We start from the raw sequence: 115,343 nt of genomic DNA on the forward strand, positions 1-115,343 counted from the left end.
TACACCCTCACGGCTGGTACGGCGTATGTGCCGCCGATCCCCCTCGACGTCACGCTCTGGACCGACGTCAAGGACTCTGCCTCGAACACACAGCCGATGCTGCCGGGCAATCGGAGCAGCCACACAGATCTTGCGATGCTGCTTGGATGGCCACTCGGTCTGCTTGGCTTCGCAGGGCTCGCTGCCTCACGCCGCAAGCTGCGTAAGAACGCGTTCCTCGCAGCGATTCCGCTGGCCATGCTCCTCCTAGGAGGCTCCATGCTCGCGGGAGGTTGCGCAGGCCCGGGGAACTACACGCCGAACCTGACGCCAGCGGGACAGTACCCGGTCACCATCACGATCACCGGTCCCAATGGTCTAACCGCTACGACGCAGGTCTACTTTGTCGTTACCAGCCCCGGCATTACCGGAGCCCAGTAAGTTAACGTAACTCAGAACCGAACGAAGAAGGCCGCCCACACGGGCGGCCTTCTTCGTTCTCTACGCTCTAGGATCTGACCTTACTCCCTGTCTTACTCAAAGCTGCGGTTCCAGCGCAGCAGAACGTGCGTCTCACGCTCAAAGCCCAGCGCACTGACGCTACCGGTGCTTAGCGCAAAGAGCCGGCCATTACCAGCAGGAAGCTTCAGCCAGCGCGCCGTCAGAATTCGCAGCACATGCGCATGGGCAAACAATGCCACCTTGCCGTCCGGGCCAGCCGCTTCCAGCGCACGGGCAATCACCTTATCGCAACGCTCGCCAACGGCATCAACGCTCTCGCCGCCGATGACGCCATCGTCCCAGACGTTCCAGTCAGGCTTGCCGAGCTCTTCGCGAATCTGCTTCGTCGACTTCCCTTCCGCCTCGCCGTAGTTCCACTCCATCAGGTGCGCGTCCACCTGCATCACGTCGCCGAATCCGGCGATCCTGCACGTTTCCTGCGCACGCTTCATGGGGGACACGATCACAGCGGAAAACTTCGTATCTTTCAGGAACGCACCCAACTCTTCGGCGCGAACACGCCCGTGCTCGGTCAGGTCAATATTCGTAGTGGACGTGTGGCGTCCGTCCAGCGACCACTCCGTCTCTCCGTGCCGTACCAGCCAAAGTTCTGCCTTACCTGCCATCATCAGCCCTGCCTTTCTTCTCAAGCACTAGGTTACCGCGCGTAGAGTTTCATCATCGCCGCCGCTGCGCCTTCGATAACAGAGTTTCGGTAAGCGTCGTCCATCGGAACCTGAATCCCGATCACACGCGGCCACACCAGTGGCTCTGTGACCAGACCGAAGAACTGCCACATCGCCAACTCTGCGTTCGGGACCCGTAAGATCTCCTTGCGGTCGAGCAGGCGAAGCCACTCCATCAGCTGCTCCATCAGCGGCAAGCGACCCGAGTTGTCCCCTGGGTGCTGCATCAACCCCGGAAACCGCGTGGACTCCGCAATGGCCAGCCGAACGTACGGAACCATCTCCTCTGCTGCCCAAAAGCTCGCAATCGCCATGGCGACCTCGCGGAGCGAGCCTTCCGGGTCGGCCACCGCATCCTCACTCCAGGTCACCTGCGGAAAGCCCTGCCAGAACAACTCAATCGCCGCACGAAAGACCGCTTCCTTGCCCTCAGGAAACTGGTTGTACAGCGTTCGCCGAGCCACCCCAGCGGCCTCGGCCATCCGGTCCATGCTCACGGAGTCGTAACCATCCTCCAGAAAAACGCGCATGGCCCCACGCAGAATCTTCTCGCGCGCGCCGCCAGATCTAACCGGCTCATTCACCTGAACTTCGCTCATCGTTATCCCCGCGTTCTGCAACATGAAGACCGCGCATCAAGACGCGCTGCACTCATCAGTCTACTTATTCACTGAAATCCTGCATCCTTTCCCTTGGGTAAGGCGTCAATAGAGTATATGCACTGCATAGTGCAGTGCATGTTTCGGAGAGCATTATGACAGACACACTCGATACACCCCACGAAGAACACACCGATATCTTTCGCCGTCACACGACCGCCATCTTCCTTGGCTTTATGTACACGACGCTGCTGATCACCGGCATTTATATGCTGATTCTGGGAGCAATCTGGTACATCGCGCGCTAAATCGGGTGCGATCCATCTTCGCCTTCTTTACGCCATTCCTTCTAAGTTCTACACTCTGGACATGGATTTCGAGCTCCAGACCGAATACTCTCCCCAGGGCGATCAGCCGCAGGCCATCCGTGAACTCGTCGCAGGCATCACCGCTGGCGAGAAAGACCAGGTTCTCCTCGGAGTCACCGGCTCCGGCAAGACCTTCACCATGGCGAAGGTTATCCAGGAGCTGAACCGCCCCGCGCTCATCCTCGCGCACAACAAGACCCTCGCCGCGCAGCTTTACCACGAGTTCAAGCAGTTCTTCCCCAACAACGCCGTCGAATACTTCGTCTCCTACTACGACTACTACCAGCCCGAGGCCTACATCCCCTCCGGCGACCTGTACATCGAGAAGGAATCGACCATCAACGACGAGCTCGACAAGCTGCGCCTCTCCGCCACGCGCTCCCTCTTCGAGCGCCGTGACTGCATCATCGTCTCTTCCGTCTCCTGCATCTACGGCCTCGGCTCGCCCGAAGCCTACTACGGCATGTTGATGCTCCTCGAGAAGGGCCAGAAGATCAAGCGCGAAGACATCACCCGCCGCCTCGTCGAAATCCTCTACGAGCGCAACGACGTCGACTTCCGCCGCGGCACCTTCCGCGTCCGCGGCGACATCATCGAGGTCTACCCCACCTACGACGAGAACGCCTTCCGCATCGAGCTCTTCGGCGACGAGATCGACGCCCTCTCGCAAATCGACCCGCTCTTCGGCACCGTCAAGCAGAAGTACTCCCGCCTGCCCATCTACCCGAAGTCCCACTACGTCGTGCAGCCCGAGCGCAAGACCTCTGCCATCAACTCCATCGTCTCCGAGCTCACCGAGTGGGAGGCACAGCTTGAAAAAGAAGGTCGCCTCGTCGAAGCCCAGCGCATCCACCAGCGCACCCGCTACGACCTCGAAATGATCAAGTCCGTCGGCTACTGCCACGGCATCGAGAACTACTCACGCCACTTCAGCGGTCGCCTTCCTGGCGAGCCGCCACCCACCCTCCTCGACTACTTCCCCAACGACTTCCTGCTCTTCATCGACGAATCGCACGTCACCGTCCCGCAGCTCCACGGCATGTGGCACGGCGACCGCTCACGCAAGCAGAACCTCGTCGACTACGGCTTCCGCCTCCCCTCCGCGATGGACAACCGCCCCCTCCGCTTCGAGGAGTTCGAAACCCGCACCGGCCAGATCATGTACGTCTCCGCCACGCCCGGCCCCTACGAGCTCACCAAGTCCGCCGGCGTCGTCGTCGAACAGATCATCCGCCCCACCGGCCTCGTCGACCCACCCGTCGAAATCCGCCCTGTCAAAGGCCAGATCGACGACCTCCTCGCCGAGATCCGCCTCCGCGCCGAGCGCAATCAGCGCGTCCTCGTCACCACCCTCACCAAGCGCATGGCCGAGGACCTCGCCAACTACTACACCGAAGTCGGCGTAAAGTGCCGCTACATGCACTCCGAGATCGACACCCTCGAGCGCATCCGCCTCCTCCGCGACCTCCGCAAAGGCGAGTACGACGTCCTCATCGGCATCAATCTCCTCCGCGAAGGCCTCGACCTTCCCGAAGTCTCCCTCGTCGCCATCCTCGACGCCGACAAAGAAGGCTTCCTACGCTCGCAGGGTTCGCTGATCCAAACCATCGGCCGCGCCGCCCGCAACGTCGAAGGCATCGCCATCCTCTACGCCGACAAAATGACGGACTCGATGCGCCGTGCGCTGGACGAAACCAGCCGCCGCCGCGAAAAGCAGCAAGCCTACAACACCGAACACGGCATCGAACCCCGCTCCGTCATCCGCTCGATCGACGACAGCCTGGCGACAATCCTGAAGGCCGACTACCAGGACCTTGCCGAAGAATCCGAAGACCCAGCGACGTTAAACTTCGCCAACCAACAAGAACTAGACGCCCACATCGTGAAGCTAGAAACCGAAATGCGCGAATCCGCCAAAAAATTCGAATTCGAACGCGCCGCCAAACTCCGCGACCAAGTCAAAGAACTCCGCACCAAGGAATTTCTATTTACGTAAACATCGAAAGACAGGGCGGGTAAAGCGAACAGAGGCCGACTGGCCTCTGTTCTTGTCCACTACCTCATGCAGAGGGTTTCAATCCACGCTCCTCGTGCGAGGAGCGACTTTTTGCAGTTCAACGATGCTTCGCCGCAAAGGTGATACAGATCACGATTTTACTTGACGTTAGAGGCTATTGCCTTTCTACTGCTCATCAGGTGACGCTATCCTCCATCTACTTCATGTAGAGGGAAGATATCTGGTACCGCCTGAGTGGTAGGACACTCAGGAACTCTCATTACCAGTTGCTCAGAAAGGACCTGCAATGGCAAAGACAACAGTCACTGTAAACCGTAGCGCAGTCACAGGAAAGTTCGTTACCCCAACATACGCGAAATCCCATCCACGTACTACTGAAACGGAGCACTACAGGAAGCCCAAGGGCAAGTGAAGGTTGGGTACCCCGTTCATGACGGTCTCATCGTCATGAGCTGGGGGGCTCTCACCCCACCCACTCCACGAACAAACCCGACACCCGAAACATCCCACCCGCTCATGGACAAACAACGTCCATGAACGGGGCACCCAATCCGGTTCTTTCCTATCCCCAACCAAATCACTCGGGTGCCCCATCCGTACACGGTCTCATCGTGGACGGGTGGGCAAGCACTCCCCTCAACCAGCCTCCACCTAAAAATCTCACCCGACCGAAACCCTCACCACACCAAACATCCACCCACCCGTCCGCATAAAACCGCGTACGGATGGGGCACCCAACTATCACTCGTCTAAAACGACTCCACCCGATACACTCCCTCCATGCCCACCGGTCTGAGACGCAGCCAACTCACAGGCAGCAACCACTTCCTCACCTTCAGTTGTTACAAGCGTCTCCCCTACCTCAACACCGATCACGCGCGCACGACCTTCCTCGAACAACTGGAAAAGCTCCGCCAACGCCACCAGTTCCGCGTCTTCGCCTACGTCCTCATGCCCGAGCACGTCCACCTACTCGTCTCCGAGCCAAAGAAATACATCCTCGCCACCACGCTCAACGTCCTGAAGCACGAAACCTCCCAACGCCTCAAGACCACACAAAAGCACTTCTGGCTAACCCGCTACCACGATTTCAACGTAGAAACCCACGACAAGTTCTTAGAGAAACTCCGCTACATCCACCGCAATCCAGTAGTCCGCGAGTTAGTAACTAGCCCCGAACAATATCCATGGAGCAGTCACAACCACTGGGCCACCGGCCAGCAAGAAATCGTAGAAATAGAATCCAGTTGGACATGGAACAAGCGCGAGCGCGAAGGCATCCCTCACTCCACGGTCTGGTAAGCATCACCACACCCCACCCGTTCGCATAAGATCGCGCACGGATGGGGCACCCAACACCCTCTCCCCTAAAAACCACCTCCCCAAACCCCCGGAACCCAAACTCCCGGGTGCCCCATCCGTACACGGTCTCATCGTGGACGGGTGGGCAGGCACTCCCCTCAACCGGCCTCCCCCAAGAATCCCACCTGACGACCCCACCAAGGGTCTAAGGCCCACCCATACCAGCGAGGGCAACGCCTATTGCCACTCTCCCACTACACTGCTTAGCAGAGGACGTTATGTACAAAAGAGCCGACGCAGGCATTGGCTGGGACAACACCGAACGCGAACATGCGATCAAAGTCATCTACAGTCAGAACACCCTTCACAGAGCAGTAATTTTTCTGCGAGACGACGGCCTGTTCGGTCTCCGCGAAGACAAATTCTTTGCCTCTAAGACCATCCCTGAATACGACGCAGACATTCGCGGTCATTGGACTGTGATCAATACCTTCAGCAGCATTTACGCCACTCCAGAAATCGCCGAAACAGAAGCACATGCCACCCTCAACTGGCTTGAAGCAACCGAGCCCTAAACAAAATAAGCGCGCTACCATCCGCAGACAAGCAGCGCGCCTTCCACCAATCCCTTACTTCTGCTTAGCAATCACCATTCCCGCAACCTTGTCATAAGTCGCCTTGGGCAGCACATTCTTGCTCAGCAACTGCGTCTTGTTCGCCAGCGCCTCGCTCATTCACGCAACCGCACAAGGGCCAAAGGCCCCTATACCAGCGAGGGGCAACGCCCCTCGAACCACCCCGCGCGCAAGCGCCTCCTCGCTGCCACAGGCCGTCGTGCAGCGCAGCGAAACGACCGGAATCGCCTTCCTTTCTCAGCCAATACACCTGCTAGAATCCCCTCAACTCATGAAACCCACCTACGGCCTTGCCCTAATCCTCATGGCATCCCTGCACACCTACGCGCAGCAGCCCTCCACGCCCGGCATGGCCACGTTTCATAACCCCGAGTTACGCCTCGACTACACCTACCCGTGGGCATACTCCGACGAGCACAACGAACAAGAGCGCAAACGCCGCGGTGAACCAGCCGAAGAACCCTCCAACAACCCATGCCTCCAGTACCCCATCGCTGGCATGGACATGGACATAGACTTCCGCATCCTCGCACTCAAAATCATCCACCCCGAGTGCATCCACCGCACGCTGAAACCCGCCGACCTCCGCAACCCGGCCACCAACACCCTCGTCGACGCACTCTCCTCCCTCGGAAAACCTGTCATAGGAGAAACCCTCGAATACACCATGAGTGGGGCGCCAGCGTTCGCTATCCAGGGTCAGGTCAGCATCAAGAACGCAAAACCCAAGAACCATCCCATCTACGTCATCGCAACCTGTGCCATCATTACCGAGCATCTCGCCTGCTGGACCTTCGAAGCCGACAGCAAAACCGCCCTGACCACCATGACGAGCTACCCCATCATCCTCGGGGACCACACCCCCGAAGCCGTCGTCCCCTCCAGCTTCATCAAGCCCGATGCAGCGGCAAAGTTGTAGCCTGTAAGGAATCATGTAGCGAGGCGAGAGCAATCATCTTTTCGGTTAGGGCTTCAAAAGAGCAACCCCACATAAAAGAACAACCCACATTCTGCATAACAGAATGTGGGTTGTTCTTTTGAGATCTTTAGTTAGCGTGCGATCGGCTGGAGCTTGATCACCGTTGGCTTTGGGTCCATGAGGCCCATGACGCGGTTGATCGAGTCCTCGGTGCGCGTGCCGGTGATGTGCGTGGCGCGCATGCCCTTTGCGATCATGTTGCACATTTCAAAACGGCTGTTTCCGCACGACAATGCTTGATGGAACTTCTTTGAGCGCATAGATATCTCCAGACAGACAAGGGTAAGTGGAGCGTGTGTTTCGGCACTCATTAGTTGGATAACGTGAGGAATGAGAGGGCGGAGAAGTTCTCCTTCTAGGTTACTCCTCATTCGCGGCCGGCGCGCAGGAAGTTAGCAGCGTTGCTCACAAAGAGGATCGCGCTGCGATGCTCTGGAAGGAGCACCGGGCCCGAAACTCCGAACCACCATAACCGAAGACAAGCAAAGGCCCCGGCATGGATGCCGGGGCCTTGGATGATATGCCTGGTAGAGCTAACTCCGCCCTTGCGGGCTTTCTCTACATCTTCTTCGCAATGATCATGCCGGACACTTTGTCGTAGGTGGCCTTGGGCAGAATGCCCTTGCTCAGAAGCTGCGACTTGTTCGAGTACGGGCGCCCTTTGATGATCTTGTCCGAGTACGCGTCGCCGATTCCCGGAATCGCCTTGAGCTGATCTTTCGTGGCGGTGTTGATGTCAACCAGCGCTGGCATGGGGGCTGCCGCGAACGGAGCCGAGGGCTGCGCCGCCACGAGCGGATGCGAGGCCATCAGCGTGCAGGACAAGGCGGCAAGGGACAGAAGAGTGCGAAGAGTTTTCACAAAGGGCTCCCAAACGTAGAAGTTGACTACGCCACGTAGCATACACAGGAAAAGTCGACCGGTCAGCTTGTCTGTCGGTTAAATCGCGCGTGGATTCCAGCCGCAGCCAGCAGGCAGATCGCTCCAAGGGGCAGCATCAGCAGCTTGGAGGCGGTAAACGCGATGTCCCAGGTATCCGGAACCCGCACCATGGCCAACACGGGCAGTATGGCCGCACTCAGCAAAATTACTCCCACCACAAGAAGAAACATCCGTAAGCACCGATAGCACATCACAGCACCCCTTCCCTTCGTTCTCGACTGGCTTACACCAACACGCCAGCGAAATGACGGCTGCCAAGATATGCCCATCACGCTATTTCTTGCAAGTGCTTTGTGACACTTTTTTCCTATACCCAGCGAAAGATATGTCTGCAGAAAAACTCGTACCTCGGGAGTAGCAGAATCGGGGCAAAAATCGAGAGCGGAAAGCTCTACAATCGCTCTATGAGCACTCCTCCCGTACGTAAAACCGGCCTAAGCCCGAAAGAGCAGAAACTTCAGGCTCTCCGCGCAAAACTCGACCAGACCAGCACCGGCGCCAAGCCCCTTACCGGCCTGACCGCGAGCAAGGTTCAGGCACGCAGCTCCTTCACCGGGAAGAAGACAGCCTTCCAGCGCAAGGCCACCTAGTCCGGGGTACAACCCATCCTGTATGATTCCCATGCTGTTTAATCACTTCTAACACCTGTCTTACAGGAGAGCTTGTGCCCTGGTTCCAAGTTGAAGCCCCCCACGTTACCGATGAGCAAATTGCTGAAGCCTGCTCGCGCCTGCTTGCCGAGGCGCGCAAGCGTATCTCGGCCGATCCCAAGCGCGTTCTGCTGCTGCCTCCCGATCTGACCCGCGCGCACTCCGGCGCTGGCAAGATTACCGAACTGCTCTATAAGGAGCTGGACGCTGCTGGCGCGCACGTTGAGGTCATCCCGACGCTCGGCCAGCATGTTCCGCACACTCCCGAAGAGAACAAGTGGATGTTCGGCTCGATTCCCGAGGAGCGCATCTTCGCGCACGACTGGCGCAACGGCGTGACGCATGTTGCCACCATTCCGGCGAAGCTCGTTACCGAGACGACCGGTGGCGTTGCTGACTGGGAGATTCCGGTTGATCTGAACTCGAAGCTCGTCGACGAGCAGTGGGACCTGATCATCAACATCGGCCACGTTGTGCCGCACGAAGTGCTTGGCTTCGCCAACCACAACAAGAACTACTACATCGGTCTTGGCGGCAAGGACACGATCTGCGCGTCGCACATCGCGGCTGCCGTCTACGGCATCGAGAACAATCTCGGCTGCCTGGTGACGCCGCTTCGCGCCTGCTACAACTGGAGCGAGAACGAGCACCTGTCAAAGTTCCCCGACTGCTACATCCAGATCGTGATGCGTCGCGACGAGGACAACAAGCTTGTGACGAGCGGACTGTATGTTGGCGATGATCTTGACACGTACCTGAACGCAGCCAAGGCTAGCCGCGCACAGAACATCACGCTCTTCGACAAGCCAATCAAGAAGATCGTTGCCGTCATGCAACCGGATGAGTTCCGCGCAACGTGGGTTGCCAATAAGGCTGTCTACCGCACGCGTATGGCGATCGCCGACGGCGGCGAACTGCTCATCATCGCTCCTGGTGTTGAGCGTTTCGGCGAGCAGCCCGAAGTGGATGCCCTCATCCGCAAGTATGGCTACAAGGGCACGCCGCGTACGCTGGCTCTCTACAAGACTGAAGCTGACATGCAGGCGATCCCGCACGGCGTGGCGCACCTCATTCACGGCTCCAGCGAAGGCCGCTTCACGATCACCTATGCTCCGGGACCGAAGATCTCGAAGGAAGAGATCGAGCAGATTGGCTATAACTACGCCAGCCTCGATGAAGTAGAGAAGCGCTACGATCCAGCCATCATGAAGGAAGGCTGGAACACCATGCCGGATGGTGAGGAAGTGTTCTACATCTCCACTCCGTCTGCAGGTCTGTGGGCTACCGAAGAGAAGCTGAACTCGCCATCGCGTCGCGACCTGAGCGAAGTCACCCTGAAGGCATAACGTTGAACGAGACTCTCCAATCAGCACAGCAGGCGCTCGACCGTGAACTTCTACGGTACGAGCGCCTCGCTGTGGCTTACTCCGGTGGAGTAGATTCTGCGTTTCTGGCGTGGGCAGCGTATCGGGTGCTCGGCGATCGCATGATCGCGGTGATCGCGGACTCTCCCAGCCTGTCCCGTGCGGACTTTGCAGAGGCCAAGGCCTTTGCAGAAGCACACAACATTCCTCTGCGCGTCGTTCGTACCGACGAGATGAGCCGGCCGGAGTACGTTCGCAACGATGGTCAGCGCTGCTTCCACTGCAAGGATGAACTCTTCCGCGTGATGGAAAGCCTGATGCGCGAACTCCCCGGCGATACCACGCTGGCGTATGGCCGCAACCTGGACGACTCGGGCGACTTTCGTCCCGGCCAACAGGCGGCAGCGATCCACGCAGTGGCAGCGCCACTCGTCGATGCTGGCTTGACCAAAGTTCTGATCCGCGCGCTTTCACGGGAAGCTGGACTCTCCGTTGCAGACAAGCCTGCCGCCGCTTGCCTTTCCTCGCGCCTGGAGTATGGCCGCCCGGTCACGGTAGAAGCTTTGCAGCAGGTAGAAGCCGCCGAAGCCGCGCTGAAGGCCCTTGGCTTCCGTCAACTTCGAGTGCGTCACCATGGCGTGATTGCCCGCATTGAAATCGCCCGCGAAGAACTGGCTGCTACGTCCTTAGATTTAGCGACACTGGACCGCATTAGCGCGGCGGTGAAGGATGCTGCGGGCTTTGAGTTCGTGACGTTGGACACTTCTGGCTATCGCACAGGTTCGCTCAATGCGCTGCTCCCGGCAGCGTCGATTCGCCCTTTAGCTCATGCATCCTGATTCCCTTCTCAAGCTACTCAAGCAGGTAGAAACCGGTGAGGTTTCTGCACAACAGGCCCAGGAACGGCTCTCGACGCTGCCGTTCGAGGACCTCGGCTTTGCGCGTATCGACCACCACCGCAGCCTCCGTACCGGAATGCCAGAGGTAGTTTTTGCCGCAGGCAAGACGCCAGAGCAGACGGCGATGATCCTGGAACGCATCGCTGCCAGCGGCGTTCCTGCGCTGGCAACGCGAGCAACTCCCGCACACTTCGCCGCAGCCGTAGAAATGCTTCCTGGCGCGCGATACCACGCCGCAGCGCGTTGCATCGTTGTTGGCGAGGCTCCATTGGAATGCAAAGGCAAGGTAGCCGTCCTGTGCGCTGGCACCAGCGATCTGCCTGTTGCCGAAGAGGCTGCGATTACTGCAGAGACCTTCGGTGCTGAAGTGGATCGGATTACCGACGTAGGCGTCGCGGGGCTACACCGCCTGCTTGCCGCAGTCCCGCGCATCAGGACTGCGGACGTTCTTGTGGTCTGTGCAGGCATGGAAGGCGCGCTGACCTCCGTAGTAGCCGGGTTAGTGGATGTGCCCGTGATCGCCGTCCCCACAAGCGTTGGCTATGGGACAAACTTTGGCGGGCTTACAGCGCTGCTCGGGATGCTGAATAGCTGTAGCCCAACGGTGACCGTCGTGAACATCGACAACGGCTTCGGCGGTGGCTTCAATGCTGCTCGTATCGCACGTCTTGCCGCTGCCAAACAGGAATAGCTGCCGTGCACGCAAGAAGGGCCACCTGAGTCAGGTGGCCCTTCTTGCGTACAGCCTGCATTAAGCCGCGGGTCTGGCGGTTTGCTGCTGCGCGAGGTACTGGTGAACGAACGCGATCGCCATGCTGCCCTCACCAACACCGCTCGAGACGCGCTTGATCGAATCGTGGCGAACATCGCCTGCGCAGAAGATGCCGGGGAGGTTTGTCTCAAGCAGGTACGGAACGCGCTCGCCCTTCCAGTCAGGAAGATCCGAGACGTCGCGGCCGGTGCAGATATAGCCGCGTTCGTCACACTGCAGGTTCTTCGGCAGCCACGAGGTGCTGGCATCCGCACCGATCATGACGAAGAGCGCATCTGCGTCGTACTCCACCGGAGCTTGTCCAGCGGAGGCGATCCATACCTTTTCGAGATGGCTCTCTCCGTCCACCTTCGTTATCGAGGAGTAGTTCATCACATGGATGTTCTCGCGATGATTGATCTGCTCGATGAGGTACTGCGACATCGAGAGATGCAGGCCGTCGCCACGAACCACAACCTTCACAGACTTTGCGTAGTTCGAGAAGAACATCGCCGCCTGTCCAGCGGAGTTACCGCCGCCAACGATCACAACATCTCGGCCGACAACCGTCGGAGATTCGGTGCGCGAAGCACCATAGAGAACGCCACGGCCGATGAGGCGATCAATGCCTTCCGCTTCAAGACGACGCCAATCAACACCCGTCGCCAGTATGACCGTGCGCGTACTCACACGCTGACCACCGTCGAGCTCGATGCAGTAGCGGCGATCGCTCAGAGGCTCCACGTTCACCACTTCGCGCGTGAGAACAATCTCAGCACCGAAGTGCTCGGCCTGCTTGATTGCTCGGTCGCTCAACTCCTCCCCGCTAATGCCGCTAGGGAAGCCCAGATAATTCTCAATGCGCGATGAAGTTCCTGCTTGGCCACCGGCAGAAGCGCGCTCGACCAGCAACACACAGAGGCCTTCGCTGGCACCATAAACGGCAGCAGCAAGTCCTGCCGGCCCGCCGCCAACGATGACAACGTCGTAGTCTTCCTTCGCTGGTTCGACACGGAAGCCAAGCTCGCGAGCGACGGTACGCACAGTCGGCGCTTCGCCGAGGCAGTGGTTCTGGTCGATCACAACCGCCGGGCCGTTCATGTTCTTCGGCATGCACGAAGGAACGCGGTCGGGATCACGCTCACGGTCGATCCACTCATAAGAAACGCGGTTCATCGTAAGGAACGTGCGAATGTCGCGACAGTCCGTGTCATACTGCGAGCCAACCACCAGCACGCGAGAGATGGGAAGCTGCAGCACGCGCTCCTGCACGGAAGACAGGCGGTTGTTGAGCGTCTGCATGATGATGGCGCTACAAGGCGCACTCTCGCGGATCATCTCATGGAAATCCTGGCGATCGAAACGTGCCAGGCGGGCCGAACTCTTTGCCTGGATGCTGGCAAAAACAGAGGTTCCGAGAAGCAGCGGGACTTCGCCAAAGAACACACCGCGCTTGTCATAAAAGAACTCCTGCCGACGGCCGAGAACTTCTTTGCTCAATTGCAGATCGCCATCTAGAAGAACATAGAAGTAGGCCTGCTCTCCCTCACGGACGATGAACTCGCCGTTTTGGACGCGGATATCTGCGGCGCGCTCAGCGTAGCGCTTACGCTGAGCCTCGTCGAGGCAGTCGAAGATGTTGATACCTTCCAGGTCGGCGGGAACGATCATTCTTCTATTGTCCCACTATGTGTCAACCCCTGCAGGGTCAGACCTGTGCACGGAACTTGCGCGCAAGTTCAAGAAACGAACGATGAACGCCGCCGGCGCGCTGCGAAGGCCATGCCATCACAATTTCCATAAAAGCGGCAGCTCCTTGTAGCGGGACGAAAACGACTTCACTCGAACCAAAAAGCCTTGCGCCTTCTGCGACAACAGCGACCCCCTCGCCTGCTTCCACTAGTGCAATCACGCCACTGGACACGGTCGCCGTCGCCTGAATTTTCGGTGAAAATCCAGCTTCAGAACACATCGTCAGGATGCGATCGAAGAACATGGGAGAGGTACCCCGATCAGCCATAACAAACGACTCGTCATGAAGCTCCGCGATCGAAAGATCACGACGCTTGGACAAAGGGTTGTCCTTGGAGAGAGCTACGTACATACGTTCGGTAAGGAAGCGCTCCGTCTTGACACCTTCCGAGTTGGAGCCTGAACCCGAACGCGTGAAACCGATATCCAACGTTCCGCTGGCGATGGCGGTCCACTGCTGAGCCGGCGTCATTTCGATAAGCGAAACCTTTACGCGCGGATACTGCTTACGAAAGGCACGAATGAGACGTGGAAAGTATCGGCCATGCCCTCCAACGAAGAAACCGATGGTAAGGTTACCTTCTTCTCCACGCTTGGCACGTTGAACTGTTTGGACAGCTTGCTCCGCCGTGGCAAGGGTCTTGCGAGCACCCTCAAGAAAGAGTTCACCCTCGACAGTCAATCGAATTTGCCGTTGACTGCGGTCGATGAGATCAACGCCGATTTCATGCTCCAGATCGCGGACTTGCTCGCTTATAGCGGATTGCGACACATGTAAAGCGCGCGCAGCGCGGCCAAAACCACCGGTGGTGGCGACGGTCACGAAGTACTGCAGATGCCTTAGCTCCATAAGTAAAAATGGTACTCCTATAAATCATCTGTTTCACCGATTATTTTCCCCGGAAAGAACCTTGGTCGAAACCCAGTAGAGAAGTGTCTAATTGGGTAAGCGGATTTACCGATTGGTTTTTCTGGAACTCGGTGGAGTCTGCGCAGGAGTATGCCCGCTCTATGTGGATCGTCAAAGTCGCCCTAAACCGTCCATACACGTTCATCATTCTCGCGCTGTTGATTCTTCTTCTTGCGCCGGTGATGATCATGCGTACGCCCACGGACATCTTTCCAAACATCAACATCCCCGTGGTCGCGGTGGCCTGGCAGTACACCGGCCTAAACCCTGAGGAAGTCGAAGGACGCCTGACAACGCCGTATGAGAAGGCGTTGACGACTCTCGTCGACAATATTCAGCACACTGAGTCGACAAGCTATAACGGCGTGTCGGTGGTGAAGCTTTACCTGCAGCCCGGGGCCAGCCTCGATACGGCCAACGCGCAGGTGACGGCGGCGTCGCAGTACCTTCTGCGTCAGTTGCCTCCCGGCATTTTGCCTCCTGAAATCATCAACTTCTCAGCATCCAGCGTACCCATTCTTCAGATCGGCGTCTCCGGCAAGGGGCTCGACGAGCAGAAGCTGAATGACATTGCGACGAACATGGTTCGTCCGCAGCTGGTGACGGTACCTGGCGCTGTTCTTCCGAACCCTTACGGCGGCAAGCAGCCTCAGATCACGATCAATATGGACCAGGCGAAGATGCAGGCCAAGGGTGTCTCCCCTGGTGACCTGCTGGCGGCCATGACGGCCCAGAACGTCGTAACTCCGTCGGGCACGGCAAAGATCGGCGGCACCGAGTACGACGTACGAACGAATGCGGCTCCTCATACGACCGAAGAACTGTCGGAGATGCCCATCAAGCAGGTCAACGGCTCGATGGTGTATGTACGGGACGTCGCTACTGTCTCCAACGGCGCTGCCTTCCAAACGAACGTAGTGCGTAAGGATGGACGCCGCGGTGTACTCATCAGCGTTCTGAAGTCCGGTACGGCGTCAACGATCGACGTGGTCCAGGGCATTCGCAAGAGTCTGACGCGCGCCTACCAGGTTTCACCTCAGGGCCTTGTTCTTACCCCCATCGGCGATCAGAGCGTCTTTGTACGTGAAGCCATCAAGGGCGTTATTCGGGAAGCCATTATTGCGGCCGTCCTGACCGGCCTGATGATCCTGCTGTTCCTCGGATCCTGGCGATCGACGCTGATTATCGCGGTCTCCATTCCACTTTCGATCCTTGCCTCGGTGATCATCCTCGGATTGATCGGCGAGACGATCAACACCATGACGCTTGGCGGTCTTGCTCTTGCCGTCGGTATCCTGGTGGACGATGCGACGGTTACGCTGGAAAACATTGAGCGCTTTCTCGAAGAGGGGTACCCGCTCTACGACGCCATTCTGGATGGTGCCGCGCAGATCTCAGTCCCTGCGCTGGTATCGACACTCTGCATCTGCATTGTGTTCATGCCGATGTTCTTCCTGACCGGCGTCGCACGTTTCCTCTTCGTCCCTCTGGCTGAAGCGGTCGTCTTCGCCATGCTCGCCTCCTATGTGCTTTCCCGCACACTGGTTCCGACGCTGGCTCTTTACCTGCTGAAGCATAAGAACACGGCGCCGTCGCGGAACCCGCTGGTCAACTTCCAGCGCGGTTTCGAGCGCCTCTTTGAAAACCTGCGTAGCAAGTATCAGTTGCTGCTCACGCGACTGGTGTTCCGTCGTGGTCTCTTTGTCCCCGCCTTCCTGCTTTTGTGTATCTGCTCTGCGGTGCTCATTCCATACCTCGGTCAGGACTTCTTCCCTGCGACAGACTCGGGCGAATTCATTCTTCACTTCCGCATGCCAACCGGGACACGTATTGAAGAGTCGGCCCGTACGGCTGATCTGGTAGAGCACCGGATTCGCAGCATTGTTCCGGCGAAAGAGCTGAATAACATCCTCGACAATATCGGCCTGCCTTACTCGCCGATGAATACGATGCACATGACCAATGGCACGATCGGTGCCGGTGATGGCGACATTATGGTGGAGTTGAATGAAGGCCATCGCCCAACAGCTGACTATCTGCGTGAGCTGCGCAAAGAGTTGCCGAAGAGCTTCCCGGGCGTAACGTTCTACTTCCTGCCCGCAGATATCACGACGCAGATCCTGAACTTCGGCCTGCCAGCTCCGATCGACGTGCAGATTCAGGCGGATGACATGACGGCGAGTTCGAAGATCGCAGCCGACATGCTCACGAAACTACGCCAGGTGCCGGGCTTGACCGATCTGCGAATTCAACAGCCGCAAGATTACCCAACACTCGATATCAACGTGGATCGCACCAAGGCAGAGCAAGGCGGCTACACGACGCGAGATGTTGCGCAAAGCATGCTGAACTCGCTCTCGGGGTCTTTCCAGATCACACCCATGTTCTTCCTGAACTGGAGGAACCATGTGAACTACAACATGGTGGCGCAGAACCCGCAGTATCGGATGAACTCTATCCAGGACCTGCAGAACATCCCGATCAACTCGGCTTCATCCACACCTCGGACCACGCCTGAAGTCCTGAACAATCTTGCGACGGTAGAACGCGGTCATGAGATGGCGACGATCAACCACTACAACATCCGTCGCGTAATGGATATCTACGGTAACGTACAGGATCGCGATCTTGGAGCAGTAGCCGCACAGGTTACCAAGATCGTTGATAACGAACGCGCACAGGCACCTCGCGGCATGTTCCTTTCGGTTCGCGGCCAGGCATTAACGATGCGCTCGTCCTACATCGCGCTGCTCGGTGGCCTGCTCTTCGCTATCGTCCTGGTCTACGCGCTCATCGTGGTGAACTTCCAAAGCTGGCTTGATCCGTTCATTATCATCACGGCTCTGCCTGCAGCTCTTGGCGGCATCATCCTTTTCCTCTTCCTGACGCATACGTCCCTATCAGTACCCGCGCTGATGGGAGCCATCATGTGTATGGGCGTCGCAACGGCAAACTCCATCCTGGTAGTTTCGTTCGCGAAGCTCAGATATGCAGAGCATAAGGATGCAATTCTGGCAGCCATTGAAGCCGGTTCAACGCGCTTCCGTCCCGTACTGATGACCGCCCTGGCGATGATCATCGGCATGGTGCCGATGGCGCTTGGCCTTGGTGATGGTGGCGAGCAGAATGCGCCACTCGGTCGCGCTGTCATCGGTGGCCTGATGTGCGCAACCGTCGCCACGCTTATCTTCGTCCCCTCGGTGTTTGCCTTGCTGCACAGCAGCCGCAAGAAAGAAGCACCCGCTGATTCCCTGTCACATTCGGAGCCTACTCATGCCTAACGAGAACCTTCACACTCACGGTCAGCCTGCGGAACCGACGACACTGCAGCAAGAGGGCCTGGCTGACACCAGCCCATCGTCTCCCGCTTCAGATCACGTGACAAACCCGCATAACGAGGTAATGACTGTGGACACGACGTCACGTCTTGGCAATGGACCGCGTCTCGCTGTCGCTGTTGTAGCAATTCTTCTTGTTGTTGCAATTGTGGCCGGCATCATGAGCCGATCGCACTCAGAAGAGAAGCTGGAGCAAGCCACGCAGGAATCGGCGACTCTCTCCGTCTTCGTGACAACTCCTTCCAACGGAGCCAAGTCGCAGGAGCTTCGACTGCCCGCGAACACTGAGGCTTATGTTGACACGCCGATCTTCTCGCGAACCAACGGCTATCTGCAGAAGTGGTTTGCCGACATCGGAACGCACGTCAGCAAGGGCCAGCTCCTCGCGATCGTAGAGACGCCGGAAGTCGACCAGCAGGTGCAGCAGGCAGAAGCTGAAGTCAATACAGCCAAAGCCAACGCTCAGCTCGCAGAGATTACCAGCAACCGCTGGAAGGCACTGCTGGCAAAGAACGCGGTCTCTCATCAGGAAGCGGATCAGGCTTCAAGCGATTTGACCGCACGCCAGGCGGCGTTGAACTCCTCGCAGGCAAACCTTCGCCGTCTGCAGCAGATGCAGGGCTTCGAGCGCATCTACGCTCCGTTCGCTGGTGTCATCACGGCTCGTAACGTCGATATCGGCTCGCTGATTCAGGCTGGCGACTCGAGCAACGTACACTCCGAGCTGTTCCATATCTCTTCGATCGACAAGCTCCGTCTCTTCGTTCCGGTTCCTGAAGTGAACGTCAGCGCAGTCCACGTTGGCGAGCAGGTTCCCGTGACCTCCGATGCCTTCCCCGGCGAGAAGTTCTCCGGCACCATCGTTCGCGACTCCACCTCCATCGATACGGCGACTCGTACGCTGAACATGGAAGTGGATATGGACAATCCGGACCACAAGATGTTGCCGGGACAGTATGCGTTTGTTCATCTGCCGCTGGCCGCTGGCGCACACTCTCTGACGCTGCCCTCGAACACGATCCTCTTCCGCGCAGAAGGTCTGCGTGTAGGCGTCGTGCGCGATGGCAAGATACATCTGCAGCCAATCCAGATCGGTCATGACTATGGAGCGACGGTTGAAGTCATCCAGGGCCTGACCGAACAGGATGAAGTTGTGCTGAACCCGTCCGACTCTCTCGCCGAAGGTCAGCCCGTACGGGTTGAAGGGGGTAAGCAGTAATGCAGAACGCTAAAGCTATACGGCAAGCTCCAGCCGTCGCATTAGCGTTTGCGGCGCTGATGACACTGGCAGGTTGCAAGGTGGGCCCGAACTACAAAAGGCCCGCTGCGATCATGCCTCCGACGAACACGTACAAGGAAGCTCCTCCCTCGACATACGGCGAGAGCTGGGCCCAGGCCACACCAGCAGATGCTGCCCTCAAAGGCGACTGGTGGACTCTGTTCAGCGATCCCAAGCTGAACGAGTTGGAGCCGCAGGTCGACACAGCCAACCAGACCCTGAAACAGGCCGAAGCAAACTTCCGCGCGGCACGTTCCGCAATCGGCTATGCTCGCAGCTTCGAAGCGCCGACCATCGGTGTCTCGCCACTATTTGGGGCGACACGCACGTCAGCCAATCAGCCCTACTTCACGAAGACCAGTGCCAATGATGGAGACGGAAACTTTTCGCTTCCAGTGGATCTTTCGTGGGAGTTGGACGTCTGGGGACGTGTTCGCCGCGGCGTAACGCAGGCACGAGAGAACGCACAGGCGTCCTTTGCCGACCTCGAGAACGCTCGCCTCTCTCTACACGCGGAACTGGCGATGGACTACTTCCGTCTGCGCTCTGACGACGCGCAACTGCGACTCTACACGGACACAATTCAGGCTTACGAGCGCGCATTGGATTTGACTCAGGCTCGCTTTGAAGGTGGCGTGTCACCGCAGTCCGATGTCACGCAGGCGAAGACGCAGTTGGAAACAGCTCGTGTGCAGCGTACGGACCTCTTGCAGGACCGTGCAAACGCAGAGCACGCCATCGCTGTACTGATGGGCAAAGCGCCGTCCTCCGTGAGCATCGCGGCCCAGGTGATCACTCCGCCGATTCAAAACGTCGTTATGACCGACAACGGAACGTCGCAGACGCCAGGCACTCATGTGCCCAGCCCTACGTCGAACAATCCGGCCGCGGCAATTGGGCCGGTGCTTCCTGCAATTCCCGGTGTGATGCCAACGGTGCTGCTTGAGCGCCGCCCAGACATCGCAGCCAGCGAACGCCGGATGGCCGCAGCCAATGAAGCCATTGGCATTGCCCAGGCTGCGTACTACCCTCAGTTCTCGATCTCCGCTATGGGTGGTTTTACCGGAACGTCGATGTTGAACTGGTTTACGTGGCCTAGCCGCATGTTTGCTGTTGGCCCAACGTTCAGCCAGACGATCTTCGACTTCGGGCGTCGTCGCTCGAACAAGGAGATGACGGAAGCACAGTATGACGCTGCCACGGCAAACTATCGCCAGACAGCTCTGACTGCGTTCCAGCAGGTCGAAGACAACCTGGCCGCTCTGCACACGCTGGAGACCGAAGCAGCTCAACAGCGTGAAGCTACGGCTGCGGCGGAGCGTTCGCTGCAGCTCTTCAATGATCGCTATGAAGGCGGCGTGGACACCTATCTGCAGGTGATCACCTGGCAGACATCGGCGCTGATGAACGAGCGCAACGACCTGATCATTCAACAGCGCAGGCTGGAAGCCTCCGTGCTGCTGATCAAGGCACTCGGCGGTGGATGGAATGCCAGCACGATTCCGCACCTCTAAGAACGTGTGTCTTCCTGTAGCCTAGAAGGGAGACACACGTTGATGCACTCTTCCCCGCACTATCCGCTTTGGTTTCGAGATTGGCTTTGCATTGCAGGCGTTGCCGCGCTGGCGATTGCTGGCGAATGCCTTATTGCTGCAGCCATGCGAACGTTGGGTGACCTTGACGACATCCGGGCAGTAAGTGGGCTGCCGGGTGCCATCAAGGCAGTACTCTCCAGCCCTTTGTTCGTCATCGGCGCTCTCTGCATGGCGCTGAACTTCTTCGCGCTGCTCTTCACGCTTTCGATTGTGAACCTGTCGCTGGCTGCGCCTGCAACCGCCTCGCTGACCTATATCGGTAATGCGATTGCCGCAAAGCTCTTCCTTGGCGAAAACGTCGACAGACGGCGCTGGCTTGCGACAATGTTTGTAGCTATGGGCGTCGCGCTGATCTCGCGCTAACGAGCGAAGAGGCGGGCAAGTCCATCCGGCTTCAACTCAGGTGCGAGCGTAGAGCGTCCGAGAATGCTCGTTGCGGCAAGGCGACCGCTGCGAATGCCGCCTTCCATCGTGCTTGGCCAACCACTGGCGGTCCAGTCACCAGCGAGATAAAGATCGTCGCCTGCAACATTGCTTGCAGGACGAATAACGTCTAGCCCCGGAGTCACGGAGAAGGTAGCCCGGGCCTCTTTCAGGATGCCGGACTTGAGAACCTTCGCTTCCCGCACTCGTGGGAAGAAGAGTTCAAGCTCGCGCAGAGCCGAACCAAGAATCACCTCGCGCCCCATCTTCAACTCTGCGTGCGAAGCCGAGATCACAAGCTCAAGGTACTGCCCTGCCTCACCCGTCTTGCGGATACGGGTCTTGTTGAAGAGCCACTGAATACGCGTATCCAGTAGCGCAGCATGATCCAGATCGCAAACATCGCGGTCAAACCAGAGATGGATCGTCGTGATCGGCGCGTGAACGAAATTTTCAACGTTGGGTACAGAGATCAGGCGCGCCGTTTGTTCAAACGGCAACGCGAGAACAAGGTACTTTGCCTTTGCGATTAAACCCTCAGCGCCGTGAAGATGCCACACACCAGCAAGATGCTCAATGCGCTCCACGCTCGTACGAAGACGAAGCTCCGTCCCCTGCTGCTCCGCCAGCTCCGCGATGTGTGAGTAGAACGTGCTCAACGGTTGCGTAGGAATACCCATGCGGCCGCCTTCTGCAGACTTCACGAACGCTTCGTGGAAGACCTGACCGGCATAGCGCATGGAGCAACGCTCGAAGCTGTCGTTCAACGTGGCAACAACGATCGGCTCCCAGAAGTGCCGGATGGCACGCTCGGGCTGCCCGGTACGCTTCAGCCACTGGGCAAAGCTCTCGCTATCGCTCTGCGGATAGCCGCGGAAGAACTGCATGAGCCCGCGTCCGATGGCAGCCTTCTCCACCAGCGAAAGCATCGGTGCGCGGAGGAAGTCAAAGGAGCCGCGCACCGATGTTCCGGCGCGAAGAACGCTCTTGCGTCCCCCCGGCTCGAGGAATGGAATCTCGCTGTACCAGCGAATGTGCTGATCGGCCCCACTGCGACGGCAGAGATCAACAAGGTTCACGCAGCAGCCGAGCATGACATGCTGCGAGTCAATCGTTTCCTGCAGCGCGGGATGCTCATACGAGTACGCGCGACCACCCACGTAAGGCTTGCGCTCCAACAGAAGCGGGCGAAGCCCTGCCGAGCTGAGGTCTACGGCTGCGGCAAGGCCAGCAACGCCTGCGCCGATAATGGCTACGTCCTGCACTGCGCTCATCCGAAGACGCGTGCCCCGTACGCCTGCGCCATGCCAAGCCCTAGCACCCGAAGCTTGCGTGCGCTGGACACGCTGACCCGCGTATGGAAGACAGCCGCGGGATCATCGGCTATAAGGTCGAGCAGCAAGCGGTAGATCTTGATAAGCACACGCATCGCCGCGCGCGAATCCTTATCCAGCAACGGGATCAGTTGTTCGGAGCGGCGGTAGAGTTTTTGCGCCGTCCCCTGAATGCCCATGATGAGCTCAAGCTCATTGCGGGCAGGCGTTGAGCCGTTGCAAAGAGCAAAAAGACGCTCGACAGAAACCTTGTACTCCGAGAGCTTATCTTCCGGCAGATACACCCGGCCACGCTCTGCATCTTCCTTCACATCGCGCAGGATGTTGGTGAGCTGGAAGGCGATACCTGTATCGACAGCAAGCTGCTCGGCTTTGCGGTCCGAGTAGCCAAAGATACGAATGCAGACCAACCCAACCACCGATGCTACGAGGTAGCAGTAACGCTCCAGCGCAGGCAATGTCTGGTAGACCTGAACGGTCTTGCCGTCGATCGTAAGCAAATCCGTACCTTCAGGCTGCGGATTCAGATCGAGCGTCGTTCCTGCGATGAGCTGGTCGAGCAAGTCGTCCGGGATATTGAAGCGGCGCTGCGTATCCATGAGCGCCACGAAGAGCGGATCGTTGCTTTCACCGCTTTTGCTCGCGGCCTTCCACTGCGCGGTCCACTCAGCCATCGCCGTACGGCGTGCATCGAGCGAAAGAGATTCGTCGTCGGAGAGATCGTCTGCCTTGCGCATGAACGCGTAGACCGCGCACATCGCGTCCGACTTATGCTGCGGCAGCACACGGAAGGCGTAGTAGAAGTTCTTCGCTTCAACACGCGCGACGTTGCGGCAGTACTCGTAGGCTTCCACTAGTTTGAGTTGCCCAACTTCGTTCATCGTGCTCCCCCGCGCTTCGGAAGAATGATCGCCTGCAACTTGCCGCCGACCGCTCCAAAGAGAAGACGCAGCTTCATGCCTTTTGTCACTACCGGGCGCGACTTCAGCGTGTTGTAGCTCTGCCCTGCGATCGCATCCAGGATGGCATGGCCGCCCTTCGCAAAGAGAGTGAGGGTGGACGCAAGATCACGATCCACAAGCTTCGTAATCTGCTGCCCATGCGTAAGCCGTGCCCGAGCGTCTTCTACGAGGAAACGCATCATCGCTTCATAGTTGGAATCGAAGTGGCGATTAGCGATCTGCTCATCCGTTACGCCAAAGCGGGCCATCACATCAGCCGGAAGATACCGACGGCCACGCCCCCAGTCCTGCACCACGTCCTGGTAAAAGTTCGCGAGCTGAAGACCGGTGCAGATCTCATCCGAGAGCTGCATCAGGCGCTCATCCTTGTAACCGCAAACGAGCAGCACGAGCCGACCAACAGGATTCGCCGAGTAACGCGAGTACTTCTCCAGCGTGGCGAGCGATTCGTGATGTGTATAGGTCTGGTCCTGCTCAAACGCCGAGATCAGGTCGTCAAACGGCTGCTGCGGCAGTTGGCACTCCGCAATCGTCGGCTCAAGGGCCACGAAAACGGGATGCCGCGAGGCCTGCGGATTCTGAAAGCACTCCTGCAACATGCCGCGCCAGGCAGCAAGCAGCTTTGTCGCTACAGCCGTGTCGCCGACTTCGTCTCCAAGATCGTCCGAAGTGCGGCAGAAGCCGTAGACCGAGAAGAAGTGCTTGCGCAGTGGCTTCGGCAGAAAGACTGTGGCGACATGAAAGTTCTCGTAGTGCGTCGTGGCCAGGTGCTCACACCACTCTTCGGCGTCGGCCAGCGAAGGACGCAGCACAGGTGTGCGATAGAAGGCAGGTGCCTCCTGCAGGCGATCGTCAATGGCGTCTACATCGCGTGCGGTAATCATGCCACGGCCTTTTCGGACTCAGGAAACGCGCGTTCGACGGCGGTTTGCGGATAAATCACGGTCTTGATCTCGGGTGCGGTGCCTTCTGCGGGACGTGTGAGCATCGCCTGAAATACAGACGGCACAGCTTCCAGTTCAGCTTCACCGGTAATGAATTTTTCGCAGTCAAACTTGCCAGAGCAAAGCAGCTCAAACGCCGCACGCGTAGTCGCAGGCGTGTGGTGGAAGCTTGCCTTGATATTGATGTCCGAATAATGGATAAGGTTCGTATCAAAGCTGGCCGAGGTGCCAGCAGGCGGACCGCCGAAGAGGTTCACCAGGCCGCCCTTGCGGGCCATCTGCACCGCCCACTGCCAGGCTTCGGGCGTGGCAACCGCTTCGAAGACGATATCCGCACCACGACCGTCAGGGGTCAAGGCACGCGCCGCAACGATCGGGTCCTCCACATCGGCGATGCGTACCACGTTCTCTGCGCCAAACTCTTTCGCCGTCGCAACCTGATCGATACGTTTTACAACTGCGATCACATGCAGCCCGAGGATCGCGGCAGCATGAATAAACAGCAGCCCGATGGGCCCCGCACCAAGCACAATCACCGTCTGGCCGGCCTTTGCATCGCACTGCTCCAGACCACGCATCACGCAGGCCAGCGGCTCCGTGAGCGCAGCGTGCTCAAGCGGCATCCCGTCAGGAACATGCAGCATATTTTTCTGCACGATACGTGCGGGAATGCGAATGTACTCGGCGTAAGCGCCGTTATTAAAGAGAAGATCGTCGCAAAGGTTCTGCTGTCCCGCTTTGCAGTAAAAGCATTCGTCGCAGGGCGCGGAATTCTGCGGCACCACGCGGTCCCCGATCGCAAAGCCTGCCACGCCTTCGCCCATCTCCACGATGACGCCTGCGGCTTCATGACCGAAGATTCGATCCAGCGTGAGCATTTTGGCGTGGTAGCCGCGACGGTACACCTTGAGGTCTGTGCCGCAGGTAAGGGCCGCTTCTACGCGGAGAACGACCTCACCGGGACCGGCAACAGGCCGCGCAACATCATGAACGCGAAGGTCTTCGCGTCCATGCAGGACGGCTGCGCGCATAGTCGGTGAAGGGTTGAGCGACATCCCCTTTATTCTCGCATCCCCTGCAAGTGTTTTCATATCCGCTGAGGAAGTTACGCGTCGCTGCACCCCAAATCGGCATCTGATACCCTGAGCCAATAGCGCGCATGAACCTTGTTTCGCCAGGAGCCGTCGTGAAGAACATCGTGTCGTCGGTGCAGGAGTACTCCCTGCTTTCATGGCGTGCGATTCGCAACGTCGCGTCCAAGCCACGATATATCGCCGACACGTTCACCCAGATGGACTCCATCGGCTTCGGCTCCCTGCCGATCGTGCTGCTGACGGGCTTCTTTACGGGATGCGTTCTCGCGCTCCAATCAGCTACCTCTTTGAAGCAGTTTGGCGCAGTGGAGATGACCGGACGCCTGGTCACGCTCTCCATGGTGAAAGAACTTGGCCCCGTGCTGACCGGTTTGATGGTCTCCGGGCGCAACGCTTCGGGCATGGCCTCCGAGCTTGGCTCGATGAAGGTTTCCGAGCAGATCGATGCCATGCGCGCGCTGGGTACAGACCCGATCCGCAAGCTGGTCACCCCACGTCTGGTCTCCTGCGTGGTCATGCTCTTTTTCCTGACGATCATTGCGGACGCGTGCGGCATCGCTGGCGGCTCCGTGGTTTCGGTCCTGCTGCTCAAGCTGAATGGATCAGCCTTCTTCCACACCGGCTACATGTCGCTGCAGTACGGCGACGTCGTCGAAGGCCTGGTCAAGCCCCTGTTCTCGGGCTTCATCATTGCCACGGTAGGCTGCTTCTATGGGCTTCGGACAACAGGCGGAACGCGTGGTGTCGGCAAGTCGACAACGCAAGCCGTCGTGTCGTCCTCCGTGCTCATCATCCTTTGCGACTTCCTGGTCACGCAACTCATGATCGACATCTTCGGGAGGTAAGCATGGCTGATTCTGCAGCTTCCCTGGAGCCAGTCGTCGAGTTTCGCGGGGTCTCGATCGCCTTCGAAGAGAACAAGGTGCTGCGTAACGTCAGCTTCCGCGTCATGCCGGGCGAGACCCGGATGATTCTCGGGCCCGCAGGTGGCGGCAAGTCTGTGCTGATGAAGCTGGCAAACGGCCTGATGATGCCCGACTCCGGCGAGGTGCTGGTCTTCGGACAAATCCTGAGCGACCTGAGCGAGCAACAGCTCTACGAGATGCGCGCACGCGTCGGCATGGTCTTTCAGGAGTCTGCCCTCTTCGACTCGCTCGATGTAGAGGACAACGTCGCCTATCGGCTGGAAGAAGAGCATGTGCCTGAGCCCGAGATCGAAGAGCGCGTGCGCGAGGCTCTCCGCTTCGTCGAACTGGAGCAGGCCATCCACAAGTTCCCTGCCGAGCTCTCCGGCGGTATGCGTCGCCGTGTTTCCATCGCCCGCGCAATCATTTCCAGGCCGGATCTGATTCTCTACGACTCGCCCACAGCGGGGCTCGACCCCATCACCTCCACCACGATCGTCGATCTCGTGGTGAAGCAGCGCGACGTCTCGAATACGACTTCGCTGGTCATCACGCACCGGCTGCAAGACGCCTTCACCATGGCGACCCACCGCTACGACGAGGCCTCAGGCCACATGCAGCCGCTGCCCAAAGGCGAGCTTGACTCAAGCGTGCGCTTTCTCGTGCTGAACGAAGGGTCCGTCGTGTTCGATGGCACGACACGCGAGCTCACCAACAGTACGGACCCCTGGTTACAGGCTTATCTGGCGTAGGTCTTAGCCAACGGTAAGCGTGCGATGGAAGAGATCGAGCGCCAGACCGAAGAGCGAGCGAGCGAGCTCAGGGTCATAGCGCACACCTTCGTCACGAAGGAAGGCATGGGCTCCGTTCACCTCATGCCAGTTGAGCTTGGTCCCCACCTCGTTGAGCCGATTCAGCAGCAGCATACGGCCTTCAGTAGGGATATGCGGGTCCTGCCGTCCCCAGGCCATCAGCAACTCGCCCTGGATCTCGCCCGCGCGATCGAGCGAATCATCGTTCATCCCTTCCCCCAGACCGCGCTTGTGGATATCGGTTGCATAGAAGCAGACCGCTCCAAGGACTTCCGGGTTCATCGCTGCGCGGAACGCCAGATGGCCTCCGATGCAGATGCCCATCACGCCGACCTTGCCGGTGGAGTCTTCGCGTGCAGCAAGATGCGCCAGCACTGCTCGCGCATCACTGTCGTACGCGGCAAGGGGCTTGGCAGTCTTCAGCGCATTGCCACGGTCAGAGCCGGGCTGGTCGTAGGCCAACACCGTCCCGGCGGGTTCGTACTCGTGATAAATCTCCGGCGCGGCCACGATGTAGCCAAAACCAGCCAGCTGCAACGCCAGCCGGCGCACAGGTGCGGTGATCTGAAAGATTTCCGAGTAAATCAGAATGCCCGGGAAGCGGCCTTCGCGTGCTGGGCGAAAGATGTGCGTCCGCATGGGGCCAGTCGGCGTCTGGAGATCGACAAACTCTTCGGTAAGAACCATGCGTCCAGTGTATCCAACCACTGTTGCAGCAAGCCTAAAGACTTACTCCGGGCCACATCAGCTTGCCATGATGCAACTCTGCATTCGCGTCGAGCATACGAACCACGAGGCAGGTAATGTTGTCCGTTCCACCATCGTCCTTGGCCTGTTCGATGAGCAGGCGACAGCTTTCTACCGCAGACTGATTCTCTCGGCCAAGAATCTCTCCGATAGCAGGATCGGTCACGTGGCGCGTAAGCCCATCGGAGGCAAGCAGCAGCGTATCTCCCAGCAGCAATGGCTCTTCGTAAAGATCAGGCTCCACGTCGTCCTCTGCGCCAATCGCTCGCGTGATGACCGACTGCATCGCCGAACGCTGTGCCTGCTCCACGGTCATCAACCCACGCCGAACGCTTTCAGCGACGTAACTGTGGTCCATCGTCAGTTGATGCGCCTGCGCATCGCGAACAAGATAGGCGCGACTATCCCCAACGTTGATGAGCGTAAGCAGGTCATTCTCGATGTGTGCAGCCACCAGCGTCGTTCCCATACCGCGATAGCGCGCATCGTACGCGGCTCGCATACGAACCGTTCGATTCGCCGCGAGGGCCCCACGCCACAGCGCATTGCGAGCACGCTCCGGGCCAGCCGAAATGGCCTGCAGCTCCTGCCGTGCGGTCTGCAGAAACGTTTGTCCTGCAAGCGAGCTGGCGATCTCTCCGCCGACATTACCGCCCATGCCGTCACAGACGACATACAGGCCCGAATCTTCAGCCAGGCCAAAGCTGTCCTGATTGCTTCTTCGTACCAGACCGATGTCGGTTTTTGCCGCGCTCTTCGCCTTCAGCAACATCCCGGAAACCTCTTCAAACAGCCACAATCTTCGCGGTTCTGCGCCGCTTCATAAGGCGTCCAGTATAGCGAGGCAGGCGTTGTGGGAAGGCTATCAACTTTCACACACGCAGAAGACGTACCCATCGCGGTACGCCATGAGGCAACCCGGCGGGCAAGTATCAAAACATATACCTTGCTTGAAAATACGAACAAAAGACCTAAGCCGTCGGCCATCCTGTTACTGGGGGAACTCCCCAGGAGGCCATTTTTTTGGCAAAACATATACGTAACGCAACAGCCATCGCAGCCCTTGTGTCCTGCGTTGTGCCGGTGTGTGCGCAAACGGCAAATCATAAAAAAAAGACCGTCAGGCCACATAGACCGACCGTGCAGGAACAGATCTCTCATCTGGAATCTGAACTCCACACCCAACACGAAGAGATGCAGGCCCAGATTGACACGCTGAAAGCAATGCTTTCGGCCAAACAGGCGCAGGTGGACGTAGCAACGACCTCCGCCGCAAAAGCTCAGGAGCAGGCAGCGACCGCGACGGCTACCGCCGAAACATCGCAGCAACAGACAGCAGCAGCGGTCTCGTCTCTGCAACAGACGGTGGCAACCACCGACGCCAGGGTAGAGACAGTCGTCACGCAGCAAGTGGCGCTGAAGAAAGCCGTCGAATCCCCAACGACGATCCATTACAAGGGCATCACCCTGACGCCGAGCGGCTTTATCGCCGGTGAAAGCGTCTGGCGCCAGCGTGCGATGCACGCCGACATCTATACCGACTACAACCTGACCCCGTACCCGGGCTCCGGCGATGCTCATGTTTCAGAGTGGGTTCCTTCAGCCCGCCAGTCGCGCTTCGGCCTCATGGCCGAGGGCAAGGCCGGCAACTGGGACCTCAAGGGCCTGGTGGAAGTCGACTTCCTCTCCGCAGGAACAACCTCCAATCAGTTGCAGACCAACAGCTATACCCTGCGAGTGCGACAGGCATGGGCACAGGCCAGTAAAGGCCGCCTGACGCTGAACGCCGGACAGATGTGGACGTTGGCAACCGAAAACAAGAAGGGTGCACTGGCCGGGCAGGAAGCTCTGCCGATGACCATCGACAACAACTTCAACGTCGGTACAACATGGCTACGGCAGATGGGTTATCGTGCGCAGTACCGCGTCACCGACAAGATTACGCTGGCCGCAGCGCTCGAAAACTCGCAGTACCAATACTCTGCGACCAACGCTCCGAATAACTTCTTCTTCGGGGGCACCGGTGCCTTCCAGGGCCTTAACAACTCAACCTTCAACTACACAAGTCAGGTGGCTCCCGACATCATCGTCAAAGCCGCCTTCGATCCGGGCTGGGGACACTATGAGTTGATCGGTATCGGCCGTTTCTTCCGCGACCGCTACTATCCCGCGACCAGTTCCGCCGTGGACGCCCAGAACGACACCAAGTTCGGTGGCGGCTTTGTGGCCAACGCGCACATGCCACTCACCTCGAAGCTCGATCTTGGCCTGCATCTCACGGCTGGTGACGGTACAGGACGCTACGGCGCTTCCCTGCTGCCGGACATCACAGTGCATCCCGATGGAACGCTCGAACCACTGCGCAACGCACAGGGTCTTGCTTCCATCGAACTGCATCCGACCAAGAAGTTCGATATCTACGGCTATGGCGGCACGGAGTATGTGCAGCGTACGTACTATCGCAACTCCATTGGAACGCTCGTAGGGTATGGCGTGCCTACAGCCGATAACTCCGGCTGCAGAACAGAGGTCGGTCCAACCACCGGCGGCACCTCTGGCTATAACCCCGGCACAGGGACATGCTCTGGAAATACGCGCGTCCTCATCGAAGGACAGGGCGGCTTCTGGTATCGCCCCTACAGCGGACCGGCTGGCAAGCTGCAGCTTGGTGCGGCCTACGGCTATCTCACGCGTACCGGCTGGACCGGCGTTGGCGGTGCACCCAAGACCGTCAACAACCTGGTCTTTACCAGCGTGCGTTACATTCTGCCGTAGAAACAACAAAGCCAAAGGCCCGGACTGCGTATGCGGTCCGGGCCTTTGTTATTGCTTGCAACGTTGGAGCTAGGCTGTCTTTGCAGCGCCGAAGTGATCAAGGTTCATCACCTTCGTCCAGACACCCACGAAGTCTTCTACGAACTTCGCGTGCGCGTCGGAGCTGGCATAAACCTCGGCCAGAGCACGAAGCTGCGCGTTCGAACCGAAGACAAGGTCAGCACGAGTCGCTGTCCACTTCACGGCGCCGGTCTTGCGATCGCGGCCTTCGAAGATGTCCTTCGCCTCTGTCGTCGCCTTCCACACCGTCCCCATATCCAGCAGGTTGATGAAGAAATCGTTCGTCAGAGCTCCGGGCTTCGCCGTAAAGACGCCGTAGGCCGTGCCGTTGTAGTTCGTGCCCAACACGCGCATGCCCGCCAGCAGAACCGTCATCTCTGGAGCCGTCAGCTTGAGCAACTGGGCCTTGTCCAGCAACTCCACCTCGGCCGTACCGCTGGCCTTGCCCGTGAAGTAGGAACGGAAGCCATCGGCAGCCGGTTCCAACACCGAGAACGACTCAACATCCGTCTGCTCCTGCGAAGCGTCCATGCGGCCCGGAGTGAACGGAACCGTAACGTTGACGCCTGCGCTGCTTGCGGCCTGCTCCAGAGCTGCGTTGCCCGCAAGAACGATCAGATCAGCCAGTGAGACCTTCTTGCCACCGGTCTGCGACGCATTGAACTCAGCCTGAATCGCTTCAAGCTTCGCCAGCACCTTCGCAAGCTGCTCCGGCTGGTTCACCGCCCAATCCTTCTGCGGAGCAAGGCGGATACGCGCACCGTTCACGCCACCGCGCTTGTCCGATCCGCGGAACGAAGCAGCCGAAGCCCACGCCGTGGAGGTCAACTCCGACGTGTTCAGCCCGGAAGCAAGCACCTTCTGCTTCAACAACGCGACATCCTGATCGTCGACCACAACGTGATCAAGCGCAGGGATCGGGTCCTGCCAGACGAGCTCTTCCGCCGGAACTTCCGGTCCGAGGTACAGAGCGCGAGGCCCCATATCGCGGTGCGTCAGCTTGAACCAGGCACGCGCAAACGCATCGGCGAAGGCCGCAGGGTCCTCGTAGAAGTGGCGCGAGATCTTCTCGTACGCAGGGTCAAAACGCAGCGAGAGATCGGTGGTCAGCATCGCCGGAGTTCCACGCTTGGAAGAGTTATGCGCATCCGGCACGGTGCCTTCCCCGGCATTCCCCTTGGGCTTCCACTGGTGCGCACCTGCGGGGCTCTTCGTCAGCTCCCACTCGTACTTGAAGAGATGCTCGAAGAACTCGTTCGTCCACTGCGTCGGCTTCGTCGTCCAGGTCACTTCGAGGCCGCTGGTAATCGCATCGCCGGCAATGCCGGTGTTGTACGCGTTCGACCAGCCAAGTCCCTGGTGCTCGATGTCGGAACCTTCCGGCTCCTTGCCCACATGATGCGTTTCGCCAGCGCCGTGCGTCTTGCCGAAGGTGTGTCCACCCGCGATAAGCGCCACGGTCTCTTCATCATTCATCGCCATGCGGCCAAACGTCTCGCGGATGTCGCGAGCTGCGGCGACAGGATCGGGCACGCCTTCCGGGCCTTCAGGATTGACGTAGATCAGCCCCATCGTCGTGGCGCCAAGCGGCTTGGCAAGTTCACGATCGCCCGAGTAACGCTTGTCCGTTCCCATCCAGGTCGTTTCGTGGCCCCAGTTCACATCGAGGTCCGGCTCCCACACATCGGCACGTCCGCCAGCGAAGCCGAACGTCTTGAAGCCCATCGACTCAAGGGCAACGTTGCCAGTAAGAATCAGCAAATCGGCCCAGGAGATCTTCTTGCCGTACTTCTGCTTGATCGGCCAAAGCAGACGACGGGCCTTATCCAGGCTGACGTTGTCCGGCCAGCTATTGAGCGGAGCAAAACGCTGCTGCCCACGACCGCCGCCACCGCGGCCGTCAAAGGTGCGGTACGTACCGGCACTGTGCCACGCCATGCGGATAAAAAGCGGGCCGTAATGACCAAAGTCAGCGGGCCACCAATCCTGCGAGTCGGTCATGAGCGCCGTCAGGTCCTTCTTCAGGGCGTCGTAGTCGAGAGTCTTGAACTCTTCGGCGTAGTCAAAGCCGCCACCCATGGGATCGGACAGCGACGAGTGCTGGTGCAGGAGGTTCAGGTTCAGATGGTTCGGCCACCACTCACGGTTGGTTGTGACCGGGGTGCTGCCATGATTGAACGGGCACTTCGCTTCGGTTGACATACGTTCTCTCCTCACTTCGCGGCTTGAATCCAACGACCGCTCCAGTGAAAACCGCGGGCATCGAGCTGACAAGGTAAATGCTTTTGATTGGCGTCGGATGAATACTTCCGATGCAGGCCTGCACAGGTTGCAGACGATCTGCTGCGCCGTTGAAAGCACCATCGATCGACCATTTCCTTGAAGCACAACAGACGACGAAGTTGTCCGCGTTGCCTCAGCAGAGACGACTGTAGCACTACGGCGTCCCATAGCTCAAATACATAAAGACCATGCAGAGTATAGTCATAGGCTATGGAATTCAATCAGCTCCGATATGTCTGTGCCATCGCAGATACAGGCAGCTTCAGCCGCGCCGCAGAACGTTGCCAGATCACCCAACCCTCTCTTTCCCAGCAGATTCTGAAGCTGGAAGAAGACCTGGGCGTGAAGCTTTTTGACCGCCTGAGTCGCAGCGTACAACTGACCGAAGCAGGCAAATCGTTCCTTCCACACGCCCGCTCCATCCTGAGCCAGATGGAAGAAGCGCGGACCTCCGTTGCGGACAGCACCGCCGACCTTCGCGGCAGTGTGGCGGTGGGGGTAATTCCGACCGTCGCGCCATACTTTATTCCGGCGTATACGGCGTCGTTTGCGAAGAAGTATCCTGAGGCCCGATTGCGGATTGTGGAGGAAACTACGCCGGTTTTGGTAGATTTCTTGCGGAATTTGTCGATTGATCTTGCGGTTCTTGCGCTTCCGCTGCGGCATAAGGACCTGGAGGTCTTTCCGCTGAGGAGTGAGCCGCTCTTTGCGGTTCTGCCACAGGACCACCCCAAGGCTGGAGCGAAGTCTTTATCAATCAATGAGTTGCGAGGGGAGTCTTTTGTGATGTTGCGGGATGGACACTGCTTTCGCGAGAGCAGTCTGGCGGCTTGCAGCCGCGCGAGAATCACTCCGCGGATCGCTTTTGAAAGCGATCAATTCAGTAGCGTACTGGGTATGGTTTCGGCTGGAGTGGGGGTTTCGCTCATTCCGGAAATGGCGTTGGCAACCGACGCAAAGTGTTCTTATGTAAGGCTTAGTGATGCGCGAGCCACCCGCACCATCGTCGCTGCGGTGCTGCGCGGAAGAAGCCTGAATCGCATCCAAAAAGCGTTTTTGAAACGATTGCAGACACAAAAGGTTACGGCCGAAATTTAGGCTCCGACACCGGTTGGTGTCGGAGCTTTGCCTGGTCGTTCGACCTCATGCTCTGAGACGTGGGTTCAGAGGACGGGTGCTTCTTCCGGCGACAGAAGGCGGCGGACGTGGCGAGCGATCTGCAACTCCTCCTCCGTTTTCAAGGCGAGCACGTTGCTCGCCGGGTCTGTCTCCCCTTTCAGTCCGAGGAAGGTTAGACCGTCGCAAACTTTGTGGCGGATGGCTTCACTGTGAAGGCCAATGCCGCCCGTAAAGACGAGCAGGTCGATGCCTCCCATGAGGGCGGCGTAGGCCCCGACGGTTTTCCTGATCGTAGTGCAGAAGGCGTTCACCGCGAGGCTTGCGGTGGAGTCACCGGCTGCGTCCCGCTCGAGGAGCGCCTGCATATCGCTTTCGCCATCGCAAAGCCCGGCGAGGCCGCAGTTGTGGTTGATGAACTCTTCGAGTTGATCGGGGTTTTTCTTCTCCGTGCGAGCCAGATAGATCATCAGGCCGGGATCAAGGTCGCCGCTACGGCTTCCCATCAAAACACCGCCAGCAGGAGTCAGCCCCATCGTGGTGTCGATCGAGCAACCGCTGTGAACCGCAGCGAGACTGGAGCCGTTGCCGAGATGAGCGAAGACAGCGCGGGCAGGCAGCTTGCTTCCAAGCCGATGGACCAGTGACTCGTAGGACAAACCATGAAAGCCGTAGCGGCGAACGCCTTGCTCGAAGTACTGATTGGGCAACGGGAAGCGTGCGGAGAGCTCCGGCAAGGTGCGGTGGAAGGCGGTGTCAAAGCAGGCGAAGTGCGGGACAGAGGAGAAGATCTTCTGCGCCTGCTTCAACAGCTTGAGCGACTGCGGGATATGCAGAGGAGCAAAGTGAACGGATTGCTCCAGGGTTTCGATGACGGAGGACGTGATGCGCTGATGCTCGACGAGATGAGGGCCGCCATGGACGACTCGATGCCCGACGGCGCAGATCTCCGAGCCATGATCTTTGAGGACAGAGGAGACCGTGCGGAGAGCGTCCTCCTGCGATTCGAGAAGGTGCTGCTTCTCCAGCAGGATTTTGCCCTCTGCGTCGCGAACGCGAAGAGAACCATCTGAGCGACCGATGCCCTCTGCGCTGCCTTCCAGTTCGGGCACTTCGTCGCTCGAACCTGGACGGAAGAGTCCAAACTTGAGCGACGAGGAGCCACTGTTGAGTACGAGGATGCTCTTTGCAGCGGACATTACTTCGCGTCCGCTTCCGGCCACACCCAGTTGCTGATCTCTGCGCGATCGATGCCTTCGGCGTAGGCGTAGTTGAGGTTTTCGATGATCTGCTCCTTCAACCACTCCTTCACATGGGCCGCGCTCTGCTGCAGTTGCGGCACGCGGTCGATGACGTCGATCGACAGATTGAAACGGTCGACCTGGTTAATGATGGCCAGCTCCAGCGGCGTGTTGATGTTGCCCTTCTCCTTGTAGCCGCGGACGTGGATGTTGTCGTGGTTCTTCCGCCGATAGCTGAGCTTGTGGATCAACGACGGGTAGCTATGGAAGTTGAAGATGACGGGCTTGTCCACGGTGAAGAGCGAGTCAAAGTCACGGTCCGACAAGCCATGCGGATGCTCTGTTTCGGGCATGAGCTTGAAGAGATCGACGACGTTTACGAAGCGTATCTTCAGCTCGGGGAACTTCTCTTTGAGAATGGCGACTGCGGCGAGGGCTTCCATGGTGGCGATATCGCCAGCGCAGGCCATGACAACATCCGGTTCGGTGCCGTTATCCGTACTCGCCCAGTCCCAGATGCCGACGCCCTTGGTGCAATGCACGACGGCTTCCTCTGCACTGAGAAAGGCAAGGTGAAGCTGCTTATCGGCAACGATGACGTTGTAGTAGTCGACCGAACGGAGGCAGTGATCGCCGACGCTCAGCAGGCAGTTCGCATCCGGCGGAAGGTAAATGCGAACGACGTCCGGGCTCTTATTCGTGACAATGTCCAGGAAGCCGGGGTCCTGATGCGTGAAGCCGTTATGGTCCTGACGCCAGACGAGCGAGGTGATGAGCAGGTTGAGCGAAGAGATGGGAGCGCGCCAGGCGAGCTCGTTTTTCGACTTCTCCAGCCACTTCGCGTGCTGGTTGAACATCGAGTCGATGACGTGCACGAAGGACTCATAGGAAGAGAAGAGTCCATGCCGACCGGTGAGAACGTACCCTTCGAACCAGCCCTCCAACGTGTGCTCGCTGAGCATCTCCATGACACGACCGTCGGTCGTGATCTCGGTGCCGTCTGCATCTTCGGGCTTGATCTCTGCCATCCACGTCTTTTCCGACGCAGCGTAGATGGCATCGAGCTTGTTGGAGGCGGTTTCATCCGGGCCAAAGACACGGAAGCTCGTCATGTTGTTCTTCATGACGTCGCGCAGGAACAACGCGAGGGTTGCGGTGGGCGAGGCGTAGAGCTGGGCGTGCCCTTTCGGGTCCACAGCATAGTTACGGAAGTCAGGAAGATGAAGCGGCTTCCGCAGCAGGCCGCCGTTGGCGTGAGGATTTGCGGTGATGCGGCGAGTACCGGTGGGAGCCATATCCTGCAGTTCCGGGATCAACTTGCCGCTCTCGTCGAAGAGACTCTCTGGCTTGTAGCTGCGGAGCCAGCTTTCGACGAGCTTCAGGTTTTTCTCGTTCGTCACAGGATCGAGCACGGGAACCTGGTGCGCTCGCCAGAAGTTCTCAACCTTGTGCCCGTCAACCTCCTTTGGGCCGGTCCATCCCTTGGGAGAACGCAGCACGATCATGGGCCACAGAGGACGCTCTGCTGTATTGGTTTCGCGGGCCTTCTGCTGGATGCTGCGAATCTCTTCGATGCAACCTTCTAGCGTGGCTGCCATCTTCTGATGCATCGTCTCCGGATCGTCGCCTTCGACGAAGTACGGGGTGTAGCCGTAACCGAGGAAGAGCGCTTCCAACTCACGATGCGAGATGCGGGCCAGGATGGAGGGGTTGGCGATCTTGTAGCCGTTGAGGTGGAGGATGGGCAGCACAGCGCCGTCACGGATCGGGTTCAGGAACTTGTTGGCATGCCATGAGGTGGCCAGCGGGCCGGTCTCTGCTTCGCCGTCGCCGATGACGCAGGTCACGATAAGGTCGGGGTTATCGAACGCCGCGCCGTATGCGTGGGAGAGGCTGTAGCCGAGCTCGCCGCCTTCGTGGATGGAGCCGGGAGTCTCTGGCGTGCAGTGGCTGCCGAGCGCTCCGGGGAAGGAGAAGCGCTGGAAGAGCTTAAGCATTCCTTCGGCGTCCTGGCTGCACTCGGGGTAGATCTCCGAGTAGTGGCCTTCGAGGTATCCGTTGGCAAGCGTGGCAGGCGCTCCGTGGCCAGGGCCCGAGATGTAGATGAGATCGAGATCGTACTTCTTGATGAGCCTGTTCAGATGAACCCAGGTGAAAGACTGTCCTGGATCAGAACCCCAGTGCCCCAGCAGGCGACGCTTGATATGCTCCGGCTTGAGCGGTTCCCGCAGCAATGGATTCGCTCGGAGATAGATCATGCCCGCAGCAAGATAATTGCAGGCGTGCCAGTAGTCATTCATTTTTCGCAGTTCATCAGCACTCAAGATAGAAGGGTTCTGAAAAGACGATGTCATTTAGTAACTCCATGCTTTTGTGGGGTTTGCTGGGGCTCAGTAAAAAAGAAGAAAGCATGCGAATCCGTCGTCGTGGATGTGACGGATGAACCGAGGCGATAGAGGCCGTAACGTTCCATGCATCTCCTGCGGTGAGATTGCTGCTCCTCGCGGCTTGCGCCGTAACGAACAACGACTACCTGTTGCGCGGGTCAGGGGGCTTGCCGCGACCTCGGGACGAGGTGGCTACAGGATAGAAGATAAGGTTCCCTATGTCGGTGATATTGATCACAAAACGAGTAAATTCCTACTCGTTATGATGAGGGTAAGACACAACGCGCCGTACGAGTCCCCACGAAGACAGCGTTGTACGCTACGCCCCCGAACCGACTAAGACCGTTTACCGGCCACCTCGACCGATAAACGCATCAACCACCTATCTTGATTTCTGCCGAGGTGTGAGACTGGCGTTAACGTTTTGTTGTGCAGACGGCCAGGAGGCCAGCTTTGGACACACTTACTCTCCACCGCATCCACTTCGGCTTCACGATCACGTATCACTATCTCTTTCCCCAACTTACGATGGGGCTCGCACTACTGATCGTTGTTCTGAAGACGCTCGCACTGCGCGCGAGTGACCCTGAAACAGCCGCGCAGTACGATGTCGCGTCCCGCTTCTGGGCGAAGATCTTCGCGATCAACTTTCTGCTTGGTGTTGTGACCGGTATCCCCATGGAGTTTCAGTTCGGCACGAACTGGTCGGAGTTTTCGCGGCGCACGGGCGGTGTGATCGGGATGCCGCTTGCGATGGAAGGCATCTTCTCGTTCTTCCTGGAGTCCGCGTTCCTGGGCCTCTTTTTGTTTGGAGAGAAGCGACTGTCGCGGCGTATGCACTGGCTCTCCGCGGTGCTGGTCTTTACGGGTTCGTGGATCTCCGGCTTCTTCATCATCGTGACGAACGCGTGGATGCAACACCCGGTGGGCTATAAGCTTTTGCCCAATGGCGTCTTCGAAGTGGCGAGCTTCCGACAGCTTCTGCTGAACCCGTGGGCGTGGCTGGAGTATGCGCACAACATGTGCGCGGCGGTGGTGACGGCCTCGTTCGTGATGGCGGCGGTCGGGGCGCTCTATCTGCTGCAGCGCCGCGAGGGTCCCTATGGCCGCATCTTTGTGAAGCTTGGTGTGGTTGCGGGGATCATCTCGTGCATTCTGCAGGTGTTCCCTACCGGCGATCTGCATGGCAAGTACATGGCGAAGAACCAGCCAACGGCTATCGCGGCGATGGAAGGCCTGTTTCACTCGGAAAAGGGCGCGGGCATGGTGCTGATGGGGCAGCCCGACTACGATTCGCAGACGATCGACAACCCACTTGTGGTGAACAAGGTACTTAGTTTTCTGATCTATGGCACGACGGCGGCGGAGGTGCAGGGACTCGACCACTTCCCGCGCGATCAGTGGCCGTCGACGCTGCCGCTGCTGTTCTACAGCTACCACATCATGGTCGGGCTCGGGACGTGGTTTGCCGCCATTATGGGCGTGGCGGGATTGCTGCTCTGGCGCAAGAAGCTGTACAGCGCACGCTGGGTGCTGTGGTGCCTGCTGCTGAGCTGGCCGCTGCCGTACATCGCCACAACCGCGGGTTGGATGACGGCAGAGATTGGACGCCAGCCGTGGCTGGTCTATGGGCTGATACGCACGTCGGCGGGGTCTTCTTCGCATGTGAGTGCGGGCAACAGCCTGTTCACGCTGCTTGGATTCCTGGGCATGTACACGGTGCTCTCGCTGCTGTGGATCATTCTGGTCTACAACCATATCCAGAACGGCCCGAACGAACATAACCACAACCATCACTCGCTGACGGCGTAAGGAGCACATCACATGGGAACACTCTGGTTCTGGATCGTCGCCCTGATGCTGACCGCGTATGTGGTGCTCGATGGCTTTGACCTCGGCGTTGGCATTATCTATCTCTTTGTGGCTCGCACGGAGCCGGAACGGGCGCAGGCTTTGCGCTCCATCGGCCCGGTGTGGGATGGCAACGAGGTGTGGCTGCTGGCGGCTGGCGGCACGCTCTTCTTTGCGTTTCCGCTGCTGTATGCGTCGGCGTTCAGCGGCTTCTATCTGCCGCTGATGATGGTGCTCTGGCTGCTGATTCTGCGTGGTGTAAGCATTGAGCTGCGTGGGCAATCGAGCGATCCGCTTTGGCGAACGTTCTTCGATGGGCTGTTCACGTTCTCCAGCGTTCTGCTGACGATCTTCTTCGGAGCGGCGCTGGGGAACGTGGTGCGCGGTGTGCCGATTGGCGCGGACAACTACTTCTTCCTTCCGCTGTGGACGAACTTCCGCACAGGTGCGTCGCCGGGGATTCTGGACTGGTACACCATTCTTGGGGGCGTGCTTGCGTTGGCTGCGCTGTCACTACACGGAGCGTTGTATCTTGCGCTCAAGACGGAAGGGCATCTGGAACGGCGTGCGCTCTACTTTGCGCATCGCATCTGGTATGTGACGGTTGCGCTTACCGCTATCGGGATTCCCGCCACGGTACTCGCGCGGCCGGCTTCGCTCAATAACTACAAGGGCCATCCTGTCGCGTTTCTTGCTCCGCTAGCGGTAGTCGCATGTGTTGCGATGATGCGGATCACGATGGCGAAGCCGTCGCGGCTGCCGTCGTTCCTTGCTTCGTGCGGGTTTCTGACGTCGATGCTTGTGGGTGCGGCGACGGGACTCTTCCCTGTGCTGCTGCCCGCTGTTGGTGGCAAGGGGCAGGACCTCACGATTGCCCGTGCGATTTCAGGGCCACATACTCTGCGCGTTGGCCTGGCCTGGTGGAGTGTGGGAATGTGTCTCGCGGTGATGTACTTCGGCATCGTCTACTGGCTTTTCCGAGGCAAAGTGCCAACGGATGCGGAAGGCTATGGGCATTAGGTTCCGGTGCATCGGACGCTGTAACCGGAGCGCTTCCCAAAAGTCATGAGCGTGTGGCAAAACAAGAAGGATGCCGAAGCAACGGTGGTAGTGTTAAGCTACCGAAACATGAACGATGGGATGCGTTCCAGCGCATAACTCGCGGCGGCCCACGGGCTTGCGGCGGTCCCCCGGGGATAGATGCTTGCTTTCCGTCGCGCTTTTTCTGCTTGTCTTCCTCGGAATGATACCGGCACTGGCGTCATTTGCTCAGCTTCTGCTGGTAGGTCTTCATGGAAGCCGAAACCACTACAAACTCTGCCGTGACTACACGCCACGGATCGCTTTTGTACTGCCTGCGTGGAACGAAGGCGATGTGATCCGCTCAGGGATCGACTCGCTGATGGATCTCGATTATCCGCAGGGCCACTGGCGAATTTATGTAGTGGACGATGCGAGCACGGACGATACACCGCTCATCGCCAAAGAGAAGATGGCCCAGTATCCCGGTACGGTGTTTCACCTGCGCCGCGATAAGGGTGGCCAAGGCAAGTCGCACACGCTGAATCATGGACTGAAGACAATCCTGGCGGATGACTGGGCCGAGGCGGTGATGATCATGGACGCGGATGTGCTGTTTGAGCGCCAGGCGTTGCGGCGCATGACACGACATCTGGCTGATCCGGAAGTGGGCGCGGTCACGGCGTACATCAAGGAAGGCAGCTTCCCGAACAACGTTGTGACGCGGTTCATTACGTTTGAGTATGTGACAGCGCAGGCGGCGGCCCGGCGGGCACAAAATGTCGTCGGTGTGATGGCTTGCCTGGCGGGGGGCGCCCAGTTGCATAGCCGGGAAAACCTGGAAGCCCTTGGCGGAGTGATTGATACGAGTTCGCTCGCTGAAGATACATTTACAACGCTAAAGACCCAGCTACAGGGCAAACGTGTGGTGTTTGAAGGCAATGCCGTGGTGTGGGCCGAAGAGCCGGGAACGCTGACAGCACTATGGAAGCAGCGACTGCGCTGGGCTCGCGGGAACCTGCAACTGACAGTCGCCTTCCGCCACCTTTGGTTTCGCCGTTCGCAGCATTCGAAGCTGGGGAGTGTGCCCTTTGGCATCCTCTGGTTCAGCATCGTGTTCATGCCGATCTTTATGATCCTGGCTTCTGCAGGATTGATTGGGATGTACGCCTTCCATCGCGAGATTGCGTGGTCGAGCTTCAGCACTCTGTGGGGAACGCTGGTGAGCGTTTACCTCTTCGAAACGCTGTTCTCTTATGCCATCGACCCGGCCACGGCAAAGCGCGCGTGGTTCGAAGGGTTCGTCTTTCCGGGGCTGATCTCGCTTGCCATCATGGCGTTGTTTTTCCTGCCGCACTCGATGGTGAGGTTTCTGGATACGCCCGCCTCGGCAAGCGGGTATGCGTGGTCGTGGCACGTTATTCTGACCCTGCTCATCTATAGCTGGGCCTCGCTGAGCATGTTGGCGGCATGGGGAATATACCGGCTGGAAAAAGCAGGGGCCCCAAAGTGGCTATGCAATACTCTGCTGTTGCTGGTGGGCTACGGCCCGCAGCTTTGCGCGATTGGCTTTGCAGCCCTGGTGGCTTACTGTCGAGGGACGAAATCGGAATGGGACAAGACAATCAAATCCGGCAAGGTGAGAATTCTTCGATGAAGCCTGCATCCGATTTCGAAGTCATGCTGAAGGCGGACCAAAAGGTAGAGCGGCGGTTGTTCTGGGCAGAGCTTCTTGTGATTGCGATCGTCCTTGTTGCGCTCGGTGTGCGTTTCTGGCTGCTACGAGGCTAAGCCGGACAACGCAGAGCGCAACGCAAACTGACTTCTTGGATTGACTATGCGGATTTTGATAACAGGTGCAGGCGGCCCTTCTGCCATCAGTGTTTGGAAGAGCCTGGGTACCAGCAATGAACTGCACATGGCTGATATGGATGTGTGCGCGGCGGGCCTCTACCTGGTGCCACACGCGCAACGGTTGCTGGTGCCCCGCGGAGATGATCCCCGACTGATAAGCGTGCTACTCGCTGAGTGCGAGGCGCGCGGGATTGAGCTGCTACTTCCAACCGTGGATTCGGAGTTGGTTCCGGTCGCGCTGGCCCGCGCGGAGTTTGCTGCGATTGGAGTCAAGCTGGCACTGCCTTCTGCAGAGGCCTTAATGCTGTGCCGCGACAAACATGCACTGCTGACAGCACTGGCAACAGAGGTCCCAGTGCCTGAGTCCGTCGTACTGGATGCGAACACGGTGACTTCCCTGCTTACGTTTCCTCGCTTTGCGAAGCCACGCGCGAGTGCTGGTTCGCGTGGAACGGTTGAGGTAAAAAACGCGGAAGAGCTCGAGGCGTTGCCGAAGGATGGAAGCTATCTGCTGCAGGAGTTGTTGCAAGGCGCAGAGTATTCGGTGGATGTTTATACGCGCGGCGATGGGGTAGCGATTGCGGCGGTTCCGCGAGAACGCATGAAGATCGATTCGGGGATAGCCATTACCGCGCGCACGGTACATCTGCCGGAGGCAAGCGACATTGCGATTCGCGCAGCACGGGCAGCGGGCGTACTGTACATGGCCAATGTTCAGCTGAAACGCAATAGCGTGGGCGAGTTGAAGCTGCTGGAGATCAACCCACGCTTTCCGGGGACACTGCCACTAACGGCGCGCGCGGGGGTTGATATTCCGGCGTTGATGCTTGCAGAGATTGCAGGCGAAGCCATGCCTGCAGAGTTGCTGCCGTTTGAAGAGGTGGCTGTCGCTCGGTACTGGACCGAGGAGTACTTCCACCCCCAAGAGATGGACCGCCTTTGCCGCCCGTAACGACATGGTTGATCCGGCATGGAGAAAGCCTTGCGAACGCGGGCCACCCAACCGTGGGGAACGCCGAAGTGGGCCTGACGGAGTTAGGGTTGCAGCAGTCTCAGGATGTGGCCGCGCAGATGATGGTGAGGCCTGACCGGCTGGTCGTGTCTCCGTTCTTACGTGCGCAGGCGATGGCTGCAGAGATTGAAGAGCGCTGGCTGGGGCTGCGGCGAGAGGTTTTGCCGATCCAGGAGCTGACCTATCTAAGCCCTGCTCGATGCAACGGCACAACGCACGAGACGCGGCAGGTGATGGTACGAAGCTACTGGGAGCGTTGCGACCCTGACTATAAAGATGGTGAAGACGCAGAGTCTTTCACCGCCTTTATGGCTCGTCTTCATAGCTTTCATGAGGAGTTGCAGAGAGAAGACGTTCCGTTTTTCGTTGCGGTGGGCCATGGGCAGTTTTTCAGCGCGTACCTCTTTGCGTTGAACAACAGCTTCATCGCAAGCCCGGAACAGATGAAGGCTTATCGGCTTGCTGAAACAGCCAATCCTTTGCGCAATGGCGAGATACTCAGGCTCGCATCCGGGCGGCTGGTCGGCGAACGCTAGTCGAACTGGCGCATGATGAGCATGGGTTCCACGAGCCCGTAGCCTGCGTAACGGCCCCAATAGCGTGCAGTGGCAAGCATGAGGTCGGGTGCGAGGTTGTTGCGGCGCGACGTCTGGCTTTCGTAGGCTGCAATCAGCTCGAGCTTGCTTTCCATAAATGCGGAGATGTCGACGAAGTAGTTCGGACGAAAGTCCACAGTAGAAGACGGCGACTGGTAGCAGTAGAAGTTCTTCACGTGACGCGCGGCGACCATCGCGGCGTGATGGGTGGCACGGTGATCCTGATGCGTATCGTGGCAGGTGTGCGTATAGATGTGCGTAGGGTGGAAGGCCTTGATGGCATCTTCAATCAAGGTGATGGTTTCAACGCCTTCAGAGATCTGCCCGTCATTCAATTCGCCAAAGACCAACTGTGCGCCAAGAAGTTCAGCAACGCGATGGCTTTCCTGGGAGCGGCGCTCGATGTCTCCACCGATGGCTCCACGGGTAAGCGTGAGAATCATGATGGCCTCCCCCTGGGCGGCGTGGCGAGCGAGCGCGCCGCCGCAACCGATCTCTACATCGTCGGGATGCGCCCCGATGGCCAGAATGAATTTGCGAGTTGCCATAGTGCCTGCGGCTAACATTCTTCGTGTTCTCTTCCAGATCGAGTGCAGCGTGCGGACCTGGTACTACCAGTTGAAGCGGAGGCCAACGGTGGCCTGCGTGAGACTGCTGGTTGTGACGTGGTCGACCATGCCCAGCAGCGCGGTGTGGCGCGTGAGTGGGACGGTCGCACGGGCGTGAATATCGAAGGCCGAAACGGTAGGGTTATAGCCCGTGCCGATGTTGAGGAAGAGGCGTCCAGGTCCCTGGCGGTTGAGGTCCGCGACGAAGGCGGCAGAGTTGCTGAACTGGTTCTGCGGACCGTGGCTGATTTTGGCTTCGTCGAAGTAACCAGTGCCGACAAGCTGCCAGCTATGTCCGAGGGGAGCGATCAGGCCGCCCTGCAGAAGCAGGTTGTTCCATTGCGGAGCACCAAATGCGCCGCGTGCCCCAGCGAACCACTGAACGCCTTTACCGATGTAGTTGCCCACGTTGGCAGCGAGCCAGTGTTCGTCGGGAAGGTTGAGATGGTGGCGGTAGTCGTAGGTCAGTGAAGCGTTCACACCATCTGGCACACGGTAAAAGTAGCCAAGACGAACATTGTCTGTGGGCAGCTGCGTTGTCTGCGTTATCAGTGTCACGGGCAGTTCGCTGCTGTTATAGGTATTGCCGACCTCGATGGTGTTCAAGGCGTTCAAGTACATCTGCACATCAACGCCGCCGAGGCCTGCCGTGCCAGAAGAACTATGTACCGCTCCGCCGACAAGATCGAGTTGATAGCGCCAGGACTGATCAAGATGCTTGAGGCCAGCCTTTGCTTCCAGATTGTCAGGTTGAGCGGCGAGCGCGGCGTGGAAACCGGTGCGCGCTGAGGCGGTGCGCCTGTTGCTAAGAGCGATCCAAGCCATGCCGTTGAGGGCATCGGCGTCGGCAGGGCTTTGCTGCAAAAACTTCTGGTAAATACCACGAGCTTCAGAGAAGCGGTACTCTGCCCGGTCGGCGCGGGCGAGCCCCAACAACGCAGGCCGGGAGTGCTCGTCGTGCGTCAGAACCTGCTTGTAGAGGCTGCGAGCAGCCTGTGGACGTCCCTTCCGCTCTTCGGTAACGGCGAGTTCCAGCGTGGGAGCAGCTAGCTCCGGGGCAATGCTGTGAGCGCTTTCGAGCAAAACGATGGCTTCGTCCAGATGTCCCTGATCGCGGAGGATAACGCCCTGCAAAAGAGGAATTCGATAGTCCGTGGCGGCAAGATCCCGACAGTTCGCGAGAAGCGTTTCGATGGCGCTGTAAGACCACGACGGTTGCGCGTAGAGCTGCTGCGCCTCCTCCAGATGACAAGGAGTCTGGGCGGCCGCGGGAATCGTTATTCCCACAGCGAGGATTGCGCTAAGGGGCAAAAAGAAACGCTTCGGAGAGATCAGCATGGGCGCAGTTCAACCAGTCAGATAGTGCAATGCAGGCCAGAAGAGTGCTGCGAACAGGAATCTGTCCTTGCAGCGGAGAAAAGCCAGCATCTGGCCTTTTGAATTTATTAGAGGAGCCTAAGAAATAGTACTGTGGCGTAGCTGATTTGCCTACCACTAACAATAGATACCCCGATAAATGTGCGAAAACGCACGTTTATCGGGGTATGGTGGGTGTTTCTTCTGCGTGGCCGCGAAGCATTGACACTGAAAAAGATGGAAGCCCGGACGCAAGGTCCTAACGATCTATCGCCCGATGAAGAAGCTTCGTTTGTCGTGATTCCATCTCGATGGGCCCAAGAAGCAAAGGGGGTGTCGTTTAACGCTGCGTCAGAACAGCAGCGCGCGTCCCGTCGGAGCCTACCTGTGGAGCAGTGCTCCTCAAAGCCAGGTTCAACTGGAGAACATTGACTGTTGGCTCTCCCAGCAGGCCGAATTGTCGCGGTGTGATGAACTTCTGCACCAGGTTTTGTACGACGGCTGGGGGCAGGCTACGTTCCTTTGCGACTCGCGGGACCTGATAGAACGCAGCCTCTGGACTGATGTCTGGATCCAGCCCGGAGGCAGAGGTGGTGACCAGGTCAATCGGAACGACAGAGTTTGCGGGCTCCTTTGCCACGTCAGCCTGCACGCGATCGGCAAGCACCTTGCTCGTTGGAGCAAGGTTCGACCCGGAGGAGGCTGAGGCGTCGTATCCGGTTCCAGCGGCCGAGGGCCGACTGTGAAAGAAGCCCGGGCCGGTAAAAGGCTGTCCGATGAGGCGTGAGCCAATCAGTTCGCCATTGCGAGAAAGGAGCTGGCCGTCCGCCTTATCGCGGAAGAGGGTCTTTGAGATGACCGTGACTACGGCTGGGTAGACGAGGCCGAGCCCGATGGCTGTAACTAACGTGTAGAGACATGCGGTGATGATGTGCTTCTTCATATCCTGTTTCCTTATGCGAGGTGAAGCGCGGTGATGAGGAGGTCTATCGCTTTGATCCCGAGGAACGGAATGATGATTCCTCCCAACCCATAGACGATCAGGTTGCGACGGAGCATGGCTGCAGCGGACATAGGACGATATCCAACTCCTCGCAGTGCAAGAGGTATAAGGCCGATGATGATCAGGGCGTTGAAGATGACAGCAGACAGCACTGCCGATTCGGCGTTGTGCAGATGCATGATGTTCAGCGCGTTGAGCACAGGAAATACGCCAGCAAACATTGCCGGAATGATGGCAAAGTACTTTGCGACATCGTTGGAGATGGAGAACGTGGTCAGTGCTCCACGTGTCATGAGCAACTGTTTGCCAATCGCTACAACCTCAATCAGCTTGGTGGGGTTGGAGTCCAGATCGACCATGTTCCCCGCTTCCTTTGCGGCCTGCGTTCCAGAGTTCATCGCCACACCTACATCCGCCTGAGCGAGAGCAGGTGCGTCGTTCGTCCCGTCACCGGTCATAGCGACGAGCTTGCCATCGGCCTGTTCGCGCTTGATCAGATCCATCTTGTCTTTTGGCTTCGCTTCGGCCAGGAAGTCATCCACGCCAGCTTCACGCGCAATCGCCGCTGCCGTGAGTGGATTGTCTCCGGTGATCATGATGGTGCGAATCCCCATGGCGCGAAGCTGTTCGAATCGCTCCTTCATGCCTCCCTTTACAACGTCTTTCAGGTGGATGACGCCGAGGGCTTTACCGTTCTCCGCAACCACCAGTGGTGTGCCGCCGCTTTTTGCAATGGTCTCGACGGCGAGGCGTACGCCCTCAGGCATCTCGGAACCGTGTTCGATCAAGTAGCGAGTGATGGCGTCGACTGCTCCTTTGCGTATGCTTCTGCCTTCCACCTCAATTCCGCTCATGCGTGTTGTTGCGGAGAACGGAACAAACTCTGCGCTCAGCTGGCCAAGATCGCGACCGCGAAGGTTGTACTTCTCCTTCGCCAGCACAACGATGGAACGGCCCTCCGGAGTCTCATCCGAAAGAGAGGAAAGCTGCGCCGCATCGGCAAGAGTCTCTTCCGTAACACCGGGCGCGGCAACAAACTCCGAGGCCTGACGGTTGCCAATGGTGATCGTTCCCGTCTTGTCGAGCAGCAGCGTGTTCACGTCTCCTGCCGCCTCGACCGCACGACCGGATGTTGCCAGCACGTTGTGCTGCACCAGACGGTCCATGCCTGCGATGCCGATGGCCGAAAGCAGCCCACCGATGGTTGTAGGGATGAGGCAAACGAGGAGCGAGATGAGAACGAAGACGGTCTGCGGTGCGCCGGAGTAAACGGCGAACGGTTGCAAGGTGACGACGGCAAGCAAGAAGATGATAGTCAGTCCGGCGAGCAGAATGTTGAGTGCAATTTCGTTCGGAGTCTTCTGCCGCTCTGCTCCTTCCACCAGGGCAATCATTCGATCGAGGAAAGTTTCTCCGGGGTTAGAGGTGATGCGTACGGTGATGACATCGGAGAGTACGCGCGTTCCGCCCGTGACGGCAGAGCGATCTCCGCCTGCTTCCCGGATGACCGGAGCTGACTCACCTGTGATGGCGGACTCATCGACGGAGGCGACACCTTCAATGACCTCACCATCGCCCGGGACCATTTGGCCTGCTATAACTCGAACAACGTCGTCGACGCGGAGGTGCGAGCTGGGGACTTCCAGGACCTCGCCTTTGACGACTTTGTACGCTGTCGTCTCGGACTTGGCCTGGCGGAGCGCATCGGCCTGAGCCTTGCCACGCCCTTCTGCCATGGCCTCTGCAAAGTTGGCGAAGAGTACGGTGAACCAAAGCCACAACGTGATTTGAAGGTTGAAGCTGAGGTGCCCCTTGTGCTGGATAGCGTTCGCCATCAGTAAGAAGGTTGTTAGTACGCTACCGATTTCGACAACGAACATGACGGGATTTCGCATCATGACGCGAGGGTTCAACTTTGCGAGAGCATCGAAAGCGGCTCGGCGCACAATTTTGCGATCGAAGAGTGAGCGGCGATTGGATTGTGTAGACATTCGGATCTCCTAATTCCGCACTTAGAACGCGTGACCAGCACGCAGCAAGAGATGTTCTAGAATCGGCCCCAAGGATAGGGCCGGAAAGAATGTGAGTGCGCCAACGATGACGATTACGCCGGTGAGCAGCAGAGTGAATAGAGGCGTTGTCACGGGAAACGTGCCGGCTGAAGCTGGGACGATTTTCTTCCTCGCAAGATTTCCTGCGACTGCGAGCATCGGAATGATCATGAAGAAACGTCCGAAGAACATCGCCACAGCAAGCGAGTAGTTGTACCAGTGGGTGTTCGCGTTCAGACCTGCGAACGCGGAGCCGTTGTTCCCTGTTGCCGAGGTGTAGGCGTAGAGGATTTCACTCAAGCCATGTGGGCCGTGATTGGCGAGGCTACTCAGCCCCAGGTTCGGCATCAGCACGGCGATTGCCGCGAAACCAAGAATGATGAGAGGAAAGATCAGCAGGTAGAGCATCGACATCTGGACATCGAATGCTTCGATCTTTTTCCCCAGGTACTCCGGCGTTCGACCGACCATCAGCCCAGCGATGAATACCGCCATAATGACGAAGATCAACATACCGTAGAGCCCGGCTCCGACCCCGCCGAAGACGATCTCTCCGAGCAGAATGTTGACCATGGGAACCATACCACCCAAGGGCATAAAGCTGTCGTGCATGCTGTTCACCGCGCCACAGCTTGCATCCGTTGTGACCGTAGCGAAGAGCGCAGAGTTCGCAATGCCGAAGCGGACTTCCTTGCCTTCCATGTTGCCGCCTGATTGCAATGCGCTTACATGCTGATCGACCCCATGCAAGAGAGGGTTCGGTTGCGCCTCTGCCCAGTAGCAAGCAAAGACTCCCACGAACCACAGCACCACCATCGCAGAGAGCACGGCCCAGCCATGCTTCGGGGATCCCACCATCTGACCCAGCGTGATCGCGAGACCAGCCGGAATGAGGAAGATGGAGAGCATCTGCAGGAAATTGGTAAGGGGCGTTGGATTTTCGAACGGATGAGCACTGTTCGCGTTAAAAAAGCCACCACCGTTTGTGCCGAGCATCTTGATTGCTTCCTGTGATGCGACCGGGCCTTGTGCGATGGTTTGCGTTGTGACGGTAGAAAGTTTTCCGTCAGTCCCAGTAACGGTTTGCGGTTCAACAAGCTTTACCGTGTCGTAAGCACGGAAGTTTTGCACAACACCTTGAGAGACGAGCACCACGGAGAACACGAGGGAGATCGGGAGCAGAACCCAAAACGTGCCACGCGTAAGGTCCACCCAGAAGTTGCCGAGAGTTTTAGCTTCTCGTCTTGCAATGCCACGAATGAATGCAACGGCAAGCGCAAGCCCGACAGCTGCGGACCAGAAGTTGTGCGTTGCGAGACCGAGCATCTGCGTGAGATAGCTCATCGTCCCTTCTGGCGAGTAGCTCTGCCAGTTGGTGTTCGTTGTGAACGAGATGGCTGTATTCAATGCGAGAGATGGTTCGAGGCCGGGAAGATGCTGTGGGTTTAGCGGAAGAGCATGCTGCAAGCGCTCGACGATGTAGGTGAGAGCCATCGTGGCCGCGCTAAACAGCAGCATCGCTACGGCGTACTCCGTCCATCGCATCTCCTCCTCGGCCTTTACGCCGGTCATGCGATAGAGCAGGCGTTCGCAAGGAAGCAACACTGGGTCGAGGAACGTCTTGCGATGTTCAAAGACGCGAGTCAGGTAAGAGCCCATCGGCTTTGCCAGCAATAACACTGCGGCGATAAAGAGCAGGATTTGGAGCCAACCGTTGAGAGACATTTAGAACTTCTCCGGACGCAACAAGGCGTAGACGAGGTAAGTAAGCAAGGCAGTGGAAACTGCGAGAAGAAGGATGTTGACGAACATCAGCGATTTCCTTTCAAGCGGTCGCAGCCATGCACATAGAGCAGGCAGGACGGAAAGAGGATGAGGAACGAAAGGATAGCGACGGTATCGAGCATGGAGTCTCCTGTTACCAACTGCCCTGCTTCATGCCCCACCAGTACACGAGGCCAAGCGTGGCTGTGCTCTGGGCATGGACAAGGACGCCGGTGGTATCGGTGAGGAAGAAAGGTTGATTGGAGAAGTCGCGACGGTACTCTGCGCGAGCAAGGAAGCCTTCGGCGAACTGATGGTCCAACGAGAGGGTGCCCTCTTTCAGCGACTGCGTTTTGCCACTGAAGAGACCACCGCGATCGTCGAAGTACTCGAACCGTCCGCCAAGATTCCACCGATGCGGAAGCGCGTACTTTGCGGTGAGGCTTCCAAGCACCACACGAGGAGGTTGCTGCTCCTTCTGGGTGCGGTTGAGAACGTAGTCCGCTTCCCCCACCACCGTGAGTTTCGGAGTTGCGGTCCATGTCGCATAGGTGTCGAAGATGTGCTCGCGACCGTCCGGGACAGGATTGATGTTGGTGGTGGGAAGAGCAGACTGATTCGGTTCGAAGGCACGGCCTTCCTCCCCAAAGTAATAGTTCACATTCCAACTAAGGGTTGAGCTGGGCTTGATGGTGAAGAGGAAAGCCTGGGATTTGAAGCCGTTGAGGTCTTCTGTATCGTTCGCACCGTTAACTAGCCAATAGGCGACGTTCAGCTTCGACGTCACGTTATAGTTCATGCGAAAGCCCATGTGATAGAAGGGCAGATAGTTGAAGCTGTAGGCACGCGAGTACGTGATCTGATCTTTCGTATAGTTCCCTTCGTTGCCGAGAGAGCTTGCGAACTTGCCAAAGTCGATCTGCAGACCTGAGCCCACAGGGGCAAGGTAGGTACCGTAAGCCTGAAAGAGATTGCGCCAGACTTGCGGACGCTGCTCATTCGCGGACGAACCCTGTAGCGTTTCCGTGGCCTGGCCGTATTGCAGGTCCAGGCGTCCGCCGAAGCGCTGTGTCGTCGTCGGCAGATGCTCGATGATGAGGCTTGCCTGATTGATGTTGAAGCTGTTCGACGTTACGTCATAGGCGCGCAGAAGATTGACGCCGCCCACAGGCACGTTGAAGTTGTAACCGTAGTAACCATCGAGACCGAAGCTGAGCGTCGTACCGCGGAAGAAGGCCAGGGTCTCCCGGTCTTCTTTGGTAATTCCCGAATCCTGAGCGGGGGTAGTTTGCGGCGTAGGGCTAGCAGGAACAGGAGGGAGGCCTGTGGCCGTTGCGGGATGCTGTGCTTCAAGGGCGGATAGACGAACAGCGATAGCGTTGAGCTGCTGGTGAAGCTCCTGAATCTCAGTACGGCGCTGCTCCTCGGTGAGCGGTGCCGAAGTCGCCTGCCCGCGGGCAGACGAGAGAAAGAAGATCAGGAGCAGTGCGGGAAGCGCACGGAATACGTACTTCATGACTAACCTCGAGATTCATTGGAATCCCGGTGGCCATTGAAAGTCCGTAGAGAAGGAGTTAAGAAACCATAAGTTCCGCTTAGGTTGCAGCCTGAAGAAATCCCTCAGGATGGAAGCGATACCCCACCCAGGGTTCACTTTGGATATACCGCTTGCCTTCTGCTCGTTCGATCTTCTTTCTAAGCCCAGCGATAAGCACCCGGAGGTACTCCGGTTGGTCCTCACCTGCTGAACCCCAGATGGCTTTCAAAAGCACTTTGTGTGTCAGCACCTTGCCCGAAGCGCGTGCCAGCAGAAGTATTAGCTCAAACTCTTTTGGTGTGAGGTGCACAGGCACGCCCTGTACCGAAACGCTATGAGCTTCTGCATCCACGACGAAATCACCAACTTCAATATGGGCTGCCTCGACCAGCGTGCCAGGGAGACGGCGAAGTTGAGCGCGCACACGCGCCAAAAGCTCAGGCATGCTGAATGGCTTGGTGAGATAGTCATCGGCGCCCTCATCAAGCGCGCTCACCTTCATGACATCGGTGTCGCGGACGCTAAGGACGATGATGGGTGTTGTTCCTGACCGGCGCACAGCCCGCGTCAACTCAAGACCATTCATCGAAGGCATCGCGAGATCTGTGATGATCAGATCGGGCCGCTCGCTTTCGTACTGCCTCAGGCCGTCTTCTCCATCGGTTGCAAGGATGACCTCGTATCCGCTGCTCTGAAGAGAAGCTCTAAGCATTCGTCGGATTTGCGGCTCGTCGTCGATAACAAGAATGCGGTTCAATGTTTCTCCTGCGTCACGATGTGAAGGTCGACATGCGGGGCCTCTGACATAAGTTTCTGGACCGCGAGGTAATAGAAATAACTTCTAAGACCGTGTGTCGCTGAACGCCCCACAATCGCTTGTGTGATTCTATTTTCGCGTATGAACGACGCTGTTGCGCGAGCGGTATCCGAGCCCGTGAGCTCGATTACAGAGGCCCCGATATTTCTTGAAAATTGCAGACTGGCTTCCAGGGTTCGCTTACGATCGGGTTCCGCGTCCCGGCTGCTGGCGACGTGCAGCACGTAGAGTTCTGCATTCAGCGCTTCGGCCAGACGGGCACCACGCGCGATGAGATCGTGTGCCTGCGAGTTCGAGCTGATGCAAACGGCGATCTTCTCGGCAACACTCCAGTGAGCTCCAAGATTCTTCCTCTTCACGTAGTCGTCGAGGCTACGGTCCACAGCACGGGTGACGCGCTGCAGCGCCATTTCTCGAAGAGCGATGAGGTTGCCACGTCGGAAGAAATTTGAAAGAGAGCGCTCGACGCGCTCCATTGGATAGATATCCCCGCGACGCATGCGTGTTACAAGAGCTTCCGGCGTGAGGTCGCTGATGACGATCTCGTCCGCACGATCCAGCACCCAATCGGGTACCTGCTCGCGAACAGTCACCCCTGTCAACGCCTGCACTCGGGACGTAAGACTCTCGATGTGCTGAATGTTGATCGTACTCAGAACGTCAATCTTGTTTTCAAGCAGTAAGAGCACATCTTCATAGCGCTTCGCAAAACGGCTACCCTCAACGTTGGTGTGGGCGAGTTCGTCGACCAGGACAACTTGAGGCATGCGAGCGAGTATGGCATCGACGTCCATCTCGACAAAGAGTGTCCCTTTATAATCGAGCTCTCTGAGGGGGACAGGCTCCAGCTTGCCCGCGAGTTCAGCAGTACCTGCGCGGCCATGCGTCTCGATGACACCAAGTACGACATCCTCGCCACGGCTACGTCTCCGGATACCCTCACTCAACATGCTGAAGGTCTTGCCCACGCCTGGGGCGTAGCCGAGGAACACTTTGAAGCGCCCCTTCTGCTTTTCGGTCTCGGCGGTGTGCAACCAGTCCTCTGGTGATTTCGTCGGAATGCTCAAGTCGTACAATCCCTCCATGAACTCGCGCCGCACGCTCGTGATGACAAGGTGGCTGCTGGCGACATTGTCTCTCGCCGGAATTGTACTCGCCTACAAGAGATGGCTTCATGTGAACCCGACCACCATCGCGCTGTCCCTACTGCTGCTCGTACTGGTTCTGGCGGCAAAATGGGGCCTTCGCTATGCGGTTGTCATCTCCATTGCAGCCGCGGCCTGCTACAACTTTTTCTTCCTTCCTCCGTTCGACACCTTCACGATAGCCGACACACAGAACTGGCTCGCGCTTCTCGCTTTTCTAGCTACGTCCATCATTGCGAGCCGACTATCGCAGCGTGTTCGAGATGAGGCCGATGAGGCGAGGGTCAAGCAGCGAGAACTGGATACTCTGTTTCGCTTGAGTCGCGAGCTTCTACAGTCTGAAAGTGTTGCAGCACTTCTCAGTTCCCTGCCTGCAACCGTCGTAGGCATCACGTCAGCCGTAGCTGGGTACCTGTACCTGATCGACGGCAATCGCCTCTATCAGGCTGGCGCTGCGTCTGTTTCCGAAGTGGAACTCCCACATTTCGCCAAACTGGCAAATTCGCTGACAACAACGCAAAGAGAAGACGACAGCCTTCTGGTTCCGATAAGGTCTGGAGTGCGTCCGCGCGGGTTGTTCGTATTGCGCTTGCCAGAAATTTCGAAAGAGACAGCAGATGCGATGGCTAGTCTGATCTCTCTCGCGTTGGACAGGGCGCAGGCTCTGGAAACGCTTGCACGCGGTGATGCGGCGAAAGAGAGTGAACGCCTGCGTACCCTGATGATCGATTCGATCACCCACGAACTGAGGACGCCGCTCACGTCAATAAAAGGCGCAGCCACGACCCTGCTCGCGGGACCTATCGGCAGCGAACAAACTCATGAGTTGCTCAGCATCATCGATGAAGAGAGTGACAGGTTGAACCACCTGGTGTCTGAAGCGGTTGAGATGTCTCAACTCGATACGCAGCAGGTTCAGATGCATATTCAGAGTAAAAATGTACGGCTTCTCGTAGACGATGCCCTAGAAACATGCGGGTTGAGCAGAACCGGACGCCCTCTTCGTATTGAGGTCGACGGCTCGCTCCATGTGTCGGTAGACCCTACGTTTTTCAAGAAAGCGCTGTGCAATCTGCTTGAAAATGCGGCCAAGTATTCCGACGAAGGAACGCCTATTTCGATCTTTGCCAGCATGGCTGATAACCGGCTGATGCTGAGCGTCGCCGATCAGGGAGTCGGAATTGATGAATCAGAGCAGGGATTGATTTTCGAACGATTCTATCGATCTCACTTCCGTACGAGTGGTGTATCCGGAACCGGTATGGGGCTCGCGATTAGCCGGGCAATCATCCATGCCCACGGTGGGGAGCTTACGGTGATGAGTCAACTCTCGCGAGGCTCCGTCTTCACTATTTCCCTTCCCCAATAGGGTTTCAGGCGCCGCGTAGACGTCTCGAAGACCAGGTTTCCGCCCTATGGACCTGAGAGGACGTGGCGGCCTGATGAGTCGGAACGACGCGGCTGGTTCAGCCAACGGACAAATCCCTTCAGTCGCTCTTAAGCTCGCCTATCTACCTTATGAGGATGAAAAGTACGCGTGCGCACTCTGCGGCTAACATTCTCCTAGCCCTGGGCTCAATCTCCTGTTCCGCGACCATTCCGGCACAGACGCCGAGTTCACCGCGCATCACACTGAATGAAGCAATCAATAGAGCAAAGTCAAATGAAGTGAACTTTGCGTCTGCGGTTGCAGCGTCGGGCAGCGCAAGAATCGATGCCTACCTCGCGAAAGCGAGTCTGCTGCCTTCGGTGACTTACCACAATCAGATGCTCTACACGCAACCGAACGGGCAGACCAATCAAGGTGGTCAATCCGGGACGCAGGCATCTCCTGTATTTATTGCAAACAATTCCATTCATGAATATGTCAGCCAGGCTTCCATAGATGAAAGGATCGGCCTCAAACAATTTTCGGACGCTGCGCTCGCTTCGGCAAACGCTGCAAAGGCTGCAGCGGAGTTAGAAGTCGCGCGACGAGGACTTGTTTCGACGATTGTCACGCTCTACTACTCGGTTTCCACAAGCGATAGGAAGCAGGTGCTGCTGGCGGAAGCGTTACTGGAAGCGCAGAGCTTCACAGAGATGACCCGACGTCGAGAAGCTGCTCGCGAGGTTGCGCATGCTGATGTGGTGAAAGCACTTCTTCAGCAACAGCAGAAGCAGCGTGACCTGAATGATGCGGTGATTGCAGCACAGAGGGCGAAGCTCGAACTCGCAGTTCTGATCTTTCCTGATCCTCGGACACCATACACAACGGAAGCTCCCTCCGCGCAGATCAACTTGCCAACGAAGGATGAAGTCAACCGTCTTGCCAGTGAGAGGAATCCTGAAATTCGAAGTGCCCTGGCTGGCATGAAAGCAGCGAACGCGAGTGTGCGATCAGCTAAAGCAGCTTATCTTCCGGATGTGGGCTTGAACTTTACGTATGGTATCGACGCTCCGCAGTTTGCGAAACGAGGCCCCGAAGATGTCAGGAATCTTGGCTACTCGATCAGCGGGACGCTGGACATACCGGTCTGGGATTGGTTTTCGACTCAGAAGAAGATCAAGCAAAGCCAACTCTTGCGTGATGCAGCGAAAGTTACGCTGACGGCGACGCAACGACGACTAGTGGCCAACCTCGAAGAGTCCTACGTGGAGGCGGTTGCCGCGCGAGATCAGCTGGCCTTACTCGACCAGAGCGTACAAATCGCGGAAGAGAGTCTGCGGCTTACGAAGCTTCGCTATTCAGCTGGTGAGTCTACGGCCCTTGAGGTTGTCGACGCACAGAATGCATACCTGGTCACGGAGACAGAGCAGGCCGATGGACAGATTCGCTATGAAACATCACTGGCTGCGTTACAGCTACTCACGGGGACGATCTAGATGATACGAAACGAGAACATAATGCTCAAACCCCGGTCCATCGCAGCGGTTCTTGTCGTGGGACTGCTTTGCCAGGCCACCCTCATTGGCTGCAAGAAAAGTGCTGATGCAGAATCCGCACCTCTAGTGACTGTTCAAGCAGAACGTCCTGAGTTGGGAGATATATCTGAGCACATTTCCGCCGATGCAACTCTTTCCCCTCTGACACAAGCTGCAATCTCTCCAAAGATCACGGCGCCAGTGAAAGCTTTTTATGTGCAGCGTGGTTCAAAGGTAAAGGCGGGTCAGTTACTAGCTACGCTAGAGAATCGTGATCTGACCGGGCTCGCTCTGGACAGCAAAGGCCAATACGACGCGGCCCAAGCGAGCTATGACCTCCAGTCCAAGGCGCAGGTTCCCGAGGAGTATGCAAAGGCTGAACTCGACGTCGCGCAGACGAAAGCGCAGCTTCATTTGCAGGGGGAGATTGCCGCATCGAGACAAAAACTCTTTCGTCAGGGAGCGATTGCAGGGCGAGAGTACGACATGGCCGTCGCCGCTTTGACCCAAGCGCAAGCAGCGTATGACAACGCTCGAAATCACCTGACCGCTCTGAGGAATGTAAGCCGGAAGGCGGCAGTCCAACAGGCTCTGGGACAGCTTTCTTCTGCAAGAGGAAAGTATCAGGCAGCGGAGGCACAAGTCTCTTACTCCAAAATTATCAGCCCAATATCAGGCGTGGTCACAGATCGCGCCCTTTTCCCAGGCGAGACAGCATCCTCCGGCAGTCCATTACTCACGGTGATGGATACCTCTGCGCTGTTGGCCAAGGTGCACCTCTCGCAGATCATTGCTCAACGCCTGAGTTTGGGTGACTCCGCACAGATGGCGATTCCTGGAATTGACGGAGGTGTTCCAGCAAGAGTAACGCTCATCAGCCCAGCGCTTGATCCGGGCAGTACAACGGTTGAAGTGTGGATCAAGGTTGAGAACGTATCTGGAACATTTAAAGCTGGCACTCCGGTGCGTGTGTCGGTCATCGGCAGGACTGTGGCGAAAGCGGTGAAGATTCCCCTCACCGCTGTGCTCACGAATGAGGACGGAACGAAAAGTGTCATGGTGGTTCAATCTAATGGCAATGCCCACAAGATCAACGTAGTACTCGGGATCAAAGATGGAGAGGACGTAGAGGTCACCCAAGGGCTCTCCAGCCAGGAGATGGTCATCACGACTGGAGCGTATGGGTTAGAGGACGGCACGAAGGTCAAGGTGGGCAAACTAGAAGAGGAGGCCAAATGAGCACGAGCACCTCTTCCACAACGTTCTGGGTCGCAAGGTTTCGTGGCCCAATTTTCTTCTTCCTGATCGTCCTTTCCCTTGTCGGAATCTATGCGGCTCAACAGGTTCCGATCTCCGTCTTTCCCGACACGAACTTCCCGCGGGTTGTCATTGGTGTCGACAACGGCGTGATGCCCGTTGAACAAATGCAGGTAACGATCACAAAGCCAATCGAAGATGCCGTGAACTCTGTGCCGGGGCTTGCCACAGTGCGGTCAACAACCAGCCGTGGTTCTGCAGAAGTGAGTTTGTTTTTTGACTGGAATGTGGACATGTTCCGCACGCTGCAGCTTGTTGACGCAGCCATCAGCAAGGCAAGGCAGACATTGCCCGCTACTGCAACGATCACAACGAACAGGCTGACCTTCGCGACGTTTCCGATCCTCGGTTACAGCCTGACCTCGAATCAACTCTCGCAGACGCAGCTCTGGGAACTCGCAACGTATCAACTCAAGCCGCCGATGAACCGGGTTCCAGGCGTGAGCACCGTGACCGTGCAGGGCGGCAAGGTTCCCGAGTTCCATCTGGTGCCCAACATGGCGAAGATGCAGACGGCGAATGTGACAATCCTCGATCTCGTCAATGCTGTTCAAGCGTCAAACATCATTGACTCCCCCGGATTGTACGAAGAGAACCATCAACTGATTCTCGGCCTGGTGGGCGCACAGGCGCACGATGCAAACGAGTTGGGTCGGATGGTCGTGAAGACAACATTGACTGGAGTTCCGGTGCGCGTCAGCGACGTGGCAACCGTGGAACAAGGCGTGATGCCGGTCTACACGACGGTGACGGCCGGAAAACAACCAGCAGTTCTGTTGAATATCGCGCGTCAACCGTCAAGCAACACTGTTGCCGTAGCGGACGCGGTAGCAGCGCAGGTTCAACAACTGAAACAAGCCCTGCCTGCAGGAGTGGAACTCAGGCCGTACTACGATCAGTCCGAGCTGGTTCGCGAGAGCATTCGTAGCGTGCGCGATGCCATCCTGATCGGGCTTGCCCTGGCTTGCATCATCTTATTTCTGTTTCTGGGAGACTGGACCTCGTCGTTAGTTGCCGCGTTGGTCATACCCGTCACGGTGGCAATCACAATCCTTTTCCTGTGGGCCATTGGCGAGAGCTTCAATTTGATGACGCTGGGAGGGCTTGCCGCAGCCATCGGTCTGGTTATCGACGATGCCATCGTCGTAGTCGAGAACATCGTTCTGCATCGCGACAGTGGGAAGACTCGCAATGTGGCCGCACAACTTGCGCTCAAAGAAATCCTTGTACCGCTTGTCGCATCAACGGTTACGCCCGTAGTTGTTTTCCTGCCACTGGTTCATGTAACCGGCGTGACAGGCAGCTTTTTTCGGGCGCTGGCAATCACGATGACCGTGGCACTGCTCACATCACTGCTTCTGGCCGTTACATGGACACCTGCTCTCAGCCTGGCGATCCTCCACGAAAAGAAGATCGCAACCGCCGACCACGAAGAGCACGGCAAGATGATGGCCTGGATTATTCGATCTCACTCTAAGGTTCTCCATTGGGCATTATCGAAACCAGTTGCGCTTCTTATGTGCTGCCTTCTGCTAGTGACAGGCACATACTTCGGGTATCGCTCGCTTGGTTCGGATTTGCTGCCTGAGATGGATGAGGGCGGCTTCATCATGGACTACATCATGCCTGCTGGGAGCTCACTCACAGAGACGAATAGAGTCCTGGAGCATGTCGATCAGATACTGCATTCCATGCCTGAAGTTGAAAGCACATCGCGAAGAACCGGGCTGCAGATGGGGCTTGCCGCTGTTACCGAAGCCAACACAGGCGATATCACGATCCATTTGAAGACGAAGCGCAATCGAGGTATCGATGAAGTGATCGCTGAGGCTCGCGCCGAGGTTCAAAAGAAAGAGCCTGAACTCGATGTCGAATTTGTGCAAGTGTTGCAAGACATGATCAACGATCTATCAAACGCTCCAGAGCCGATTCAAATCAAACTCTTCGCGAACGATCCGACCATTCTTCAAAATGTAGCTCCACGAGTGGGAGACGCAATCAGCAAGATACCGGGTGTGGTCAGTGTGGAGAATGGAATTGACAACACGATAAGCGGACCGGCCATGAGCTTTCAGGTTGATCCCACCATTGCCGGCAGAATGGGTTTTACGCCTCAGGAAGTAGCGGAAGACGCTACCTCTATTCTTGACGGGGTTACGGTAGCTGATCCTGTGATTGCGAACAGTCGTCCGTACACCGTGCGCGTGCGACTCGGAGAGGAGACCAGACAGTCTCTCGATACGATTGAGAACACGGTGTTCAACAGTGCGACAGGAAAGCTCGCGACTCTTGGCTCACTGGCACAGATCACTCAACTTCCTCCTCAAAACGAAATCAAACGAGAGAACCTGCAGCGTCTGGTCGTCGTAACCGCTCAATTGCAAGGCTCAGATCTTGGTACAGCCATCGCGAACGTTCAGCGAGCAATCTCCGCGATGCATATTCCAGCGACCGTCAAAGTGGAGTACGGAGGAACCTATCAGGAACAGCAGCACTCATTCCATCAGCTATTACAAGTCCTTGTTATCTCACTCGCTTTGGTCTTCGGCGTCCTGCTCTTAGAGTTCAGGAACTTCTCAGCGCCCATAGCGATTTTGACGTCGTCGGTTCTATCGGTTGGAGGCGTTGTTGCGGCGCTACTCGTTACGGGCATCACGTTCAACGTGGCCTCTTTCATGGGATTGATTATGGTCATCGGCATTGTGGCGAAGAATGGCATTCTCCTGCTAGATGCCGATGAACGCTTCCGCAACGAGGGCCTCTCAGCGCGCGATGCGATGCAACAAGCCGCCCAGAGAAGATTGCGGCCCATTATGATGACGGCAATCGCCGCAATCTGTGGAATGCTTCCGCTGGCTTTCGCGTTGGGTTCAGGCTCTCAGATGCTTCAGCCACTCGCCGTCGCAGTGATCGGTGGACTGCTGATCTCGATGGCTCTAAGCCTGATCGTGACACCGCTCATCTATTACCTGCTAACGGCGCGGCGCGAAGAGACCGTCTGAAACTGATCATACGAAAGAGGCCCGCGCGATATCGCGTGGGCCTCTTTCGTACTCTGATTACTTGCTGACGACAAGAATCTCGAAGGTGTCCGGAAGGACAGGTGGCCTTGAGTGTGCGTTCCCTGCCATAGGAGAGGGCGCGACACCATACTTCGCAACGGAAAGATAGATTCGACCAGAAGAGGCATCGAAGGCCATCGTTCTCGCCCCCTTCATCGTCTTGACGGTCTCGATAGTGGGAAAACCAGGCTTGGATGTATCGACAACGGAGAGGGTTCCATCACCGTTGGAAGAAAACGCATCCTTCGAGTTCGGATCAAACCCGGCTGCATCTGGCGATTCCCCTATGGAAGCGAGTCCTAACAGCTTGCCGGTATCGTAGTCGATCACAGACATCTTCTTTCCATCACACACCGAGAAGAGCCTGTGCTTCTTGCGATCAATTGCCATGCCAGAGGGAGATTCGCACCCGGCAAGGCTCCAGGTTGTCACGACCCTCCTGGTCTTTGCGTCGAGAACCGCAATGACATTCTTGTCTTCGATATTCACAAAAACACGTCCCTTGCCATCCACCTGCGGAAACTCTGGCTTTCCAGGAAGCGCAATCGTAGCCGTAACCTGATTCGTCTCTGCATTCATGACCGTAACATTGTTGCTGTGGCCGTTAAATCCCCAGACAGTTGAAGTCGCCGGTTCAAACGTAATGCCGTCGGGATTTGTTCCAGCAGGGATTGTTTGCAGAACCTTCAGGCTTACGCAATCAAAGACAACAATCGCGTTGCCAGCACCATCGCTGGCGTAAGCCGTTTTCCCATCTGGATTTAATGCGATTCCATGAGTGCTTTTCAGGCCAGTGACAGCTCCGAGATGCTGACCACTGCTTGTGTCCAGAACCTCGACTCTGGAATTGTGCGTAACGTACAAGCGATGGTTTGCATCATCACTGAGGAGATAGTCCCAGCCGCCTTGACCACCTACCTTCCAGTGATCAGAGACTTTGAAAGTTTGAGCAGCTATTGGAAGAGAAAGGCTGAATACAGTAATTGCAATGCCCCATCGCAGCGATGGCATATTGGACACTCCTGATTGTGAGCTCGATACGATGACCGGCCCGATGAGTATTGCGGCTCTGGCTTAATCGACGCTGAATCCCGGGTCGTTTTCTGACACAAGTGGTAGCTCGACTCTGACTTCGGCTCCAGCTACCGCATTGTTTGCGATCGAAATGCTGCCCCCAGCCCGGTCGCAGATCGCCTTGCAGATAGAGAGACCTAACCCAGTCCCACCGCTCTTTCTGCTCCTTGAAGGGTCTCCGCGATAAAACGCCTCGAAGAGAAACGGCAGTTCCGCTTCATCAACTCCGCTACCAGAATCTCTTATCGATATCACACAGTGCGATTCTTCCACGTCACACTGGATGCTTACCGTCGAGTGCTCCTCTGTGTAATAAATCGCATTGACCAGGAGGTTGGAACACAGCAGGAAAGCATCTCGAGAATCACAATGGACTTGCGCAGGTTGGATGACGGCTGCCTCAAGAGCAACACCTTTGACTTCGGCTGCTGGTTCGGCCTGCTGCATCGCCTGCATCAGGACTTCAGCAATGTTGCATGCTATGTGCTCGCCGATGATGGGCTGTTCAAGCCTCGCAAGCGTGAGCATTCGCTGGACTGTCTCTTCAAGACGTGCGAGATCTTTCAGGCCGATAGAAACGCCACTGCGATACTCCTCATTGGTCCGCGGCTTCATGGAGAGTAGTTGAAATGATGATTTGACGATCGCGAGATCGGTCTTCAATTCGTGTGCCGCATCGCTTGTGAAACGTTTTTGCTGTTTGAAAGAGCTATGCAATCGCTGCATCGCTCGCTCCAAAGCTGCAACGAGAGGTCGAAGCTCAATGACTTCACGAGCTTCCTCGGGCGGAGTAAATGTCCACTCGTAAACGCTGATTCCTTCGGCAGCCTCCGCAAGTTGGTGTATCGGATGGGTTAGTTTTCGAATCAGCGCAATCAGCAGCAATGCCGTCAGCGTGAGCAAAACAAAAGCGGCTATTGAGAAGAAACGAATCGCTTCCCATACTTCATGCCAGACATGACCATCCGGAAGCCCGAACAGGATGCTCACGCGGTGGTGGACACCGCCATTCTCCTTTGGATCAATGATCCGGTCACCTGAGAACGAATAAAAACGATAGGACCGACCGTTCAAGCTCACAGTCTCAAACTGTCCAGAGGGAACGGAAGGGATGGAGAACTCGCCAGAACGTCCAAGTATGCGACCTCTGTCGTCTTGCACAAGGAAGACGGCGTTCTTAGGCAAGACGACGCCACGAAGATCAAGGATCACATTATCTTCGGTGTCATCCGCATCCTGGACACCACCAAACAAGGCGTTCGAAGTCCCCCGCAGTACCGTATCGAAGATTTTGTACTGCACATGCCGCTCGTTCACTGTCACCGCAGTGACCAGCACCAATGCAGCGACACACTCGACCAGCATCACCGCAACGATCAACCGCCGCGTGATTGATCTAGACTTCGGGAGCATCGTGCCTCTCCTGCGTCAGTCGGTAGCCACGATGACGAAGTGTCTCGATCAAGGGTTCGCTGCCAGCAAGTGCTAACTTCTTTCGGAGATTTGACACATGAGCCTCAATAACATTGGAGTGGTGCTCCCAATCGTAATCGTAGAGATGCTCTAGCAATTCCTGCTTGGAGACGATCGCTCGCGGTCGATGAGCAAGATATTCCAGAATTCGATACTCCGTTGGGGAAAGGTCAATGGCTCTACCGTCTCTCTTTACGCTCTGACCGATGGTATCGATCGTCACGTCTGAGATCGAGATCGCTGGAGTAGAGAATCCCTTCGAGCGACGAATGAGCGCCTTCACGCGGGCAATTAGCTCACCAAGATCGAAAGGTTTCGCCAGGTAATCATCCGCACCCCGGTTGAGCAAGTCAACGACTGATTCCTTCCCCTCTTGTGCCGTGAGAATAAGAACCGGGGAATGCTGCCGACGGCTACGAAGTTCTCCGAGGACTGTTTGGCCACTCTTCCCTGGCAACATGAGGTCAAGGATGATGACATCGAAGAAACCCTGCTCCGCCATAAGGGAACCAAGGGCACCATCCGCAGCGTGATCGACGGCGAACCCCACCTCTCGGAGAGCAGCAGAAATATTCTCGGCCAGACGCTTTTCGTCCTCAATCAGCAATAGTCGCATGTACAACCCCAGCTAAAGAATTGTCGCAGGAATCCATTAAGCCTAGCTGAATCAGCCTGAGCCTCCTGCCTTAAGTAAAGTTTCCCTTATGAGGGCAGAATTTTCGTAGCCTATTCGAAGAAGGTTTAGCTCAAGGAGCGAGTGATGGCTACGGCGGATGCAGGAGTCTGCCATGTCTTAGCCTGCTCGCTTATGACGTTCTCGAGCTTAGACACGCGCAGCGTGTAGAGAAGAAACATCGCGCCGCGGTGATGTACCGAATGCACGTGAGTACTCACGACTGAACTGTGAGGGGCTTGCATAGCCAACGTCAAACGCCGCCGTCTCTACATTGGCATCCCCGAACATCATCATCCTTCGCGCTTCAAGGAGCCTGAGCTGTTTCTGGTACTGCAGCGGAGCCATCGATGTCACTGCTTTGAACTGACGAAAGAACGTTGTGGGACTCATGTGTGCAGCGCGCGCGAGGTCTTCCACTCGTAGCGACTCACGGAAGCGATCTCGCAACAAGTGAATTGTCTGCATGAGGTTGCGATCGTGGCCGTTGTTCAACAGCAGGGTCTGTGCACCGCCTGGGCTGCTAAGTAGCCAGAAGCAAATTTCTCGCATGATCGACGGATACAGAGCCTTGATGGCATGAGGGCTGTCAAGTAGACGAACTGCACGAAAGACACAATCGAGCAGCTGATCGTTCATATCCAGAACGAACGCACCGGAGGCCTTCGTTTTCGAGGTCGTCTTCGGCGTCATCGGCATTTCGTCAGCGACCTGCTGCAGAATCTCCAGGTTGAGTTCGCAGACGACTCCAAGATAGGGCTCGCTCCTGCTCACGGCAAAGGCCGTGCCGTTCGATGGCATATCGACCGTAACAACAAGTCCCTGCCCCGTGCCGTAGTCATAACGCTTGGTGCCAAAGGTAGCGAACTTACGGCCTTGCACGGTCACACAAAGCGCTGGCTTGATCATGCATTGCATCGGCTGCTTCATCGGATCGGAGCGCAGGAAGGACAAGCCATCGATCGCAGTCATTACCGCATTGGTTCCGATGCAATCTGCAGTGCGGCGCTGGAGGTCCGCTTTCAGCTCTTCCAGTTTGGGCGAAGACGCTTGCTTCATCATAGATGACGACCATAATTGACATGGAAGGATTAGGCAAGTTTCTGGAAGTCAAAGGCATTCACTTTGCCCCCGGCGAAGACGTACCTTCATCAACAGAGAGATGAACTCTCTGGACTAGGAAAGAGGCTGAAGATGAAGGTTCTGATGGTACTCACGTCGCACGATGAGCTTGGAAACACTGGGAAGAAGACAGGATTCTGGCTTGAAGAGCTTGCCGCTCCTTACTATACCTTCAAAGACGCAGCTGTTGAGATCGTCCTCGCATCGCCCAAGGGCGGGCAGCCGCCGCTTGATCCAAAGAGCGATGAGCCGAACTTCCAGACCGAGACAACACGCCGCTTTAAGGCAGACTCTGAGGCAGCTGCTCAGCTTGCTTCCACCGTTCGTCTCGACTCCGTACGCCAGGAAGACTTCGATACCGTCTTCTACCCGGGTGGTCACGGCCCGCTGTGGGACCTTGCTGAAGACAAGCACTCCATCGCTCTGATCGAAGCATTCATCACCGCTGGCAAACCTATCGCGCTGGTCTGCCATGCTCCGGGTGTTCTGCGTCATGTAAAGACGGCGGATGGTCGTCCGCTCGTTGAAGGCAAGAAGGTCACGGGCTTTACGAACTCCGAAGAAGAGGGTGTTGGGCTCACGAAGGTAGTTCCCTTCCTGGTCGAGGATGAGTTGAAAGCCAAGGGCGGCATTTACTCCAAGGGCGCTGACTGGGGTTCCTACGTCGTCGCGGATGGCCTGCTGCTCACCGGACAGAATCCTGCGTCCTCTGCAGCGGCTGCGGCCTTGCTCATGGAGCAGCTTGTTGAGGCCACAAAGGCATAAGCGACTACGCCATTATGCTCAGGGAGTCGTTTGCGGCTCAACGCACTCCCCATTACCAGCATCTCCGGCACGCAAGCCTGCCCTCTTACAGGCTAGGCTTGCGTGCCGGAGATTGACCTTAAAGAGATCTAAGGAAGTTGCTACACTGCAGCTTCAATGCGCCATGCGCTCTGAGTGCGCACGAGATGGGCGCGCTTGTAGTGAAGTGATGAATCGTTGCGATAGAGAAGGAAAGACCGCGCCCGGTCAACCGGAGGAACCACTTCATCCACCTGCTCTGCAGCCATCGTTCGCTCCTGACTCCTGCGGTCATCAGAAGCAGTCCTCCTTCCCAGCAAATATACGAAGTGGAGTTCGTCCGTGCTGAAGGCTGTGAACCATGGATCAGGAAAGCTTCCCTCAGCCCATCGGAGGAATGCTGTTTCCACATCCAGTATTGCGATGCGGTGGGGGATGCCCTGACCTGCGTTGTACGCGATGAGTGCGACCTGTGCGTTGTCAGGAGAAATACGATGGTCCAACAGCCACATGCCCTCGAGCATTACGCCATCGAGAGAACAGCGGCACACGGTGCGCGCGAGATCCTCATCATTCTGGAGCCAATGAAAGACAAGTCGATGCCCCGCAACAAGAGGTGCGCATTCAAAACTCGGCGAGCCACCGTGCAACGAAATCTTTTCGTGGAAGGTTGCTGGCTTGAAGTGTTCTTCTTTCACCACATAAGCCGCGTCATATAGAAAGCGATCGATACGCCCGTGCGTTTCATCTGACAGACTTGGAAGCGCCAGCAGGCACATTTCAGTCAACGCTTCTGCATCCATCGCTACGATGCCGTCACGCCTGACAAAGGGCTGCGCTCGGGAAAGCGGCTCTCGGTCCTCTACTTTGCTCCAGCCCTGCCCTTTCTGCCACACGAAGTAACTCCGCGTCGCGCCTTCTCTCATCGGCTTGACGCGACATGCAAAGGCCAGCCCATCCTCACGCCAGACAAATTCTGGATAGCGCCTGGAGAGCAGCAGGTCGCTCGACTCACCATCCACAATGAGTTGAAGTTCCGAATCGAATAATGTCTGGTATGGGTCGTCCAGCGCTAACAGACTAGGAGGCAGATAAGGCTTCGCAATGACCGCTGGAGCATAAGGAGGCGGTGCAGGCAGGTCAAACGGGGCGAAGTTGCCTTCAAGTAACTCCCACTGGCTCTGCGGTATTTTCAAATCGACGACGTCAACCATCGTCTCCATGTTGGAATCAGAGAGCAATTCATCGATCCGCATGGTCGTAGAACCGTTATGAACCAATGGGCTGTGCCGCCCTGTAATTGACTCGTTGTCGACGAAGTCAATCTCCCAGAACACATCCGTACCGCGTCGGTAGAGCAAATGCTCCCGGGTGTCAAAAAGAAGCAATCCCCACTGCTGCCGTGAAGGCAGAGGAGCAATAAAGTAGCGACCGTCCGGCGTAAATACAGCGGAGGCCCCGCAACCACAAAGAAGGCTTCCATCGGGGAAAAGATAGTCGCACGTAACAGGGCCGCCCATGGCAATTTCCGACACCCCAAGCACACGCAACGTCTCGCCAGACGGCATGACAGGCGCATCGGCACCCCACGCGCTGCGATGCGGCCGAGCACCTTCCCCTTGTGATTTCACAGGTCTGGCGGCCTTACGGATGCCAAGCTTTGCACGCCACACGTTATGCAGAGAAAGCAGTGCGACAAACACAGCGGCACCCGCTATAAACGCGGGCCACTTCCCCGGAACGAGATGCACAATCATCCGCGTTGCAGCGATGTTGCCGCCCAGCACCCATATGTCCAGAAACGTAACCTTGCGGCGGATTTCGAACTCGATCCATTCCCCGCAAAGAGCAAGCGGCCAATAGGCAAAAGCGAGCCACTGCGGCGCAAGAAACGCCAGAACAATGGGAACAGCAATCTCTGCGCAAATCCTTGCGAGCCCCAACAGAATTTGAAACAAGCTGCGTTCTTTCACCATCGGACCTCATCGTAGAGCAGAACGTTTGAGGCCCAGAGAAAGAGCCAGTTGCTTCTTGGATGCAACAGGATTGCCTGAAGGGGCTCTCACTAGACCCCAGTCCTAATGGTGGCCGTTTAACCAAGACGATGTCCCGGAGAGAACGCCTAACGGTAGGTGCTTAGTGCGCCAGCGGATCTGCAGCAGGCTTGCGATATCTTCCGCTCGAAAGATCACCTTGCGGCGTCAGGGAGCCATCGAAATTGATGACAAGGATCAGTTGCTTGAAGCCGGAAGAGATCTCCGAGCTGAAGTCTGCATCGATGTGTAGGACAGATGGCGAGGAGAGAGAGACGGCGAAAACCGTCTCCTTGTTCTTCGCGTCATCGGGGAGGTGCAGTGAGACGGAAGTAATGCGCCGTCCTTCTGGAAGTGGAAAGAATGCGTATCCATTCACCACAACATCGCTTGCGGACAGCCCTTGATCGTAGATGGCTTTGGCCTGTATGCCTTGTGCGGTCATATCGTGCTGTCGGTCAAGGACAGTCACCGCAACGCCTCGGAATTTTGCCGCGTCTCGTTCCAGATTACCCACGCGGCACTCCTGGGGAACACTGAGGGTTACAGGATCAATGGCTTTTGTCCTGGCGTGATAATACAAATCCAGAAGTGCTTCCCGGCTTTCCTCGTAGTCTGAGAGCGCCTTATCTGTGGCCTGAATGAGTGCTTTGTCCTTCTGCCAATCCGGGTGAGCCTTCAGGCTGTCCAGCGCTGACTGGGCAATCTGGCCTCTCTGTATGGTCAGAGAGCGCGCCTGCTCGATCTCGGCTGCGGTCGGAACTCCATCGCTCGCAGGGCCTCGCTCCCTTTGCAGAGACGTTGCGACATAATCGTTGTCTGATTTTGAGATTGAGTTGATGGGGCACCTATCCCATCGGGCGTCGAGAGCCTTTGTCTCCTGTCGCTGCTCGAACAAAGAAGAGGCGTTCGCATCCCATTCAGTCTTCTCACCCAACTGAAGCGTCACGCCATTCTCTGATGGCCTCTTGCTGTCAAGTGTGACTGTTTTCCCATCGGTACTCCAATGGCCTTCCGCAGTCTGATCCACGGCGCCGTACGAGAGCAGCCACTGGAACTGGCCGTTTGGTTTCAGCAACAGTTCAGAGCCAACCTCTTGCACTTGCGAGAAATAATAGTGGCCAGGAAGATCGTGCGCAGAGGGGAGTGCTTGAGCTCCAGCGGAGATAGCAGACATTGCAACGATCATAGATCCCACATAGGGAGAAAGACCGTTCTTCAAACCACTACGAGAAAAACGCAACGCGCACTCCTAACAATCGAGAGGAAAAGAACTCGCCACCACACCACTCTTGTTGCGTTTCTAAGCAGTCGCATAGGTGTGCGAAGAGGCAGGTTCATTTTAGATCAGGGAATTTTCGGCAGGCCGAAGACAAACAGAGGAAAGAACTGCCATGAGATTTTTTTACCCGAGGCATTTGCCACAGGCAGATGGCATCGGATACTAAAGTCATGGCGTTGAACGACCCAAGCACGAAGCCCTGCTGCACACCCCAAGCCACTCGCACAGGCGAGAGCCGTGATCGGGAGAGTTCGTCTCTGCGAGAAAACGAGACGCAAACTCTGGCACGAATGGTTCGTCTGGATGGTGGATCGTTTCTCATGGGCACGGATCTGAAGGAAGCCTTTGCTGCAGATGGTGAAGGCCCTGTTCGTGAGATTGAGCTTTCTCCTTTCCTGCTCGACCGATTCCCTGTCACCAACGACGTCTTCGCGCACTTCGTGCAGGAGACGGGCTACAAGACCGAGGCCGAAGTCTATGGATGGAGCTTCGTCTTCTGGACGCATATTCCTCCAGAGCGCTTTGCTGAGCTCGTGGACGATACCGTGGCGCAGGCGCAGTGGTGGTGCAAGGTGAACGGTGCTGCGTGGAACACACCCGAAGGCCCGGGATCCGATGTGACGAGCCGCGGAAACTATCCAGTGGTTCACGTGAGTTGGAATGATGCTCAGGCCTTCTGTGCCTGGAGCGGAAATCGTCTGCCCACTGAAGCCGAGTGGGAGTATGCCGCTCGCGGTGGTCTGGTGCAAAAGCTTTATCCGTGGGGCGACGAGCTGTGCCCAAAGGGAGAGCATCGGTGCAACATCTGGCAGGGTATTTTCCCTACGATGGATACGGCTGAAGATGGCTACGCCGGCACATCGCCGGTAGATGCCTATCAGCCCAACGGGTACGGACTGCATTCCATCACCGGCAATGTATGGGAGTGGTGCTCGGACTTCTGGAGCCCAGACTTCCATGTGACGGAGCGAGAAGAGACACGGCGCGATCCTCAAGGCCCTGCAGAGGGAATGGCTATGGTGACGAAGGGCGGCTCCTTCCTTTGCCATGAAAGCTACTGCAACCGCTATCGCTGTGCGGCGCGCAGCTCGAATACACCGGACAGTTCAACGGCCAACACAGGCTTCCGCACAGCTCGCTCACTCTGAGGAACAACCCACCGCAAGTGTGCGTGCGTGTAGACAACAGATGCAGGAGCCATGACCCTGCATCTCATCCTTCGGGAACGTGATCGGCAGTTGACCGCCGGGGTCAAAAATCACCGAACGACAGGCTGGCGGGAGCCTGCCCATCCGCATTGCCGGGCAGTCATGTTTCGAGCACCCCAGCGACATCCTTGAGCCAGGGCATCGCGACCACGCCGCCCGCATTCAATAAATACAACGATATTGTGCGGATTCACTCCAGTGTGTAAGCTCTGCCAATGACAGGAAGAACTCCCCCAGAGTTGAACGCAGATGATCCTCGATTCAAGCATGGTAAGCAGTAGCGAACTCTAGCGCGACAGCCATGCAAGGCACCGAGACCGCCTGGCATCATTGATGAATCTTGCTCACAAGCGCATGCGGAGTCTGACGTACTTCGAAGTGCATGCGACTTGCATCCATTGAAGTATGGATAGCTGCAGCTTCTCCTCTAAATTCACCACACAAACCCGAGCCATCTCGATATGCGCTTTTGCGCTCACCTGCTCTGCTCAGCGCACATACATGGACACAAAGTAAGCGCGAGAGCAGGAAAGAACGCTCTCATGCCGCATACCAACGCAAGGTCTGCTCGCTCTTGCAGCTATGAATCGCAACATTGCCACTGTTGGTTGCCGTCGCCTGCTTCAGGGAGGGATGTCGATCGCGGCTTTCAGAGTTCAGAGTATGGAGTTCTCGCGAACTCTTCGCACAGGAGATAAAGATGACGAATGCAAAGACACTGCCAACCGGCGTCCTCAGCCTTGAAGAGGTGCGCTCCGTCTCACCCGCACTTGCGGCATACACCGAAGGTGCCCTTCTGAACGGACTCTGGTCGCGACCGGCACTGTCCTCCCGCGACCGCAGCCTTCTCACCGTGGCTGCGCTCATTGCGCGCATTCAGACCATTGAGATGCCGTTTCACTTTGCGCTCGCGCTCGACAACGGCGTCAGGCCGTCAGAGCTATCAGAGGCGATCACGCATCTTGCGTTCTACTCCGGTTGGGCGAATGCCATGTCTGCAGTTGCTGTAGCCAAGGATATCTTTCATCAGCGTGGCATTCGGCAGGATCAACTTCCACCTGCCAAAGATAAGCCTTTGCCCGTCGATCAAGCGGCAGAGGACAAGCGGGCCACGGTAGTTGCTGGCAATTTTGCCGCGATCACTCCAGGCCTGGTGCAGAACACCACGGACCTGCTCTTCCTCGATCTCTGGCTTCGTCCTGCACTGGCACCGCGTGACCGCAGTTTGATTACAGTGAGTGCTCTCATCGCTGCCGGGCAGGTTGCACAGATTCCCTTTCACCTTGGCCGTGCCATGGACAACGGTCTGACGGCAGAGGAAGCAGGAGAAATTGTCACGCACATCGCCTTTTACGCAGGTTGGCCGAACGCTTTCTCCGCTGCGCCCGTGGTGAAGGATGTTCTTGAGAAGAGAGCGAAGTAAGGAGAATGTTAGTGAGCATGTGGCAAAAAGAAGAATTCGACAAAACAGCAGCGACTGATGATTTGCATATCACTGCCTACCGCAAAGATGCCAGGACGTTGGGCACGCCTACCTGGATCTGGTCAGTGCGGGTGGATGACAATCTCTACGTGCGGGCCTACAACAGCCAATCTTCGTCGTGGTATCAAGCCTGCCAACAGAAGGCTGGACAGATCAAGGCGGCAGGACTTGTCAAAGACGTTACCTTGGAGCTCGTTCCGGAGAGCACGAACAGAAAATTGATGCAGCTTATAAGGAGAAAGACAGCAGCAATGCCTATCTTGCTCCTATGATTGGCGACAGAGCGAGCTCCGCCACAGTGAAAAATCACCCCAGTCGCACTCTCCTTGTCTTCCATGAAAGGAAGAGCAACACAACCGGCCTCCTGGCTAAAGGAAATCAGGTATGAAGATTCAACGAGTAGGTTCGCAGCCCTCGGCCAAAGGGCCAGAGGATTACTTCACAGGAGCGGTCCGCGTTGATGCGCTCTTCAAATCCGAAGAGCCCGGTCGCTCCTCTGCAGGGCTGGTGACCTTTGAGCCGGGGGCACGCACCGCGTGGCATACGCATCCTCTCGGTCAGGCAATTCTCATCACGGCAGGGTGCGGTTGGGTGCAGCATGAGGGTGGGCCCATCGAAGAAGTTCATCCAGGCGATTCTGTCTGGTTCCCTGCTGGGGAGAAGCACTGGCATGGAGCGACTCCAACAACCGGTATGTCGCACATCGCCGTAACGGAGTGGATGGATGGCAAAGTTGCTGAGTGGCTGGAGAAGGTATCGGACGAACAGTACCGCAAGGTCTGAGGCGCATCGTACAAAGGGCATTATGTGCGCTCCTCTGGCGCACATAATGCTTAACTGTGCAGAGGTAGTCCGATGGGCAAGAAGAACGGAGTATCTCCTGCGGTATTTGCATCATACAAATGATGAGCAGGATGACTCTGTACTTTTACATTATGAAAACGTATTCGAGTCTTTGATCTTCACCTGCCGAAATTGGTTTCATCTGCCCCTGAATTCAATACTCTGATGCCTGCAAGCACGAGGAGGTTCCAACATGTCTGACCACGAAGATCGTCCACTGACATCGCTTGAAAAGCTAAGTCGCCGCTCGTTTCTGACGCGCGCTGGTGCTGCGGGTGTCGCTACCGCAACAGCTACCATCGCGGCTCCTCTGGCAGCCGCAGCGGTTGAAGCCAGATCTCCCGCACAAGAGACGCTGCCTGCCGTTATCCCCGGTACGGTGCCGATTACGCTCAAGGTCAACGGCGAGGTGCATCGCATCCAGGTCGATCCGCGAGCTACCGTTCTTGACACCCTGCGCGAGACGCTACATCTGACCGGCACGAAAAAAGGCTGCGACCACGGCCAGTGTGGTGCGTGCACCGTTCATGTCGATGGCAAGCGTGCTAATAGCTGCCTGCTCTTTGCGACGATGCAGCAAGGGCATGAGATCACCACCATCGAGGGCCTTGGTACACCGGAGAAGATGCATCCCATGCAGGCTGCTTTCGTGGAACACGACGGCTACCAGTGCGGCTACTGCACCAGTGGACAGATCATGTCTGCAGTAGCCCTGTTGCACGAGCCTTGCGGTCCCACAGATAACGACGTGAAGGAAGCACTCAGTGGCAACATCTGTCGCTGCGGCGCCTACCCCAACATCGTTACCGCCGTGCAAAGCTGCCGCACACGATCCAACGCGTAAAGGAGTCAGACCGATGCAACCCTTCGAACTCATCACCGCCGCCAGCATCCCTGACGCGATCAAAGCGCAGTCAAGCTCCCCAACGGCACAGCAAGGTGCGAAGATTCGCTTCATCGCAGGCGGGACGAACCTTGTTGACTTCATGAAGCTCAACGTTGAAACGCCAGCGAAGCTCGTAGACATCAACGGCCTGCCGCTGAATCACGTGGAGCGAAGCGAAACAGGTGGTCTGACGATCGGCGCACTCGCGCGCAATACCGACGTTGCGAACCATGCTGACGTCAAAGCGCAGTACCCTGTGCTCTCTGAGGCCATCCTAAGTGGTGCTTCGGCGCAACTGCGCAACATGGCCTCCACCGCAGGCAACCTGCTGCAGAAAACCCGCTGTGTCTACTACCGAGACACGGCCTACGCCTGCAACAAACGCCAACCGGGTTCCGGTTGCTCGGCCATCGGCGGACACAACCGCATGCTCGCCATCCTGGGCACCAGTGAGAAGTGCATCGCGTCCAATCCCTCGGACCAGAACGTCGCTCTCGCGGCGCTCGAGGCGACGATTCATGTGGCCGGCACAAAGGGTAATCGCGCCATCCCCATCGCGGAGTTCTACACGCTACCAGGCAACACGCCCGAGCGCGAAACGGTGCTCGAACCCGGCGATCTTGTGACGCATGTCTCCATCCCGGCATTGCCTGCGGGCGCAAAGAGTGTCTACCTCAAGCTCCGCGATCGCGCGTCGTATGAATTCGCTCTCGCTTCCGCAGCCATCGTGCTCAAGACCAACGGTGATCGTATTGAGTTCGTCCGCGTCGCGATGGGCGGCGTTGGAGCGATCCCCTGGCGCAGCCACGAGGCAGAGAAAGCACTCCTCGGCAAGTCGGCCACGCCCTTGCACTTCCGCGCAGCGGCAGAGGCCGCACTGCACGTAGCACGTCCACAATCGCAGAACGGCTTCAAAATAGAACTCGCGAAACGCTGCCTGACTGCAGCTCTCACACAAGCCGCACAGCTCAAGGCATAACGGAGGCGACGATGATTTTCGACCAGCAGCACGCACCGAAGCAGGCAGACGTCACCGAGAGCAATATCATCGGTAAGCCGCAGTCGCGCATCGATGGGCCTTTCAAAACCACTGGCGCTGCCATGTACTCGTCCGACCATCACTTTGATAGGCTGGTCTTTGCATGGCCGACCACAGCGACCATCAGTAGTGGAACGATCCGCAGCATGGACACGTCCGTTGCGGAGAAGATGCCGGGTGTTCTAGCCATATATCACCACGGCAATATCGGCCCGCTCTATCGCACCCCACCGGCTGCGGGTATGAGCATGATCCTCGACGAGAGGCGGCCACCGCTTGAAGATACGACCGTCCGTTACTACGGTCAATACGTTGCTGTTGCCGTGGCGCAAACAGTCGAGCAGGCACGCGCCGCCGCCGAAGCGATCAAGGTGACCTATGTAAAGTCACAGCACAACACCAGCAATCATCTCCTGGGTGATGTCGAGAAAAAGGGAAAGAAGAACGTCACCAAACGTGGAGACACCTCCACAGCCATTGCTTCTGCACCGATCAAGCACGACGCCGTCTACACCACACCTGCCGAGACGCATAACCCGATCGAGTTGCATGCCTCGGTAGCTGTATACAAAAACGGCAAATTCACTCTCTACGAGACCACGCAGGCCGTCGTGAACTCCCGCGATGTTCTGGCAGCGCAACTTGGCGTTCCTCCTGAGCACGTACAGGTCATCACACGCTTCCTGGGCTCAGGCTTCGGCGGCAAGCTCTGGCCCTGGCCTCATGCATCCCTCGCGGCCGCCTGCGCACGCAATCTCAATCGTCCAGTAAAGCTTGTCGTCTCCCGCTCCATGATGTTCCAGAGCGTGGGACATCGCCCGGCCATCGATCAGCGCATCCAACTTGTCGCAGACAACAGCGGTAAGCTTCTCGCCATCGAGCAGGACTATGTAAACCACACCAGCATCCTCGATGATTACGACGAAGGTTGCGGTGAGGCAACGGGCTTTCTTTACTCTTGTCCGAACGTACTCGTCAGCGGTGGGCTCGCTCGACGGAATGTCGGAACACCGACCTCGATGCGCGGTCCCGGTGCCGTACCCGGCCTCTACGCACTGGAGTCCGCCGTGGATGAGCTTGCCATCAAACTCAAGATGGATCCCGTGAAGCTGCGGCAGATGAATGAGCCGCAGATGGATGAGAGCACCGGGCAACAGTTCTCTTCCCGCCACTTGCAGGAGTGCATCAGTAGAGGTGCCGAGAGTTTCGGCTGGTCCAAGCGCAATGCGGCTATCGGCTCGATGAAGAATGCTGACGGCATGGTCCTCGGCTGGGGCATGGCCGCTTGTACCTGGATCGCCGTTCGTACTGAGGCTGAAGCCACCGTCGAACTCCTGGGGGATGGAAGCGCCCGCGTAACCTGCGGTACGCAGGACATCGGTACCGGCACGTACACGGTCATCGCTCAGATGGTTTCTCACGAGACCGGCGTTCCTATTAATAAGGTCGATGTTGTACTCGGTGACTCCAGTTTGCCGCCGGGCCCCATCAGCGGAGGCTCCTGGGCCACCGCATCGGTCACGCCAGCCGTTCTCGTCGCAGCACAAAAAGCCACACAGCAACTTCTGGTAGCCGCGGCAAGTGCCACAGCATCTCCGTTCCATGGCAAAGACGTAAAGGAACTGGAGTTCGCCAATCGCGGCGTACAACTAACTGGACAACCGGACACGCACGTCACTATTGCCGAGATCATCCGTATGGCGAACGTGAAGGCCATAGCAGGTCAGGGTAAGTCGCAGGGAACGATGGGTGATCCGAACCTAAAGCTCTCCTTCCATAGCTACGGTGCGCAGTTCGTTGAGGTCACGTGGCAGCCTGAGATTGCTCGCCTGCGCGTATCGCGTGTTGTTACAGTCATCGATGCAGGACGCATGATCAACCCGCGGGCAGCCCGCAATCAGATCGAGGGCGCCGTTGTGATGGGAGTCGGAATGGCCATGCTCGAAGCGACCGAATACGACCAGCGTAGCGGTGCACCCATAAATAGCAGCCTGGCTGATTACATCGTCGCAACGAACGCCGATCATCCGCACATCGATGTTACGTTTCTCAACTATCCCGATTACAACCTTAACGCGATTGGCGCACGTGGAGTCGGAGAGATCGGCCTCGCGGGTATCGCAGCGGCCATTGCAAATGCAGTCCACCATGCTACAGGTACTCGTGTACGGAACTTGCCTATACGCATCGAAGATCTTCTTTAGAAGAAGCAACGATACGACCACATGCTGATGGATGCATGAAATAATCTGGTTTCACGAAGATAATGAAAGCGGCTTTGGTAATTAGGATTCTCCTAACTCCAGAGCCGCTTTCATTACGCTGAGTGAAAAGACCAATGGACCGTCCGGCTTCGCGCCACCATTACAGTTCGCCCCCTTCGTCTCGCATCTCTTAGTGAAGATCAGCGAATGCTTGCAGCACGGCATTATTCGTTAGAGTTGTTCAGCTTTGATTCAACAGGTTGTACGGCTTCCCGTTGACCACAACATTCTTCAGTACCACGTGCGTCTCACTCTGAATCGTAAGCTTGGGGTCTACAAGCTGCACATTGATGTTCGCAAACGTGATGTCGCTAATAGAGCTCTGTCCAGCATTGCCAACAATCTCACCGAAGGCATTGCCCTTCCCTTTGATGCTCTCCAACGTAATGTTACGAACGATTGACTTCGGAGGAGCAGCGCCTTTCAAATCGAAGTACTGCTTCCACGGGGCGCAGTAGATAATCTTGCCGCCAGTCGCTTCCAGAGTGATGTCGCTCATGTGAACGTTCTCGTAGAGTTGCGGAGTGTCAGGACGTAGCTTCAGACGCAACACGTTGACCTTGCCCTTGATCACACAACCCGTTACGACAACATCGCGAACGACTGTTGCCTCGCTGCCCAACGTAACGATGCCACCGCCGCGATAGTACGTGCAGTTCTCAATGCGAATATGTTCCACTGCGGGGCTATCCTTATCCTCCATCGCAGCGGGCCCTTTCGAACCCTTGAGGCAAACGCAATCATCATCGACGCGGTAGCTGCATCCACGAATGGTGACGTGTTGGCAGCTATCGATGTCCGTACCATCCGTTGACGGGCAGCGCTGACCATCTGGAACCTCAAAGCTCATGTTCTCCACCAGCACCTGCTGACAACGATACAGATGCAGATTCCAGAAACCAGAGTCTTTGAAGGTCAGGCCGCGAAGCTGTACATCTCTTGAATTCTCAATAAACGCAAGTCGCGGTCGAGGCACATCGAGATTCTTCGTCTTGCTGTCCTTCGCTCGAGCATCCCAGAACGCCTTCCAGAACGGCGCTCCACTACCGTCCAACGTCCCTGAGCCGGTAACACGCAAGCCATCGCATCCGTCTGCATTAAGTAGCGCGGGCAACCACTCTTCGAAGTGCCCCTCTACTCGCGTCATGCGCTTCGGATAGTCGCTCGTATTCGTTGATCCCTTGAGAACAGCACCCGGCTCAAGATAAAGATGAACCTTTGGCTTCAAGAAAATCGCACCGCTTAGGAACACACCTTGCGGAATGACAAGAGTGCCACCACCAGAATGTGCAAGCTCATCAATCGCAGCTTGAATCTTCGCAGTGTTCAGCGTTGAACCATCACCAACCGCTCCCTTCGCCGCAATAGAAACACGCCGGTACTGCTCGGCAAGCAGCGAATGCACGGGTGCCAACATCGCTCCGGCAGCACCTACGCCTGCAAGCTTTAGAAACTTTCTACGATTGCTGCGCTGCGCCTGAATCATTGGGTCCGAACCTCAGAGTCTTTCTTGATGCGATCTTTAACAAGATTGCGCCATACCAATGTGGCAAGGCGCAAACATTTTTGACGCAGCACCCTCGGAAAGAGAGTGCTGCGTCGAACTGCTGGTTAGAAACGAATATGCGCCGAGACTTGCAAGGTTCTCGGGTTATTCGCCTGTGTCGAGATTTGGCCGAAAGCTGTGGCCGTTGCGCTCAGATTCGGTGCACCAAACTGCGCACGGTTGAGAGTGTTGAAAGCTTCACCACGAAGCTCCCCTGTTAGACGATTGCGGAACTTGAACTGCCGCGCAATCGAAGTATCGAGATTGTTCGTGCGATCCGCTCTGTACGCCGAGAACGTTGAGTGGAAGGTGCGTATGTTCGTCTGCACAGTGATCCCGTTGACCGAGGCGGAAGGCTGGTCAGCGGTGGTTGTATCAAATCGCGTCGTATCAAACGCTGCCTTGTTGGTCTCCCGTGGATCCAGTTGAAGGTTGCCACCTTTATAAATCAGGTTGCCAAAAGCCAGCGGAGCACCTGTCTGGTTCGTGTAGATACCGCTGACCGCCCACCCGCCAAGGATGGCATGAGTGAGGTGTCCAGAGAAACCTTCTCCGCCAATTGCAGAAAACGGTAGCGTATAAACCGCAGCCAGAGAGACCTTCTGAGGATAATCGAAGCTCGCAACACGCTTCTCATACTTCACGTCCGAGTCGTTCAAGCGCGTGTCCTGTTCGATTGTCTTCGACCAGGTGTAGTTCGCAATAAGCGTAAAGCCATGCGATAAGCGATGCTGGATCCGAGCATTGAGGCTGTTATAGCTGAGCGATCCATTCTGGATATTTTGCAGTACCAGACCACTAATCGGGTACTGAGGATAGGCGGTCAGCAATTGCCCGCGCATCACCGTGGCGCTGTTGAGCGTCGTGCCAGGGAGAAGGTTGCGGAATGGGTTGGTCACAGTTCCCGTCAGCAACGAGACAACGCTCGCATCTCTCACAGCGCTCTTGCTCAGGTACTGTGCGGGGATGGGATTCATGGGCTGGCTGCTCACCTGCAACTTCGCATACTGAGCTCCGATGTAAGCAAGCTGGAAGACTGTGTCATTGTCGATCTGCTGCTGCACAGAAAGAGCCCACCGTTCGGAGTAGCCGTTCCTCTGGTGCTGATTGATGGTCGAGGTAGCGAGGCCCTGGTTTGTTGAGGCTCCTCCTGCCGAACCGACAGGCTGAAGAAGCCCGTTCGGGAACGGATTAGAGATAGTAGCCGAAGCTGTCACATAGTTGTCGTTCGTGGCAACCAGCGGTGTCGCTTGACTAAAGCCTGTGCTGTTGATCGTCGCAATGTTCTGCACGGGGAAGACGAAGATGCCGAAGCCGCCGGTGATTGTCGTCTTGCCGTTATACATATCCGGAGTCCACGCAAAACCAATGCGTGGACTGAAGGTATACGAGTCCGTGTGATAGAGCGCACGGTTCGAGTTCGACGCATAGACCACGCCACCCGGTACGGCAAACTGGCCGGCTGGAATCTGCGCAATCGGAGCCGCGTTGTAGTTTGCAACTGCAGTCGTAGTGAGGGGCGTTGTGAGCGTTGGGTCGAAGCTCTGAATTGCACGATTGTGGCGCTCATACATCGGGAAATCGTGATCAAAGCGAAGACCGGCATTGATCGTTAAGGTCTTGCTTACACGCCAATCGTCCTGAGCAAAGACACCGAGGTAACGGTTCCATGTAGCAGTAAAAACGCTGCGATTGATAGTTCCAGAGGTCGGAAGCCCAAGCTCAAGCGCCGCAAGATCTTGACCAAAAGGAGCAGCGGTACCGTTGCTAGCAGATTGCGTAAAGTTTGTACCGTAAACGTACTGCCCCGTTGGATATCCGTAAGAAATGTTCTCGATGCGGTACTCACGTGCGTCAACACCAAACTTCAGTGCGTGGCTTCGCAAGATTTTGTTCACGCTTCCATAAATATGGAAGCTGTCATTCCAATTTGCGTTGGGAGTATTGTTCGGCGTAAAGAGGCAGGCATAGGTTGTCTCTTTGCCCGGAGAATTGCACGTAGAAGTGCTGCTCATCACCACACTAGGCATCTGAACGATGTTAGCGCCCGTACTCAAAACTCCGGGGTAGCCTACCGTTGCAGGGTCAACACCCTGTGACGGGCCACCGGTCAGCGATGCGTAGCGCGTCCAGTTGAAGCGAACGTTTGCAACAGTGGTTGCGTTGAAGCTGTGAACGTCATCCACCACCGCGCCCCAGTTCGTGCGTCCAAGCAGTGCTCCGGTCCCGAGATTGTGGAAGTAGTCCGAGGTGCTCTGCACACGGTGATTATGACGGATGTCGAAGAAGAGTTTGTTGCGCGACGTAATGTTGAAGTCCATGCGGCCAAACTGATTGTCGTAGGTGTCTGTACTGTTGAAGTTGCTGAAGTAATTATTGAGCGTAAGCGGCGTAGCTCCGACCACGTTAGGAAGCGGATAATAGCCCAGCAGCTTAGCGGCAATGGGGTTCACTGTCGGCAGCTTGTTGCCTGCAAATGCCGTACGCTGCACAACACCAGCCACGTTCACGGCCGTGGAAGGATCATAGATTGTGTATCCAGTTCCGCCTGCAGCGACCAGATCTGAGAAATCACCAGTGCGCTCTGCTGCGGTTGGAACATGCAAATATCCACCCGCTGGCTGCGAGTCGCGGATGCCTTCATAACCAAACTCAAAGAACACCTTATCGCGTCCATCAAAGAGCTTGGGGATCCAGACCGGACCACCGATCGAAAGACCGTATTGGTTATAGTGATTGTTCGGGCGCGCCGTGTTCGTACGCTTGCTGAAGTAGTTGTTAGCGGTATAAGCCGCGGTCTGGTTGTATTCGTAGACCGAACCGTGGAGCTTATTCGTTCCACCTTTGGTGATCTGATTCACCACGCCGCCACCAGAGTGGCCGTAGGCTGCATCCGCTTGGAACGCGTAGACCTTCACCTCTTGCACCACATCCTGCGGAGGACTGTATGCCACCTTCAACTGACTATCCGTATCGGGCGAACCGTCAAGCAGCGTCTCAGTCGTCTGGTTCTTCGCACCTGCAATTGTGATCGAAGCCGCGCCGCCGTTATCAAACGGGCGCACCTGACCTGGAGGCGCAGTGTTCGATACACCCAGCGCCAACGTAGCGAGCACGACCGGCGTACGCCCGTTTTGCGGAAGATCTTCCACTTCCTTTGTGCCAATGCTCTGTCCGATCGCTGCGTTCGTCACATCGATCATCGACGCATCCGAGTTAACGGTCACAGTGTCCGTCACTGCGCCGAGATCGAGCTTGACATCGATCTGTGGATGATCGCCCGCCTGAATCGTGATGCCGCTGCGCGTATACGCGCGGAAGGAAGGTGCCTCCACATGCACTTGATACTTGCCCGGCGCCAACGACGTCGCATCATAAATGCCGCTGGCGTTGCTCTGGGTCTTGTATTTCGCGCCAGTCCCCATGTCGATGACCGTGACGGAAGCCCCGGGCACAATAGCACCGCTGCTATCCTCCACCGTGCCACTAATAACGCCACGAAACTCCTGCGCAGACAGAACGCTGGGCAGAACCAGCGCAAAAACAGCAACAGATTTCAGAATTCGCTGCGAGGACACGCCGCGCTTCTTTTTCATCTGTAAATATCCGTTCGCTTCCATAATAATTTGGATCTCCAGAAAAGGGCCTATTTAATTGCCCATCGAAATTAATCTCCCATTGAAACATGTGTCAACTCCACGAGGCCCTCTCCAGGTCGATTTCCGGGCCGCTCAAGGCAATCTGCACGAAACACGGGGCTTGAGTTCTGGACCGAACGCTCATCACGGCATCAGAATGCGGCTACCAGCAGGCAAAACAGTGCGGCCACCCGTTTTACCAGGTGGCCGCGTACCAGCAGTGAATGTGAGGCAGGAATGGTTAGAAGTTGAACTTCGCAGCAAGCTGCCAATCACGAGCACTGTTGCTTTGCTTGGAAAAGAGACCGAAGGCGGTTGGTGACGCTAAAGACGTACCGAGGCCCCCAAACTGCACATGGTTGGTCACGTTGAAGCAATCTCCTTGGATGCTGAATTTCAGCTCTCGATAGATCGGAAACGTTCGCTTGATTCCTGCATCCAGATTGTACGTACCGATGTTGTAAAGTCCATACGGTGCCGTGCGAGGAGCATTGCCAAAGTTATAACCGTAGTTTCCCGGAGTTCCTATCTGAGGTTTTCCGCCCTGAGTGGTGGGATTTCCGGCAAAGGCGTTCTTATCAAGGAATACGGTCGACTTTACTTGGCTAACTGTATGAACAGAGCTAAAGCCACCATTGATGCGCACATTTCCGGTGTAACCGGGCTGATAGCTCGGGTAGCAGCTTCCCGGAGTGAGGCAACCAACGCCTGCGATCGAAAGCGGCGCACCCGATGTCTTCGAGAAGATATACGAGAGATTCCAACCGCCGAAGAGTGCGCGTGTCAGATGATTCTGATATCCAGCATGCCCCATCGTTCCGTAAGGAATCGTGTACGTGCCAAAGATGTGCAGAAGATTGGGGATGTTGCCCGCACTCACGGACCGATCGATGCGATTCGCTTGCGTCGTTCCTCCGCCTCCATCGATCACATTGTTCGGAATCGCATAGCCACTGCGAACGCCAGCGATATCATCGATTGTCTTTGAAAAGGTGTAGTTTAGCGTGTAGTTGAGACCATGCCAATTCTTATTCTTGAGCGTGATTTGCAGTGCGTTATAGTTTGCGTTGCCGATGTCTCCCCAGGTGTCGGTCAGCGCGGAGTACTGCGGGAACGGCTTCAGCATCTGACCGATTGTTCCCTGGGCTCCGCCAAAATTTCCGTAAGGCAAGCCAATACCAGGGAGCTTGGCTTGTGCCTCAGCAAGATACGTTTGGCCTGTTTTTGTATCTACGCCCGAGGGAAGCTGCTTCAGCAACGAGCCCAGCACCTGATACTGCGGAGCCAGCTGATTCTCCCAAACACCCCGGCTCTGCGCGTAAAGGAAGTGCGACTGGTTAGCCACCCAATCCAGGCTGATCGTCGTATCCTTAGCCAACAGATGCTGTATACCGAAGTTATAGCTTTCGGTATACGGTGCGCGGCCGGAGAGATACGGATCAGCATAGGCCAGACTCGAAGCCGTGGGCCCACCTACATAGTTGCCGGTGTTCGCGGTCGAAGTCCGATTGATGACAGAATTGTATGCAGGCAGACCGCTATTGGCATAAGGAGCGGCAAGGCTGGGGTTCAGGTAGAAGGCAGGCTGCTCGCCTTGCGTGCTGGATGCGAATGCCGTGCTTACAGTGAGGCCGACCTGGCCCGTGCCGTTGTAATTGCCACCGTTTGATCCACCGACACCACCGTTATGCGAGTACATGATCGAGAACGAACCACGCACCACATCGCGACTAGTCACCTGCCACGCAAAGCCGACACGAGGCCCAAAGTTCTTATACCAGGTATTCACTGGCGAAGTGCAGTTGCACGTCCCGGCGCCGTTGCCAATATAAGAAAGAGCACCCATATTGCCCGTTGCAGGGTTACGAACATTGGGGTTGAAGAACGACCAACGATTGTTCACTTCGCGGAACGGTGTATAGAGGTCCCAACGAAGGCCCAGGTTCAACGTCAGGTTCTGGGTCACCTTCCAGTCATCCTGGACATACGGCGAGAACGCCTTGTATCGTGCACCCAAAGTGGAGAAGTCCTGAATGTATACCGACGTTGAGCCTACAGCGCCCAGCAGGAAGCTGGCGTACGACGCCCCCGAAGCAGTGTCGATATTGCCATCCGTGTCAAAGCCTCCCGTCGATGTATTCGTGAATGCGAAGTTCATCGGCTTCGAGGGGCTGTCGGCTGCAGACTGGTTGAACTGAAGGAACTGAAAATTTCCACCAAAGGTAAAGTTGTGATGTCCCTTTGACCATGTCAGATCATCGGCAAGGGTATAGGTGTTTACCGCTTCGTGATACTGCGTTGGAGCCGCAAAGGCCTCCGGCGTGTTGATACCACCGGAAAATGACGCTGCCGGCGTCGTATTGCCGGCTAGTCCCTGAGGGAGATTGCCTATGCCTAACGCGGTCGCCGTAAATGTCGGATCACCAAGTGTCTTATTCCCCACTGTTGTCCAGAAGCGCGCGTAGCCCATACGTGCCTGGTTCACAACATGCGGCGTGAACGTGTAGGTATGCTTCACGATGTCATTCGAGGTCTTCTCATTGACATCGGTGCCATTCGTATAGGGATACGGAAGGACCGAAGTCGCACCGTAGTCATAAGGGGAGAAGAGATGCGTACCACCATTTGAAATGAAGGCGAGCTGCTGTCTATCGCTGATCGTGTAATCCACACGTCCCGTATAGGCCCAGTTGTCATTTCCCACCTTACGACCGGACAGATAGTTATTTGTAATCCCCGATGAAGTCACTGCAGGAAGATTTGCCGCCCAAGCCTTGGCAATCGGTGAGATCTTTGACGGGTCAATCACATCGGCGACACCGTTATAAGAAAACGGTGTCGCGCAAGCTACGCCATTGTTCGCGGCAGTGCAGGCCGTCTGCGTCGTTGGATCATAGATGTGATAGCCCGCAGCTCCCATTTCTGAGAAGTCCCCCTGGCGCATGCGCATCGTAGGGATGGTTTGCAGAGTAGGATTCGTCACCGAGCGGTAGTGATAGCGGTCGTAATTACCAAAAAAGAAAAGCTTGTTCTTGAGGACGGGGCCACCGAGTGATACAGATATTTCATTCTGGTTCTCTGGCGTCTTCGGACTGGGTACCATTTGGCCTTGAGCATTCGGCTGTAGGGCAGACTTCTGAAAGAAGCCCCACGAATCCAAAATCGTGTTTTTAAAGAAAATATAGGCATTACCGTGGAATTGGTTCGTGCCCTGCTTGATGGAGAAATTCTCAACACCCATGCCCTGGAACTGAGCCGAGCTTCCGCTTGTTTGAATCTGCGTTTGATCCACCGATTCAATCGATAGGTTCTCAAGCTTGCGGCTATCGCCCTGTGAATCCACTGTCGTGAGCGGCACACCTTCCATGTAAAGCTCATTCGTATTACCTGCGCCCGTTCCGTCAAACGTGCCGGAGCGACCGCCTGGCGTTGTGCCTGGAAGCAAGGAAGCAAACGCAGTCGGATCACGCGGATTGGAGCTTGTCATCGTTACAGGAAGCTCAGAATAAACATCATTTTCAATTGTTCCGCCAAGCACGGCATTTGCCGTCTGCAAAGCCGGCGGAGCCGTCGTGACAGTCACCGTATCGCTGACCTTACCCAAAGCCAGTTTCGGATTGAACGTCGTCGTCTGCAGCGCGTCGACGCTGACATTCTCCTGCACCAGCTGCGAGAAGCCCTCTACCGTCACCGTCACCGTGTACTTCCCTGGTGGCAACGGAGACACAACGTAGTATCCCGAGCTGGTCGAGTTGCGCGATATCACGACGTTGGTAGACGTGTTCGTCACGTCCACCTTAGCTCGCGGAACGCTTGCTCCATCGGGGTCCAAAACGGTGCCAGAGATGGCACCTTGTCCGGTGATCTGCGCGTCCATCGAGCGGACCGCAAAGATCATCCACGCCACTGAAAAAGCAAAGGAAATGCAAAAAAGTGCTCTGAGGTGCTTCTGCAACGTCTTCATGCGTTCGGCTATTCCTATAGAGGATTTATTTCAACGCCGGACACTCTATTTCGCCAGATATGCAAAAGTCAATTTATTTATAAAACTCTTTCTTCAGACGTAAAACAGCCAGAGAGCAGTACGCAACTGCCTCTGGCGCCGAAACATACAGCTATCCTCGTTCCAGTGTGACGGCTAGCAAACCAAGCACCACACCGTACAACTCGCAGGAAATCTCACATTTCTCAAGCTCTCGGTGAGGATCTAGATCGACCTCTACGGTGAAGGCCGCCCCACCGCGAATCTGGCCACCACGCCCCCGCAGTGTGTCTCGTGCGAGCTTTCGTACCTGCCCGGTATAGAGATCAACTCGCCACGGCAGTTCTCCCTTACCGATTCGGAAAACATAATCATCCAGCTCGTAGTCCTGCTCAACGGGCCACCACGACTCTGGGCTTCGCAAGCTCTTCGAGATAGGTTCACCCACGCGGTAAGACACACCGATCCGTGCATGGCTTGCCCCTGTCGCCTGAGGAAATGTCGTCCCCATCAGCAAAAGATGCAGCTTCGAGGCTCGCCCTCGAAGAGAGAACTGCACGCTCTTGCGATCCATCGACCACTGGGACACAAAACAACAGTTCTTCGCCATCCGATCCCCGGGTGTCGAGAAGAACACACCGTTCGGTATCGCGACATGGCCACCAGAGTTCCTCAAACCGCTGTCATCAACCCATGCTTTCGCGTCGAAGTTCGCCCACCCACCAAGCAGCGTGTCTGGCAGGCTTAAGGAGCAAAACTTCGAGCGTGGTTGCTGATAATTTCGGGTGAAGATCTCCCGCGCTGATCCAGAGAAGAGGTCTCCTATATCAACAGACTCAAAGCGTGTTCCTTGAATTTTTCTTTCAGAACCACCGGCAATTGGAGCCTCTTCCTCGATCTGAAGCTCAATGGGCAACCAATAGCGAGCAGCACCTCGCGCCTGCAAAGCAAAGACACAGAATTCCCCAGGCGTTGAGCCGCGACCATCGCTCAAGCAATGTTGCGGGTCATCAATATGATCATGCTGAATGCCCTCAGGCCATTGAATAGCTTGTCCCTTGACGCAGTGCAAGACCTCCGACGCACGAACGATCTGCTTCCCGTGCCACTGCAACTCAATCGCCCATGGCCCAGCAGCTTCCACCTCTACTTGCAATCGGGGAGTCCCTACAGCATCGGGCACAAAATGAGCGTCATGCTTCTGACCATTGATCGTCAAAGAGGGTAGATCCACGGTGCGAGCAGGCAGCTCTAGTGAGAGGTTCAATGACTTCGCAAACCGCGGTTCGACATACCAGCTCTCTGCACCACCACGGCGCTTGTATGTAACAAGAAACTCCGGATGCTGAAGCGCAGCTTCTTCCCAATCCGGCGGCAACTGCGGAACAAGTCTCAACCGTCCACCCAGCAGATCAGGTCGCACTCCCCATAGACCTTCTACGATGGCTCGTGCGGCACACCCAATAGGGTCACCGAAGTCCCGCTGAGACTCCTGCCGGTGAGGATCGAGCTGCAGTGACATCGGGAAGTTTCCAGGACATAGCCCGCGGTATCCCGCATCGATCAAGCTTCCGCGAAGCAACTCATACCCCATTTGCCCCAGCCCTGCCTGAAACAGTGCTAAGGCCGTCGCAAGGTTTTCTGCCAGCACCAACAAGGTGAGCGACCAAACATAGGGTTGCCAGTCAGAGCATGCAATCTGCCAGCCTGCGTCCTTTGGAACCCCTTCCCCAACGATCGGAATTTTGCGCAGAGCACGAAGCCGCTCCGCAGCCATTTGCCACTGCTGCTTGCGATTGCCCACTTCACTATCAATCGCTTGATACATAGTCCAGACAGCAGGATTGACCGCCAGTTTCCGCTCGCCGAACCATTCAATGCTCTCCGCGAAAGCTCCGCGATCTTCCATCCAAAGAAGCTTCTGCATTGCATGCTCAATCGCATCGGCCTCGGCTTCATAGGCTGCGATCACTTCAGGAGCAACTTGCAACAGACGTCCTAACTCAGCCATGCGGCGATTCAAATACACGCTGTAGGCGGAACTATGCGTTGCCCCGCCGCCGTTGTACTGAAGATTGTCGCTGGCCCAAATCGCCGCGTACGCCTCATAGAGCGGAAGCGTCGCACCCTCGGCTCCATACTCACGACGAAACAAGCGGCGCTCCCAGGCAGCATGTCGTTCCAGCGCAGGCCATGCTTCGCGTGCAAACTCCATATCTCCGGTCCAGCAAAGATGCCGCAGCAACGCATCGAAGAACACAAGGTTCATGTCGTAGTGGTTGTGGCTCAAGTCACCATTGGAATGCAACAGATCTTCCGAGCGTGTATGTCCTGAGCGAGAGTCCGGGGTTCCTTCAGCCTCACGGATCGCCGTAAAACCATGTAGCGAGGTCACGCCACCGCTACCATTGTCAACCGACGAAATATTCTGCTTCGCGATCCAGTGCCGCAGATGCTGTCGCATTCGATCATGATGTCCCATGACATCCAGCGCATACGGCCCACGCCAACCAGCCAGAGCTTGCCGCCACGCAACCGCACCGTGCATCACGCAGCCCTGGTGCTCATCCCATAGAGCATCCGCAGCAATACCTAGCGCCCCTGATACTCCATCGAGAAACGAATCAGGTGTTGACCATGACACGCGCTCAGCAATCCCCTTCAGCTCATCTCGGCGCGCCCTGAAGATTTCGTCAAGCCGATCATCCATCATGGGATCAGAAGAGGGCTTCAAAAGAGGCTGCACCGCCCCATTTAGCACCGTGATACGGAAGACCTTGTTCGCCTCGAAGAGAGGACACCGGCCCAACAACACGGGAAGCCGACCATCGCCGTTGCCCTTCGCCCACAGTGTGTCCCACCCTTGATTCCAGAACTCCGCCGCTCCGAGTTGCAGCACACTCGCCCCCGGAGCATCGAAAGCTAGTGCAATCTTTGCGGTATCGACGTGCGCGATTACTCGGCCGTTTACAGTCTCGCTCGGAAGTGTCCAAACGTTGCCGCGGCATTCTTCAGAGCGAAGCTGAAAGAACTCGTTCACAGGCTCCACTTCGCAGCCGATATCGCCGCTACGCTTCCCCTTACGCCCACTTACGCCACCAAACGCCCACACTAAATCCAAATTGTGGCGTGGGCGCTGCGTCTCGATCCTCAGCCACACAGCCGCTCCAACGGTCAGCACCTCGAGTAGAAGCTCTGCATCGGAACCCAACAACGGATCGCTTAGCCGATACACGAGACGCCCAGCTTCGTAAGTACAGACAACAGACTCGAACTCGTGCAGCCATTTATGGCCAGCACCAACAGACTCCGCGAAGCCTAGCCGAAGGTTGCCTCCATGCCCTGGCAGGTAGAGCGAGAACTCTGGCAGATCACCACCATCACAACGAAATGGAATGTTCGGCCCATAAAGAGGCCGATTAAAAAACTGTTTTCCGTTGCGAATAAGAACAGCAGTTCCATGCGGTGTATAGCGCAGCGGCCTTGCGAGATTCTCTTCGATCAGAGGAACATAGTGCCCTGCCGTAATCTCAGGCGAACTGCTCTGCGATCGCACAGGGATTTGCTGCGCCATCGCTTTTATCCGCGATGAAGTTGAGAGGGTGGCCGCAGATACGGTTGCGGCTTCTAGAAATCGTCGTCTGGTCCAGACGCTCATTGCTCAACTTCTTTCATAAAGAACCCTCAGGATAATGCGTTTATATTCCACCTTGCATCATTATTTCAATAGAAAATTCATTTCACCTATCAAACTTCAATCGTTCATCCTGACAGACGTTGAGGCTCACGCATCTTTACGCTCAAACACTTCAAGCCGACGCGTACGCAGTGTAAGGGCTTTCATATAGCCATTGGAGCTAAGGATGCGTGTAAGCCAAGTTGTCGAAACGGATATCCGTCCCGCCTTCCAACTCTACCGATACCTTCGAGCTTGCATCGCGCCATCCAGTTCGCAATCGGCGTAGCTCATGGGCATGTACAACGAAGTGGATCTCACGTATCTCCGGCGAGCGAAAAGTTATAGTGACGTCTTTTTCGCCACCGTTATAGACGTCCACACCCTGGAAGATCCGAGGAGCATAGAAGCTAAACTCAGCATGGATTCGCGCTGGATCGGCCAAGGATAAATTGAACGTGCCAAACTTCCCATACGGCACATCCATTTTCCATTCGCCGGCACCCCAATCGATTACACCCGAAGGATACTGCCCCACCAGCGGAGTTCCCGCAGCGAGATGAGGATCATCAAAGGTGATCAGTATGGGGGGCACCTGGTCGCTCTTGCCCTCGATATCGATGTCTCTTGAATGTATGTGGCGAATCCGTAGAGTCAGGTTCGTCTTATCGAACACGTACCCTTCCTCCGCAGTGTCCTTGCGCGCAGCAATCGGCTTGCCGCCAACCGTGATGGAGTCAGGTGTGAAGTTCAATCGCAAAACATCAGTCGAGTCCTCATCGAAGGTCGAGTAGGTAACCGCACCCGCACGGTAAGCGATCTTCGTTACGGGTGAAAGCGAGCCGAGAAGATGAGACTCATCTGCCGGAGCCCATTCAGGAATCGCCCAGAAGGCATCCATTATGCGACGCGGACCATCGGCAAATTCGTCTGTAAACCACCATTGATCGGCAAAGGGGGCGTGAGCGTTCTTCGACAGTCCCTGAAAATACGTCACAAAGTTGTAGGTGCGATAGGCAGCCTCTTTATAGGCCATATCCCCTGTCTTCGCGTAGTACATCGCTTCACTGGCAGCCAGTCGAGAACTGTGGCTGTCACAGCATTGTGGCGGAGGATTGCAGCAATACTCTTTCCCGTTTCCCTGTTCTGTTGTCACCATAGCACCGTGCACAATGTACTTTGGCCACATTGGCGTGGTCTTAACCCACTCAATCAATTTCCGCGAATGCTCTCGCCACTCTGGGTCTTTCTCAGGATGCAGAAGAAGATACCTCGCAAGCTCCAGCGGGATCACCTGATTCATATTTCCCGAGCTAGCCTGAACATCTTCAAAGTAGCCGAGCCATACATTGTTCTGCATCGGATATTTCATCAACCAGGACCACGCACCTTCACGCACGCGTGCGAATGAGGATACGTTTCCCTGATGAATGCGGATGAGCTCATCGAAAAGCATGATCGGCTCGACAACATTCGCGGAGTATCCAGAGAGCCCTTTTCCGCCTTGGACGCTGTTGTCTCGCGCAGAGCTCCGATACGGCCACGGCGAGTTCTTCTCATCGCCTGGCTTGAAGTTTTTGACCAGCGCATCGGCACAACGGATCGCAGCCTGTAGATACTTCGTATTGCCTGTCATTTCGTACAAACGCAGGTATCCGTACCCGTCCTCACCGACTACATGTGGCTCTACGAAGTCTTCTCCGTGCTCGCTCCATCCGCTATACCGACTCGCGCCGGGGTTTGCCGACGCATAAGGAACACGAGACCATGCATACCCCTCCGGGGTCAGGCCATTTTCGAGTTCATAATCGACGAAGTTCTGCAAAAACTCTAAGTTTTTTGAATCGCCTGTATACGGGTAGAGACGTTCGACAAAGCCCTGCATCATTGCGCGCAGATAGCCGGTCGAGTTTGCCCAATGATGATCAGGCATCATCTCAAACGTCGTGCGATCGAAGTCGAAACAACAGTAGTAATACGGTAGACGCTGACGGTTGTACTGATCCCATACGACCGTCCACTGCGATAAGAAATGCGAGGAGTACGAGTACCCGATATTGTCAGGCATCGGCCAAGGCAACAGCTTTCCCTGCGCATCCAATCGCACCGGCCGCCCCGCGATCGCATGCGCGTTCACAACAGTAGTCGTTGCAGAAAATTGCTGCGCCACTAAAACACATGTGCCGAAGACGCATGCAATCCAAACAGCAAAGAACTTAATAGCTCGTGTCATAACGCACCACCAAAAGTGTCGAAGCAAGTACGATTGCGGCTCCCGCCAGAGTAATGAGATTCACTCTCTCTCCGAGTAATGTTGCAGCCAGCACAACTCCAAAGACCGGAACCAGGTAGAGAGACGTCGAAGCGGTTGTCACATCAAGATGCTGCAGAGCCTTGAAGAAAAGTAGCATCGAGGCACCGTACATCAGCAACGCTAGAAAGAGGAATGCAGCAATAGCTTTCGCATCCAGTTGGCGAAGCATCGCGAAGTGAAATGGCTCTGCCCAAATCAACAGTGGGACACTCGCTAGCGATGCCGTGATGTAGCTGAAGATCAGAATTTCGATCTCCTGAAAGCGCTGCATCAACCCTTTGCAATACACGTTATAGAACGATGACCCGAGGCATCCTCCAAAGATCAGCAGGTTCCCGGTCAAAAATCGCATAGACCCGAATGACGCTTGGCGGAGGTCTCCGACAGACAGGAATGCGACGCCAACCAGACCAATCCCTAGTGAAGCTGTCCGCAGCAACGTCAACTTCTCGCGCAACATCACAGAGGCCAACACAGCGCTGATGACTGGAATCAGCAGGTTGAGGATTGCACCATTCGAAGCGAGCGATCGACTGATTCCCCACGTCATACCAAGCTGAGCGAGCATCTGCCCGCAGATGCCGGCGATGGCAAACTGCCCCCAGTCTTTGAGGGTCGGAGCGGACGAACCGGAGTTCTTGCGCCGCAGCATCACCAGCAACGGAAGAAGCAAGATCGTCGTGACGTAAAACGGAAGAAACGTGATCGCAATCGGTCCAAGATGCGGGTCAAGAAATTTCACCGCGATGCCTTGCCCCGACCAAATAAGAGAAGCCAGTGCGAGCAGAAAGAAATACCCTATCGTCTTCTGCCTCTCGGGTGCTGCCACTGCGGCCATCGTCATAGGGTCTCCTCGAAGAGCTTCGTCCCAAAGCGATCGGCACCCATGCTGCTTCCTTCAAAAACATATGGCTCGAAGGAGCGCAGCTTGCCATACTCTGCAACTACTTTGCGAAAAGCACTCTCTCCTTTGGAGGAGCCTAAGATCGCGACGGTGCCTCCAGCTCCACCGCCAGTTATCTTGGCGCCGTAGAGTTCACCATCGCCCGCGTATTCGCGTACGAGCTGAATGATTTGGTCGGTCGCCTCGCATCCCAGACCGCACTCCGTATACGACCAGTGCGATTGGAACATCAACTCGCCCATCTGACGAAAGGCCTTATCTCCAGACTCATCCGTAGATGCCCGCGCTAGCTCCACGAAGAGCTTGATGCGTTCATTTTCTTCGATGGCGTAGCGTGTGCAAGAACGTACCCTATACTTCACTCCCGGGCGGATCGTAGTGAATGGATCAGGATGTACCTTGTCCATCGCGAGAATTTCTTCACCAGAAAGATACTCCGGAAGGCATTGCTCATATTTCGAGCGAAAAACGGACGGGGCAATGTTCGAGAGATAGCCCTGCCATCGTGAATCCATGTATCTAGGAACCCGACCGCTATCGTCCAACACGATGGAAAGGCCTTCCCATTCGCAGATCATGCGATACCCGACGAATGCTGCCGCACGCGCGGCTTCATATTCAATGCCCGTTACAGCATGCCGTACGCCTGAATCGATTGCCCAACACTTCAGAGAATCGGACAACTTTACCAAAGGCATCGGCAGGCAGGGCTGACAAAGAAGCGGGAGAACATAGCCTTCATCTCCCAAAACAGATGCAGCCTGGTCCATGATGCCGCAGGCAGAGTCTGCGATAACGTTCTCAACCCACTGACAGGCTTCTGCAAGATCGATCCCATCAAGGACGATGCCATAGCACGCAGCAGCCGCCTTCATCGTTGCCACCTCTACAGCAGCCGACGAGCTTACACCTTTATTCAGAGGAACCTCGGAAGCAAGATAAACAGAGATACCCGTATTTGCCTGCGCGGCATATCGACTGCACAAGAAATAGATGACGCCGAGGACATACGATGTCCAACGTAGCGCCTCGCTTGACCCAACGAGACGCTTGACGGCCTCTGCATTCGCGATTTCATCCACCTCAAACGCAACCTGATCTATCCAACCTTCTGCTTTCACCTGCGGATTCCACAACACGATCCTGCGGTCATCGCGCTTCTGAGCTGCAGCCCATGTTGCTTCGCGAATCGTACTTTGGAAAACAACGCCGCCGGTGTAGTCAACGTTTCCTCCCATCAGGTCGAGTCGCCCCGGAGCGCGGCTCATGTGAATCGGAGAAGCGGCGGAGAAGTACTTCCCCTCCCCTCGCTGCTCAGAGATGGCAACGCTGAATTTCTTCATGCCAACTCCTTCACGCTGTCGACGACGTACTGCACAGCTTCATCCGACATTCGGGGATGAATTGGTAGACTCACATACTTCTCAAATAGCTTCTCCGCCACAGGGCACTCTCCCGGCGCATGGCCAAGGTTGCGATACGCCGTCGTGAGATGGATGGGCATGTAATGTGACCATGCTTTGATCCGCTTGTTCGTGTAGAGATTCCACATAAAGTCTTCCTTGGAGAGCGCAAACTCCGGCTCAACCAGTACGGCATACACATGGAAGACATGCTTGTCTTCAGGCGAAGAGATAGGCAGCGTCAGCCCCTTGATGCCGCGAAGACCTTCGGTATACATCGCCGCAATCTCAATCCTCCGCGCATTAAAGCTATCCAGTTTGCCAAGCTGCACCACACCCACCGCCGCTTGAGCATCCGTCATTCGATAGTTGAATCCAATTTCGTCGAAGTCGAGATACCAATACCTCTTGCCCATCGGAAGTACGGATTCATCCAGCGGCAAGTACTTGCCCTTAGGGTCATAGGTACGGCAGCACAACGAACGATGCGAGAGCATATTTTCATAGAGGCTCTTGTCGCTCGTGGTGAGCAACCCGCCTTCGCCCAGCGTCACCATGTTCTTCTGCTGATGAAAGCTGAAGACTGCGATGTCACCGAGCGATCCCGCTCGGCGTCCCTTGTAGTCCGCGCCTGCAGCGTGTGCAGCATCCTCAACGACGTAAATGCCACGAGGCTTTGCAAGCGCATTGAGGGCGTCCATATCCGCACATTGACCGTACAAATGCACGGGAACGATCGCCTTCGTGCGCGACGTAATCTTCTGCTCCACCGATGCCGGGTTAAGATTGAGCGTCACCGGGTCAACGTCCGCGAACACAACCTTCGCGCCGAGAACTGCCGCTGCGTTTGCAGTCGCAATCCAGCTAATCGGTGTCGTGATAACCTCGTCACCCGGCCCCACGCCTGCGGCAATCATCGATAGCTGCAAGGCTGTAGTGCCTGAGGTTACAGCCAGACCATAGACGGCGCCACTATATTTCGCGAACTCTTCTTCGAAGCGCTTCACCCATGGGCCACAAGAAGGAGCACCGGCCTGAAGTACTTCCAGCAGTACGTCACGCTCTTCTTGTCCATACAAAGAGCCATGTCCAAACTCGAGTTCATTAATTGCCTGAGGCAGCTTCATCAAAACACCTTTCGATTACCTGATTGCTAGGTTGAGCTTCAACTTTGAGAAGTTTGCGAAGCTTGTCGGTGAGTAGAAAGTGGTCTTCGCCACGTAGAGCGCGTCCGGGGATAGGCTCGTCCTGCGAGAGCGCAAGATCGGTGGAGAAACCTGCACGTGCCGCTAGACGTTTCCCTAGCTCATAGCGGGATATGCTGTCCGCCGCACCGACGTGATAGAGGCCGCTGACCGCCTCCCTCGCGAGCAGATCCACCATAAGCCTTGAAAGCGAGACAGCATCGATAGGGTTGCGCTCTTCACGACGTGGAAAGGCAATAGCCTCTCCCACGCTCCATTTCGCTACGAGCCGATCCAACATCGCATTCGTTCCGCTTCGGCCCGCGAATCCAAGTACCAGTGCAAAACGGATAATGATCGCCGATGGCACTAACAAAGTAACCGCATTCTCGGCCCAAGCCTTCGTCTCTCCGTATACGCTCAATGGGCTTACAGCATCTTCTTCCACATAGCCATGCTTCTTTCCATCGAACACAGCCGCTGTCGAGGTAAACAAGAGCTTTGCGTTTGAGCGCGCACAGGCGTTTGCAACATGCTCAACGCCATACGCGTTCGTAGCGAAGGCCTGTTCTGCATTGGACTCACAGCGATCAATGTCGGACATCGCAGCAAGCAATAGCACCGCATCAGGGCGCGCCCGCTCAAAGGCATGGCGCACACTGGCAGCATCTGCAATATCCACCGCGACACTTGCTTCTTGTGTCAGAGGGATACGGTCTCCTCGGATAGTCTCGAAAGTTTCTTCAGCCGCATGCACCGCATGCATCCCTAAGAATCCTCTCGATCCGACAATCAATAGTCTTTGCTTCTCCATCCCAATCCTCTTGCACCGACAATTACGTCGGCCACTCTCATCCCCTGTCTTCATCCGAAGGCAGGTGTTCTAAAAAACAGGGGCGGATAGAGCCCGAGCGGCCATCCGCCCCTGCCGCCGCTTAGAAAGACAACCTAAGTGCGAGTTGTAGCCTCCGATTGTCCGTAGAGGTTGACGTCACTTGACCTACAGCGGAGTCGCCAATGACGGAATCGGGAGCAGCAAAGTTGGGATGGTTGAAAGTATTGAAGGCATCCACACGGAACTCCAGGTGATAGCCATTCACAAGTTCAAAGAGCTTGGACAGAGAGGAATCGAGCTGCTGCTGCCCATCTGCATGGAGAGGATTCACTCCGGCCGTGCCATACGTCATGGAGTCGGTATGAACACTGAACGCGCTCGCATCGAACCACTTCGCCACCGTCGGATGACTTAGCGTCCCGTTGCCATTACGGTCTGGACGGTTTGTTTGACCATTGTTCAGCGAGGTCGTGTCATTCGTCGTCACATCAAAACGCGTACCGCTGCGAATATGTAGCAGCGCGGAGTACTCCCATCCGCCAATCACCGCATCCACAAAACGATTCACGTGTCCGAGGTACGCCTTGCCGCGGCCCACGGGCAGCGCTGTACGAAGCTGCGCATTGAAGATGTGCGCAATGTCCTGCTGCGTTGGACCGTAGTACTGGTTGATGTTGCCCTGATCCAAGTTGTTGCCATTCGCAAAGTTGCGACCATGCGCGTAGCTGGCATTGATGTAGGTCGAAGAACCAATGTTGGCAGCGAAACGCGCAGTGATTGCGTCATACCAGCTCCCGGCAACGGACTGCGAGATCGGTAGATCACCCAACTGCGGATACTTGGAATACAGCGGCCGCTTCGTGCTGTAGTCGACACCCTGCGCTACAGGGGGTGCCTGGTTGATATTCGTAGAGTGATTATTGTGCGAGCCGCGCACATTGAGATATCCAATATCCACGATCATGCCGGGACGAATCTCACGCTCTACGTTCAGCGTGCTCTGATCCACACGTTGGTTTTTCCAGTCAGGCGAGACACCGCGAATCAATGCATTATCTGGTAGTACTAGATTGCCCGATGTATCGTACTGTGCGTTTGCAATCGGCAAGCCGTCCGTCGAAAGCGTCAATGTTGGTGAAAGGTTATTCGGCGTCAGATAAACCGCCTTGGCATAGTTTGGATACGTGAGTCCTAAGATTGTCAGAGGGCCTGACCAATAGGCCATCCAGTAGGAAGTACCATACCCTGCGCGCACGCTGGTCTTCCCATGATCCGGGCTCCACACTGCGCCAACACGCGGACCCCAATTCTTCACATCGAGGTTCATTGACGGGCTGCGATTGTTCGCTGTTGCAACCACCAACTCATTCGTCCGCGTGTCCCAGTTCGACTCACGGTTATGACGCTCCACAGGGCGTGTGATCAGTTCATAGCGAAGCCCAACGTTGAACGTAAGCGATGAGGATACTTTGTAGTCGTCCTGTACATACCAGGCGTTTTGCCAAAATGTTTGATAAGGCGCACCGTTTACAAATCGAGCGCGTGCGCTGGCCGTCATGTTACCGAGAAGAAAGCTCGGATAGCCGATCGGTTGTACCGCAAGAGCATTATCTGAGTTGCCGCCACCGTCATAGCCCAGGCCATCATAAGAAGTCATGGCTTCGCTGAAGGTGAACGCTCCGCGAGGATTATCGCCACCGATCGTATCGGCAGATACAGACACCACGTGGTTAAGGTTCGTACCAAGCTTGATCGTGTGCTTACCTTTAACCCACGTAAAGTTGTCTGTGACCGCAATCGTGTTACTCACGATATAGCCCACCCAATCCGGCTGCGAAATGCCCGGTACGCCTTGCATGTTGAACTCCGCCAACCCTTGCGTACCGGAATCGCCAAGATTGCCGTTCGGAATACCGAAGCTGTTATTCCAGCTCTGAGAATTCCCCTTGGTACTTGTGCGCACATTTGAGCGGTTAAAAGCGAGACGGAGCTCATTCAGTTTCGTCGCACTAAAGCTAAATAAGTCAGACAACTGCATATTTTGATTGAATGTCTTTGAGTCAGCGCTGCCGTTCTGAAAGAACTGATTAACGTCGGTAGAGTTGTCCGCAACTGCGTCCAGCACCGAATAGCGAAAGAAGATGCGGTCACGGCTTGAGCGGTTGAAATCAATACGCCCATCAGCCTGGTGCACAGTCCCCTTCGACGTGGCAATGTACTTCAGGTTCTCGCTGATTCCCGGAAGGTTCGCCACTCCGAAGATCTTCGCCGCATTCATTGCGGCGGCAGCCGAATCCCAACGAGTTGCAGGGATGACATTGTTCGCAAACGGCGTTGCGCTTATTACATTGCCGTTCACATCAAATTGCCGCGTAGCCGGATCATAAATCTGACCATAGACATTTCCGGCGTCATCATGGCTACCCTGGATATAGAGTTCGGAAAAATCACCGGCTAGCATCTTCGCCGTGGGAGCGCTAGTGTAGCCGGGCGAACTTGTCTTCGCAATGGTGCCTTGATAATCGACGAAGAAGAAGAGCTTGTCCTTCAGAATCGGACCACCGAGTGCGCCACCAAATTGATTGCGACGAAACGGAGTCTTTGCCGAATCCCCTGCGAAGTAGTTGAGCGCATCCGTAGCCTCATTACGCAGAAACTCAAACGCTGCACCATGGAAGTCATTACTTCCAGACTTCGTAATGATGTTCACTACAGCACTGCCAGAGAAGCCAAATTCTGCGTTGTACTTTCCGGTGTAGACCTGCACCTCCTGCACGCCTTCAATCGGTGGAGTCACGCTGATATACGCGTTCTGCGGCTCGCGGTTTGGAACGCCCTCAATGTAGATCGTGTTCGCGTTCGCATCCACACCACCAATTGACGCAAGCTGCGGCCGCGACTGACCAATCGCAGAGCCACTTTCATCACCATTGGATCCGTAGTTGCCGCTGCCTACATCATTGTTCGCGCCCGGGATCAAATTCATCTGGTACAGCGGATTGCGATCCAAGTTTGGCAATGTATCGAGGTCTTTATGCGAGAAGGTCTGCGACAACTCGGAGGTCTCCGTCGCGACATTGACCTCGTTGGCACGCACACTCACAACCTGGCTCACATCGCCAACCTGTAGCGTAAAATTCACGCTGTGCGGAGCTCCTGCATTCACCACAACCTGCAGTTCTACTGCCTTGCGGAAGCCGTCTTGCTGTGCCTCAACATGGTATGTACCTGGCACCAGAAAGTTCAGCAGGAAGTTGCCCCCTGCAGAGGTCACGCCTTTGGTAATAACGCTCGTCGCATCGTTTGTCGCAGTGACATGGACACCGCTCACTACAGCGCCGCTTGCGTCTGTAACGGTACCCGTAATTTTTCCGGTATTCATCTGAGCGAAGAGATTTCGCGAACACCCGAGAAGGAAAATCGCGCACAGTAAAGCCTTGCGTCGCATAAACACAGTTCTCCTAAATTGGATCTGTACGGATAACCTTCTCGGGTGTTATTCCGCGATAATGACGTGGTTCGTGCTTCGCAGCTTTTTCAGATCAGCTGTCTTAATTCCGTGGTCCGTGATAACCAAATCGCATTGCTCTACCGAACAAAAGCGATACACCGCTTCGACTCCGACCTTGCTACTGTCGATGACCAAAACTCGCTGCTTGCCCGCTTGCAGAATCGCCTTGGACATTTCAGGGTCGTAGTTCATCACCCCTTTACGCAGAGATAACGCTGCAGCACCGAAGAATGCTCGATCCGCATAGATGTTCCCTAAGGCCTCTTCGGTCACATTGCCGCACACGTCATGGCTGACGCGGCGATAGACGCCGCCAGTCAGGCGCACCTGGATACCAGGGCTGCCCGCGAGTTCTTCCAGAATCGCCAGAGAAGTCGTAATGACGACGAGATTCTTCTTCGATACAAGGTGCCTTGCAATGTAACGAGTCGTTGTACCGGAGTCCAGCACAATCGTCTCGCCTTCCTGCACAAGCGCTGCTGCTGCACGCCCTAGCGCGTCCTTCTCTTGGGACATCTCTCCAGAGCGTTCGAGGAATGTCCGCTCCATGGATCCGGAAGGAGCCACCATCGCTCCGCCGGGCGTACGGATGACGAGACTTGCGTCGCTCAACTTATGCAACACACGACGCACCGTCATCTCAGAAACAGCGAACTCCTCCGCAATCGCGCTGATCCCTGCCGTCCCCTTCTCTTTGAGGTAAAGCAGAATCTCGTTTTGCCGTTCCTCTGGGTTCAGAGCATTCGCGTTTTTGTTATTTTTTTTCATATCTTCCGTTGAAAAGAAACACTACACAACGAACAATAACGCGTCAACACTTATTTAACATCTCCCCATAAAACCTCACCTATTAAGCGTTTACAGGAATAATGCCATCGCTCAGCACACCCAGCGACCGCGCGCACACATGCTCAGAAGGCACGGCCGATGTGTTAGAAAATAACAACCGTGCGGAACACTGAAAAGCATGACGCAACGGACCGATCTGATAACCGAGAACGTTGGAGACTTTATGCAAGATACCGATTGGCTGCTGAACTCTATCCGTTCCATTCATGCAGCCGTGCGCAAGAGCGTTGTTGAAGCCTGCGAAAACTCCCTGCTGACGAGCCTGTCCGAGGTAGCCGACGATAGTGACGGTGACACGATTTACGCGGTCGACAGGATTAGCGAAGAGATGCTCGTTGAGCTCTTTGAGCGTGAGGTCGCTTCACGCGTTCCGATCGTACTCATCGCGGAAGGACTTTCTGAAGGCAAGATCGTACTGCCACGAGGCAGTAATGAGGCTGATGCCGTTTGGCGCATCATCGCCGACCCCATTGATGGCACTAGATTGCTGATGTACCAGAAACGCAGCGCCTGGATTCTCACAGGTGTGGCACCCAATCGCGGAGAAGAGACTAACCTGTCAGAGATCGTGCTTGCCGTGCAAACGGAGATTCCGCTCATCAAGCAACACCTCAGCGATGTACTTTGGGCCAGACGAGGAGAAGGTGCTCAGGCCGAGCGCTTCAACCGCCTCACGCAGCAGAGCACTCCCCTCCACCTGCAGCCGTCCAAGTCGCCTGACCTCGCACATGGATTTGCCTCTGTGACGCGTTTCTTCGCCGGCGGACGCGATATTCTTGCAGCGGTTGACGATCAGATATGCTTCTCCACGCTTGGTCCCGGCCGCGAAGGAAAAGCGCAATCTTTTGAAGACCAATACCTCTCAACGGGCGGCCAGCTCTACGAGTTGATGGTGGGCCACGACCGCTTTCAAGCAGATTTGCGCCCTCTACTCACGAACATACTGCGTGAGCGTGGGTTGCCGCCAGCACTATGCTGTCATCCGTACGACCTCTGCACTGAGATGATTGCCCGTGAAGCAGGAGTACTAGTGCTAGATGACGCTGGCCACCCAATGTCTGCACCGATGAACTTAACGGCCGATATCAGCTGGGTTGGATACGCCAACAGCACGTTGCGTAAGAACATCGAACCGCTATTGCTGCATGCGCTCGAGGAGTATGGCTTAGAACGGACTAAAACTTAGAGCCCTAGCTCGACTGATGAAGGCGCACTTCTACAGACTCAGGTCAGGAGGAACTGTTGACGACGAACAGCGCTAGACCGTTAGCAGATCACCAAGCAGCAGCCTTACCTCAAAGTTGCGAAACTGCCGTATTCAAGAGGACGCCGCCAAACCCCCACTCCATCACCTGGCAAGCTCGGCGAGCAGACAGAGACTGCCCCCGGCCGGGGCGTGGATGGTCACTGTCACCGTCTGCGAACCGCTGTTGGCAACGAGCGTTGCTAGAGAGAACGCTGCCGTGGCTCCTGCAGACTCGTTGCGGTAAAGATCACCGCATCCGGAAAGCTGCCGCACGACGGGCTCACGCACATGACCGTTCGCGCCTTCGCGCACCAAGCAGTCTGTTTTAGTCGTTCAGTATTTGTGCGGACCATAGCAGCTATTCGGGCTAAGTCTCAAGCTACAGAGCTGATACGGCTTCGCCGCGCAAAAAGCCGCGCAACCACTGACAGCACGAAACGATAGCGCTAGAAGCCTTCTGAACGCAGATGGCACACATTGAGTAAGATATTGATTCTCAATCGTGCACGGTTCCCGATTATGCGTGATGCGCTTCCACCTCAGTCTTATTCCGGTAGACGAGAAAGAATCCCGCAGGCACCAGAAATACCGTCAAGATTACTGAAACCGTTAGACCACCGATAAGAGCCTGAGCGAGGGGGGCGTAAGCTTCACTGCCTGCTCCCAGCTTGAGCGCCATAGGCAACAAACCAATGAGAGTTGCAAGAGATGTCATCAGGATTGGACGTAGACGAACCCGGCACGAAGTGGAGATGGCTTCTCGAACAGCCATTCCTTCCTTCATGAGGTGGTGCGCAAACTCTACGATAAGGATGCTGTTTGACAACGCAATACCCGCCAGCATAACCACGCCCATGAGCGACATGACGTTCAGCGTCGTACCCCAGAGAAGCAAAGCTACGATGACACCCGTAATACCCGGCGGCAATGCAAGCAGGATGATGAAGGGATCGATGAACGAGCGGAACTGCGCCACAAGGATGAGAAAGAGCAGCAGAACGGAAAGCGTGAGGCCGATGGCAAAACTCTTGAACGAAGCGTTCATCGAGTTCACGCTACCCGTCAGCATTACGTCGACACCATGCGGAGGATGGGCCGAAGCGACGATCTTATTGATCTCGTCGGTAATCTTATTCAGGCTTTCCTTCTGCGGTCTTACATAAATATCCACGAAACGACGAATCTGCGTGTGGTCCATCTCTGTAGGAGCCTTGAACTGCTGGATACTAGCAACCATATCCAGGCGCGTTGGTGAAGTGATGTTCTTACCATGCAGCGGAATGGCCTTTAGATCTTCGAGTGACTTCACCTGTCCTTCCTTGTACTGAACCGTCAGGAAGTAGTTGTTGCCACTCTTCGGATCGATCCAAACGCTCGGCGCAATCATCTGGTTGGATGTGAGAGCGGTGATGACGTTCGAGACAATCTCCTTCTCGGTTAACCCCAACTCGTCCGCACGCGTACGGTCGATCGCAATTCGCAGTGATGGATAATCAATGTCCTGTGGAATATAGACGTCCGCCACGCCATTGACTTGGCGCACCTTCTCAGCAATCGCTTGCGCTGTCTTGTAATCGCCTGTCATGTCATTACCGGCAACACGGATATCGATCGGTGCCGGTGCCCCCATATTCAGCACGCCATCAACCAGGCTGCCACTTGAGAAGAATGTCTGCAACTCTGGCATTTGCTTCGCGAGCGCAGCCTTCACTTTATCGATATAAACATAACTGCTAACCGTGTGGTCTTCGGCAAGCGCTACCTGCGTGAAACCAGTGTGCATAGCCGAGTTCGGTGTGAAGAGCGCAGAGAAGCCAGGATCCACGCCGATGTTCGTCAGCGTTAAAGCCATGTCATGCTTCGAGACGATGCTGCGAACGATGCTCTCCACCTTCGCCGCTTCCGCTTCGGTGTCGGTCAGCTTCGTTCCAGAAGGAGCCTTGAAGTTGATCACAAACTGTCCCGCATCTGTACGAGGAAAAAAAGAAAGACCGAGCAACGGGAACAACAGTAAGCTGAGTAGAAAGACAACACCCGTTCCTGCAAGTACAGTCTTCGGCGCTTCCAAGACTTTCTGTACAAGCGCATCATAACGTCGCAGCATTGCGTCGAAGCCATTTGTAAATTTCGCATTAAAGCGAGCGCCGAAGTTAGGCTTCTTCGTCGACTCCGCGGCAACAGCATACTTGCCCTCTGCGGATTCGTGAACTGTATCTCCATGCGGACTCTTGATGAAGCGTGCGCAGAAGAGTGGTACAACCGTAAGCGCCACGAAATACGAAGCAAACAAAGAGATGACAACGGCAAGCGCAAGCGCTGAGAAGAGGAACTTGCTGACGCCGTACAGCATCGTAACCGGGAAGAACACAACTACAGTAGTCAGAGTTCCAGCGAGCACGGGAAGAGCTACTTCCTGCCCCCCCTTCTCTGCGGCCACCTCCGGCGCTTCCCCGCCCTCAAGGTGTCTGAAGATATTTTCCAGCACAACGACAGAGTTATCGATAAGTCGTGAAAGCGCCAGTGCGAGACCACCTAGCACCATGCTGTTAATGGAGCTTCCCGTCAGCTTCAGGATGAAGAAGGTCGTCAGCAGCGACAGCGGAATCGAGAAGAAGACCGCAAGCGTAGCTCGCATACTACCGAGGAAGATCAAGATCATGAGGCAGGTCAGGAACAGCCCAACGCCACCTTCATGCAGCAAGGTCTCAATTGCCGTTTTGACGAAGCGCGACTGATCAAACACAACACTCGTCTTCAGCGAGGATGGAACGTCATATAGTTTCTTCAGCGTAGAGCGCACACCCTCCACAATCTTGATGGTGTTCGAGTCAGCGCCTGCCTTGAAAATAGGGAGATAGACTGCCCGCTGCCCATTCACGCGCACCACGTTAAACTGACGGCTGAACGAGTCTTGCGGTGTGGCAACATCTCCCACACGAACGGGAGACTGGCCCACCATTTTCAACGGAACAGTAGCAATATCCGCAGCCCCACCGAGCATCGAGTTCGTGTAGAGATCGTAGTCATTACGGCCAATCTCCACATCACCAGCCGGAAGAATCACGTTTGCCTCGTTCACCGCGCGAACTACATCCATAGGGCTGAGCTGATTCGCTTCCAGTTTGTATGGGTCGGCGTACAGCATGATCTGACGCCAGCGCCCACCGAACGGCTGCGGTACAGACGCGCCGTCGACACTAGCAAGCTGATTACGAACAACGTTCTGTGCGAGATCCTTTAGCTTACTTTCATCCAGGCCTGCTCCAGAAAGAGTGATGAGCGATACAGGGATACTCGCAGCATCCTGCTTCAGAATTACAGGAGGGTAGGTTCCTGGCGGCATATCGCGAAGATCGCTCATCGCGAGAGATGAAATCGTCGCCGCATCTGCATCAGGGTCGCTTCCGGCGCGGAAGTAAACCTTAATGAGGCTGACACCTGGCAACGAGCGCGACTCCATATGATCAATACCACTGGCAAGCGTAAACTGCCGCTCAAGGTGATACGTAATATTGGTTTCGATCTGAGCAGGTGGCATACCCGAGTAGAACGTTGCCACTGCGACCACCGGCAGATTGACCGCTGGAAACATATCGACAGGCATGTCTGAGGCACTGACCGTGCCCAGGATCATCATGACCAGACAAAGAACCACAATCAAATAGGGGTTTCGAATGGAAAATCCCGGCATGTTTCCTCGCTCTTTCTGCTAACCGAACTGTTGCTAGTTGCTTGCCGCGCTGGTTTCATAGGTAGCAACTTGTGCCTGCACCTTCTCGCCATCAGAGAGACCGGTGTGCCGACCCACCACCACCTGATCGCCCGACTTCAGGCCAGACAGTACTTCCAGTCGTGTCGCGGTCTGTAGTCCCGTAGTCACCTGCACAACGTGGATGATGCCATCACGAACAACATAAGCTTGCTCGACACTTGAGCCCAATCCGTCAACACCATCAATAGGAAGGCTTATAACGCCGGGCCGATCTGCGAGGTGGAGATGAACTTCGGCGTACATTCCCGGCAGCAGGCTCCCGTCTGCATTGGGCACATCCACCTGCGTATCCATCGTGCGCGTGGCCATTTGCACGGAGCCAGCAAATCGCGCAATTTTCCCCTTTATAACCCTCGGAGGATTCGACACATTTACATCTACGGCCTGCCCGTTCTTAACCTCAGCCGCATCCGTCACCGGTACCGGTAGCGTGAGCCGAAGAACGTTGTACTGTGCGAGTCTCACTACAGGCATCGCCTGCGACTGCGAAGAGATACCTGCTTGGATCATCGATCCCGTATTCGCATAACGCTTTGTTACTATGCCATCGAATGGAGCACGAATCGTGGTGTACTGCATCATTGCGCTGGCACGAGCATATTCTGAATCCGCTGCGGACTTCGACTCCTGTGCTGCCTGTAACTCAGACTTTGCACTCGCAACTTGCGCCACGGCCTCAGCATCGCGAGACTCCGCTACATCCACTTCCTGCCGGGGAACCAGCCCCTTGTTTTTCGTGGCAACATTATTGATGCGTTGATACGAGAGATGAGCGATCTTTGCCTGTGCTTCGGCACGCTGAATACCCGCCTGCGCGGTCACGACATTGGCCTGTGCTGCAGCCACGCCGGCTTTCGCCTTTTGCACCTCATCCTGAATTTCAGGGGCTTCCAATACCGCGAGCACTTCGCCAGCTCGTACATGCGAACCAATATCTACACGAATGCTGCGGACATATCCAGCAACTTTCGCCATCACGTCTACATCCTGAAAAGGCTGAAACTCCGCGGAGAGCACGACATTATTTTGCAACGTAGCAGGAGCAACTATCGCCACCGGGACCGTCGGAGTTTCGGCCACCGGCGGAGGAGCCGATTTGCAGGCCGTAAGAAAACTGGCACAAGAAGCGGTCACAAGACCGATTGCAAGAGCGCACCCTTTGTTTGCCATACCGTGTGGTCCTTTCAATTCAAAAGCCCTGCTGCGAAATCGAGTTCTGCACGACGTGTGAGATAGGTGTAGTTCGCATCGGCAAAGCTGATCTCCGCAGAAGTCTCATTCACCTGCGCTTCGTTCAACTCAACGATGCTGCCAAGACCAGAGTCATAGCGAGCCTGTGCCAGACGTAACGCTTCTTTGCTTTGCGTCACGAGACGCGCCGTCACATCAAGGCTTTGGAATGCTTCATTAGCGCGCTGCCAGCAATTACGAACCTGCTCGGTGACTTCAAGATGAAGCTCTTTTACATCATTCGCACGTGCCATCGCCTCGGACTCGGCTTCAGCGCGACGAGCAGCGAACAGACCACCATTGAAGATGGGAATGTTGAGGTTGAATCCGACTGCGGCATAGTTATCGTGCAATGTGTGGTCGTGATAGGGGATTTGCCCAGCAGTGCCGCCCAGGCCAAGCGTGGGGTAGGCGAGGCGCTTGTCTGCCGAAGCAAGCTGCTGCGCTGCATGCTGTTCAGATTCAGCCGCGTGAAGGTCTGCACGCTGGCCTTGCGCAGTGGATTGAAGATCGTCTGGGCTTGGCGGAAGAGCCGCGGGCGCATCAGGATTAATCAGCGGAATTTTAATTATTTGCGCGGCACCCATTGCCGTTGCAAGATGAGCGCGCTGCTGTGCCACGTCGCTCTTGGCCCGTACGACAGCGAGGTCCGCTTCGCTTGCCAGAACTTCTGCAAAGTTCACATCAACCGTGGAACGAAGTTCGTTCTGAGCGAGAGCATTCAATTGGCGAGCAACGAGATGCCGATTTGATTGTGCTGCTTCTGCGGCACGCAAAACCGCCTCTGCTCCGAGTACTTGATAGTAGGTAGTACGAACGTTGAGACGAACCCGCGCTTTCGTCAGCGTGGCAAGGTCATCCTGCGCCTGTGCGTTTGCACGGGAACTGCCAACCAATGCGCTTGTGCGACCAAAGTCGGTGACGAGTTGCGTAAGCTGTCCCCCGTAGGCGAATCGATCAGATATGGCTGAGGTGGTGAGTGCACCCGCCGCCGTAGAGCTACCTGTGTCAGCAACCTCAACACCAGTAGCGTTGAAGCTCGCCGTTGGAAAATACGCCGATCGCGTCTCGCGAACTCTCGCCTTAGCCGCCCGCGCGCGTAATTGCGCTGCCATCATCCGAGGTTGATTTGCGACCGCGATAGACTCTGCCTGAGAGAGCGACAATGGCACTGAAGCCGTCTGCACTTGCGGCTCTTGTGCATACAAATTTGAAGAAGTAATAGCAAAGGCAAAGGCAAGAACGAGCGTTCTGGTCCAGAACATTAAGCGATCACCTTTTCCGATCCAGCGATGCTCTTCAATATCTCAGTGGGATGAGCCTCGACCAGGCCGTCAGTGACAAGATCCAGCAACGCGGGCATGATCGCCTCAACCTTTTCTGGTACCTCGATAAAGATGATAATGACGGGGAGATGCAATCCTGAGACATCTCCCTCGTCGCTCTTATGCAGACGTCCATGCGAGCCGAAGCCCGCATACGGATGAATCACGGTCGCACCACCAACCCCAATGCCCTTTTCCTGAAGGAATAGCAGTATCTCATCGCGCAGGAAGCCATGCTTGGCACCTGTATCTTTATTGAGATAGATCGTTACTTTGATAGCTGGTCCAAGTGGCAGCATGAAACGCCTCCGTGATCGTGAAATGGACTATTGGTGGAAAGTTCTCTACAGCTTCGACTCGAGCAGAGCCGTCGTATGCTTCCAGATCTTAGGTGTTCCATGCGTCGACACCAGAACGATGCGAGATGCATCAAAGCGTGTCAACGAGGTCTGCGAGAAGCCGTAGAGTCCGCAAGCGGAAGCCGAGAAGACAGATACTGGCTGCTCTGTACCCCCTGCATCGCAGCGCACAGCGTCCCTTGCATTCGCCAGCAAATGTGCGAAGGTACCGCTTTTCTTGTTGTAACCAACGACATCGCCGTTTGCGTCGCGGATCTCATTCTGAGAGGGCGTCAATAGATCGCCACCAACCTGTGTCGTCGTGGCGAGAGAGTCAAGGTCACTAGCCCTTGGCTCTTCTGCGCTCTCAGTAGCCAGAGGACTCGCCATCGCGCGCAAAGAAACATGCAGAGGAATGCTCTGTCCCTGCACCTCAAGTGAGTCGATCTGAATCTCGAGCGCTCCGGGTTTCTGCTTTGCGTACGGAGTGCTGTCGTAAGCGAAAGCCGTGGATGCGACAACGTGCCCCTTGACGACTGCTCCGGACGCAACCTTCCGCCCATCAGCTAGGTGAATATCTTGTATCGTCTTTGCCAAGACCACGTCGCCGGGCTTTACATGCACGGCACTGATCGTCTTGGTGAACGTGATCGGCAGCGTTGCCTGATCCGGCAGATGGGCAGGGCTAGCGGTAGCGGCATGGCTCTGAGCAGTCAAATCACTGGCCAGAACCAGCAAAAGCGGGGCAAATTTGAGAAACACCATGTCGACTCCTCTTGCTTGGTACAAGACGAAGTGGAACATCTTCTTTCCTTACAGAATTCTGACATTTCCCTTACAAATAGGAAGGAGCAAGCTCTTTTCGTCTCAGTGTTGCCTATCATTGAGAGAGGAGACACGCGTGTCCAACGCATTGCAGCAGTCACACATCCTCGTCATAGAGGACGACAACAAACTGGCAACCGCGCTGGTCTCCGGCATTGAGGCGGAGGGTTACCGCGTCTCTCGTGCGTCCTCAGCAGAGGAAGGCTTCTTCCTGCTTCACAGCAATCTCCCGGACCTGCTCCTGCTAGACGTCACGCTGCCCCAGAGGAATGGTCTCGACTTACTACGGCAGATCCGCCGAGATCACATCGACGTCCGCATTCTCATGCTCACCTCGCATAACACCGTCGAGGATCGCGTGGAAGGACTGAACCTCGGAGCAGATGATTACCTCGGTAAACCGTTCTCGTTTCCAGAACTACTCGCCCGCATCGGTGCTCTACTGCGTCGCATTCTTCCGGAAAAAGTATCTGATGAACTTTCCATCGCAGACCTTCGGCTAAATACGCGCACGCGTGCCGCTGTGCGAGCAGGCAAGTCCTTGGAACTCTCACAACGAGAGTTCGATCTCTTGCTTTATCTAGCTGAGAATGGCGGCCGTACAGTGTCGCGCGAGATGCTCGCACGACATGTCTGGAAGGAAAGTTCTCGCTTCACCCCTCTGGATAATGTGATCGACGTCCAGATGGCTCGCCTCCGCAAGAAGGTCGACGACGATCATTCCGTTAGGCTTCTTCACACAGTCCGCGGCCTTGGCTTCAGCCTTCGGGAGCCAGAGGCATGAACTGGCGTTTTGCAAAGCAGATTCGTAGTCGCCTGACCATCTGGTACATCACAGTTCTTGCCATTGTGCTTGTAGTGTACGTCGTACTGGTCTTCTCTTTTCAATACGGCTTCGTACACAACCAAATCTTCCACGACGAAGTACAGGATGTGGTCACAGTCGAAGGCCTACTGTACTTTGATAAGAGCGGGCACCTTGAGCTTGAACAAAGCTACTTCAGCCATCCGCAATCGCACCTGCTGATTGATCGCTTGATGGAGGTGCGTGATCCATCAGGAGTGATCCTCTACAAGACACCTAACCTCAACGGCGCGTCACTGGGCGGCCCTGTAGTACCAAACGAAGGTTCGAAGAGCTTCAATCCTCGCATCGTGAGAATGTCAGATGGCACTCACATTTCGGTAATAAGCCACGTTCACACCCTCAAGGGGAAAAAACTCCTCATACGTCTGGGATACAGCCTTGCTCCTTTTCGAGAGCGAATGGCACAGTTCCTCGGGCTGTTACTGATCGCTTTGCCCATTGCTCTCGTCATCGCAGGTTTGGCAGGCTACCAGATTGCCAAAAGAGCCTTCAAGCCTCTCGAAGAAATGGCTCAAAGAGCAAAACTCATTACAGCCCGTAACCTTCACGACCGTCTCCATATCGAGAATCCCGATGATGAACTCGGACATATGGCAGCAGTTCTTAACGAACTTTTGAATCGTCTGGATGAAGCGTTTTCACAACTCCACAACTTCACCGGGGACGCCGCCCATGAATTGCGCGCTCCCATGGCCGCAATCCGTACCATCGGTGAGGTTGCGTTGCGCCGAGAAGAGATAGGTATCAACGATAAAGAGTCAATTGCCAGCATCCTTGAGGAGACCGCGCGGCTCGATGAAACCATCGGAGGACTTCTACTACTAGCCAAAGCAGAGTCAGCACAATCCGCCGGGCCAAATACATTCTCGCTCGTGGGAGTTGTCAACGAAGTCACAGAGATACTCGATGTGCTCGCCGACGAACGAGAGATTCGGCTCGTCACGCAAATCAACGACACGGCCAGCCTTGCTTTGACCGGTGATCGCAGCCTTATTCGCAGCGCGGTGATGAACGTTATTCATAATGCGATAAAGTTCGCGCCAGACGGCTCGGTTGTCACAGTTGTATACCGCATCGCGCACGATCAAGGCGAGCAAATCGAGCTAGTGGTTCAAGATGAGGGCCCCGGTGTGGATCATTCGGAACTAGATGCGATCTTCGGTCGTTTTTACACGAGCCCGCGAAAGCAGACGGCAGCTAACAGCGGTACCGGTCTAGGACTATCAATCGTGCAGTTGGTTGTGCAGAGGTCAGGCGGCCAGGTCTTCTTCGACCCGAACGCTCTTGTGGGAGCGCGCTGCGTCATTCGTTTCCCCGCCCATACTAGACAAGAAAACAATATCCCCGTGTAGACTTGGCCTGATCGATCTGACAATCTAGAACCGACCAACTCACCTGACGGAAGATGTCTCGCGGTTCTGCATCTCCTTCAACTGCTCCCAACGCTCATATTGATCCTTCTTTTCGGTATCAAGATCCTTATATCCCTGCAGCCAAAACCGGAACCAGTCAACATCCCCTTGCTGCGACGCAAACACATCCGCAGGCATAGAGACAACATGAGTTGCGTAAGGCAAAGCTATTAAGTCTACAGGCTTATGTAGAGCCCTTAGACCGGCGTAGGTTTCCCAATCAGTCAGCATCCACTCAGGGCTTCGCGTTTCGACACGTACCGGGGTTCTCACACGATAGAGGTTGAAGAGTTCGCTTTCTTGTTTGAACGCCTCGAGAGCCTTACCAAGTGGATTCCCGCCATAGTGTAATGCCCATTGATTCAGAACTGCATTGTTGGGCGAGGCATCGACACTCTCCAGGTATCCCATGACTCCATAGGTGAAACCATTTGCAATTGTGGCCGCCGCAAAGAGATCTGGCTTCCGCGTTACTGCGTACATGACGTTGTCACACGTTCTGCTAAATCCAATGATACCGACACGGCGAGGATCGATAAGCCCCTCACCTGTAAGCTTTTCAATGGCTGCTTCATACCCTTCGAGCGCTGCAGCAGTCCCCTTCTTCAACGCATCGTTCTTGGGCACTGCCGGCTCTCCAGCCTGCAGCACCATGAGCCCATCATTGGCCATTGCCTGAGCAGCAACCGCCGTCGCATATGTGCCATCCACGATGAAGAGATCATGACGGTAAGAACGAGCTTCAATCACCAGCGGATATCGAAGATTCGCCTGAAAGTTGGTCGGCTTGATCAAAATGCCATGAACCTCTCGCCCTTCCGCGTCCCTCCACAAGAACACTTCGGCATGGCCAAAGTCGATGCTCTTGAAGTTTGGGTTTGGATCCCAGATCTGCTTGTAATCAGTGGATGCATCCAGCCTCACGAAAAGCGCGGGGGGCGTATTCAAGTCCTGACGAACAACAACTTCGATAGGGTTCGTAGGAGTCTCACTAGAATGCGCTTCAGAGGAGGCAATAAACATCGGATGATCCCGATCCAATGGGTAGGTCTCAGGCCCCGGCCCTTGCGCGGTGTACCGAACGTTCAGCACGCGATGAGTCCAGTCCGTTTGTATAGTCTCCGGAAACCAAGAGTGCAGCTCATTGAGATGATTGCGTTTTAGCGCCGTAATCACAGTCCACGAGCGAGTCTGTGGGTTGCACAGCACAGCATACGCAGTGCTCAAGCGTTCCTTCTGTTTAGATTCGGCCACACCATCTAATGGCAACATCAGTCCCGTAAGTACTACCGATTCTCCCTCAGGAGACCACGATACTTCTGTTGGTCCTAGGAACTGCAGTCCCCTCCCCAGGGGAGCATCGATAAGAGGTACCACCGCCCCGGTCTCAAGGTTCACTAAGACCATCTCTTCGGGTACGTCTGTATCAAGCGCCTGCTGAAGCAGCTTAGGGGAGGACGCGACAATCTTTCTGGTAGCTGAAGCTGGCTCGTATCTCTCCCATCCCTTTGGAACATCCGTAACAGCTCGCGCCACTACAACATATCGGCCATTTGGAGAGGTCACAAGCAGCGTCTTTCCATAGTAGCTATTGATGCGTTCTGGTTTTCTTGTTGAAGCATCGAGGATCTGATGAACTTGGCCTCGCTCGGATACCCATAACTCCTGCCCATTGGGGCAGGATATGCGACCCGTCTCGTCTAGGAGTGTATGCATCGCCATGCCAGTCCCCACGATCACCCGCGAACGAGGATAGGTGGGACATGGAAGCGCAACGGAGTAAGGTATCCGACCTCCGCCAAGCTCGAAGCTGGCGATGTTCTGCCCCGGCGGAGTGACTCGGAAGCTCTTTTTCGTAGAGATGCTGGCTCGGTACAGATGCCAATAGGCAGTGCTATCTCTTCCGAGGAAGTAGAGATCACGACTATCTTGCGACCATCTCAAAGAACGCACCATGGCTGCACCATCCCCAGGCTCAGTCTGGTTTACGCCTTTGAATCGTGCGAGTATCCGTGGCAGTGCTAGTCTCCCGATATTAGGATGGACAGCAAATTTCTTCACCGCCTGACTATCGAAAAGCCAGAGCGTCGATTCAATCAAGTTCTCTTTGAGAAGACCGCGAGTCGTAACGACAACAAAGAACTTTTCATCCGGAGAGAAACTAGTAACGCGTCCCGAAGCTTCAGGATCGGGCTCCGTAAAGCGTTGCATAGCGATGGAGTCTTTTACAGTAAAGTGCTGCTGTTGAGCTTGGGCGGAGACGTGAAGAACTGCCACCGCCACGAAGATGGCTGGTGCCCAGAATTTGTAGCGGTGCATGAAGGACCTCCCGATCCGAGGAAGAACGGAGTATGAATGACCAGGACAGATCGCTAGAAATTTAGCTTGAGCGCGAACTGCATGGATCGCGCCCCACCTTGCTGATATTGCGAGGCGACAGTGCCTAAGCTCGCATTGAGCATCTTCGTTGTTTGCCCGAAGGTTGCATCCGAGTACGTTGGATCGATATAGCCAAAGTTCGGATGATTGAGAATGTTGAAAGCCTCAGCCCGAAACTGGAGAGCGAACGCATCATGGAGACGAAACTCTCGACGAATGGCCATGTTCACCTGGTTCTCCCCAAAGCCTCGGACGAAGTTTCGCGGAGCCGCTTCCCCACTACAGACCGAGGGCAGGCAGAAGGCAGCGTGATTGATGATCCGTCCGCCGGGATATTGTGATCCGTAGAGATAGGTCGGTTGATTAGCAACCAGATTCAGAGTGCCGTTGTACTCGCTACCGGTCGCCGGATCGATC

88 protein-coding genes and 1 pseudogene (2 of these 89 cut by a window edge) are annotated in these 115,343 nt (G+C 56.2%); 40 read left to right on the forward strand and 49 right to left on the reverse strand.

The window, feature by feature from the left end:
• Positions 1-420, forward strand: partial view of an Ig-like domain repeat protein gene (locus PW792_09650; protein ID MDE1162192.1) — the 3' portion only. It extends 3,978 nt beyond the left edge of the window; the window shows 420 of its 4,398 coding nt (coding positions 3,979-4,398); the start codon falls outside the window, past its left edge; its stop codon occupies positions 418-420.
• A 92-nt stretch (positions 421-512) separates the two neighbouring features.
• On the opposite strand, the gene PW792_09655 is transcribed toward PW792_09650, so the two are convergent.
• The gene (locus PW792_09655) at positions 513-1,109 is read right to left on the reverse strand and encodes a histidine phosphatase family protein (protein ID MDE1162193.1); all 597 of its coding nucleotides are present in this window, start codon (positions 1,107-1,109) and stop codon (positions 513-515) included.
• Positions 1,110-1,138: 29 nt separating this feature from the next.
• On the reverse strand, positions 1,139-1,765 hold the full coding sequence (locus tag PW792_09660; protein ID MDE1162194.1) for a TetR/AcrR family transcriptional regulator: 627 nt from the start codon (positions 1,763-1,765) through the stop codon (positions 1,139-1,141).
• 155 nt (positions 1,766-1,920) lie between these two features.
• Here PW792_09660 and PW792_09665 point away from each other — a divergent pair, with 155 nt between their 5' ends.
• From PW792_09665 to PW792_09685, 5 genes are all read left to right on the forward strand, one after another.
• A complete protein-coding gene (locus tag PW792_09665; GenBank protein ID MDE1162195.1) occupies positions 1,921-2,073 on the forward strand; it encodes a hypothetical protein in 153 nt (50 codons plus the stop codon).
• Positions 2,074-2,134: 61 nt separating this feature from the next.
• Positions 2,135-4,129, forward strand: a complete 1,995-nt coding sequence (gene uvrB, locus PW792_09670) for an excinuclease ABC subunit UvrB (protein MDE1162196.1) — start codon at positions 2,135-2,137, stop codon at positions 4,127-4,129.
• Positions 4,130-4,930: 801 nt separating this feature from the next.
• Positions 4,931-5,452 carry a transposase gene (locus PW792_09675; GenBank protein MDE1162197.1) on the forward strand — a complete coding sequence of 174 codons (522 nt, stop codon included), beginning with the start codon at positions 4,931-4,933 and terminating at the stop codon, positions 5,450-5,452.
• 278 nt (positions 5,453-5,730) lie between these two features.
• On the forward strand, positions 5,731-6,027 hold the full coding sequence (locus tag PW792_09680) for a hypothetical protein (GenBank protein MDE1162198.1): 297 nt from the start codon (positions 5,731-5,733) through the stop codon (positions 6,025-6,027).
• Between the two features lie 331 nt (positions 6,028-6,358).
• Positions 6,359-7,006, forward strand: coding sequence for a hypothetical protein (locus PW792_09685; GenBank protein ID MDE1162199.1), 648 nt, complete (start codon positions 6,359-6,361; stop codon positions 7,004-7,006).
• 131 nt (positions 7,007-7,137) lie between these two features.
• Here the strand turns inward: PW792_09685 and PW792_09690 are convergent, their stop codons facing one another.
• From PW792_09690 to PW792_09700, 3 genes are all read right to left on the reverse strand, one after another.
• Positions 7,138-7,263, reverse strand: coding sequence for a hypothetical protein (locus tag PW792_09690; protein ID MDE1162200.1), 126 nt, complete (start codon positions 7,261-7,263; stop codon positions 7,138-7,140).
• 361 nt (positions 7,264-7,624) lie between these two features.
• Positions 7,625-7,927 carry a helix-hairpin-helix domain-containing protein gene (locus PW792_09695; protein ID MDE1162201.1) on the reverse strand — a complete coding sequence of 101 codons (303 nt, stop codon included), beginning with the start codon at positions 7,925-7,927 and terminating at the stop codon, positions 7,625-7,627.
• Between the two features lie 62 nt (positions 7,928-7,989).
• On the reverse strand, positions 7,990-8,178 hold the full coding sequence (locus tag PW792_09700) for a hypothetical protein (GenBank protein ID MDE1162202.1): 189 nt from the start codon (positions 8,176-8,178) through the stop codon (positions 7,990-7,992).
• Between the two features lie 234 nt (positions 8,179-8,412).
• Here PW792_09700 and PW792_09705 point away from each other — a divergent pair, with 234 nt between their 5' ends.
• From PW792_09705 to larB, 4 genes are all read left to right on the forward strand, one after another.
• On the forward strand, positions 8,413-8,598 hold the full coding sequence (locus PW792_09705; GenBank protein MDE1162203.1) for a hypothetical protein: 186 nt from the start codon (positions 8,413-8,415) through the stop codon (positions 8,596-8,598).
• Between the two features lie 74 nt (positions 8,599-8,672).
• A complete protein-coding gene (locus tag PW792_09710; protein ID MDE1162204.1) occupies positions 8,673-10,004 on the forward strand; it encodes a lactate racemase domain-containing protein in 1,332 nt (443 codons plus the stop codon).
• A 2-nt stretch (positions 10,005-10,006) separates the two neighbouring features.
• Positions 10,007-10,861, forward strand: coding sequence for an ATP-dependent sacrificial sulfur transferase LarE (gene larE, locus PW792_09715; GenBank protein ID MDE1162205.1), 855 nt, complete (start codon positions 10,007-10,009; stop codon positions 10,859-10,861).
• Entirely contained in the window at positions 10,851-11,612 is a 762-nt protein-coding gene (larB, locus tag PW792_09720; GenBank protein MDE1162206.1) for a nickel pincer cofactor biosynthesis protein LarB, read from the forward strand. The genes larE and larB overlap by 11 nt, the downstream gene beginning before the upstream one ends.
• Positions 11,613-11,672: 60 nt before the next feature.
• Here the strand turns inward: larB and PW792_09725 are convergent, their stop codons facing one another.
• Both PW792_09725 and PW792_09730 read right to left on the reverse strand, forming a co-directional pair.
• Complete coding sequence (locus PW792_09725; GenBank protein ID MDE1162207.1) at positions 11,673-13,343, reverse strand: FAD-dependent oxidoreductase; 1,671 nt, start codon at positions 13,341-13,343, stop codon at positions 11,673-11,675.
• Between the two features lie 37 nt (positions 13,344-13,380).
• Positions 13,381-14,274, reverse strand: coding sequence for a LysR family transcriptional regulator (locus PW792_09730; protein MDE1162208.1), 894 nt, complete (start codon positions 14,272-14,274; stop codon positions 13,381-13,383).
• A gap of 161 nt (positions 14,275-14,435) precedes the next feature.
• Here PW792_09730 and PW792_09735 point away from each other — a divergent pair, with 161 nt between their 5' ends.
• From PW792_09735 to PW792_09750, 4 genes are read left to right on the forward strand one after another with little or no spacing between them, the layout of a single operon-like run.
• On the forward strand, positions 14,436-17,615 hold the full coding sequence (locus PW792_09735) for an efflux RND transporter permease subunit (GenBank protein ID MDE1162209.1): 3,180 nt from the start codon (positions 14,436-14,438) through the stop codon (positions 17,613-17,615).
• Entirely contained in the window at positions 17,608-18,891 is a 1,284-nt protein-coding gene (locus PW792_09740) for an efflux RND transporter periplasmic adaptor subunit (protein ID MDE1162210.1), read from the forward strand. The genes PW792_09735 and PW792_09740 overlap by 8 nt, the downstream gene beginning before the upstream one ends.
• Positions 18,891-20,465: a TolC family protein gene (locus PW792_09745; GenBank protein ID MDE1162211.1), complete on the forward strand. Its 1,575-nt coding sequence runs from the start codon at positions 18,891-18,893 to the stop codon at positions 20,463-20,465. The genes PW792_09740 and PW792_09745 overlap by 1 nt, the downstream gene beginning before the upstream one ends.
• 42 nt (positions 20,466-20,507) lie before the next feature.
• A complete protein-coding gene (locus PW792_09750) occupies positions 20,508-20,909 on the forward strand; it encodes an EamA family transporter (GenBank protein ID MDE1162212.1) in 402 nt (133 codons plus the stop codon).
• Here PW792_09750 and hpnE read toward each other — a convergent pair.
• From hpnE to PW792_09770, 4 genes are read right to left on the reverse strand one after another with little or no spacing between them, the layout of a single operon-like run.
• Positions 20,906-22,243, reverse strand: a complete 1,338-nt coding sequence (gene hpnE, locus PW792_09755; protein ID MDE1162213.1) for a hydroxysqualene dehydroxylase HpnE — start codon at positions 22,241-22,243, stop codon at positions 20,906-20,908. The genes PW792_09750 and hpnE overlap by 4 nt on opposite strands.
• The gene (locus tag PW792_09760) at positions 22,240-23,184 is read right to left on the reverse strand and encodes a phytoene/squalene synthase family protein (GenBank protein MDE1162214.1); all 945 of its coding nucleotides are present in this window, start codon (positions 23,182-23,184) and stop codon (positions 22,240-22,242) included. Before PW792_09760 ends, hpnE begins: the two co-directional genes overlap by 4 nt.
• Entirely contained in the window at positions 23,181-24,149 is a 969-nt protein-coding gene (gene hpnC, locus PW792_09765; GenBank protein ID MDE1162215.1) for a squalene synthase HpnC, read from the reverse strand. Before hpnC ends, PW792_09760 begins: the two co-directional genes overlap by 4 nt.
• Positions 24,146-25,264 (reverse strand): alcohol dehydrogenase catalytic domain-containing protein, encoded by a 1,119-nt coding sequence (locus tag PW792_09770; GenBank protein MDE1162216.1) that lies wholly within the window; start codon positions 25,262-25,264, stop codon positions 24,146-24,148. Before PW792_09770 ends, hpnC begins: the two co-directional genes overlap by 4 nt.
• 104 nt (positions 25,265-25,368) lie before the next feature.
• Between PW792_09770 and PW792_09775 the strand changes: the two genes are divergently transcribed.
• Both PW792_09775 and PW792_09780 read left to right on the forward strand, forming a co-directional pair.
• Complete coding sequence (locus tag PW792_09775; protein MDE1162217.1) at positions 25,369-26,148, forward strand: ABC transporter permease; 780 nt, start codon at positions 25,369-25,371, stop codon at positions 26,146-26,148.
• A 2-nt stretch (positions 26,149-26,150) separates the two neighbouring features.
• Entirely contained in the window at positions 26,151-26,960 is an 810-nt protein-coding gene (locus PW792_09780) for an ATP-binding cassette domain-containing protein (protein ID MDE1162218.1), read from the forward strand.
• Between the two features lie 3 nt (positions 26,961-26,963).
• On the opposite strand, the gene PW792_09785 is transcribed toward PW792_09780, so the two are convergent.
• Together PW792_09785 and PW792_09790 are read right to left on the reverse strand one after the other, a co-directional pair.
• Positions 26,964-27,707: a dienelactone hydrolase family protein gene (locus PW792_09785; GenBank protein ID MDE1162219.1), complete on the reverse strand. Its 744-nt coding sequence runs from the start codon at positions 27,705-27,707 to the stop codon at positions 26,964-26,966.
• 34 nt (positions 27,708-27,741) lie between these two features.
• The gene (locus PW792_09790; GenBank protein MDE1162220.1) at positions 27,742-28,539 is read right to left on the reverse strand and encodes a protein phosphatase 2C domain-containing protein; all 798 of its coding nucleotides are present in this window, start codon (positions 28,537-28,539) and stop codon (positions 27,742-27,744) included.
• Between the two features lie 422 nt (positions 28,540-28,961).
• Here PW792_09790 and PW792_09795 point away from each other — a divergent pair, with 422 nt between their 5' ends.
• Positions 28,962-30,542 (forward strand): hypothetical protein, encoded by a 1,581-nt coding sequence (locus PW792_09795; protein MDE1162221.1) that lies wholly within the window; start codon positions 28,962-28,964, stop codon positions 30,540-30,542.
• Between the two features lie 69 nt (positions 30,543-30,611).
• Here the strand turns inward: PW792_09795 and katG are convergent, their stop codons facing one another.
• Positions 30,612-32,804, reverse strand: coding sequence for a catalase/peroxidase HPI (gene katG / locus PW792_09800; GenBank protein MDE1162222.1), 2,193 nt, complete (start codon positions 32,802-32,804; stop codon positions 30,612-30,614).
• Positions 32,805-33,095: 291 nt separating this feature from the next.
• Here katG and PW792_09805 point away from each other — a divergent pair.
• Positions 33,096-33,269 (forward strand): annotated as a pseudogene (locus PW792_09805) (LysR family transcriptional regulator).
• A 48-nt stretch (positions 33,270-33,317) separates the two neighbouring features.
• On the forward strand, positions 33,318-33,983 hold the full coding sequence (locus PW792_09810; protein ID MDE1162223.1) for a LysR family transcriptional regulator substrate-binding protein: 666 nt from the start codon (positions 33,318-33,320) through the stop codon (positions 33,981-33,983).
• A 65-nt stretch (positions 33,984-34,048) separates the two neighbouring features.
• On the opposite strand, the gene PW792_09815 is transcribed toward PW792_09810, so the two are convergent.
• Together PW792_09815 and PW792_09820 are read right to left on the reverse strand one after the other, a co-directional pair.
• A complete protein-coding gene (locus tag PW792_09815) occupies positions 34,049-35,200 on the reverse strand; it encodes an acetate/propionate family kinase (GenBank protein MDE1162224.1) in 1,152 nt (383 codons plus the stop codon).
• Positions 35,200-37,596, reverse strand: a complete 2,397-nt coding sequence (locus tag PW792_09820) for a phosphoketolase family protein (protein ID MDE1162225.1) — start codon at positions 37,594-37,596, stop codon at positions 35,200-35,202. Before PW792_09820 ends, PW792_09815 begins: the two co-directional genes overlap by 1 nt.
• A 486-nt stretch (positions 37,597-38,082) precedes the next feature.
• On the opposite strand from PW792_09820, the gene PW792_09825 reads away from it, so the two are divergent.
• The 6 genes from PW792_09825 (at position 38,083) to PW792_09850 (ending at position 43,902) form a co-directional block, all read left to right on the forward strand.
• Positions 38,083-39,441, forward strand: a complete 1,359-nt coding sequence (locus PW792_09825; protein MDE1162226.1) for a cytochrome ubiquinol oxidase subunit I — start codon at positions 38,083-38,085, stop codon at positions 39,439-39,441.
• Between the two features lie 12 nt (positions 39,442-39,453).
• Positions 39,454-40,500 (forward strand): cytochrome d ubiquinol oxidase subunit II, encoded by a 1,047-nt coding sequence (cydB, locus tag PW792_09830; GenBank protein ID MDE1162227.1) that lies wholly within the window; start codon positions 39,454-39,456, stop codon positions 40,498-40,500.
• Between the two features lie 184 nt (positions 40,501-40,684).
• Positions 40,685-42,157: a glycosyltransferase gene (locus PW792_09835; protein ID MDE1162228.1), complete on the forward strand. Its 1,473-nt coding sequence runs from the start codon at positions 40,685-40,687 to the stop codon at positions 42,155-42,157.
• Positions 42,154-42,291, forward strand: a complete 138-nt coding sequence (locus PW792_09840) for a hypothetical protein (GenBank protein ID MDE1162229.1) — start codon at positions 42,154-42,156, stop codon at positions 42,289-42,291. Before PW792_09835 ends, PW792_09840 begins: the two co-directional genes overlap by 4 nt.
• Positions 42,292-42,337: 46 nt before the next feature.
• A complete protein-coding gene (locus tag PW792_09845; protein MDE1162230.1) occupies positions 42,338-43,306 on the forward strand; it encodes an ATP-grasp domain-containing protein in 969 nt (322 codons plus the stop codon).
• Positions 43,294-43,902, forward strand: coding sequence for a phosphoglycerate mutase family protein (locus PW792_09850; GenBank protein ID MDE1162231.1), 609 nt, complete (start codon positions 43,294-43,296; stop codon positions 43,900-43,902). The genes PW792_09845 and PW792_09850 overlap by 13 nt, the downstream gene beginning before the upstream one ends.
• On the opposite strand, the gene PW792_09855 is transcribed toward PW792_09850, so the two are convergent.
• The 8 genes from PW792_09855 to PW792_09890 all read right to left on the reverse strand — a co-directional run bounded on the left by PW792_09855 (position 43,899) and on the right by PW792_09890 (position 54,165).
• Positions 43,899-44,510, reverse strand: a complete 612-nt coding sequence (locus PW792_09855; GenBank protein MDE1162232.1) for a PIG-L family deacetylase — start codon at positions 44,508-44,510, stop codon at positions 43,899-43,901. The genes PW792_09850 and PW792_09855 overlap by 4 nt on opposite strands.
• Positions 44,511-44,573: 63 nt before the next feature.
• The gene (locus PW792_09860; protein ID MDE1162233.1) at positions 44,574-45,881 is read right to left on the reverse strand and encodes a hypothetical protein; all 1,308 of its coding nucleotides are present in this window, start codon (positions 45,879-45,881) and stop codon (positions 44,574-44,576) included.
• 385 nt (positions 45,882-46,266) lie between these two features.
• Positions 46,267-46,869, reverse strand: a complete 603-nt coding sequence (gene kdpC / locus PW792_09865) for a potassium-transporting ATPase subunit KdpC (GenBank protein MDE1162234.1) — start codon at positions 46,867-46,869, stop codon at positions 46,267-46,269.
• Between the two features lie 11 nt (positions 46,870-46,880).
• A complete protein-coding gene (kdpB, locus tag PW792_09870) occupies positions 46,881-48,920 on the reverse strand; it encodes a potassium-transporting ATPase subunit KdpB (GenBank protein ID MDE1162235.1) in 2,040 nt (679 codons plus the stop codon).
• A 21-nt stretch (positions 48,921-48,941) separates the two neighbouring features.
• Positions 48,942-50,705 carry a potassium-transporting ATPase subunit KdpA gene (kdpA, locus tag PW792_09875; GenBank protein MDE1162236.1) on the reverse strand — a complete coding sequence of 588 codons (1,764 nt, stop codon included), beginning with the start codon at positions 50,703-50,705 and terminating at the stop codon, positions 48,942-48,944.
• Positions 50,706-50,898: 193 nt separating this feature from the next.
• Complete coding sequence (locus tag PW792_09880) at positions 50,899-52,260, reverse strand: outer membrane beta-barrel protein (GenBank protein MDE1162237.1); 1,362 nt, start codon at positions 52,258-52,260, stop codon at positions 50,899-50,901.
• 79 nt (positions 52,261-52,339) lie between these two features.
• The gene (locus PW792_09885) at positions 52,340-53,038 is read right to left on the reverse strand and encodes a response regulator transcription factor (GenBank protein MDE1162238.1); all 699 of its coding nucleotides are present in this window, start codon (positions 53,036-53,038) and stop codon (positions 52,340-52,342) included.
• A complete protein-coding gene (locus tag PW792_09890; GenBank protein ID MDE1162239.1) occupies positions 53,035-54,165 on the reverse strand; it encodes a universal stress protein in 1,131 nt (376 codons plus the stop codon). The genes PW792_09885 and PW792_09890 overlap by 4 nt, the downstream gene beginning before the upstream one ends.
• 16 nt (positions 54,166-54,181) lie before the next feature.
• On the opposite strand from PW792_09890, the gene PW792_09895 reads away from it, so the two are divergent.
• From PW792_09895 to PW792_09910, 4 genes are all read left to right on the forward strand, one after another.
• The gene (locus PW792_09895) at positions 54,182-55,612 is read left to right on the forward strand and encodes a DUF4118 domain-containing protein (protein MDE1162240.1); all 1,431 of its coding nucleotides are present in this window, start codon (positions 54,182-54,184) and stop codon (positions 55,610-55,612) included.
• Between the two features lie 155 nt (positions 55,613-55,767).
• Complete coding sequence (locus PW792_09900) at positions 55,768-57,108, forward strand: TolC family protein (protein MDE1162241.1); 1,341 nt, start codon at positions 55,768-55,770, stop codon at positions 57,106-57,108.
• 21 nt (positions 57,109-57,129) lie between these two features.
• Complete coding sequence (locus PW792_09905) at positions 57,130-58,386, forward strand: efflux RND transporter periplasmic adaptor subunit (GenBank protein ID MDE1162242.1); 1,257 nt, start codon at positions 57,130-57,132, stop codon at positions 58,384-58,386.
• The gene (locus tag PW792_09910; GenBank protein ID MDE1162243.1) at positions 58,383-61,466 is read left to right on the forward strand and encodes an efflux RND transporter permease subunit; all 3,084 of its coding nucleotides are present in this window, start codon (positions 58,383-58,385) and stop codon (positions 61,464-61,466) included. Before PW792_09905 ends, PW792_09910 begins: the two co-directional genes overlap by 4 nt.
• Positions 61,467-61,523: 57 nt before the next feature.
• Here PW792_09910 and PW792_09915 read toward each other — a convergent pair whose 3' ends face one another.
• From PW792_09915 to PW792_09930, 4 genes are all read right to left on the reverse strand, one after another.
• The gene (locus tag PW792_09915; GenBank protein MDE1162244.1) at positions 61,524-62,537 is read right to left on the reverse strand and encodes a YncE family protein; all 1,014 of its coding nucleotides are present in this window, start codon (positions 62,535-62,537) and stop codon (positions 61,524-61,526) included.
• Between the two features lie 63 nt (positions 62,538-62,600).
• A complete protein-coding gene (locus PW792_09920) occupies positions 62,601-64,013 on the reverse strand; it encodes a HAMP domain-containing sensor histidine kinase (protein ID MDE1162245.1) in 1,413 nt (470 codons plus the stop codon).
• On the reverse strand, positions 63,997-64,689 hold the full coding sequence (locus PW792_09925; protein ID MDE1162246.1) for a response regulator transcription factor: 693 nt from the start codon (positions 64,687-64,689) through the stop codon (positions 63,997-63,999). Before PW792_09925 ends, PW792_09920 begins: the two co-directional genes overlap by 17 nt.
• 207 nt (positions 64,690-64,896) lie before the next feature.
• A complete protein-coding gene (locus PW792_09930; GenBank protein MDE1162247.1) occupies positions 64,897-65,808 on the reverse strand; it encodes an AraC family transcriptional regulator in 912 nt (303 codons plus the stop codon).
• Positions 65,809-65,940: 132 nt separating this feature from the next.
• On the opposite strand from PW792_09930, the gene PW792_09935 reads away from it, so the two are divergent.
• Positions 65,941-66,633: a type 1 glutamine amidotransferase domain-containing protein gene (locus PW792_09935; GenBank protein ID MDE1162248.1), complete on the forward strand. Its 693-nt coding sequence runs from the start codon at positions 65,941-65,943 to the stop codon at positions 66,631-66,633.
• Positions 66,634-66,773: 140 nt separating this feature from the next.
• Here the strand turns inward: PW792_09935 and PW792_09940 are convergent, their stop codons facing one another.
• Both PW792_09940 and PW792_09945 read right to left on the reverse strand, forming a co-directional pair.
• Positions 66,774-68,627: a hypothetical protein gene (locus PW792_09940; GenBank protein ID MDE1162249.1), complete on the reverse strand. Its 1,854-nt coding sequence runs from the start codon at positions 68,625-68,627 to the stop codon at positions 66,774-66,776.
• Positions 68,628-68,787: 160 nt separating this feature from the next.
• The gene (locus tag PW792_09945) at positions 68,788-69,927 is read right to left on the reverse strand and encodes a hypothetical protein (GenBank protein ID MDE1162250.1); all 1,140 of its coding nucleotides are present in this window, start codon (positions 69,925-69,927) and stop codon (positions 68,788-68,790) included.
• 188 nt (positions 69,928-70,115) lie between these two features.
• On the opposite strand from PW792_09945, the gene PW792_09950 reads away from it, so the two are divergent.
• The 7 genes from PW792_09950 to PW792_09980 all read left to right on the forward strand — a co-directional run bounded on the left by PW792_09950 (position 70,116) and on the right by PW792_09980 (position 77,629).
• Entirely contained in the window at positions 70,116-71,114 is a 999-nt protein-coding gene (locus tag PW792_09950) for a formylglycine-generating enzyme family protein (protein ID MDE1162251.1), read from the forward strand.
• Between the two features lie 760 nt (positions 71,115-71,874).
• Complete coding sequence (locus PW792_09955) at positions 71,875-72,597, forward strand: carboxymuconolactone decarboxylase family protein (protein MDE1162252.1); 723 nt, start codon at positions 71,875-71,877, stop codon at positions 72,595-72,597.
• A gap of 17 nt (positions 72,598-72,614) precedes the next feature.
• The gene (locus PW792_09960; GenBank protein MDE1162253.1) at positions 72,615-72,929 is read left to right on the forward strand and encodes a DUF2255 family protein; all 315 of its coding nucleotides are present in this window, start codon (positions 72,615-72,617) and stop codon (positions 72,927-72,929) included.
• Between the two features lie 112 nt (positions 72,930-73,041).
• The gene (locus tag PW792_09965) at positions 73,042-73,440 is read left to right on the forward strand and encodes a cupin domain-containing protein (GenBank protein MDE1162254.1); all 399 of its coding nucleotides are present in this window, start codon (positions 73,042-73,044) and stop codon (positions 73,438-73,440) included.
• Positions 73,441-73,693: 253 nt separating this feature from the next.
• Positions 73,694-74,344: a (2Fe-2S)-binding protein gene (locus tag PW792_09970; protein ID MDE1162255.1), complete on the forward strand. Its 651-nt coding sequence runs from the start codon at positions 73,694-73,696 to the stop codon at positions 74,342-74,344.
• 13 nt (positions 74,345-74,357) lie between these two features.
• Complete coding sequence (locus PW792_09975) at positions 74,358-75,365, forward strand: xanthine dehydrogenase family protein subunit M (GenBank protein MDE1162256.1); 1,008 nt, start codon at positions 74,358-74,360, stop codon at positions 75,363-75,365.
• Between the two features lie 11 nt (positions 75,366-75,376).
• Positions 75,377-77,629 carry a xanthine dehydrogenase family protein molybdopterin-binding subunit gene (locus PW792_09980; protein ID MDE1162257.1) on the forward strand — a complete coding sequence of 751 codons (2,253 nt, stop codon included), beginning with the start codon at positions 75,377-75,379 and terminating at the stop codon, positions 77,627-77,629.
• Positions 77,630-77,870: 241 nt separating this feature from the next.
• On the opposite strand, the gene PW792_09985 is transcribed toward PW792_09980, so the two are convergent.
• From PW792_09985 to PW792_10035, 11 genes are all read right to left on the reverse strand, one after another.
• Positions 77,871-79,175, reverse strand: coding sequence for a glycosyl hydrolase family 28 protein (locus tag PW792_09985; protein MDE1162258.1), 1,305 nt, complete (start codon positions 79,173-79,175; stop codon positions 77,871-77,873).
• 125 nt (positions 79,176-79,300) lie between these two features.
• The gene (locus tag PW792_09990) at positions 79,301-82,831 is read right to left on the reverse strand and encodes a carboxypeptidase regulatory-like domain-containing protein (protein ID MDE1162259.1); all 3,531 of its coding nucleotides are present in this window, start codon (positions 82,829-82,831) and stop codon (positions 79,301-79,303) included.
• 283 nt (positions 82,832-83,114) lie between these two features.
• On the reverse strand, positions 83,115-86,771 hold the full coding sequence (locus tag PW792_09995; GenBank protein ID MDE1162260.1) for a TonB-dependent receptor: 3,657 nt from the start codon (positions 86,769-86,771) through the stop codon (positions 83,115-83,117).
• Positions 86,772-86,988: 217 nt separating this feature from the next.
• The gene (locus PW792_10000; protein MDE1162261.1) at positions 86,989-90,429 is read right to left on the reverse strand and encodes a DUF4450 domain-containing protein; all 3,441 of its coding nucleotides are present in this window, start codon (positions 90,427-90,429) and stop codon (positions 86,989-86,991) included.
• Positions 90,430-90,712: 283 nt separating this feature from the next.
• Positions 90,713-92,764: a hypothetical protein gene (locus PW792_10005; GenBank protein MDE1162262.1), complete on the reverse strand. Its 2,052-nt coding sequence runs from the start codon at positions 92,762-92,764 to the stop codon at positions 90,713-90,715.
• Complete coding sequence (locus PW792_10010; protein MDE1162263.1) at positions 92,748-93,689, reverse strand: DMT family transporter; 942 nt, start codon at positions 93,687-93,689, stop codon at positions 92,748-92,750. The genes PW792_10005 and PW792_10010 overlap by 17 nt, the downstream gene beginning before the upstream one ends.
• A complete protein-coding gene (locus PW792_10015; protein MDE1162264.1) occupies positions 93,686-95,092 on the reverse strand; it encodes a galactokinase family protein in 1,407 nt (468 codons plus the stop codon). The genes PW792_10010 and PW792_10015 overlap by 4 nt, the downstream gene beginning before the upstream one ends.
• Positions 95,089-96,279: a DegT/DnrJ/EryC1/StrS family aminotransferase gene (locus tag PW792_10020; protein MDE1162265.1), complete on the reverse strand. Its 1,191-nt coding sequence runs from the start codon at positions 96,277-96,279 to the stop codon at positions 95,089-95,091. The genes PW792_10015 and PW792_10020 overlap by 4 nt, the downstream gene beginning before the upstream one ends.
• Positions 96,257-97,150, reverse strand: a complete 894-nt coding sequence (locus PW792_10025; protein MDE1162266.1) for an NAD(P)-dependent oxidoreductase — start codon at positions 97,148-97,150, stop codon at positions 96,257-96,259. Before PW792_10025 ends, PW792_10020 begins: the two co-directional genes overlap by 23 nt.
• Before the next feature lie 121 nt (positions 97,151-97,271).
• Positions 97,272-100,553 carry a TonB-dependent receptor gene (locus PW792_10030; protein MDE1162267.1) on the reverse strand — a complete coding sequence of 1,094 codons (3,282 nt, stop codon included), beginning with the start codon at positions 100,551-100,553 and terminating at the stop codon, positions 97,272-97,274.
• A gap of 114 nt (positions 100,554-100,667) precedes the next feature.
• On the reverse strand, positions 100,668-101,450 hold the full coding sequence (locus tag PW792_10035; protein MDE1162268.1) for a DeoR/GlpR family DNA-binding transcription regulator: 783 nt from the start codon (positions 101,448-101,450) through the stop codon (positions 100,668-100,670).
• Between the two features lie 199 nt (positions 101,451-101,649).
• Between PW792_10035 and PW792_10040 the strand changes: the two genes are divergently transcribed.
• A complete protein-coding gene (locus PW792_10040; GenBank protein ID MDE1162269.1) occupies positions 101,650-102,717 on the forward strand; it encodes a hypothetical protein in 1,068 nt (355 codons plus the stop codon).
• Between the two features lie 162 nt (positions 102,718-102,879).
• Here the strand turns inward: PW792_10040 and PW792_10045 are convergent, their stop codons facing one another.
• The 6 genes from PW792_10045 to PW792_10070 all read right to left on the reverse strand — a co-directional run bounded on the left by PW792_10045 (position 102,880) and on the right by PW792_10070 (position 110,207).
• Complete coding sequence (locus PW792_10045) at positions 102,880-103,089, reverse strand: hypothetical protein (protein MDE1162270.1); 210 nt, start codon at positions 103,087-103,089, stop codon at positions 102,880-102,882.
• Between the two features lie 205 nt (positions 103,090-103,294).
• Positions 103,295-106,468 (reverse strand): efflux RND transporter permease subunit, encoded by a 3,174-nt coding sequence (locus PW792_10050; protein ID MDE1162271.1) that lies wholly within the window; start codon positions 106,466-106,468, stop codon positions 103,295-103,297.
• Between the two features lie 33 nt (positions 106,469-106,501).
• Entirely contained in the window at positions 106,502-107,719 is a 1,218-nt protein-coding gene (locus PW792_10055) for an efflux RND transporter periplasmic adaptor subunit (GenBank protein ID MDE1162272.1), read from the reverse strand.
• Positions 107,720-107,733: 14 nt separating this feature from the next.
• Positions 107,734-109,044: a TolC family protein gene (locus PW792_10060; GenBank protein ID MDE1162273.1), complete on the reverse strand. Its 1,311-nt coding sequence runs from the start codon at positions 109,042-109,044 to the stop codon at positions 107,734-107,736.
• On the reverse strand, positions 109,044-109,403 hold the full coding sequence (locus PW792_10065) for a DUF190 domain-containing protein (GenBank protein ID MDE1162274.1): 360 nt from the start codon (positions 109,401-109,403) through the stop codon (positions 109,044-109,046). The genes PW792_10060 and PW792_10065 overlap by 1 nt, the downstream gene beginning before the upstream one ends.
• A 45-nt stretch (positions 109,404-109,448) precedes the next feature.
• Positions 109,449-110,207, reverse strand: coding sequence for a hypothetical protein (locus tag PW792_10070; GenBank protein MDE1162275.1), 759 nt, complete (start codon positions 110,205-110,207; stop codon positions 109,449-109,451).
• Positions 110,208-110,343: 136 nt separating this feature from the next.
• Between PW792_10070 and PW792_10075 the strand changes: the two genes are divergently transcribed.
• Both PW792_10075 and PW792_10080 read left to right on the forward strand, forming a co-directional pair.
• Positions 110,344-111,051, forward strand: coding sequence for a response regulator transcription factor (locus PW792_10075; GenBank protein MDE1162276.1), 708 nt, complete (start codon positions 110,344-110,346; stop codon positions 111,049-111,051).
• On the forward strand, positions 111,048-112,487 hold the full coding sequence (locus tag PW792_10080; GenBank protein ID MDE1162277.1) for an ATP-binding protein: 1,440 nt from the start codon (positions 111,048-111,050) through the stop codon (positions 112,485-112,487). Before PW792_10075 ends, PW792_10080 begins: the two co-directional genes overlap by 4 nt.
• A gap of 39 nt (positions 112,488-112,526) precedes the next feature.
• Here the strand turns inward: PW792_10080 and PW792_10085 are convergent, their stop codons facing one another.
• On the reverse strand, positions 112,527-114,866 hold the full coding sequence (locus tag PW792_10085; GenBank protein ID MDE1162278.1) for a prolyl oligopeptidase family serine peptidase: 2,340 nt from the start codon (positions 114,864-114,866) through the stop codon (positions 112,527-112,529).
• A 53-nt stretch (positions 114,867-114,919) separates the two neighbouring features.
• Positions 114,920-115,343, reverse strand: the 3' end of a protein-coding gene (locus tag PW792_10090; protein MDE1162279.1) for a carboxypeptidase regulatory-like domain-containing protein. 2,681 nt of this gene lie beyond the right edge of the window; 424 of the gene's 3,105 nt are visible here — the last part of the coding sequence; its start codon lies beyond the right edge, outside the window; its stop codon occupies positions 114,920-114,922.

This window comes from Acidobacteriaceae bacterium (genome assembly GCA_028283655.1).
Classification (GTDB): domain Bacteria; phylum Acidobacteriota; class Terriglobia; order Terriglobales; family Acidobacteriaceae; genus Granulicella.

Excerpts from the sequence above, each read along its gene's own strand:
- PW792_09815 (MDE1162224.1), bottom strand. The coding sequence starts at position 35,200 with ATGTCCGCTGCAAAGAGCATCCTCGTACTCAACAGTGGCTCCTCGTCG.
- PW792_09655 (MDE1162193.1), bottom strand. The coding sequence starts at position 1,109 with ATGATGGCAGGTAAGGCAGAACTTTGGCTGGTACGGCACGGAGAGACG.
- PW792_09685 (MDE1162199.1), top strand. The coding sequence starts at position 6,359 with ATGAAACCCACCTACGGCCTTGCCCTAATCCTCATGGCATCCCTGCAC.
- PW792_10060 (MDE1162273.1), bottom strand. The coding sequence starts at position 109,044 with ATGTTCTGGACCAGAACGCTCGTTCTTGCCTTTGCCTTTGCTATTACT.
- PW792_09960 (MDE1162253.1), top strand. The coding sequence starts at position 72,615 with ATGTGGCAAAAAGAAGAATTCGACAAAACAGCAGCGACTGATGATTTG.
- PW792_10040 (MDE1162269.1), top strand. The coding sequence starts at position 101,650 with ATGACGCAACGGACCGATCTGATAACCGAGAACGTTGGAGACTTTATG.
- PW792_09955 (MDE1162252.1), top strand. The coding sequence starts at position 71,875 with ATGACGAATGCAAAGACACTGCCAACCGGCGTCCTCAGCCTTGAAGAG.
- PW792_10000 (MDE1162261.1), bottom strand. The coding sequence starts at position 90,429 with ATGGCGCAGCAAATCCCTGTGCGATCGCAGAGCAGTTCGCCTGAGATT.
- PW792_10015 (MDE1162264.1), bottom strand. The coding sequence starts at position 95,092 with ATGAAGAAATTCAGCGTTGCCATCTCTGAGCAGCGAGGGGAGGGGAAG.
- PW792_09770 (MDE1162216.1), bottom strand. The coding sequence starts at position 25,264 with ATGTCGCTCAACCCTTCACCGACTATGCGCGCAGCCGTCCTGCATGGA.
- kdpC (MDE1162234.1), bottom strand. The coding sequence starts at position 46,869 with ATGAAGAAGCACATCATCACCGCATGTCTCTACACGTTAGTTACAGCC.
- PW792_09915 (MDE1162244.1), bottom strand. The coding sequence starts at position 62,537 with ATGCCATCGCTGCGATGGGGCATTGCAATTACTGTATTCAGCCTTTCT.
- PW792_09820 (MDE1162225.1), bottom strand. The coding sequence starts at position 37,596 with ATGACATCGTCTTTTCAGAACCCTTCTATCTTGAGTGCTGATGAACTG.
- PW792_09925 (MDE1162246.1), bottom strand. The coding sequence starts at position 64,689 with ATGCGACTATTGCTGATTGAGGACGAAAAGCGTCTGGCCGAGAATATT.
- PW792_09855 (MDE1162232.1), bottom strand. The coding sequence starts at position 44,510 with ATGGCAACTCGCAAATTCATTCTGGCCATCGGGGCGCATCCCGACGAT.
- PW792_09935 (MDE1162248.1), top strand. The coding sequence starts at position 65,941 with ATGAAGGTTCTGATGGTACTCACGTCGCACGATGAGCTTGGAAACACT.
- PW792_10065 (MDE1162274.1), bottom strand. The coding sequence starts at position 109,403 with ATGCTGCCACTTGGACCAGCTATCAAAGTAACGATCTATCTCAATAAA.
- PW792_09705 (MDE1162203.1), top strand. The coding sequence starts at position 8,413 with ATGAGCACTCCTCCCGTACGTAAAACCGGCCTAAGCCCGAAAGAGCAG.
- PW792_09775 (MDE1162217.1), top strand. The coding sequence starts at position 25,369 with ATGAACCTTGTTTCGCCAGGAGCCGTCGTGAAGAACATCGTGTCGTCG.
- kdpA (MDE1162236.1), bottom strand. The coding sequence starts at position 50,705 with ATGTCTCTCAACGGTTGGCTCCAAATCCTGCTCTTTATCGCCGCAGTG.
- PW792_09810 (MDE1162223.1), top strand. The coding sequence starts at position 33,318 with ATGGAAGAAGCGCGGACCTCCGTTGCGGACAGCACCGCCGACCTTCGC.
- PW792_09895 (MDE1162240.1), top strand. The coding sequence starts at position 54,182 with ATGAACTCGCGCCGCACGCTCGTGATGACAAGGTGGCTGCTGGCGACA.
- kdpB (MDE1162235.1), bottom strand. The coding sequence starts at position 48,920 with ATGTCTACACAATCCAATCGCCGCTCACTCTTCGATCGCAAAATTGTG.
- PW792_09985 (MDE1162258.1), bottom strand. The coding sequence starts at position 79,175 with ATGATTCAGGCGCAGCGCAGCAATCGTAGAAAGTTTCTAAAGCTTGCA.
- PW792_10050 (MDE1162271.1), bottom strand. The coding sequence starts at position 106,468 with ATGCCGGGATTTTCCATTCGAAACCCCTATTTGATTGTGGTTCTTTGT.
- PW792_09920 (MDE1162245.1), bottom strand. The coding sequence starts at position 64,013 with ATGCTCCCGAAGTCTAGATCAATCACGCGGCGGTTGATCGTTGCGGTG.
- PW792_09760 (MDE1162214.1), bottom strand. The coding sequence starts at position 23,184 with ATGAACGAAGTTGGGCAACTCAAACTAGTGGAAGCCTACGAGTACTGC.
- PW792_10070 (MDE1162275.1), bottom strand. The coding sequence starts at position 110,207 with ATGGTGTTTCTCAAATTTGCCCCGCTTTTGCTGGTTCTGGCCAGTGAT.
- hpnC (MDE1162215.1), bottom strand. The coding sequence starts at position 24,149 with ATGATTACCGCACGCGATGTAGACGCCATTGACGATCGCCTGCAGGAG.
- PW792_09975 (MDE1162256.1), top strand. The coding sequence starts at position 74,358 with ATGCAACCCTTCGAACTCATCACCGCCGCCAGCATCCCTGACGCGATC.
- PW792_09740 (MDE1162210.1), top strand. The coding sequence starts at position 17,608 with ATGCCTAACGAGAACCTTCACACTCACGGTCAGCCTGCGGAACCGACG.
- uvrB (MDE1162196.1), top strand. The coding sequence starts at position 2,135 with ATGGATTTCGAGCTCCAGACCGAATACTCTCCCCAGGGCGATCAGCCG.
- PW792_09995 (MDE1162260.1), bottom strand. The coding sequence starts at position 86,771 with ATGATCTTTGCGGTCCGCTCGATGGACGCGCAGATCACCGGACAAGGT.
- PW792_09880 (MDE1162237.1), bottom strand. The coding sequence starts at position 52,260 with ATGAAGTACGTATTCCGTGCGCTTCCCGCACTGCTCCTGATCTTCTTT.
- PW792_09790 (MDE1162220.1), bottom strand. The coding sequence starts at position 28,539 with ATGTTGCTGAAGGCGAAGAGCGCGGCAAAAACCGACATCGGTCTGGTA.
- PW792_10025 (MDE1162266.1), bottom strand. The coding sequence starts at position 97,150 with ATGGAGAAGCAAAGACTATTGATTGTCGGATCGAGAGGATTCTTAGGG.
- larB (MDE1162206.1), top strand. The coding sequence starts at position 10,851 with ATGCATCCTGATTCCCTTCTCAAGCTACTCAAGCAGGTAGAAACCGGT.
- PW792_09905 (MDE1162242.1), top strand. The coding sequence starts at position 57,130 with ATGCTCAAACCCCGGTCCATCGCAGCGGTTCTTGTCGTGGGACTGCTT.
- PW792_10035 (MDE1162268.1), bottom strand. The coding sequence starts at position 101,450 with ATGAAAAAAAATAACAAAAACGCGAATGCTCTGAACCCAGAGGAACGG.
- PW792_10010 (MDE1162263.1), bottom strand. The coding sequence starts at position 93,689 with ATGACGATGGCCGCAGTGGCAGCACCCGAGAGGCAGAAGACGATAGGG.
- PW792_09795 (MDE1162221.1), top strand. The coding sequence starts at position 28,962 with ATGCAGGCCCAGATTGACACGCTGAAAGCAATGCTTTCGGCCAAACAG.
- katG (MDE1162222.1), bottom strand. The coding sequence starts at position 32,804 with ATGTCAACCGAAGCGAAGTGCCCGTTCAATCATGGCAGCACCCCGGTC.
- PW792_09665 (MDE1162195.1), top strand. The coding sequence starts at position 1,921 with ATGACAGACACACTCGATACACCCCACGAAGAACACACCGATATCTTT.
- PW792_10080 (MDE1162277.1), top strand. The coding sequence starts at position 111,048 with ATGAACTGGCGTTTTGCAAAGCAGATTCGTAGTCGCCTGACCATCTGG.
- cydB (MDE1162227.1), top strand. The coding sequence starts at position 39,454 with ATGGGAACACTCTGGTTCTGGATCGTCGCCCTGATGCTGACCGCGTAT.
- PW792_09700 (MDE1162202.1), bottom strand. The coding sequence starts at position 8,178 with ATGTTTCTTCTTGTGGTGGGAGTAATTTTGCTGAGTGCGGCCATACTG.
- PW792_10020 (MDE1162265.1), bottom strand. The coding sequence starts at position 96,279 with ATGAAGCTGCCTCAGGCAATTAATGAACTCGAGTTTGGACATGGCTCT.
- PW792_09990 (MDE1162259.1), bottom strand. The coding sequence starts at position 82,831 with ATGAAAAAGAAGCGCGGCGTGTCCTCGCAGCGAATTCTGAAATCTGTT.
- PW792_09735 (MDE1162209.1), top strand. The coding sequence starts at position 14,436 with ATGTGGATCGTCAAAGTCGCCCTAAACCGTCCATACACGTTCATCATT.
- PW792_09940 (MDE1162249.1), bottom strand. The coding sequence starts at position 68,627 with ATGGTGAAAGAACGCAGCTTGTTTCAAATTCTGTTGGGGCTCGCAAGG.
- PW792_09745 (MDE1162211.1), top strand. The coding sequence starts at position 18,891 with ATGCAGAACGCTAAAGCTATACGGCAAGCTCCAGCCGTCGCATTAGCG.
- PW792_10005 (MDE1162262.1), bottom strand. The coding sequence starts at position 92,764 with ATGACACGAGCTATTAAGTTCTTTGCTGTTTGGATTGCATGCGTCTTC.
- PW792_09840 (MDE1162229.1), top strand. The coding sequence starts at position 42,154 with ATGAAGCCTGCATCCGATTTCGAAGTCATGCTGAAGGCGGACCAAAAG.
- PW792_09785 (MDE1162219.1), bottom strand. The coding sequence starts at position 27,707 with ATGGTTCTTACCGAAGAGTTTGTCGATCTCCAGACGCCGACTGGCCCC.
- PW792_09910 (MDE1162243.1), top strand. The coding sequence starts at position 58,383 with ATGAGCACGAGCACCTCTTCCACAACGTTCTGGGTCGCAAGGTTTCGT.
- PW792_09845 (MDE1162230.1), top strand. The coding sequence starts at position 42,338 with ATGCGGATTTTGATAACAGGTGCAGGCGGCCCTTCTGCCATCAGTGTT.
- PW792_09750 (MDE1162212.1), top strand. The coding sequence starts at position 20,508 with ATGCACTCTTCCCCGCACTATCCGCTTTGGTTTCGAGATTGGCTTTGC.
- PW792_09680 (MDE1162198.1), top strand. The coding sequence starts at position 5,731 with ATGTACAAAAGAGCCGACGCAGGCATTGGCTGGGACAACACCGAACGC.
- PW792_09950 (MDE1162251.1), top strand. The coding sequence starts at position 70,116 with ATGGCATCGGATACTAAAGTCATGGCGTTGAACGACCCAAGCACGAAG.
- PW792_09780 (MDE1162218.1), top strand. The coding sequence starts at position 26,151 with ATGGCTGATTCTGCAGCTTCCCTGGAGCCAGTCGTCGAGTTTCGCGGG.
- PW792_09725 (MDE1162207.1), bottom strand. The coding sequence starts at position 13,343 with ATGATCGTTCCCGCCGACCTGGAAGGTATCAACATCTTCGACTGCCTC.
- PW792_09675 (MDE1162197.1), top strand. The coding sequence starts at position 4,931 with ATGCCCACCGGTCTGAGACGCAGCCAACTCACAGGCAGCAACCACTTC.
- PW792_09660 (MDE1162194.1), bottom strand. The coding sequence starts at position 1,765 with ATGAGCGAAGTTCAGGTGAATGAGCCGGTTAGATCTGGCGGCGCGCGC.
- PW792_10085 (MDE1162278.1), bottom strand. The coding sequence starts at position 114,866 with ATGCACCGCTACAAATTCTGGGCACCAGCCATCTTCGTGGCGGTGGCA.
- PW792_10030 (MDE1162267.1), bottom strand. The coding sequence starts at position 100,553 with ATGAATACCGGAAAAATTACGGGTACCGTTACAGACGCAAGCGGCGCT.
- hpnE (MDE1162213.1), bottom strand. The coding sequence starts at position 22,243 with ATGAGCGCAGTGCAGGACGTAGCCATTATCGGCGCAGGCGTTGCTGGC.
- PW792_09930 (MDE1162247.1), bottom strand. The coding sequence starts at position 65,808 with ATGATGAAGCAAGCGTCTTCGCCCAAACTGGAAGAGCTGAAAGCGGAC.
- PW792_09980 (MDE1162257.1), top strand. The coding sequence starts at position 75,377 with ATGATTTTCGACCAGCAGCACGCACCGAAGCAGGCAGACGTCACCGAG.
- PW792_09970 (MDE1162255.1), top strand. The coding sequence starts at position 73,694 with ATGTCTGACCACGAAGATCGTCCACTGACATCGCTTGAAAAGCTAAGT.
- PW792_09690 (MDE1162200.1), bottom strand. The coding sequence starts at position 7,263 with ATGATCGCAAAGGGCATGCGCGCCACGCACATCACCGGCACGCGCACC.
- PW792_09730 (MDE1162208.1), bottom strand. The coding sequence starts at position 14,274 with ATGGAGCTAAGGCATCTGCAGTACTTCGTGACCGTCGCCACCACCGGT.
- PW792_10055 (MDE1162272.1), bottom strand. The coding sequence starts at position 107,719 with ATGGCAAACAAAGGGTGCGCTCTTGCAATCGGTCTTGTGACCGCTTCT.
- PW792_09900 (MDE1162241.1), top strand. The coding sequence starts at position 55,768 with ATGAAAAGTACGCGTGCGCACTCTGCGGCTAACATTCTCCTAGCCCTG.
- PW792_09965 (MDE1162254.1), top strand. The coding sequence starts at position 73,042 with ATGAAGATTCAACGAGTAGGTTCGCAGCCCTCGGCCAAAGGGCCAGAG.